This window comes from Delftia sp. PX-1 (assembly GCF_055797465.1).
Window position 1 is genome coordinate 4460110 of record NZ_CP184763.1, and the last position, 113180, is coordinate 4573289.

Consider the following 113180-nt stretch of genomic DNA (forward strand, 5'->3'; position numbering starts at 1 on the left):
GAGAGCTTGATGGCGTCCTGCAGGTAGAAGGCCGTGTTGCGCTGGCGCTCGAAGGTATCGGTATTGGCCGTGGGCACGGGCTGCGTGCCGCCGTAGACGGGGTTGTAGATATTGATGGCATAGGGATTGGCCGCCGTGGGGTTGGCGCGCAGCATCACCGTATCCATGTCGAAGCGAAAGCTCTCCAGACCCAGCAGCAGCTCGTGTTCGACGGTGCCCGTTTTCACCGTGCCCTGCAGCTCGGCCTGCACGGCGATGTCGTCGGACTGGTAGTCGCGGAAACGCCGCTGGCGCGTCAGGTCGCCATTGGCCAGCAGCGCATGGGGTTCGGTGGAAAAGCCGTTGATCGAGGTCTCGCGGTAGGACAGGCCCAGGCGGCTGCGCCACTGCGCGCTCCACTCATGCGAGAGGATGAACTGGTGCGTGCGGTTTTCCACCGTCACATCGCCATCGCGCGGGTCGCCCAGGAAGCGGCTGCGCGAGATGGCGCCCAGGCGGTCGCCCACGGCCACCACGCCACGGTCCAGCGGCGTCTTGTGGCGCAGCAGCTCGCCCGAGTACTCCAGCACCGTATCGCGCCCCAGCTTCCAGGTGAAGGCCGGCGCAATCACCTGGCGGCTGGCGCCTACGAAGTCGCGGAAGCTGTCGCGGTCCTCCACGGCGATGTTGAGCCGGTAGGCAAAGTTCTCGCCAATCGGCCCCGTGCTGTCGAGCGCGCCGCGCCGCAGCCCGTAGCTGCCCGCATAGGCTTCCACGGAATGCGAAGGCGTCCACAGCGGACGCTTGGAGACGACGTTCAGCGTGCCGCCCGGCTCGCTGCTGCCGTAGAGCGCAGCGGCCGTGCCCTTGAGGAACTCGATGCGCTCCACGCCAGCCAGATCACGCGGCGCGTTGAAGCCGCGCCCCGAGGAAAAGCCGTTGAACAAGGTGGCCATGCCCACGTTCTGATCGCCGGGCAGGCCGCGAATGACGATGTTGTCCCACAGGCCGCCAAAGTTGTTCTGGCGCGAGACGCCGCCCACATAGTCCAGCACATCGTCGAGCTTGGTGGCTCCCAGGTCGTCCATGGCCTGGCGCGTGATCACGCGCACCGACTGCGGCAGCTCGCGCAGCGGCAGGTCGGTCTTGGCGCCTGCCGCCTCATCGGTGTGATAGGCGCCCGAGGCCGTGCGGCCCACGACTTCCACGGCAGGCAGCAGGGTCTGCTCCTGGGGCGACGGCGCTGACGGCACGGATGCCGCAGTTTGTTCCTGGCCCTGGGCCAGCACGGGCGTGGAGAAGAAAGCGGCAGCGCTCAGGGCAAGCGGCAGCGGGCGAAGGCCGGGGAGCGGCTTCGCGAGGATGGAGAAGGCAGTCATGATGAAAACGGGCACGGGCGCATGCCGCCGGCATCAGAAGCCGGCGCGCGCAAACACGGACATGCCGCCAGCACCAACGGGTGCTGGCGGCAGAGAAGGAGAAAGTGCTTGCGGATTCAGCGCGGCGGGTCGCGCGATGCAAAGGCCCAGCGGTTCTGCGAGGGGATGGCGCCGCCCACGGTGCGCGGCGGCACCCTCTCAGGCGGCGCGGCCACGGCCAGCGGCAGGCCGAAGTGCGGCAGCCAGGCCGCCGCATGCGGTGCATGGCCCATGCACCAGACGCAGACGGCTTCCGCGGCTTCCGCCTTTTCACCGGCCGGCGCCTTGTCCTCGCAGCCGTTCAGGCCGGCAAACGCCTGGCCGGGCGCTGCCGCCGCCTGCCGGATATGCGTTGCGCCGTGCAGGGGCATGCCAATGGCCGTGTTGAAGAACACGGCCAGCAATAGCAGGCGCAAAACAAGCAGACGCATAAGACGGCGATCTTACTATTGACAATTCAATATCGTTAACTGTCCGCCGGCATTTTCAGCACGGGCCCCGGAGACAGCGCGGCAATATGGCACAGGCATGTGACAGCCGACTGGCGATTTCCCGCATTGTGCCTATTGATCTGCGGGCCCCACGCCCCGGAAGAACATGTCGCAGATCTGGTCCGCCACCTTCTCCAGCGAGCCCTTGCGGGGGTTGAACCAGGACTGTATGGAGTTGATGCTGCCCAGGATCATGATGCGCGCCAGGTGGATGTCGGCATCGGCCCGCAGGCGGCCTTCGGCGCGCAGGTCTTCGAGCAGGCCGCTCCAGAATTTCTGGTGGCGCTCGCGGCGCTTGATCTGGCGTTCGCGCACCTTGTCGGGCAACTGGCCCAGAAGGCGGCCGTGGGCCAGGGCGAAGTCCCCATGCTTGATCAGGCCCGCCATCTGGCCCAGCACGGCTGCGCGGAAACGCTGCTCGGCCGTGGCGTCGGCGCCCAGCGCGGCAAGGCGCTCCTGCTGCTGGCTGATGATGCGGTTGCCGCCCTGCTCCATGACCTCGTCCACCAGTTCCTCCTTGGAGGCGAAGTGGTAGTAGATGCTGGCGGCCTCGATCCCGGACTGCTCGGCAATGTTGCGCATGGTGGTGGCAGAGTAGCCCTGCTCACCGAAGGTGCGGGCGGCCAGCTTGAGAAGGGTCTCGCGGGTCTCGTTGCCGTCGTGGGCGCTGGTCTGCCTTCTTGCCATGTCTGCCAGGGTGTGGATCGTTGTAGTGCGGCGATGCTAACAGGCTGTTGGTGGCACGCCAATCAAGCGTTCTGTACGCGCCCGCTGCCTGGCGGGCATGGCCGGGCCGCGAAACTGCGCCTGAAGAATCAGCCACAAAGGCATTCCCGGGACTGCAATGGCCTGGCAATCAACGGCTCATGAATTTACGCGATATCGGCGGAAGATATTTCAAACCACGGCCAGGAATTCAATCCTCGCAATACAAAAAATCTATCCAGCCAATCGACAAGACAAATGAAACAACGCGTGTTAATCGCAAGATTAAATAGCACAATCGAATCACATGTAATTTATTTTATAAATCGATAAATAAAATCGATTGATGAAACAAAATCAACACCCGCAACCGGTTCTGAAATGGGAACTTGTACCATCACCTCGTCGCGGCTGCCCTGCAAAAGCATGCCAGCACGCCCTCTCCAGAGGAGGAAGCGCCAACCACAATGCTCTGCAAATGTAACAAAGACGCAACAGCTTTTGTAAAGTGGCGGTTATCAAGATGCTGCTGGATATAATGCGGATCGCCTCGGAATATGCCCAGGCATGAGAAGAAGCTGTCTACACCTCATAGAACGCTCACATCATCAGTATTTATACTTACGGTGATATCTTCATCCCCCACTGCACATGCACCAACCTTGACCATTGCGTAAAGAGTTCCGGGTCGTTGTTCTTGCTGCGCAGTTTTCGACAAATAGCCGCACTTAGAAATTCTTCTATCAAGATGACTACATACCAAGAGCTGATTGCCCAGAAAAAACTGCTCGACCAGCAAATCGACGAGGCCCGCAAGCTGGAGTCCAAAGCGGCTCTGGCATCGGTGCAGGAACTGGTCCGGGAGTTTGGCTTCACGGCACAGCAGGTCTTCCCCTGGAAGCCCGATGGCAAGAAGAGCGCCCCCGCCAAGTACCAGGACCCCGAGTCCGGCAAGACCTGGACCGGCCGCGGCAAGCCGCCGAACTGGATCCTGGGCAAGGACCGCACCCTGTTCGAAATCAAGTGAGTCCCTGCCGCGCGTGGGCCCGCCCGCACGGCGGCGCACATGCGCGGGCACATGCTCAGAGGTGCGTCATGCAGGCACCACCGCCGTGACCTCGATCTCCACCTTGGCCCGGTCTTCCACCAGATCCGCCACCTCCACCGCCGTCATGGCCGGGAAATGCCGCCCGATCAGTTCGCGGTAGTGCTTTCCAATGGCCGGATAGGCCGCCACGTATTCCTGCTTGTCGGTCACATACCAGGTCATGCGCACGATGTGCTCGGGCCTGGCGCCGCCTTCGGCGAGGATGGCGACGATATTGGCCAGCGCCTGCCGCACCTGTCCGGCAAAGTCGTCCGTCTCGAATTGCTGCTGGCCGTTCCAGCCAATCTGGCCGCCGACGAACACCAGCCGGGAGCCGACCGTCATCTCGGTCAGGATGCCATTGGCATAGCCTCGGGGCGCCAGCCAGTCCGGGGGTTGCAGAGTCTTCATTGCTTCATCCTGTTCTCGTTGAATCCGTAAAACCGTCCTGCGGCACCAGATAGGCCTGCAGGCGCTCGCGCAGATCGGCCGGCAGTGGCGTGGCCTTCATGCTGCGCAAATCCATGGTGACGATGGTCATGCGCGCAGACAGCCGTCGCTGGCCGTCCGGCCCCTCGAAACGCACATCGAACTGGAACGATGCCCCGCCGATGCGGCGCACCTCCAATACCTGGCGCAGCGTGTCGTGCCAGCGGCTGGGCGCCGTGAAATCGCATTGCACCGACACCGTGGGCGTGCCCACCTGGCGCTGTAAATGCAGGGTGTGGAATGGCAGGCCCATTCCCCTGTCGAACCATTCCTCCACCAGGTCGTTGACCATTTCGAAATAGCGCGGGTAAAAGACGATGCCGGCCGGATCGCAATGGCGAAACAGCACCTGCACCTGGCTGACGAAGGCGGAGGCCATGGCGCGCGCTCACGGCATCTTGCGCAGCACGAAGCGCTGCAGCTTGCCGGTCTCGGTGCGCGGCAGGGCCGGCACGAAGACAATGGCGCGCGGGTACTTGTAGGGCGCAATGCTGGCCTTGACGAAGGCCTGCAGCGTGGCCGCCATGTCGTCGCCGGCCGCAAAGCCGGGCTTGAGCACCACAAAGGCCTTGACCACCTGGCCGCGCTCGTCGTCGGGTGCGCCGATCACGCCGCATTCGGCCACGGCCTCGTGGCGCAGCAGTGCGTCCTCCACCTCGGGGCCGGCGATGTTGTAGCCGGCCGAGATGATCATGTCGTCATTGCGCGCCTGGTAGAACAGATAGCCGTCGGCGTCGCGCACAAAGGTGTCGCCGGGCAGGTTCCAGCCGTTTTGCACAAAGCGCTTCTGGCGCTCGTCGGCAAGATACCGGCAGCCGGTCGGCCCCTTGATGGCCAGGCGGCCGGGCGTGCCGTCGGGCACGGGCTGCATGTCGTCGTCCACCACCTGGGCCACATAGCCGGGCACGACCTTGCCGATGGCGCCCGCGCGCACCTCCTCGGGCGGGCTGGAGACAAAGACGTGGATGAGCTCGGTGCCGCCGATGCCGTCGATCATCTCGATGCCCGTGGCCTGCTTCCACAGCTGGCGCGTGGCGTCCGGCAGGGCCTCACCGGCCGAGACGCTTTTCCTGAGTGACGACAGGTCGAAGCGCGCTGCCTGCGCCGCCATCTGCCGGTAGAAGGTGGGTGCGGTGAAGACGATGGTGGCGCGGAAATCCTGCACCAGCTGCAGCAGCCCTTCGGGCGTGAGCTTTTCGGCCAGCACGGTGCTGGCGCCCACGCGCAGCGGAAAGCACAGCAGCCCGCCCAGGCCAAAGGTGAAGGCCAGCGGCGGCGTGCCGCAGAAGATGTCGTCCGGGCCGGGCCGTATCACATGGCGCGGGAACAGGTCGCACATGGCCAGCACGTCGCGGTGGAAATGCATGCAGCCCTTGGGCGCGCCCGTGGTGCCGCTGGTGAAGGCGATGAGGCAGACATCGTCGGCCGCCGTGTCGCAGCAGGCGAAGGTGTCGGGCTTGGCTGCGGCGAGGGCGTCCAGCGCGTCGGCTGCGCCATCGTTGAAATACAGCACGCGCGAAAGGTCCGGGCAATGGTGTTCATGGCCGGGCTGCAGGCACAGCTGCACTTCGTCCTTGAGGCGCACATCGCACAGCACGGCCTGCACCCGGGCCTTGGCGATGATCTGCTGCAGCTCCTTGGCGCGCAGCAGCGGCATGGTGGGCACCGTCACCAGCCCGGCCTTGATGGCGGCCAGCCAGGAAGCGGCCATCATGGCGTTGTTGGGGCCGCGCAGCAGCAGCCGGTTGCCGGGCACCAGCTGCAGGTCTTCCACCAGCACATGGGCGATGCGGTTGGTCAGCGCCTGCAGTTCGGCATAGGTCATGGCGGCCTGGTCCGCGCCCTGCCTCCAGCGCAGGGCCACGCGGTCGCCATGGCCGCGCGCCACCATGGCGTCGACCAGTTCGGCCGCGCAGTTCAGGCGTTCGGGATAGGCCACGTCCGGGCCGTCGAGCAGGAACTCGGGCCATTGGTCGGGCGGCGGCAGGTTGTCCCGGGCGAAAGTATCGATGTGGGCGGAGGCTTGCATGCGATGTTCCCTGGCTTTGCGTTGAATGGGCAGCCTGCCGCTCAGGCCTTGAGCAGCTCGCGCGCGATGATGAGTTTTTGCACCTCGGTCGCGCCCTCGTAGATGCGCAGCGCGCGGATTTCGCGGTACAGCGTCTCCACCGGCATGCCCGAGACCACGCCCGCCCCGCCGAACATCTGCAGCGCGCGGTCGATCACGGCCTGGGCCGATTCAGTGGCCGTCATCTTGGCCATGGCCGCCTCGCGCGTGGTGCGCGTCTTCTTCACATCGCGCATCCAGGCGGCCCGGTAGGTCAGCAGGGCCGATGCGTCGATGGCCGTGTCCATGTCGCCCAGCGCGGCCTGGGTCAGTTGCAGGTCGCCCAGGGTCTGCCCGAACATGCGGCGCGACTTCGCGCGTGCCAGGCCTTCGTCCAGCGCGCGGCGCGCAAAGCCCAGTGCGGCGGCGGCCACCGAGGCGCGGAAGATGTCCAGCGTCATCATGGCCAGCTTGAAGCCCTGCCCCGGCTCGCCCAGGCGCTGCGACACGGGTATGCGGCAGTTGTCGAAGCAGATGGTGGCCAGCGGGTGCGGCGCGATCAGCTCGATGCGCTCGCCAATCGAGAAGCCCGGCGTGTCCGCATCGACCACGAAGGCGCTGATGCCGCGCGCCCCCGGCGCCTCGCCCGTGCGGGCGAACACGCAGTAGAAGTCGGCAATGCCGCCGTTGGAGATCCAGGTCTTGGCACCGTTGAGCACATAGTGGTCGCCTTCGAGCCGCGCCTCGCAGGCCATGGCGGCCACGTCGGAGCCGGCATCGGGCTCGGACAGCGCAAAGGCTGCAATGGCTTCGCCACGCGCCACGCGCGGCAGGTAGCGCTGGCGCAGCGCTTCCGACCCCATGAGCGATATCGCACCGCTGCCCAGCCCCTGCATGGCAAAGGCGAAGTCGGCCAGGCCTTCATGGCGGGCCAGGGTCTCGCGCAGGATGCAGACCGCACGCGAGTCCACCTCGGGCAAGGCCCCGCCCCAGGCGCCGCCGGGGCCGGACGGCACGGCATAGCGCAGCCATCCGGCCTGGCCCAGGGCCTTCACCAGTTGGCGGCAGGCCGCATCGGCATCGTGGTGGTCCACATCGCCCAGGGATTGGGCGCACCAGGCGTCGGCCTCATGCGCCAGCGTGCGGTGGGCGTCGTCGAAGAAAGGCCAGTCCAGCCAGGAGGAATCACGCATTTTCAGTTTCCTTCGAAGACAGGCTTTTGCTTGGCCACGAAGGCCTCGTAGGCGCGGTGGAAGTCGCGCGTCTGCATGCAGATGGCCTGGGCCTCGGCTTCGGCCTCGATGGCCTCGTCCACGCCCATGTTCCATTCCTGGTGCAGCAGCTTCTTGGTCACGCCATGGGCAAAGGTGGGGCCTGCGGCCAGCTGGGCGGCCAGCGCGTGGGCGGCTTCGCCGATCTGTTCGGCGCCATGCAGGGCATTGAAGAAGCCCCAGGCAGCGCCCTCCTCGGCCGTCATGGCGCGGCCCGTGTACAGCAGCTCGGAGGCGCGGCCCTGGCCGATCATGCGCGGCAGCAGCGTGCAGGCGCCCATGTCGGCACCGGCCAGGCCTACGCGGGTGAAGAGAAACGCCGTGCGCGCCGCGGGCGTGCCCAGGCGCATGTCGGCCGCCAGCGCGACCATGGCGCCCGCGCCCGCGCAGATGCCGTCCACGGCCGCCACGATGGGCTGCGGGCAGGCGCGCATGGCCTTGATCAGGTCGCCCGTCATGCGCGTGAAGTCCAGCAGCTCGGGCATGCTCATCTTGGTGAGCGGGCCGATGATCTCGTGCACATCGCCGCCCGAGCAGAAATTGCCGCCCGCGCCCGTGACCACCACGGCCTTGATGTCGGTGGCATAGACCAGGGCGCGGAACAGGTCTCGCAGCTCGGCATAGGAGCCGAAGGTCAGCGGGTTCTTGCGCTCGGGCCGGTTCAGGGTGATGGTGCCGATCTTGCCGTCGGCCGATACCTGCCACACAAAGGTCCTGGCCTCGTAGCCGGCCAGGGGGCGCTTGTGGTGCTTCATGCTGTGTTCTTCGGGCTGGGTGCTCATGGTGTCTCCATCAAGAATTCAGAAAACGGGGGTGGACCGGGTTCAGCCGGTCATCACCTCGCCGCCATCGACGGCAATGGACTGGCCGTTGACCGAGGCGGACGCCGGCAGGGCCAGCCAGGCCACGGTCTCGGCCACTTCCTCGGGCTGGACCAGGCGGCCCTGCGGGTTGCGTTCGGCCAGCCTGGTGCGGGCCTCATCCGCAGTCATGCCGGTCTTGTCCATGATGTTGGCCACGGCGCCGCGCACGATGTCGGTCTCGGTGTAGCCGGGGCAGACGGCGTTCACCGTCACGCCCTTGCCTGCGGTCTCCAGCGCCAGCGAGCGCGTGAGGCCGATCACGCCATGCTTGGCCGCGCAATAGGCGCTGACATAGGCATAGCCGATCAGCCCTGCCGTGCTGGCCACATTGATGATGCGGCCCCAGCGCGCAGACAGCATGCCCGGCAGCGCGGCCTGCATGCAGTGGAAGGTGCCTGTGAGGTTGACGGCCAGCATCGCCTGCCACAGTGCGGCATCGGTGCGCTCGAACTTCTGGCTGCTGGCCTGGCCTGCGTTGTTGACCAGCACCTGCACGGGGCCGAAGGCCGCCTCGGCCTGCGCGAAGGCCTGGCGCACCGAGTCCTCGTCGGCAATATCCGCCTGCACGGACTGCACCATCTGTGCTGCCGGTGCCGTGCCGCCCAGCTCGCGCACGGCAGCCTCCAGCGCTGCACCATCGCGTCCCAGCAGAGTGACCCGCGCGCCGCGCGCCAGCAGCGCCCGCGCGCAGGCCAGGCCTATGCCGCGCGCCCCGCCCGTCACCAGGGCATGGCGCCCTTCAAGAAGATTCAAAGATATGGTCATTTCAATCACCCGTGGCGATGCGAGCCACCCGCAACCTATGAAACCGGCGCGCCACACAGCGAGGGACGCCGAGGAAGGGCCGCCCCGCACCGACGGTGTCGTCCCCCTCCCGCGAAGCGAGAGAGGGGGAAGGCGCGAAGCGACTCAGGGGGTGTAGTTTCATTTCGCGTCCAACTGCGCCATGGCGGCGGCGCGTTCGAAGTTGGTTTCCAACTGGCGCTTGCCGGGCTGGTACTGCGGCGGCCAGTCCACATCGTGGGCGCCCAGGCGTGCGGCCTCGCGCAGCGTCCAGGCGGCATCGGCCAGGTGCGGACGCGCCAGCGCGCACAGGTCGGCCCGGCCCGAGGCGATGATGGCGTTGGCATGGTCGGCCTCGAAGATGGCGCCCACGGCAATGGTCGGTATGCCGGCCTCGTTGCGCACGCGGTCGGCAAACGGCGTCTGGTACATGCGGCCGTACACCGGCTTCTGGTCGGGGCTGACCTGGCCCGAGGAGCAGTCGATCATGTCGGCGCCCGCCGCCTTGAAGCGGCGTGCGATCTCCACCGCATCGTCGGGCGTGATGCCGCCCTCCACCCAGTCATGGGCCGAGATGCGCACCGACATGGGCCGGTCCTGCGGCCAGGCTGCACGCACCGCCTCGAACACCTCCAGCGGAAAGCGCAGGCGGTTGTCCAGGCTGCCGCCGTATTCGTCGTCGCGCCGGTTGGTCAGCGGCGAGATGAAGCTGGACAGCAGATAGCCGTGCGCGCAGTGCAGCTCCAGCCAGTCAAATCCCGCTGCCGCGGCGCGCCGCGTGGCGGCCACGAAGTCCTCGCGCACGCGGTCCATGTCGGCGCGGGTCATGGCGCGGGGCACTTGCGAGAGCCCCTCCAAGTACGGTAGTGCCGACGCCGACAGCAGCGGCCAGTTGCCCTGCTCCAGCGGATGGTCGATCTGCTGCCAGCCCAGTTGGGTGGAACCCTTGCGGCCCGCATGCCCCAGCTGCATACCAATGTGCGCCCCGCCCTGCGCGTGCACAAAATCAACGATGCGCCCAAAGGCCTGCGCCTGCTCGTCGTTCCACAGCCCGGGGCAGCCGGGCGTGATGCGCGCGTCGGGCGAGGTGCAGGTCATCTCCACCATCACCAGGCCCGCGCCGCCCATGGCGCGCGCGCCCAGGTGCACCAGGTGGAAGTCGCCAGGCACGCCGTCGGTGCAGGAATACATGGCCATGGGCGAGACCACGATGCGGTTCTTCAGCCGCAGGCCGCGCGCCTGGTAGGGCGTGAGCATGGGCATGGGCGGGCGGCGGCCTTCGGGCACGGTCTCGCCCGCATGCTCGGCAATCCAGCGCTCGAAGCCCTGCAGCCAGGCGGCATCGCGCAGGCGCAGGTTCTCGTGCGAGATGCGCTGCGAGCGCGTCAGCAGCGAATAGGCGAACTGCTCCGGCTCCAGGCCCGCATAGCGCTCCACGTTCTCGAACCATTCCGTGGAATTGCGCGCCGCGTTCTGGATCTTGAGCACCTCCACGCTACGCACCTCCTCGTAGTGGCGCAGGCCGGCCTCGATGCCCCCCGCAGACCGCAGGCTGCGCGCCAGCTCGATCGCATCCTCCAGCGCCAGCTTGGTGCCCGAGCCAATCGAGAAATGCGCCGTGTGCGCCGCATCGCCCATCAGCACCACGGGCACGCTGCGCGGGCCGCGCAGCGTGTCCAGCGCATTCCAGTGCACCCAGGTATTGCAGATCACGCGCGGAAAGCGGATCCAGATGGCCGAGCCGCGCAGGTGCGTGGCATTGCTGACCAGGGCATGGCCGTCCAGCCAGGGGGCGAACAGCTTCTCGCAATAGGCAATGCCCTCTTGCTGGCTCATCTGCTCTATGCGGGCGGCCTGCCAGGTCTCCTCGGGCGTCTCCACGATGAAGGTGGACATGCCGTCTTCATAGCGGTAGGCATGGGCCTGGAACCAGCCGTGCTCGGTCTGCACGAAGGCGAAGGTGAAGGCATCGAACACCTTGGTCGTGCCCAGCCACACGAAGCGGCAGCGGCGCTGGTCGATATCGGGCCGAAAGGTATCGGCATAGCGCGTGCGCACCTGGCTGTTGATGCCGTCCGAGGCGATGACCAGGTCGGCGTCGTACTCGCGCGCCATCGCCTGGTCGTCCTGCACGAAGTTCTCGAACACCAGCTTCACGCCCACGTCCTCGCAGCGCGCCTGCAGGATGTTGAGCAGCTTCTTGCGGCCTATGCCGATGAAACCATGGCCGCTGCTGCGCAGGCTCCGTCCCTTGAAGTGGATGTCGATATCGTCCCAGTGGTTGAAGGCGTCACCAATCGTGCGGGCCGACACCGGATCGGCCTCGCGCAGGTTGTCCATGGTGGCGTCCGAGAACACCACGCCCCAGCCAAAGGTGTCGTAGGGCCGGTTGCGCTCCACCACCGTGACCTCGTTGGCGGGGTCCTGCAGCTTCATCAGCAGGCCGAAGTACAGGCCGGCGGGACCTCCACCGATACAGACGATCTTCATACCGCAAACCCTTTTCTCGACGGGCGGCAGGCGCCCCAGGTTCAGCAACAGTGCCCAATCACTTTAGGCCTGAATAGTTTAGGTTTGAAATATATGGACAAACCGCCACCACGGACATGGGGAGAACACGGATATGCCACCGGCTCCCGTTACGATGCCCGCTCACCAGGAGACACCCGCTTGGAGAAATACCGCTTCAATGTCTTTGGCCGCATCATCGCCATCGAACGGGCAGACGCCCACTGGCGCTGCTTCAACGTGGGCGCGGACGGCAAGCGTGCCCCTGCCCTGCTGGCCATCCCCGCCGACGTGACCCACGCCGAACTGGCCCAGTACCTGTACGACATCTATCACGAGAGCGCAGCCGCATCGGACCAGGACATCTTCGAGATCACCTGACACCCGGCCCGCAGCGCCCCCCGCATTCCCAACCCCCTCTATCCGCCAAGGAGCCCCTCTTGTCCCAGCCAACCGAAGTCCGCGAACTGAAGCCGGGCCTCACCCCCTTCCCCGCCGCCGCCGACATCTTTGTGGCCGACCAGCCCTGGCTGGCAGAGCACCTGCTGCCGCTGATCTCCATCGACCTGGGCCTGATGCGGCCCGAACTGGCCGGCACCGTGGTCCACATGCTGTGCCCCGTCGAGCCCTTCGAGGGCTGCATAGGCGATGAGACCGAAGCCCACCACAACGCCTTCACCGCCCCCAACTGGTTTGCGCTGGAACTGACGCCCGACAACCGCTACCGCTTCCTGGGCAACGAAGGCTTCTTCCAGCGCGCGCCGCAGCACGGCGGCCAGTTCACCAAGGACGCCTACGCCTGCGAGCACACCGACGAAATGCTGGCCAGCCACGCCAAGGCCAGTGCCTACTACGCCGAGCACGGCCGCTTGGCCAGCTACTCGCGCTACGGCAAGGGCGAGCCCGTGGAGCAGGACTACCTGGACAGCCTGGGCGGCGGCATCTGGTACGGCAACTGGACCAGCCACCCGCCCATTCCCCCGGCCTTCCAGCTGGACGAAGCGGAAAACGCCGGCATGGGCGATGAACTGGAAGACGACGGCATCCGCATCACCCGCGACGGCAAGCCCTTCTTCCACGTGGCCAACGTGGCCGGCTACAACTGGTGCGCCACGGGCGCGGACAGCATCCTGCTGTTCTACGAGCCGGAAAGCCGCACGGCGCTGTTCACCTTCGACTGGACCTGAGCCGGCCGAGCAGCGCCGCTCAGACGCGGCCCTGCTCGGGCGTGACGATCAGATGCGCCAGCAGCGGCCGGATGCGATCGTCCTGGTAGTAGCCGCCGTATTCCGTGTAGCGCAGAAAGGCGGCATTGCAATGGTGGCAGCGCCAGAGCGTGCAGCGGTTGTACGGGTGCCAGCCCAGGGCGATGGGGGCATCCGGTGACCACTGGTTCGTGCCCTGTGGGTGATATTCATCGAGCAGTTCCCGCGTCTCCGGCGTGCCCAGCGCACCAACCTGCTGCAGATGCGAAGTCTTGTCCGCCCCCGACAAGGACTCCCAGCCCGGCCTCCACAGCACAGCGCAGTCCGCGCATCGCTGCTGCTCGGCCGCCGCTGCGGCGAAGGCTCTCAATTCGGGTTCGGGAAGGGGGGTTGAAGTTGTCATGAAACGGGGCCTCGGTTTCCATGGATTGTCCGGCAGGTTTGGGGGACGGGCTACCAGTGGAAAACATCTTGCTGTTCCACGAACCTGGAAACGCTACGGTACTCTTCACCACCGACTGGACATCACGATCAGCCATGGCCTTGCCCCGGCTAGTCGGCTGGCAGGCATGCCCGTGTCAATCCAGCGGCTCGGGGCAGCCAGCGGCGTTGCTCCCCTCCAGACAATCGAACGCCCTTTCGGCACAGGCCTCCACTCTCGTCCATTCGCCAACTTGCATGTTGAAGCTTTCCGGCATGTCCGTGCCGTACGCCTCAAAGACGGCATTGATGGCATCCACCAACTGCCCCATCAGCGATGCCTCCTGCTCATCGAGAAGAATTTCACCGATCGCCATACGAGCATCACTGCCAAGATCCGTATCGTCAAAAATGAAATGTATGGCCAAATCAAGATGGTCGTATTGAACGTCTGCAGGAAATTCCTGATTCACCCAGGCTTTCATCTGATACTTCAAATCCTTGAGTTTCCTCAAATATCCGAGCAATTCCATTCTCATTTCAGGATATTTCAAGCGAGGCATCTCAATATCTTCCTATCCTGTTACCCGCCGATTGTGAGTAGCCCTGGAGCTTGTTATGCATTTTATAAAATCAATAAGATTTTATCCCCTTTATTAACTAGATTAACAATTAAATTAATGACAGCATTAAGATGAAAGTAACTTATAATACCCCGTCGGCAGCACCTTCACGATCTCTCCTGTAGATTCCAAATAAATCAAGGCTGATTTAATTGCATCATCAGCATATTGGTTTTTGAAATTAAATCCAATCGATTCAAAATAGAAGAATAATCTATTTGCGCTAAAAAAATCTCCATTCGACAGGAAATAATCATTTATATCAATAACCGCACCTTCATGAGAGAACTCATAACCACATCCATGCTTTTTAAATTCCCACTTATTCATCTCCTCATCAAAAACAAATCCGCTGCGAGGAAGAAATTCTATATTTGATAGCTTCACAAGATCACTATGGGTTCTCATGAAAGAAAGATGTAGAATCTCCTGTTTTTCTACATATTTTTTTATGCCAAAAGCAATATTTTTGATAAGGGAATAATCTACCACAATCAATACCTTGTTCTATTTGAACGAGCAACGGCGGCGTCTTAAGCGTGCCCAAAGCAGCCGCATCGCCTTGTGGATGCCCTGCGGGTTGTATTACTGCAGCGCATTGCTCCAGGGATACAGCTTGGCTGGCCCTCGCCGGTCCGTCAGGGCTATTGGTGTGCCCGAGTGGCCGCAATGGCAGTGGTAGTGGTGGATAGCGCTGTTACCGGCCTGCTGAAATGTTATAGATCGACGTGCACACCCACCTTTGCATAGATGCAATATCAAAAGTCTCGCTTAACTGCATGAGTGCATTAGCCAAGAAAAATCTATGCCACTTGGCACTAGTCTTTATCCCACGGAATATTAAATCATGGTAATATTTTATTTACCAAAACACCCATATTTACCCATCGAATTATTTATCACCATTTCTTCACCAGAAGAAATTATTTCTTTATTTTTTATAAAGAAATAAGTAAAAATTCCGTCATCCATTGATTCTTTATATTTCATATTATCTTTTATATTATTTGAATATTTCTTCAAATCCTCAATAATAAATAATTTGGGCGTATATGGCGGAAATATGCAAACAAAATCGTAATCTCTATTTATATAATAACTAAAATCATCTTTTTTAAAGAAATACCAACTCAATATTATTGAAATAATAATAATTGCTGTTAATTTAATTTTCATGGAATTTGCCAATCTTGGCTTGTGGTGAGCGCGCCAGAATCTTTATCTATAAACCATAGACTGCCATCATCAAGACTATCTTGGCATTTATTTTCACAGTCATTTTTTGTTTTTGAAGATAGCGAGCAATTTCTGCCTTTTTGATTGTTGTGCAAATCCATTATTTCCTCCTTTTTTGCTTGACCTGCTTTTGTTCCATACTCCTCGTGAGTATCGCCAACAGATTTCGCCTGGTCTACCCCCATCCTTAAGCTCATAATGCAAGACCAATAACAATGACGGAATGCATCGCCCTTTCCATTGTGCAACTCATTTCTTGGAAATTTTCTCTGAGCTGTAGACAGGGCATCTTTATTATCAGATCTTGTACTAAGAGCATCCCATGGCCCGATATTCCATATATGACTCAGCTCTTCCATCAAACCTAGTGGATCTATGCCTTTGTTTGGATTTTTGACATAAATATTCTTATTGACCCCACCTGCCAACCCAATCGGATCCTGATTCACATAACTCCCCACCACCGGATCGTAATACCGATGCCGGTTGTAATACAGCCCCTCATGGTGCTGCCCCGGCAGCCGGATTGCCTGGTGGATGCCTTGCGGGTTGTACTCCTGCAGCACATTGCCCCAGGGGTCCAGCTTTGCGGCCCAGGCCACTTGGCCGGTCTGGTCCGTCAGGGCCATGGGCGTGCCCAGATGGTCGCAGTTGTAATGATGGATGGCTACGGAGCCCTGTCGCGCTCGCTCCTGCTTTTGCAGTTACTTGCGCATCTCCTGCAGCATTTTTATGGTGTGCTCGTCGTGGATACCCAACATGACCAAGCGATCTGCACGCGTTTTGGCCCCATCTTGTTATAACCCATGGGGCTGAACAATCCACGCATATCGAGACTCACTGTGACTGGTGATCTTTATTTTCAACAATCTCTTTACTTATTAGAAAATCACCGTATGGCCATACGGTTATGGTGGTCGTTCTAATAAAATTGTTATTTCCGTCAGATCTTGAGTGTTTTGATAACTTGAAATAATGAGTTTCTTCCCCCAATGTATTTGAAATACTTATTGATGCAGGGAAAGCAGTTGGTTTAATGTTCGATTCTTTTATCCTAAGTTCGACATTTTGACGAATTAGATAACGATGGCTTTGCCATCCCAGTATATCTTTGACACTCAAATCATAGTCTGGATTTCCCAGTTTATTAAAAATATAAGATAAATTAAATCCCTCTATATCCGATAAATCAATTTTCATTGGTGCCATCAAGAAAGTTAGCAAAGATATTATTTGAAAACCAAGCGTTGCGGCTATTATGTAAATTACTGTCTTCATCATCTTTCTCAATCTTTGCATCTTCTATATATTGGATTGCCTTTAGGCGATGCCCCATTCCATGGCCAACCTGTTGAATGTGATCCGTCTTCTGAGCCTGCGCCAATGGTTGTACTACTCCCTGTCACGACTGCCACATGCCCAGTAGCGTCCCCATATGGATATGCCACCGCAACAATATCACCAGGCTTTGGAGACGTAACAATTTCGAATCCGGGAATCGCTTTTTGTGGATTTGCCCAATCTCCAGCAGTTGCTGGTCCTCTTGGGATAATTCCAAATCTGTAGCGCGAGGGAGATTCGACATCTGCATTTTCTAGCACTTCATGAACAAAGAGATTACATTTATTTCTCTTTGACCCAAAGCCATAATTCGAGGCGTATGAGTATCTTTCTTGATTATTTAATTTCTCCGCTGCTTTCAAAATTCTCTCTGCACACGTTTTTACGGGGGCCAAGCCCAAAGGATCCATGGAAATCATGGGATTTATCGCATATATACTTTTGTTAACCCCTCCGGCCAACCCAATCGGATCCTGATTCACATAACTCCCCACCACCGGATCGTAATACCGATGCCGGTTGTAATACAGCCCCGTTTCCCTGTCATGGTGCTGCCCTGGCAGCCGGATCGCTTGGTGGATGCCTTGCGGGTTGTACTCCTGCAGCACATTGCCCCAAGGGTCCAGCTTGGCCGCCCAGGTGACTAGCCCCCGTTGGTCGGTCAGGGCCATGGGCGTGCCCAGATGGTCGCAGTGGTAGTGGTGGATGGCGATGCGGGCGTGCTGTTCTTTTTCCTGGTCCTGCAGTTTGGCCTGCATGCCGCTGAGCAGGCGGGTGGTGCTTTCGGCCTGTTCGCCCAGCATGGCCTGGGCGCTGGGCGGCAGGCCGTGCTCCAGTGTGTGGCGCAGGTGGTGGGCCGCGTCTTGCTGCATGTCGCGCGGCATGGCGTCGAGCATGGTTTGCATCAGGGCCAGGGCCGGCGCGTGGTTGGGGTCGTCCGGGTCAGGCAGGCCTGCGGCGATGGCTTGCACCAGCAGGTGGGGCTCGTCTTGGGGGTCGCCGCTGGCCGTGGTGCTCAGGCGCACCAGGGGCGTGAAGCTGCCGGGTTCGTAGATGGTGTGTTCTATGTGGCGCGTGTCATCGCCGCCCTGCAGGCGCTCGGTGTGGATGAGGCGGTCGCCGTCCCAGCCGTAGTAGTGGGTGCGGGTGGATTCTGTGGAGTCCGCGCTTTCGACCTGCTGCTTCAGGCGCCTGCCCAGGGCGTCGTAGGTGTAGCGGCTGTGGTGGCGCAACTGCTCGGCGTTGCCCTGGATCTGGCTGCTGCGCACGGCGATGAGCTGGTGTGCTCCGTCGTAGTGCAGTTGCTGCTGGCTGTGGTCTGCATGCATTTGCGCGATGCGGTTGCCGCAGGGGTCGTAGCGCCAGACGCGGTCTTCGCTGAAGCCGATGCGGTTGTCTTCCCAGCGCTGCACGGGGCCTTGCCGCTGGCCTGCAAGGTGGCCCAGGCCCATGAGGTTGAAGTCGGTGTGCCGCCAGTGGGCGTGGACCTGGGCGGCCCAGCTGTCCTGAGGGCTGGCTTGACCCGGTGCGCCCGGTGCGGGCAGGCGGTTGCCGGCAGGGTCGATCTGCCAGCGGGCGGTGGTCTGGGGGTCCTGGCTGTCGGTGGCCGCTCTGAGGCGCCCGGCGCTGTCGTAGCCGTAGCGCAGCAGTTGTGCGGCCTGGCCCGGGGCGCCGGCCTGTTCGATGGCAACGAGCTGGCCCAGGCTGTCGTAGTGGTAGCGGCGGCCAAGGATCTGGCCGATGAGGGGCTGGACGAGGTGTTCCCTGCCTTCCATGCTTTGCAGGCCTGTGGTGCCCAGGGCCGTGAGGCGGCCCATGCTGTCCCATTGGCGTTGCACCTGCAGGGGGTGGTGTGCGTCTGCGTCTGCATCTGCTTCTGCTGCGGGGGTGGGTGGGTGCAGGCTGCGGCGGACTTCGCGGTGCAGGGCGTCGCGTTCGAAGTCGATGAGGCCGGCGCCGTTGAGCTGCAGTCCGTGCACATGGCCTGAGCCGTAGGTGAGCCAGGCGATCTTTCCCAGGCCTTGCAGCTGGCTGTGCTGGCGTGCGCCCAGCGCGTCCAGGCTGTGGGCGATGCGGTGTTCGTATTCGATCTGGTCTGCGCCGCCGCCCCCGTTGCTGTGCTTGCCGGGCCGGTACAGCTGCTGCACTTCTGCCGTGATGCGGCCCAGGGCATCGCGTTCCAGTGCTATGCGGCTTTGCAGTTGGATGGTGTTCTCTGCGGTGTTCTCGACGGTGTGCTGCCAGACGCTGGCGGCCATGAGGCGTCCGGCCGCATCCCATTCGTAGCGGTGGGTCTGGGCCGGCGCATGGGCCGTGGCGGGCAGCTGACGTTCGACCAATCTGCCGCCTTCGTCCCAGCGGTAGTGGCTGCTGCTTTGCCGTGCAGCGTTGCCGTCCGTGGCTTCCATGAGCTGGCCTGCCGCATCCCAGCGGTAGCGCTGCAGCCGCTGGTCAAACCCTTCTTCCTGCACGAGCCGGTCCAGCGCGTCCCAGGCAAAGCGGCTTTGCGCACCGTTTTCGTTGACGAGACGCGTGAGGCGGCCGGCGCTGTCGTATTCGAAGGCCAGGGTGAGGCCGCCATGTGTTCGCTGGACCAGCCTGCCCCAGAGGTCGTAGCGCAGGTGGATGCTGGGGTCGGCGGCCGGTGCAGCAGGGCTTTGTGCCCCCATGAGAGGGGTGAGCGGGGGCTGGGCCGGTTCGATGCGCGTGAGATGGCCTGCGCTGTCGTAGTGGTAGCGCTCGATCTGGCCGTTGGGCAGTTCGCTGGCCACGATGCGGCCCTGGCCGTCGCGCTGGTGGCGTTGGCGCTGGCCCAGGGCGTTGCCCACTTCGATGAGCGCACCCCAGCGGTCGTAGTGGTAGTGCGTGCTGTGGCCCGAGCAGTCGGTGTAGCTGAGCAGTTGGCCCGCGTCGCTCCAGGCCAGCTGTTTGCTGCCGCCCTGGGCGTCTTCGATGCGCCGGGGGCTGTCGCAGGTGAGCGGCGCTTCCTGGGGGTCGGGGTAGTGGTAGCGCTCGGTGCTGCCGTCGGCCTGGGTGATCTGGGTGAGGCGTCCCCAGGCGTCGTATTGGTAGCCGGTGGTGGCGCCTGCCGGGTCGGTGGAGGCGAGCAGGCGGCCCGTGGCTTCGTCGTGTTCCTGCTGGGTGCTGCGCCCATCGGGCAGTTGCACGCCGATGAGCCGGCCCTGGCCGTCGCGCCTGAGGTGGACGCTGCGGCCCAGCGGGTCGGTGCGCGAGGCCAGGCGGCCGAAGCTGTCGTAGGCCTGCAGCCAGCGGCTGCCGTCGGCCTTGTGGTGGGCGATGAGGCGCGACAGGCCCGCTGCGCCTTCGAAGTAGTAGGTCTCGATGCGATCCAGGCTGTCGCTGACGCGGGTGGCCGCGCGCGGCTGGCCGTCCGGGCCCGGCGGTTGGCTGAGGTAGTCGAAGCGGTAGGACAGCCCTTCCTGGTTGCTGTGTTCGATGACGCGGGCGCCGGGCTGGGCGCTCTCGTAGCGGTAGCGGTGCCAGGGTCCGCTGGCATGGCGGTGGGCGCTGATGCGGTGGTGGTCCCATTCGAATTCGCGCACGAGCTGGCCTGCGCGGTCGTGGACGGTGATGAGGTCGCCTGCGCTGCTGTAGCCGTAGCGCACGAGGGCGATGGGGGTGGACAGGGGATGCATCGGGTCCTGCACCAGATCCACGCCTGTGACTCGCCAGCCGTCGTCGGTTCCCCACAGTCCGTTCAGTCCCTGCGCGTCGCTGCCGCCATGGATGCGCTGGTGCAGCAGCCGGTAGCGCCGGCCTGTACCGTCGCTCAGCGAGACCAGGCGGCCTGCGGGCAGCGGTTCCGGACTGCCGTTGACGTCTGGGGCCGTGGTCTTGCCGTCGCTGTAGTGGTAGAGCTGGCGGCGTCCGAAGCGGTCGATCTGGGCCATGAGGCGCCAGGGGCCATCGACCGACTCACCGGGCGGGGGGCCAAAGCCCCAGAGGGTGTCGCCATCGCCGCTGAAGGCCAGGATGGCCTCGGGATTGCACGCCAGCGCCGCCTCCACATGCGACCAGCGCGGGTTCGCAGCCCAGGGCGCTGTGCCGCCGTCCGGCTCCGGGCTGCCGCCGCGCAGCAGCCAGATGTCTTCGCTGGCACTGTGCAGCTGGCCGCCCGGGGCCAGAGGCTGGTCGAAGGTGATGACGCGGCCGCTGGCGTCCAGCAGCAAGGTGGCCTCTTCCTGCAGGCGGATGTTGAGCTCCTGCAGCAGGTGCCAGCCATGGCCCAGCAGGCCGCAGGCCGCGCCGTGCTCGGGGTTGACGTAGCTGCTGTACTGGCGCTGCCAGGCCACGGGCAGCGCAGCCGATGGCAAGGCGAAGTCCAGGTCTTGTGCGCCCAGCAGGACCTTGGCGCCCAGCTGGGGGTTGACGGGGGAGCTGACGGTGATGCCGCCCGGGCAGACGGAGCAGGCCAGGCCCCCCTGGCTGCCGATGAGCACGGTGCGCGAGCCGGTGACGATCTTGCCCTTGACGACGCTGTCGGTGATGCGGGCTGCGGGTTGGCCACTCATGCGAGGCTGCTCCTGGAGAGGTGAGAGAGAACGGGACGGCGGATGCGGAAGATGCGGGGAATGCAGGGGCTGCAGGACATGCGGGCCTCAGCAGTTGAGCCGGTCCATGGGCGAGAGGATCTGGATGTCGCCGGGCGTGATGCGGATGGTGCTTTTGCCGCAGGTCAGCAGGATTTCCTGCTGGGCTTCGAGCCGGATCTTGGCGGCATTGAGCTGGATGCTTTGTCCATCCATGGTGAGCTGCGAGGCCTTGCCACCTCCGCCTGCGCCCCCACCGCCGCCGCCATCGCCCCCACCGGGCGCCGTGATGTTCATGGCCATGCCGCCACCGGCGCCACCTCCCGCGCCGCCGCCACCTCCGCCTCCCACGGTCAGCGAATACTTCGAGCCCACTTCGGTGCTTTGCTTGCTGCCGACCTTGACCTGGCGCTCCTGCCCCACGGTGAGGCTCTGGTTCATGCCCACATGGGTCTGCATGGCCACGCCGATGTTTTCCATGTAGTTGACGCCGATGTTCATCATCTTCATCCCACCCACGTTCTGCATGTAGGCCATGCCTATGGTCTGGGTCTTGAGCAGGCCGACCGTGACGTGCCAGTTCTGGCCTATCTTGTCGGTCTCGGTCTTGCCGATGGTCTTGCTGCGGTTCTTGCCGATGGAGATGTTCTCGTCGATGCCAACGTCTTCATTGCGGTTGTCGCCGATGCTGATCTTCTCGTTATGGTCCACCCGCTCCGTGCGGTTGTTGTGCACGGTGATGGTCTCGTCACGGTCCACGGTCTCGGTGCGGTCGCGGTGGATGACGCTGGTCTCGTCCCGGTCGATGGTCTTGCGCCGGTCGTTGCCCACCCATTTGTCCTCGTCGTTCTCGACCTCGGTGAGCTGGTCCTTTTGCGCATGCAGCCACAGCTGTTCTTGCCCGGCCTTGTCCTCGAAGCGGATGGCGTTGGCGTCGCCCGGGCCGTTCTTCATGCCCGCGCCTGCGGCACCGCCCTTGCTCGATCGGGTCTTGATGCCCGATTGCGTGGCGTTGGCCGGCAGCGCCCAGGGCGGCATGTTGGCCGCGTTGTAGACGCAGCCCGTGACGATGGGATAGTCCGGGTCGCCGTTGAGGAAGTCCACCACCACCTCGTGCCCTATGCGCGGGATGGAGATGGCGCCAAAGCCTGGTCCTGCCCAGTTGGTGGCCACGCGGATCCAGCAGCTGGAGTTCTGGTCCTTGCTGCCCAGCCGGTCCCAGTGGAACTGCACCTTGATGCGGCCGTATTCGTCGGTCCAGATTTCCTCTCCGGCCGGACCCACGACGACGGCAGTCTGCGGGCCCGTGGTGCGCGGCTTGGGCGTGGTGCGCGGCGGCGTGAAGGCCAGGCTGGTGGGCTGGGCCTGCAGTTCGTAGCGCTGGAAGGAGCCGTCTTCGGCGGCGCTGCCCTTGGCGCCCGGGGCCACGGCACTGACGCGGGGATTCTCCTTGAGGTGGTAGCTCAGGCCCGTGATCAGGTACTGCCGGTTCTGGTCGCCGCGCGGGTAGTTGTAGAGGCTGAAGGTGTAGCCCGTGGCCAGCGCCCGGTGGCAGGACTGGCCCCGCACCCGGCTGTGGCCCGTGAGGCCTTGCTTCAGTCGCACGCGGTTGTAGGCATCTCCATCACCGTACTCCGTGTAGCCGCCCGGCCATTCGTAGGTTTCATGGCCGTCGTGCGCATGGCCCGGTGGATCGCGGCGCATGTGGGACAGTTCGGCCCGGGGCTTTTTGAAGTCGTAGTCGTCGATGTAATGGCGGCCCGGCTTGATTTCCTGCTCCAGCTGCCAGGCGTGGATGTTTTCCTGATCGCCTGCGGCGGCTTTTTCCGGGGGATAGAAGGGAATGGATTCACCACCGGGCAATGCGCCATGCGAGGCAATGATGTCGTCGCACAGCACCAGGGTGTGCTGGCCCGATGCGTGCTCGAAGAAATAGTAGATGCCTTCGTGTTCCATCAATCGCGAGACGAAGTCGCAATCGCTTTCGTTGTATTGCACGCAGTAATCCCAACTGCGATAGGCGCGCGTGAGTTTCCTTTGCATTGGATGGCCATAGACGCCCAATACCTGCTCGATGATGTCGGGCACGTTGAGGTTCTGGAAGATGCGAAAGTCGCTCTTGCGCGTGGCCAGCCACAGCCAGGGGCTCAGGCGCGCCTTGTAGGCGTAGTGGCGATGGTCCTGGCCCTGCATGCCGAAGCGGGTGACGATGCCGTCGATGAAGCGCCTGCCGCCGCCCTGGGTTTCTATTTCTATGGTGGCGTTTTTGCCCAATAGGGCCTTGGGATCGATGCTTTCGTTTTCGCTGAGCATTTCCACATCGAGGCTGAAAAGCTGGCTGATGTTTTCCTGGCCGCGCAATTCACGGAAATGCAGTTCATCGCCCAATGGCGTATGGATGGTGACTCGGCGTGTCATTGTATGAACCGCCCTGGGGGCGGCCTCCCGTCTCTTGATGAGCGGGGATCATAGACAAGCCGATGGCTATAGGGCAATCAAATGCAGGGTCAGATACATCCTGTAAATGTAAGCAATTTCCCATCTTGGATACAGGCATGTATTTGAATGGCATGCCACCCATTGATCTTCAATGCCATTCAACCCTCCATCGCGTCTTGAATTTCGCCTTGAACTGCGAATGCATTGCGCGTGCTCACACTCCCAAATACCGTTCCCACAGCGCTCTGTCCCCATCCAGCGCGGCCGAGTCTCCGCTCCACACGACCTTGCCGCGCTCCAGAATGAGGTGGCGGTCGGCCAGGCCCAGCAGGCGCTCCACGTATTTGTCGATGACCAGGATGGTCTGGCCAGCGGCGCGCAGCTGGGCCAGGCAGGACCAGATCTCTTCGCGGATGCGGGGGGCCAGGCCCTCGGTGGCTTCGTCCAGGATGAGCAGGCGCGGGTTGGTGACCAGGGCGCGGCCTATGGCCAGCATTTGCTGTTCACCGCCCGACAGTTGGTTGCCCATGTTGGAGGCACGCTCGCCCAGGCGGGGGAACAGGGCGAACACGCGCTCGGGCGACCAGGGCTCTGCCGCGCCGGGGCTGCCCGAATTGCGATGGGCCACAAAGGCCGTCAGGTGCTCGCGCACCGTGAGGTTGGGAAAGCACTGGCGGCCTTCGGGCACGATGGCCACGCCGGCGCGGGCGATGCGGTCGGTGGCCCAGCCGGCGATGTCCTGCCCGGCAAACACCATGCGGCCAGCGCGCAGCGGCAGTTGGCCCAGCAGCGTGCGAAGCAGCGTGGTCTTGCCCATGCCGTTGCGGCCCAGCAGGGTGACGACCTGGCCTGCCTCGATGCGCAGGTCCACGCCGAACAGCACCTGGCTGGGTCCGTAGCCGCTTTGCACGGCCTGCATTTCGAGCATCACGCGCCCTCCTTCACTTCTTCGTCTCCCAGGTAGGCCTGGCGCACATCGGCGTTGCCACGTATCTCGTCGGGCGTGCCGGTGGCGATGATGCGGCCGTAGACCAGCACGGAGATGCGGTCGGCCAGGCGGAACACGGCCTGCATGTCGTGCTCCACCAGCAGCATGGCGGCGCGGCCGCGCAGGGATTCGATCAGCTCGGTCAGGCGCAGTGTTTCATCAGGCCCCATGCCGGCCATGGGTTCGTCCAGCAGCAGCACGCCGGGCCGCGCGGCCAGGGCCAGCGCGAACTCCAGCTTGCGCTGCTCGCCATGCGGCAGCGTGCCTGCGGGGCGCTGCAGCAGGCTGGCGCCAATGGCGCATTCGCGCGCCAGCTCTCGGGCCTGCTCGTAGAGCGCAGCCTCGGCCGCGCGCGGGCGCCAGAAGCGGAAACTGCTGCCGGCATGCGCCTGCACGGCCAGCACCAGGTTGTCCAGCACGCTGGACTGCTTGAAGATGTTGGTGATCTGGAACGACCGCGACAGCCCCGCCGCCACGCGCTGGTGGGCGTTGAGCGCGCTCACGTCGCGCCCGGCCAGTGCCAGGGTGCCGGCGTCGGCCGCCAGCGTGCCCGACAGCAGATGGATGAGCGTGGACTTGCCCGCGCCATTGGGGCCGATCAGCGCATGGATCTCGCCAGGCGCCAGCGACAGCGAGACATGGTCGGTGGCCAGCAGCGCGCCAAAGCGGCGCACCAGGCCCTTGGCCTCCAGGGCCGGGGTGGGGATGGAGATAGGTGTGGCCGCGCCGCTCATGCCTGCCTCCCGCGTGCGGACCACAGGCCCGTCAGGCCGCGTGGCGCGCCGAACACCACGCACAGCAGCAGCAGGCCCAGCGGCAGGTGCCAGTACTCGGTCCACATGCGAAGCACTTCCTCCAGCGTCAGCATGACGACGGCGCCGGCCACGCCGCCCCAGCGCAGGCCCACGCCCCCCACCAGCACCATGATCAGCAGGTTGGCCGACTGGGTCCAGTGCATGAGGCTGGGCGAGATGAACAGGTTGTGGTTGGCCAGCAGCGCGCCCGCCAGCCCCGCCACCGCGCCGCTGAGAACGAAGGCCACGAGCTTCAGGCGGTAGACCGGGTAGCCCAGCGACTCCATGCGCGACTCGTTCTCGCGCACGCCCTGCAGCGCCTTGCCGAAGCGCGAATCCACCAGCCGGCCGAACAAGGCCATCAGCACCGCGAACAGCGCCAGCACCACGTAGTAGAAAGAAACGTCGTGGCCCAGGTCCAGCCCGGGCAGCACGGAATGGCCGGGCAGGTTCAGCCCGTCCTCGCCGCCGTACTGGCGCAGCGAGATGAAGATATAGAACAGCATCTGCGCAAAGGCCAGCGTGATCATGATGAAGTACACGCCGCGCGTGCGCAGCGACACGGCGCCCGTGGCGGCGGCCAGCAGCCCCGCCAGCAGCGCGGCGGCCGGCCAGGCGACCAGGGCCGAGGTGACGCCATTCATCGCCAGGATGCCCACCGCATAGGCCCCCGCACCGAAGAAGGCCGCATGCCCCAGCGCCACCATGCCGCCATAGCCCAGGATGAGGTTCAGGCTGGTGGCGGCCAGCGCGTAGATCAGCACCCGGCGCACGAAGGAGATGTAGAAATCCAGCCCCAGTGCAGGCGCCACCAGCGGAAAAACCGCCAGCGCCAGCAGGGCCAGCGCGGTCCAGACGAATGTGCCGCGGAATCTGCTGTGTTCCATGCTCAGCCTCGCGCAGGGAAAAGGCCGGAAGGACGGTACACCAGCACCACCGCCATCAGCACGTAGATGGAAATCGCCGCCAGCGTGGGCCCCACGCTGGATGCCACGGCCGGGGAGAACACCTGGCGCAGCAGCATGGGCAGGAAGGCCCGCCCCGCCGTGTCCACCATGCCCACCAGCAAGGCGCCCACCAGGGCGCCGCGTATGGAGCCTATGCCGCCGATGACGATGCACACCAGCACCAGGATGAGGATCTCCTCACCCATGCCGACCTGCACCGAAGTGATGGGCCCCAGCAGCGCGCCCGCCACCGCCGCCAGCATGGCGCCCAGCGTGAACACGCCCAGGAACAGCAGCGGCACGCGCACGCCCATCAGCGTGGCCATCTGGCGGTTGGAGGCGCCTGCCCGCACCAGCACGCCGGCGCGCGTGCGCGTCACGAACCAGTACAGGCCCAGCGCGGCGGCCAGGCCGAAGACGATGATCATCAGCCGGTAGGCCGGGTACATGAGATCGGGCAGCAACTGCACGGGCCCCGACAGCGCGGCCGGCATGTTCAGCATCACCGGCGCCGGGCCCCAGACCATCTTGACCAGGTCATTGGCAATGAGGATGACCGCATAGCTGCCCAGCACCTGGGCCAGATGGTCACGCACGGCAAGGCGCCGTATCAGCACCAGCTCCAGCACCACACCCGCCACGCCCGTAGCCACGGCCGCCACCAGCACGGCCACGGTGAACGAGCCCGTGCGCTGCATGGTCTCGGCCGCCACATAGGCGCCCGCCATGTACAGCGAGCCATGGGCCAGGTTCATGATGTCCATGATGCCGAACACCAGGGTCAGCCCGGCCGCGATCAGAAACAGCATCAGCCCGAACTGCAGGCCATTGAGCAATTGCTCCAAGAGCAGCGTCCACGTCATCCACACGCCCCCTGCCGCAGGCGCATCGGCCCGCGCGCGGTCAACAAATCATCCGGCTTTGAAAATCAAGATCAAGGCACGCCGCGCCCGACGGGGGCGCGGCGGCGGGGTCACATCTTGCAGTCGTTGACGTAGACGTCCTGATATTTATCGAACACCTTGCCCACCAGCTTGTTGGTGATGCGGCCGCTGCCATCCTTCTCGATCACGCGCTGGTAGTAGGCCTGGATGGGGTAGTGGTTCTTGCCGTACGTGAAGGGGCCGCGCACCGAGGCGTAGTCGGCCTTCTCCAGCGCCTTGACGATGGCCTGGCGGTCCGAGGCCTTGCCGCCGGCCTGCTTGACGGCCGCATCCATGGCCATGATCACGTCATACGCCTGGGCCGCGTAGACCGAGGGGTTGCGGCCCTTGTACTCCTTGCGGAAGGCCTCGACGAAGGCCTTGTTCTGCGGCACGTCCAGGTCATGCGCCCACTGCGCGGTGTTGACCATGCCCAGCATGGGCTCGCCCACGGCCTGGATCACGTCCTCGTCGGCCGAGAAGCCCGGGCCGATCAGCTTGACGCTTTGCGACAGCCCCGTGGACACGAACTGCTTGACGAAGTTGATGCCCATGCCGCCCGGCAGGAAGATGTAGACCGCATCGGGCTTGGCCGCGCGGATCTGGGCCAGCTCGGCCGCGTAGTCGATCTGGCCCAGCTTGGTGTAGACCTCTTCGCCGGGCGCGGTCTTGTAGCCGCGCTTGAAGCCGACCAGCGCATCCTTGCCAGCCGGATAGTCGGGCGCCATGATGAACATCTTCTTGAAGCCACGGTCGGCCGCCAGCTTGCCGGCTGCCTCGTGGAAGGCATCGTTCTGGTAGGACGTGCCGAACCAGAACGCATTGCACTGCGCGCCCGCGAACTGGCTGGGGCCGGGATTGTTGGACAGGTAGGGCACCTTGGCGCCGAACAGCGCCGGGCCCACGGCCAGGGCCACGTTGGAGCCGATGGGGCCGGTGAAGAAATCCACCTTGTCGCGCTGTATGTAGCGCGTGACCAGCTGGCGCGCCTGGTCGGGGTTGCCGCCCATGTCGGTCTGCAGGAACTCGGCCGGCTGGCCGCCCAGCTTGCTGCCCAACTGCTTGATGGCGAGGTTGAAGCCATCGCGCGCCTCGGCGCCCAGCGCGGCAAACGGCCCGGAAATATCGTTGGCGATACCGACCTTGATGGTGTCCGCCTGCGCGAGCGCGGGAACAAAGGCAGGGGCCAGGGCCGCTGCGGCCAGGAAGGGGGTGAGGAAACGCATGCTGCTGTGCTCCTTGCGCGGGCCGCGCGGATGGCAATCGGTGGTGAGGCAGTCTTCCGTCACGCTGGACGGGAAACTCTGTAAGGGCTGGAACGGTTGGCGCGGGTCTTAGTTTAGGTTTAAAGTATTTTGCAGAACAAGTCTGGGACTTGTACCAATACCTGCCATACAAACCATTTCGCGCCATCTCCGTTCCAATGCCCGCACTCTACCGTCACTACGACCGCGCCGGACTCGATGTCCAGTACAACGCCCGCGCGACGGTACCCGACATCACCCCCATCATCAAGGCCTATGCCGACGACAGCCGGGCCGCGCGCCAGAGCCTGCCCTGCGCGCTGAACGTGGCCTATGGCGAGCATGCCGACGAGCTGCTGGACATTTTCCCGGCAGCAACCGGGGCGGCAGGCGCCCCTGTTCTCTTCTTCATCCATGGCGGGTACTGGCGGCTGCTGTCCAAGGACGACTCCAGCAGCATGGCGCCCACCTTCACGCGCGCCGGCGCCGTGGTGGTGGCCCTGAACTATTCGCTGGCGCCCGCCGTCACGCTGGACCGCATCGTGGACCAGACACGCCGCGCACTGGCCTGGGTGCATGCCCACATCGCCCGCTACGGCGGCGACCCGGGCCGCATCCATGTCTGCGGCAGCTCGGCCGGCGGCCACCTGGCGGGCATGCTGCTGGCCGGCGGCTGGCATGCGGACTACGGCGTGCCCGAGGACGTGGTGCGCGGCGCCGCACCGCTGTCGGGCCTGTTCGACCTGCGCCCGCTGGTGCACACCCACATCAACGAATGGATGCGCCTGAGCGAGCAGGACGCCATTCGCAACAGCCCCGCCCTCCTGCCGCACGGCGCGGCCTGCCCGCTCATCGTCAGCTACGGCGAGAGCGAGACCGATGAATTCAAGCGCCAGAGCGACGACTACCTGGCCGCCTGGAACCAGCGCTGTGGCCCCGGTCCATCGTCAGGCCAGTACGTGGCCATGCCCGGCACCAACCATTTCGACATCGTGCTCACCCTGAACGACCCGGCCAGCCCGCTGACGCGCGCCATCCTCGCGCAGATGGGCTTGAGCGCCCCCACACCGCAGAACCAGCCATGACCCACGCTCCCGACCTGGAGTCGCGCGCCGCGCCCGACGACCACCATGCGCTGCGCCTGTGGCTGCGCATGCTCACCTGCTGCAACCTCATCGAAGGCGAGATCCGCAACCGCCTGCGCAGCGAATTCGACACCACCCTGCCCCGCTTCGACCTCATGGCCCAGCTGCAGCGCGCGCCCGAGGGTATGAAGATGGGCGAGCTGTCGCGCCACATGATGGTGACCAACGGCAACATCACCGGCATCACCGACCAGTTGGAGAAGGAGGGCCTGGTGGTGCGCACCAAGGTGGAGTCCGACCGGCGCAGCTCCGTGCTGCACCTCACCCCACTGGGCCGCAAGACCTTTGCGCGCATGGCCAAGGCGCATGAGTCCTGGGTCATGGGCATGTTCGGCGACATGCCGCAGGCCAGCCGCAACGACCTGTACCAGGCGCTGGGCGACCTCAAGCAGCAGGTGGTGGCCCACCGCTCGCCCACGGACTGAGCGCGCGCAGACCCACCCCCATTCAGCCCTGCACGCAGTTGCGCCCTGCGGCCTTGGCGCGGTACAGCGCACGGTCGGCCGCTTCCACCAGCGCCACGGCGGCACCTTTGGAGCCGTGGGTAGTGCCTTGTGTAGCGCTTTGTGTAGCGCTTTGTGTAGCGCCTTGAGTCGCGCCAGCCTCACCGCACTGCGCCGTCGCCACGCCGATGCTGGCCGTCACATGGCCGAAGCGGCTGCTGCGGTGCTCCAGGCCCAGGCCCTCGATGCGCGCACGCAGCCGCTCGGCCACCTGCAGCCCGCCGGCCTGGTCCGTATTGGGAAGCACCACGGCCAGCTCCTCCCCGCCGTAGCGCGCCGCCATGTCGCCGGGCCGCTGCACGGCCTGGGCCAGGGCGCGACACACTGTCTGCAGGCAGGCATCGCCCGCCACATGGCCGTAGGCGTCGTTGTAGCCCTTGAAATGGTCCAGATCGATCAGCAGCAGCGACAGCGGCGTGCCCTCGCGCACGGCGCGCCGTGCCTCGCGCTCCAGCACCTCGTCGAAGCGGCGCCGGTTGGCCAGGCCCGTGAGCTGGTCCTGGGTGGCCAGCACCTCCAGCCGGCGGTTGGCCTGCAGCAATTCCTCGCGCGCGCTGACCAGGGAGCATTCGGCACGCGAGCGCAGCCGCATCGCCGCCGTCAGCCGCCAGCCGATCAGCGCAATCGCCAGAAACAGCCCCAGCACCACGGCCAGCGTCAGTTGCGCCTGGCGCTGCCAGGAACTGAGCGCCTCGTCGCGGCCCAGGGCCACCGTGGTCACCAGCGGATAGCGCTCGCTGCGCAGGAAGGCATAGATTCTTTCCGTGCCATCCAGGCCCGAGCGGAACGACGCCGTGCCCGACATCGCCCCCGCATAGTGGCGCAGGAAATTGGGCGACTGCGAGAAGTCCCGGCCCAGGTCCTGCTCACGGAAGGGGTGGCGCACCAGCAGTTGCCCGCCCGGCGTGCTCAGTGAAATGGCGCCCTGCTCGCCGATGTCGATCTTGCCGAACAGCCGCAGGAAATTTTCCACACCCAGCGTCACCACGACCACGCCGGCAAACTGACCCTCGCTGTCGGTATAGCGCCGGCTGATGGTGATCACCCATTCGCTTGTGGAGCGGCTGCGGATCGGCGGCCCGATGTAGATGCCTGACGACGGGTCGTCGCGGTGGTGCGTGAAGAAGTCGCGGTCCGCGCTTTGCGTTCCTGGGGGAAACGTCCCCTTGGACGACATCAGCCAGCGCCCCTGCGCGTCCACGACCAGCAGCTCGTTGAGCTGGTTCAGCAGCTGCTCCTGGCGGTTGACCAGATGCAGCACGCGCTCCAGGTGCGCGGCACCGGCGCCATCCAGCTCCAGCCTTTCGGCAATGCCCAGCAGCAGCATGGAGCTTTGGGTGATCACGCCTTCGGAATAGGTATTCAGCGTCTGCGCCAGATTGCGGTTGACGGTATCCACCTCGGCCAGCGTGCGCTGGCGTGCAGCCACCAACTGCCACACCGTGGCCGCCGATACCGACACGAACACCACGGCCAGCAGCCAGCCCACCAGGCGGGTATCGCGTTTGACGGGCCGACCGCTGCGGCTGCGGCAGGCCCTTGTCCACCAATCCCTCTTCGTCACATGCACCTGCGCCATCTCGGCGGTCTCGCCGCCGTCCGATCTTGGGGTTTTCTGCGTCCGGGTTCAACGCCAGTGCAGCTTCCTTCCGCAAGCGATTCCCGTCCTCGACCCAGGTCGAGCCGGAAAAACCCGCGAACCCGGTATTGTCCCCGGCTTCGGAAAAATCGGCCGGCAGGGTTGGGATTGGGGGGTGCTGCCGGCAGTTTCAGGCTGAATGCGGATGGCAGACCTGTGATCACAGGCCTTATCGTCAAGGCATGGGTGATCAGCCGGGGCCGTCGCTCGCGGCAGCAAGAAGCGGCACCAAGACATCACCGATCGGGGTCGGAACCCCGCGCGCCCGGCCGCGGCGCGCGATAACGCCGTTGCGGATATCCCATTCGAGCGGACGGCCTGCTTCGCGATCCGCCAGTATGGACGTGCCCAGGTCGGCAGGGGATGCCTGGAACTTGTCGAGGATCGCCTGCGGGACCTCATCGCCCAGTTCAGCACCTTCGGCGCGTGCCACGGCCAGGCACTCCTGCAGATAGCCCAGTGTGAGCTTGGAGATGTCGTGCCGGCCGTACATGCCTGAGCGGCGATGCGTGAGCGCCATGAGCCCGGCCGCCGCGTTCTGCAGCAGCTTTTGCCAGGCCAGAGATCTGAAATTCGAAACCAGGTCTACCAGACACCGGGAGCCTTGCAGTGCCTGCGCAACCAGGAGGGAGGCCGCTTCGTCAGGCAGGCTGATCCGAGCATCGCTGCGCAGGAGCACCGATCCATCGGATTGCGCCTGCGCAGGGAACCACACGACTGCAGGAACGACTCGCCCCTGAGGGCACAGCGCAGTGACACTCTCCAACTGCTCGACCCCGTTTTGCAGGACACACACGACGGTTTGCGGGCCGCTCAACGCCGCAAGCCATTGCGCAGTGGCAGCGGTCTGAGTCGCTTTGACCGCGAGAAAAACGAGGTCCACCGGGCGTGCAATCTGTGCTGGATCCGTTCTCACCGGCCCGGGAACAACGATGCGAACACCGCTACCTTGCAGCACCAGGCTGTCACGCGGCGTACGGCCGCAAAGCATGGGCGTGCGGCCGACTTCGTGCAACGCAGCAGCGACGGTGGTCCCGATCGCACCGGGCCCCAGGACAGCGATTCTTGTATGGACTTGTTGATTCACTGAAGCGGATTCCTCGAAACGGATGCTCGGCGCCGGCCTCGACACCTGAAAAGGACAATTATGGAGTGCCACGGGCGCAGTGGAGGGCTGCTCTTGGCTGTGCCTGCATAGGTGCAATGCATCTTGATAGTTTCTCAGTATTCATCCCGGCAAAATACACGTCAGTGGACTTTTTCACTGGGCATGCAATATGATTTGACGAACATTGCAGTATTCCGTAACGATTGACGAATATCCGGCTTTGATATTCCGTGCCTTTTGGCGAATTGCTCGACCGCCGCTGTGTCAAAACGCGTAGTCTGGATGAAGTCCAGGGCTTCGGCATCCGTATTCAAAAACCGCGCGACCGGAGGAATGCTCAAAAGCCACTTCAGCAATCGGAGCGAAATATGATGCTTTGGGGACTTTATTCCAAGAGGTTGTGCCACCTCTGCCAGGAGTTCTCGCAAGTTGGGACTTTGGTCGTCAAGCGCCAGGAGCTCCTGACCGGCCATGGAAGGATCAAAAGCGCAAGCCGAAACCAGCTCGACCAGATAATCCACAGTGACCAATGGCAACCAGTGCTCTGCGCTACCGGGCACTGCAGCCAGTTTTCCCTCCGCCAGATTGCGTATCAGATCCACCAGTGGCTGGCTGCAAGGTATATGTCCCGTGCGGCTATGACCACAGACCGTTGCGGGGTGCACGACGGTCATTTTCCCTCCCTTGGCAGCCATGAACTCCAGGGTCGCGAAATGCGCCTCCAGTTTGCTCCCCTCGTAAGCGCCGACACGCCGATAGACGGCAGGCCAATGAGTCCTTTCCGGATGGCCGGGATCAATTCCGATGCGCTGCAGATGTTCATTGTTCTTCAGCATATAGCCGCCGATCATCACCAGCCGGCTATCTTGCTGCGCTGCCAACAACGCCACGCGCTTTGCACCTTCCACATTCACTGCACGCGAATGCTCCATTGAAAGGCCCCACGCGAAGTGGGCGCCCAGGTGGAACACAACTTCGGCCTGCCGCAAAGCCTCTCGATCGGAAAGACTCAAGCCGAGGCTCTCCTGCTCCAGATCGCCAGCCACGGCAAAGACACGGTTTGCGACACCTCCCAGATTGTCGACCTGCTCCCGCAGTTGCGCCAGGCGCTCCGGGCGACGCATCAGCACCCGAATCGTGTGACCTTTTGCGCTCAGGCATGACACCAGATGCTGGCCGATGAAGCCGGTCCCTCCCGTAACAAAGCACTCCACGCTCATTTTTCTGCTCCTTGGCACGATGAAAAATCGAGTGTAGACTGTCGACCCAACTCTATAGTCAAGCGTTTTTTCATGAATATCGGCGAACTCGAGGTCCGCAGCGGCGCCAGCCGCCATACCCTGCGCTACTACGAGAAGATCGGCCTTATCGCACCATTGCGGCGAAACAACAATTACCGTGTTTACACACCACAAACCCTGCAGGATCTTGGATTTATCCAGCGCGCACAAAGCATGGGATTTTCTCTTGCGGAAATAGGCGAAATTCTGGACGCTCAGAGAAACAAGTCAATCGATTGTGCCGAGGGTGCCAAGTTGATTGAAAAGAAAATGCTGGAAATCAGAAAGAAAATCACTGAGCTCAAAAGCATTTATCGGTATTTGGACGAGGAGCGTGCAAATCTCGAGGCCAGTGCTGCCAAGCAACTTGAGCTTCAGCGACTCAACAACGCCTTGAAGTGAGCTGTCGGCATCCAGACAACAGCGGCAATCGCTGCATGGCTGCTCCCGGCATCACCCGAGTACATCCGCGCAGCCTAGACAGAAAACGCATCTGCCGCGCCAAGGCATGGCGCAGCCATTCATCCACGGCTATGCTCAATACCTTTGCCGTTGCGCAGCCGGCGCCCGCCCTGCAACGGACCTTGACTGTTCAGGACCTCCCATGCACATCGAACCCGGCGTCGTCAGCCCCGAAAAAATCGCCCTCAGTTATGTCACCGCCGCAGCGGCCTTCGGCCTGACCGCCGCCCTGGCACGGCAAAGCCTGCGCGACAACGGCGGCTGGCTCGCGCTGCTGGCCCGCAGTGTCATCACCACCGCGCTGGTGTTCAGCTTCTTCGAGGTGTTTCCGCACGAGCCGGTCGGCGTGTCCGAGGTCCATCTGATCCTGGGCTCGACCTTGCTGCTGATGTTCGGCGCGGGAGCTGCGGCCATCGGCCTGGCGTTCGGCCTGCTGGTGCAGGGCCTGTTCTTTGCCCCCTTCGACCTGCCGCAGTACGGCATGAACGTCACCACCTTGCTGGTGCCGCTGTATGCGGTGAACCAACTGGCGCGCCGGCTGATTCCCGCCGGCACGGCCTATGTGGACATCAGCTACAGGCAGGCCCTGGCCCTGTCCACCACCTACCAGGGCGGCATTGTCCTGTGGGTCGCGTTCTGGGCCATCTACGGCCACGGTGCCAGCCTGGCAACCTTGACCGAGGTGGCAAGCTTCGGTGCTGCCTACATGTGCGTCGTGCTGGTGGAACCCCTGGTGGACCTGGCGGTGCTGTGGCTGGCCAAGCGCCTGGCGACCTTCACCCAAGGGCCGCTTTTCAATACCCGCCTGCACGCCGTTGCCGTCTGACAGGGCCGGCTCCCCCGGTCACGGTTGACGCCCCATAGCGCATCTTGCCCCGGTGCTCCCGCCTTGCCGCCCCCGGGCCACCATGGCAAAGCGGGGAGCGGCAGGTGCATGGACGGCCCCGCGCGCAGCCGTGGCCGCTTCCTCTTGGTCCAGCATGACCAGGTCCCTCTTCATCAGCCTGCCGGCAAGCGAGCTCGGCAAATCCACCGCCTTCCACAAGGCCCCGGGCTTCCAACAGAGCCCGCAGCCCAGCAGTGAGGACGGCTTCGCCATGGTCTGGAGCGGCGGGATGCCTGCGCAGTGCAAGGACCCGGCGTTCGCCTCCGCGACGTGGCCTTGGCAACGCGGCCGACGCCGGAATCGCTGCAGCCGGGTGATCGGGCAAGCCTGAAAACCCGCTTCCTGCGACAATCCGCCCCGCTCGCTTTGCTCCACTGCATCGCGACGGCACGGACCGTCGCCGCATTGCTCCTTGTCTGGCGGCTCTCACAAGGAGCGCGCCTGCGCCGATACCTCCATCGCCCATGGCTCTCGACCCCTTCACCCTGCTCGTTCTCACCACGGCCATGGCGGCCGCTTCGGCGCTGTATCTGGCTGCGGAATGGAGCAGCGTGCGCGAACGCTCGCTGCTGCTGTGGAGCGCGGGGTTCGCCATCATCGTCGTGGGCTGCGTGCTAGCCCTGCTGCGTTCCAGCGGCCATGTGCTGCTGGGCATCTGGTTTCCCAACGGCCTGCTGATCGCCGCCCACTGGCTGTTCCTGGCCGGGGTCGCCGGATTCATGCGCGTGCGGCTGTCGCACTTCTGGTGGCTGCTGGCCGTCGTCTGGCTGGCCATGCTGTTTCTGCCAGACGGGCCCTGGTGGTCCAAGGCGATGCTGGGCATCCAGTCGCTGCTGATCGCCATCACCACCTTGCGCGCCGGCCTGCTGCTGCGCCCGCATGGCGGCGCGCTGGGCATGGGCGCGGCGCAGTTGAGTTTCGTGCTGCTGGCCCACGGCCTGTTCTACCTCGCCAAGGCAGGATCGACCGTGGCGCTGGACGCCTTCGTCAACCTGGGCAGTTTCCGCGGCACGGTGATCCTGATCTCGCTGGTGGAGGGCGTGATGGCGATCATGCTGCTGGCCATGTCCATGACCGGGACGGAGCGCCATCGCCGCGAGGAGCGCATCGCGCAGATTGCCGCCCGCGATCCGCTGACCTCCCTGGACAACCGCCGCGCGCTCTATCTGCGCGCACCGGCGCTGCTGGCACAAGCCTCGCCGGCCCGCCCCGGCGCCCTGCTGCTGATCGACATCGACCACTTCAAGCAGGTCAATGACCTGCACGGCCACGATGCCGGCGACCGCCTGCTGATGACGCTGAGCGACCTCATCCGCAGCGTGCTGCCTCGCGGCGCACTGGCCGCGCGGCTGGGCGGGGATGAGTTCGTGATCCTGCTGCACAACGTCTGCGGCACGGCCGCGCAGGCGCTGGGCCAGGACTTGCGCGAGGCGTTCGTGCAGCAGGCGCGCGCGATGTTCGCGACGCCGCAGCCCGTGTCCCTGAGCATCGGTGCGGCCTTGTTCGACCAGCCCGGAACAGAGCTGTCCCACTGGCTCAAGCAGGCCGACGAGGCCCTCTATGCATCGAAGCGCAAGGGACGGGACCGGATGGAACTCGCCCCGCTTGCGCCAGGGCGGCCCCACGGATGATCTGCTTGCCGCAGGTGGGCCGCTTGCGTGCGCTTGCAGGTCACATCTGCCGCTGATAGGGGTCCGGGCCGGTTCAGTCCGGGTCGTTTTGGCGCCTCAAGGCGTCAATGCAAAGTCCACCGCAGCCTCGGCATGCAAGGCCGTGGTGTCCAGCACGGGCACGGGGCAATGCGCCTGCTGCACCAGCAGGCTGATTTCCGTGCAGCCCAGCACCATGGCCTGGGCGCCCTGCCCGGCCAGCTGCGCCATGATGCGCTGATAGGTGCGCCGCGACTCTTCCCGTATCCGGCCTGCGCACAGTTCCTCGTAGATGATGCGGTGCACTTCGGCGCGGTCCGCCTCCTGCGGCACCATCACCTCCAGCCCCTGCTGCTGCAGGCGCTCGCGCATGAAGGGCTGCTCCATGGTGAAGCGGGTGCCCAGCAGCCCCAGCCTGCGGTAGCCTGCCGCCCGGGCCGCATCGGCCACCGGGTCGGCAATGTGCAGAAAAGGGATGCGCACCGCTGCCGCAATGCGGTCTGCCAGCTTGTGCATGGTGTTGGTGCACAGCAGCACCCCATCCGCCCCGCCATCCTGCAGCCGCCGCGCGGCATCTTCCAGCAAGGCGGCTGCGTCATCCCAGCGGCCTTCATGCTGGGCCAGCTCGATAGGGCCAAAATCCACGCTGTACATGAGCAGTTTTGCAGAGCGCAGCGGACCCAGCCGGTCGCGCACGCCCTGGTTGATGAGCCGGTAGTACTCGGCACTGGACTCCCAGCTCATGCCCCCGATGAGACCGATGATGCGGTGAATTTCCGTGTGGTTTGCGTTCATGCCTTCAGTGTGGGCAGCGCCCGGTTTCCCGTCTATCAAGAAATTTCAGTTCAAGACACAAGGCACCAGGGTGATGAAAGTTCAGGAACTACCGGGATTCGAGGTGCAGCTGCTGGGCCGCGCGGCCTACAGCAGCCATGACCCGACCCGCCTTCATTCGCTGGGCATTGCGCTGGAGCGCCAGCAAGGCGTGCATGCCATTGGCAGCGACCGCCGCGTGGACTTCGACACATGGCCCGGCACGGTGGCACGCACGCCACCGGGGGTGGATGTGTTTTCCGAATCGGCCACGGGCGGCGAGTACCTGGTGGTTCGCTGTACCCCTGCGCAATGGGAGCAATGGCTGGACGACGCAGTGCCTGACACCGAAGCCCGGCGCGTTGTACACCCTGGCCAGCGCGCCGCCTTGCAGATTGCGCACCAGCTGCGGCAACTGCTGCTTTGCCCCGAGACGGACACCCTGGCAATAGAGCAGGCAGCCCTGCACTTCATGGCCCGGCAATGCGTCGATGCGAGGGATGTGCCCCATGCGCCCATCCCGCGCATCGATGCATTGCGCCCGGTCTATCGGCCGGTTCTGGAGCGCATGGCGGCCGAGTTTGCACAGCCGTTGAGCATTGCCCAGCTGGCCCGGATGACCCGTCGCACCCCGCTGCGTTTTCTGCGTGAGTTTTCCCAGCTGCTTGGCATGACTCCGCATGCCTATCTTGTGGAGACCCGCATACAGGCGGCCCGCTCCATGATGCGGGCGGATGCCGATTCGCTGGCCTGTATCGCCCACGATTGCGGCTTCAGCCATCAATCGCACATGGGAGCCGCGTTTCGCAAACATCTGGGGCTGACGCCCAGCCAGTACCTGGCCCGCATTCGCCATACGGCCAGGCAGTGACCGATGGAGCACCTGGACCCGTCACGCCCGGGGCATGCGGCATGACCGGTGTTCCAGGCGGTGCAATGAACTTGCAAGTTCCCGCGTTGGCTTTTCATTCCCATTGTCAATCCGAACAGACGGACTCGACCTGCGCACTTCAACCGCGCATACTTAGGGCCATTGCTCTCCCCCTGTTCTGATTTGCGATGGCGCGGCACCCCAAACCTTGCCGTGTTCCTGCCAATGGAGCGGACTACCGATAATTCATTCCCGTTATCAACGGCATATCGTGCCGCTCGGCCATGCCGGGCAGAACTGAGGACCGCCAATCCGCCAGCAGCGTGCCCATTCAATGTGCGTACACATCTGATAGAGCAGATCAATGAAATGACCCCTCGAAAATCCACATTCGCACCTTTGAGCAGAATTTTTGCTTTCGCCATTGAACTGGATGGAGTGGACCGTGTGCTGTCCGTGGTCCGGCGGCATCTGGGCATGGATGTGGCCTTTGTGGCCCGATTCCGCGAAGCGGATCGGGTGCTGGAGCATGTGGACGAGAGCACTGGCGGTGTGATTTTCCGGCAGCAGAAGATTCCATTGAACGAGGGCTATTGCCAGAAGGTGGTCAATGGCGAATTGCCGCAGTTGATTCCAGACACGTCCCGTTTACCCGCTGCACAGGGAATACCGGAGACGCACACCATTCCCATCGGCTCGCACCTGAGCGTACCGATCCGCCTGGATGACAACCGTCTGTACGGCACCTTGTGCTGCTTCAGCCACCAGCCCAATCCCGCGCTGGGTGAGCACGATATGTCGCTATTGCGGGCATTCTCCGATTTATTGGGACTGCATTTCAGTGCAACTTCTGCGGTCCAGCATGCAAGGGACAAAGCGGCCAACGAAATCCGCCTTGCCATGCAGGGAAATGCGCTGCGCCCTGTATTTCAGCCCGTATACACCATCGCGACAGGCAAGCTGCACGGTTTTGAGTGCTTGTCGCGCTTTGACCTGGAGCCATTTCGCCCGCCAGACCAATGGTTCAAGGCAGCGCACGAAGTCGGCCTGGGGCTGGAGCTGGAGCGCCATGCAATCGACACGGCGCTTGGCGCGCTCGGTCGCCTGCCAACCGATTGGCTGCTCGCAGTCAACTGCTCGCCGCAGCTGATCCAGTCGGGGCAGCTGCCCCGGCTTCTGGGTTCGGACCAGGATCTGTCGCGCGTGACGCTGGAAATCACGGAGCATGCCGCCGTGGATGACTACAGGGCTTTGGCCGATGCACTGGCTCCGCTGCGGCGCCGGGGCGCGACCTTGGCAGTCGACGATGCCGGTGCCGGCTACTCCAGCATGCGGCACATCCTGCATCTTCAACCGGACATGATCAAGCTGGACATGAGCATCACGCACGACGTCGATACCGACCGCAGCCGCCGTGCGCTCGCCAAGGGGCTCACGAGTTTCGCGCACGAAATAGGAAGCGTGGTGGTCGCCGAAGGTGTGGAGACTGCAGAGGAATTCAATGCGCTGGCAAGCCTTGGCGTGGATCTGGCCCAGGGCTACTTCTTTGCCAAGCCGATGGGGTCAGCACAGGCGCTGGCCATGGGGCTTGCCAGGGCCTAGGGCCCAGGCGTTCAAGCTTTCGAGCCTGCGTGAATGCGTGCCTGCCTGCATGCGTGCGTGAATGTGCTGTGGCGACGCAGCGTTCTCCCGCCACCTTGACCGGGATCAAGCACACACCAGCCATGGTGCCCGAGCAAGGCGTCCGTTGCGCGAAGCCGTAGTGCACCCGGCGCATAATCGCCTGCATTCTTTCCCTAGCCCATCCGCCATTGCAGGTCTGCATGCGGCAGGCGCGTCCAGCGGCCATCGCGGCGCCCCAGCATTTCCCCAGACTTCCAGCAACAGCCTCCCGGCAGGCGGTCATGGGCATGCCTACGGTGAACCCAGATGGAAGTTTTGAAGCAACTCGAACCCCTCATGCGCGACATCATCGCGCCCCAGGCCGCGCAGATCGACGAGCAGGCGCGCTACCCGCGCGCCGCGCTGGATGCACTGGCGGCAGCCGGCCTGCTGGGCCTGATCAGCGCCAGCGAGGTGGGCGGCCTGGGCAAGGGCCTGGCCGAAGCGGTGCAGGTCGTCGAGCGCATTGCCCAGGACTGCCCCTGCACGGCCATGGTGCTGACCATGCACTACTGCGGCGTGGCGCTGATCGAACCCTTTGCCGACGACCCTGTGCGCCGCGAGATCGCGGCCGGCCGCCACCTCACCACGCTGGCCGTGTCCGAAGCCGGCTCGCGCAGCCATATCTGGGCGCCGACGGGCACGGCGACCGCCGCTGAAGATGTCATCCACCTGAACGCGCTCAAGAGCATGATCACGTCGGCCGGCGAGGCCGATTCCTATGTCTGGATCTCGCGCGCCACGCAGGGCGAGGGCAATACGCTGTGGCTGGTGGACAGCCGGCTGCCGGGCCTGTCCATTCCCGGACGCTTCAACGGCATGGGGCTGCGCGGCAATGCGTCCTCGCCCATCGAGGCACGCAACGTGGGCGTTCCACGCGCCCGCATGCTGGGCGCCGACGGCGAGGGCGAGGCCGTGAAGGGCCGCTATCTGATGCCCTTCTTTCCCACGCTGATCGCCACCACGTCCATCGGCCTGATGCAGGGCGCGCTGCGCCGCGCCGTGGCCCATGTGGCGGGCACGCGCTTTGCGGAAAGCGGCAGCTCGCTGGCCGACCTGCCCACCATCCGCGCCTACCTGGCCCGTGCCCAGCTGCGCCTGGAGCAGGCCCGCCTGCTGCGCGACGATACCGTGGCCGCCGTGCAGGCGGCCCGGGCCGATGCGCGCACCCGCCTGCTGCAGAGCAAGGCCGCAGCCGCCGAGGCCGCACTGGAAGTGACCGACATTGCCATGCGCGTGTGCGGCGGCGCCGCCTTCCGCAAGGAGCTGGGCATAGAGCGCCTGTTCCGCGATGCGCGCGCCGCCTCGGTCATGGCGCCCACCACCGATGTGATCTACGACATGCTGGGCAAAGGCATGTGCGACGCCGCCGCCTGAGCCTGAACGGCAGAACCCGTCGATCGCTTCACCCCTCCTCCCCCATCCAGCAAAGGACTTCCGCATGACGACAACCGCCCCCGTGATCAAGCTCGGCGCCGTGGCCTACGCCCCCAAGGTGATCACCATCTGGGAAGGCTTCAAGGCGTATTTCATCGAGCGCGGCTACTACTTCGACTACGTTCTCTATTCCAACTACGAGTCGCTGACCGAGGCGTTGATGGCAGGCGATGTGCACCTGGCCTGGAACTCGCCGCTGGCCTTTGTGCGCGCCGACCGCATGGCCCGCGCGCGCGGCCTGCGCGTGGAGTCCATCGCCATGCGCGATACCGACCTGGACCTGCATTCGCTGCTGGTCGTGCCCGCAGACAGCCCCATCCAGAGCGTGCAGGACCTGCGCGGCAAGACCGTGGGCTTCGGTGCCGTGGATTCGCCCCAGGCCACGCTGATCCCGCTGGACCATCTGCGCCAGCAAGGGCTGGTGGCCGGGCGCGACTACACGGCACGCCGCTTTGACGTGCTGGGCGGCAAGCACGGCGACCACATCGGCGGCGAGCGCCTGGCCGCCGCCGCCATGGTGGCCGGCGAGATACAGGCTTCATGGATGGTGGGCAAGAACTACCTGGCCTTTGCGCGCGAAGGCACGCTGCCGGCCGGCGGCACGCGCGTGCTGGCCACCTCGGGCGCCTTCGACCACTGCAACATGACGGCCGGCCCGCACATCGATGCCGGGCGTGCCGCCGCCTTCCGCGACATCCTGCTGGCCATGTCCTGGGACGACGCGGCCGTGCGCCCGCTGCTGGAGCTGGAAGGCCTGAAGGTCTGGCACCCGGGCCGCGGCACGGGCTACGGCCTGCTGGAGCGCGCGGTGACGGACGAGGCCTTCTACGACGCCGAAGGCCGCATCACCGTGCAGGACTACCGTTACTGATACGCGCCATGGCCATGCCTGATTCCGACAGCGGCGCCCTGCCCGCCTCCACCCAGCCCGCCTCCACCCTGCCTGTCATCGACCTGCAGGGCCTGGGCTTCGATGCCGGCGCCCATCTGCTGGTCAAGCACGCGCTGGCCGCCCTGTCCGTGGGCGGGCAACTGCGCGTGACCGGCAGCGCGCCGGGCTGGCAGGCCCAGCTGTCGGGCTGGTGCAGCGACCAGGGCCATGGCCTGCGCTGGGAGGATGGCGTGGACGCAGCACAGGCCATGGCCATCGTGGCGCGCGGCGGCGCCCAGGCCGGGCGCTGGCGCGGCGCGGCGCAGACGGGCCGCAGCGATGCGCGCTCGGGCGACGGTGCCGTGGCCGCGCAGGCCCAGCCTTTCTGGGGCCTGGCCGCGCGTGGCGCGCAGGTGGAAGCCGGGGCGCCGGCCTTCCATTTCCGGCTCAGCGACAAGCTGCAGGTCTGGACCGACAGCGCCTCCGACCTCTACGCCCAGGCCGTGGCCGCGCAGTGGAATGCCGACACCGATATCGACTGGAACGACGCACCCGAGCTGCCCGCGCCCGTGGAGGACGCCATCGTCCAGCTCATGACCTACATGGTGGAGAACGAGAATGCGGCCCTGCTGGTGCCTGCGCGCTTTCTGGGCCAGCTGCACCCGCACTACCGCGAGCTGCAGGCGGCGCTGGCCATCCAGGTGGCCGACGAGGCGCGACATATCGATGTCTTCACGCGCCGCATCCGCCGCCACGGCCGCGAGCCCGCGCTGTCCACGGCGGGTGGACAGGCCTCGCTCAAGAGCCTGCTGGACGAGACGGATTTTTCCGTGGCGGGTTTCCTGCTGTCGGTACTGGGCGAAGGCACCTTCGTGCACCTGCTGCAGTTCCTGCAGACCGAGGCGCCCGACCCCCTCACACGCCAGATCTGCCGCCTGGCCGCGCGCGACGAGGCGCGCCATGTGGCCCTGGGCATGTCCCACCTGCTGTACCGCCTGCAGCACGAGCCCGGCTTCCAGCACCAGCTGGCCCAGGCCGTGGAGCAGCGCTTCGACAACCTGGCCGGCACCTCGGGGCTGAACGAGGAAGTCTTCGACGCCCTGATCCTCATCGCGGCCGGCACCCTCACCCCCGAGGCCCTGGCCCGTGGCGCCGCCCGCGTGCAGCAGCTCATGCGCGACATGGCAGACGGCCGGTTTTCCAAGCTGCTGCGGCTGGGGTTCGAGCGTGGGCATGCGGAGCGGCTGGCTTCGCTGCATACGCGCAATTTCATGTAGGCACGAGAAACGGACCCGGTGCGCGGTGCCCGGTGGCCATAGGACCGGCGCCGGTCAATCCACGATCAATTTGCTGTTGTTCAGCAGCTGCGTGATGATCTGCTGATCCGTGGCGGCACCGGAATACAGCGTCTGCAGATTCACGCCTTCCAGGATGATCTGCTGGGTCTCGGCCGATGCCGAATAGCTTGCACCCGCCGCATGGGAGTCCGCACCGAAGCCGCCCGTGTGGCTGATATGGACCCAGGTATCACCTCCCGTGATCTCAAAGTGCAGGTAGTTGGCCAGGTTGCCTGCGGCATTGCCGGGGCCTGCGGATTCGCCCTGCAGCAGGTCGCGCAGGTCCAGTACATCACCGCCTGCGCCGTTGGCTCCCGCGGCCGCCGTGGCGAAGTTCTGGATTCGGTCCATGGCCGTCGTTCCTGCCGCCCCCTGGTCTCCCAGCGACCAGGCAAAGACATCCACAAAGTTCTCGCCCGCATCGCCGCCTATCAACAGGTCGTCGCCGGAGCCTCCGATCAGCCGGTCCGTGCCCGATCCCGCGTTGAGGGTGTCGTTGCCGCTGCCGCCGATCAGCACATCGGAGCCCGAGTCCGCCGACAGGTTGTCGTCGCCAGCGCCTCCGAAAACGATGTTGTTTCCGTTGGTGGCGCTGATGGTGTTGGCGCCGTTGCCACCAACGATGTATTCGCTGGCCGAGCTGCCCGTATAGCTGCCGCTATGGGTCGTGGTGACATCCACGGTCGTATATGAGGCCTTGAGCGTGACCACGGTGGATGTCGATGCCGTGAAGCCGCCGCTCACCTCCGTCGCCGTGGCCTGGACCGTGAGATTGGTGGCGTTCGTGGTGTAGCTGCCAGGCAGATTCAGGATGAGATTGGGCAGGTCGGCTTCGGTGAACTGCCAGACACCACCACCCAGGTTCGTGCCCGCATTGAAGGACAGATTGGTGGGCAGTCCACTGATCCTGATCGACAGGGTTTCCGAGCCATCCGTATCCACCAGCTTCGTGGTTATCGGAAACCTGACGCTGGTCCCGCCTGTGCCTTGTGCGATGGCCAGCAGGGACTTCAGGACAACGACCGAAGAAGCGCTGGCCGCTCCAACCGACAGATTGACCGTGCCGATACTGGTACCGCCGCGCCCATCGGTGACGTCGTAGAGAAAGCTGGCCGGTCCTTAGTAGCCTGCCGCGGGCGTGAACAGCACCCCGCCCGCCTGCGATGCAAGGCTGCCATTGATCGGCGAATGAGCCAAGGTGATGGTCAGGCTGTCGCCGTCGGCATCCGTGTCATTGGCCAGCAACGTGGCAAAGCTGATGCTCCGCGGGATGTCCGTGCCAACCATCCATTGATCTGCCACGGCAACCGGTGCATCGTTCACGGGAGTGACCGTGATGGAAACGGTAACGATGTTTCCCAAGGCCAGCCCATCGCTGGCACGGTAGGCAAAGCTGTCGGAAACCGTCTCGCTGCCGTTGTGGATATAGGTGAAGGTGCCATTGCCGCTCAGCGTCAGGGACCCGTTCGCCGGACCCGTCACCAGCACCGCGACGAGCGGATTGCCGTCAGGGTCCGTGTCGTTGGCCAGCACGCTGGTTGCACCGCTGGCAAGGACCGTGGCCACAGCGCCCTCGGCCACCACTATCGCATCGGAGATAGACACTGGCGGTTGATTGCCGGAGGGTGCAGCAGCAACCGTCACCGACACACTGGCCGTGGCAGAACCGCCCCTGCCGTCGCCAATGGTGTAGGTGAAGCTGTCGCTGCCGGTGAAGTTGGCGTTCGGCGTGTAGACCGGATTGCCCGTGACGGCATCCACGACCACGGAACCGTGGGTGCCCTGGGTGATGCCGGAAACGGTCAGGCTGTCCCCATCCGCATCGCTGTCGTTCCCGCGCACGGCGATGGCGACGGATGTATCGGCATCGGTGGTGGCCGTATCGTTGCCGGCTACGGGCACCCGGTTCACGAAAACACTCAGCGTGCTGGACGCGCCGGTCTGCACGGTGTAGCCGATGCCCAGCGGATGGCCGCCGCTGTAGTTCGCATCCGCCTGGAAAGTGAAGCTGCCGTCTGCCTGCAGCGCGAAGGTCCCGCGCCCCGCCACGTTCCGGGAGCTGCCGGCCGCCACGGTCTGGCCTTCATAGGTGAAGCTGGCGACCACGAGCGCCCCATCGGCATCGGAATCGTTGGACAGCACATTGCCCGTGCGCTGCCCGGCCGTGTCCACCTGCACGCTGTCGGGCGCAAGCACGCTGGCGTGGCTGCCGTGCGCGGCGGCCGCCGCGTTGGCGCACAGCTGCGCCACGTCCACCCAGCAGGAGCCGCCCGCCTCCAGCGCGGCGCCGACCGCGCAGGCGCTGCCGGGACGTGGGGCCGTCGTAGGAATCGTGCCCGGCACGCCCAGCGGAAAGCAGGTGTTCCACACAGGGTCCGTGATGCCGGTGATTTTCAGCCGTAGCGATGTCTGGTTGCGGTAGACCACGGGCAGGAAGCCCTGCGGCGCTCCAGCGGCGCCCAGGGCGCTCGCCTGCACGGGAATGACAAGCGTCTCGCCCGCAGCCTGGTTGAAGGCTTCCTGCAATTCCTGTATCTGGGCCTGCACCCGGTCGCCCCAGGCCGCCGTGGCCGCTGTCGCCACGACAGCACCGCCCAGGGCCCAGGCGCGCAGGCTGGCCGGGGAAATCCGCCCTGTGCGCACCCCCCATGCAAGGCAGGCCCCCATGGCCAGTGCCAGCAGCGCAAGAGCGCCAGGGTGGTCCACAGGAATCGCCGCCGGCGCCACGGCCGCCAGCGGTGCCGCAGTGATGCTCTGGGCCTGGGCTGCCGGCACGGCACAGGCCACGGCCAAGGCGCCCAACGCCTGTGCGAGCCACGTGCCGCGGGCAAGGAATTGGAAAAGTTGCAGCATGGGTCTGGCCTGGAAGAAAAGATCCGAAGATCCGAACAGGCGGGGAGCGGTCCCCGCCACTGCCTTCAGGCAGGCCACAAATGACTGCGCTGCTGACAATTTCTTACTTTAGACGACGGCCTGCGCAGCGCATATCCCTGAAAGCAGGTAATTGGCCAGCGGGCACCGGCTCTGGCAAGGGCCGCTCGAAGGCCGCACGACCCCTCCAATGCGCCCAGCTCGTCCGACCGCCCGCCCTTGCCTGGCAGGTACCGGCCCAGATCCACCCCGCCCACATGCGGGCCGCATATCACTCGACTTGTGACAACCCTAGAAAACTCAGGGATTTTCTCGCGGGCCTTTGTGATTTTTCCCATCAGAAAAACCGAGCCGCATCAGCGAATTAAGTCAATGGAGCCGGAGAAAGTTTCGCAAAAAGACAAACGCCTGCGCAATCTGACAAGAGAAAGCTTTTCCAAATGTAAACAATTGTTTATTCAGCCTGTAAGATTCCTCCAGTCAATCAGTGTTTCCCATGGGACAGGCCTGCGCCACCCCACAGATGCATTCATCATGAAAATGCATCAATCGAGCAGGATCATTGATTTTTTCATGCAAGAATTCTTACTCAATCCATCTTTTGACGCACAACATCCACGGCCACCCAGATGAGAGCGCATCCAGATTGTGGAGAATAATATCCGACCATCACCAGCGTACTGATCAGGGAAACAATAAAATCAGCCGGGCCGAGCAATTGCTGCAGGCCTGCAAATGGCCGGAGCCGCCGATATATCCATCATTGGTACTCAGGCATATTCAGGAAGCGCAGGCGATTTTCGAATTGCACCGCATGCCTGACCGCGCGGTGTCGTCGCGCATTGCAGCGGCCTTCATCCATTGCCAGCTGGGTGAGGAGCGCAATGCCATTTCACTGGCCACGGCGGCCATGGCCAATCCCGCGCTGCTGCCGCCCGAGGCCCTGGTGCGCGCCACCTATGTGCTGGCGCTGGCGCATGGCCGGCTGGGCGAGCTCGATACCGCCCTGCAATTGATCGAAGGCAAGGACCATGATTTTGCGCAAATGGCGCCCGGAGACAGCCCCTGGCTCCCCGCCCTGATCACCTGGGCCAGGGCGCAAATCCTCTGGAAGGTCTTTCTTTATAAAAACCACCAGGACCTGTGGTGCGGGCCACCGCCCGATTCAGGCCTGGTCCAGCTGGGTGCCGCTGCGCCCGACAGCGCTGCCTTGCAGGACCTGCTGGGGAATGTGGGCCGCCAGCTGCCAGCGGGCCTGGCCTGGCCGTACAGCGAGCTGCTGCGGCTGTCGCTCAAGGGGCTGGAGTCGGGCCGGCGCGAGGCTGCCGCCGTGGTCCGCGCCATTGAGCGCATCGGCATCCACTACCAGGCCAAAAACCCGCCCATTGCAGGCTGGGCCTGGCTCAGCAGTGCGCTGGTGCATTGCAGCAAGCGCCAGTACGGACAGGCGCTGCAGGCCGCCGTACTGGCCAAGTCCACGGCGCAGACCTACCAGTTGGAGGGCCTGCACCGCAATGCGCTGGTCTATGAGTACCACATACAGGAAACGCAGGGCGATTTCGCGGGCGCACTGTCCACGCTGAAGGCGCTGAACATCATGCGACTCAAGAGCATGGCCATCAGTCCTTATCTGGAGAAATCACGATTCACGGCCATGGACGAGGCGCGGTTGCATGACCTGGAACCTGCCTATGTGAAACGCGCCCTTCAATACATAGAAGACAACCTGGACAAGAAACTGCTGGTGCAGTCCATTGCCGACCATTGCCGCGTCAGCCGCCGCACGCTGGAAGTTTCATTTCGCCATAGCCGATCATGCAGCATTGGTGAATATATAAGACAAAGCCGTATCCACCTGGCTGCGGAATCCTTGCTGACCACGGATCAAAGCATAGGACAGATTTCCTCCCGGCTTGGATATTCCTCCCTCTCCACATTTTCCAGGGATTTTTCCGGCCATTATGGGATACCGCCATCGGCCTGGGTTCGGCACCACCGGCTGACGTGATTTGAAAAATCCTGGAATGCATATGACGGGCGTGTATTCAGGCCCTACCGATCACCCGAAGCAACACGCAAAGTAGGACGCAAAGGAAGACGCATGAAATATCTGAAGAATATGAAAACGGGCTCCATGCTGGGTCTGGGTTTCTCGGTTCTCATCCTCATCGCGCTGTCGATTGCGCTGCTGGGCCGAGCGCGGCTGATCCAGGCCTCGGACGATGTCTCCTACCTGGCCGACACGCGCATCACCAGCCTGCTCAGGCTGGTGGAGGTCAAGAGCTCGGTGGAGTTCATCTTCCGCGGCGTGCGCAGTCTGGCGCTGATCGAAGACCCTGCGGAAAAGGCCCTGGCCAAGGCCACGCTGGACACGCAGCGCCAGAAGATAGGCCAGCTCATGGAGCAGTTCCGCGAGGGACTGAGCACGCCGCAGGGCATCGCCCTGTACGACCGCATGAGGAATGCGCGCACCGCCTACCTGCCGCTGCTGGACCAGTTCATGGCCGCGGCCATGCGGCATGACCTGCCCACTGTCTCGGCCATGCTGGGCAGCAGCGGAGAGTTCCGCAGGCAGCAGGACGCGTTCTTTGCCGCCATCAACGACATGCTGGCCCACCAGCAGGTGCGTGCCACGGAAACGGCCCAGGCCACCGAAGGCAAATCGCTGGCCGCCGGCCGGCAGATGCTGTCGCTGGCCCTGGCCTCGCTGTTGCTGGGTGCGCTGGTGGCCTGGGCCATCACCCGCCGCATCAAGGGCCTGCTCGGTGGCGAGCCGGCCTACGCGGCCCAGGTCACGCAGGAAGTGGCCAAGGGCAACCTGGCGGTGAACGTGCAGCTGCGCCGGGGCGATACCACCAGCCTGCTGGCCAGCCTGGAGGCCATGCGCGCCAGCCTGGCCGGCATCGTCAGCCAGGTGCGCCACAGCAGCGAATCGATTGCCACGGGCGCCAGCCAGATCGCCTCGGGCAATGCCGACCTGAGCGCGCGCACAGAAGAGCAGGCCGCCAACCTGGAGGAAACGGCCGCCTCCATGGAGCAGATGACCGCCACCATTCAGCAGAACGTGGACACGGTGCGCAGCGCCTCGGGCCTGGCCCAGTCGGCCAGCGCCACGGCCGTGCACGGCGGCGAGGTGGTGCATGGCGTGGTCAGCACCATGGAGGACATCACGCACAGCTCGCGCAAGATCGGGGAAATCATCGGCGTGATCGACGCCATCGCCTTCCAGACCAACATCCTCGCGCTCAATGCCGCCGTGGAGGCCGCGCGTGCCGGGGAACAGGGCAAGGGCTTTGCGGTGGTCGCCTCGGAGGTGCGCTCCCTGGCCCAGCGCTGCGCCAATGCGGCCAAGGAGATCAAGGGCCTGATCAGCGAGAGCGTGGGCAAGGTCGCCGCCGGCTCCCGCCAGGTGGCCGAGGCCGGCAGCACCATGAACGACATCGTCACCCAGACGCACCGTGTGGCCGAACTGATCTCCGACATCGGTGCCGCCACGCAGGAGCAGTCCCAGGGCGTGACCCAGGTCAGCGACGCCGTGCAGCAGCTCGACCAGGTGACGCAGCACAACGCATCCCTGGTGGAAGAGTCCGCCGCCGCTGCCGACAGCCTGAACAAGCAGGCGGCGCAGCTGGTGCAGCTGGTCAGCGTGTTCCGGCTGGATGAGAACGCGACCCGCCCCCAGGCCGCCCTGTCCAAGTCCACGACAGTGGCAGCGGCCGTGCCGGCGCGTGCACAGACCGCCAGGCCGTCTCCCGCGCTGGCCCCTGCCGTGCCCCGCCCCGCCAAGCCCTTGCGCGCGGCAGCGGCTGCGGCCTCCAGCGCGCCTGTGGCGCTGCCCGCCAAGGCGGCAACACCCCGCCGCGCCACGGCGGCCGGAATGGCCGAGATGGCCGAGACCGATGAGTGGGAGCAGTTCTAGAACAGGCTCAGCGCATCACCAGGCCGCCATCGACGAACAGTACCTGTCCCGTCATGAAGCCGCTCAGTTCCGAGGCCAGGAACAGCACCGGCCCCGCCACGTCTTCGGGGCTTGCCAGGCGGCGCAGCGGCGTGGCGGCCATCAGCGATTCGCGGAAGGACTCGCGCGTGTCCTGGGTGCCCTGCGTGGGATAGACCAGGCCGGGCGCGACGCAGTTGACGCGGATGCCCACGGGCCCCAGTTCGCTGGCCAGGTTGCGGCTGAAGGCCACCAGCGAGGCCTTGGCCGTGGTGTAGTCGTGGTAGGGCACGACGGGGTGCTCCACCAGGTTGCTGGCGATGTTGACGATGCTGCCCCGCGCACGCTGGCGCATCTGCGGCAGCACGGCGCGGCAGACGTTGAAGGCCGCGCCCACGGCACCGTCGTACTGGGCCTGGTAGTCGCTCCAGTCCAGGTCGTCGAAACGGCGGCGGCGCTCGGGATCGAAGGCATAGGGCCTGAAGGCGTTGTTGACCACGATGTCGATGGCGCCGGCCTCGCGCGCGATGGCCTCGGCCATGGCCTGGACGGCAGGCTGCGAGCCCACATCGGCCTTGATGGCCCAGGCATCGCCTCCGGCCTGCTTGCCCGCAGCCTGGCAGGCCGCCACGGTGCGGGCGGCGGCAGCGTCGTTGGACAGGTGGTTGACCGCCACGAGGGCGCCCTCGCGCGCGAAGGCGGTGGCAATGGCCGCGCCTATGCCGCGGCCGGCGCCGGTGACCAGCACCACCTTGCCTTGCAGTCCCAGGGAAGACGGCTGTGCCATCTCAGGCTCCGGGCAGCAGGCTGGTGTCCACCACGTCGGACACCTTGATCTGCCTTTGCACCATGCCCTGCGCGCGGTAGGCGTCGGCGCCCTTTTGCAGGGCGGCCAGGTCGAAGCTGCCCAGCGGCTTGCCAGCCTGCAGCGGCTGCGAAGACGCATTGCGCAGGCGGATCACGTCCAGGTTGATGTCGCGCTGCGTGCCGTCGATGGCGTGCTTGCCGGCCAGCGTGGCGGCTTCCTCGGGGTTGGCCATCATCCAGGCGGCGCTGTCGCGGTAGCCCTTGAGGAAGGCGCGCAGCAGGTCCTTCTTGTCGCGCAGCGTGTCCTCGCGCACCACGAACATGTCGCTGGAGATGTTGAGGTGGTCGCGCACCTGCATCACATCGACCTCGCCAATGCCTTTGCGCAGGCCCACGGCCAGGCCGGTGTCGGTGGCGGCCGTGGCATCGACCTGGCCCTGCATCAGCGGCGCGAAGTTGAGCAGGCCGGTGACGACGATGGTCACGTCCGACTCCTTGAGGCCGGCCTGGTGCAGCATCACCAGCAGGTTCTGGCGCGTGCCGCTGGACAGGCTGTAGACGCCGATCTTCTTGCCCTTGAGGTCCGCCGGCTTGCGGATGCCCGCCGACTTGAGCGAGACCACGTTGAACACGTTCTGCGGGTAGATGTCGTAGATGGCGACCAGCTTCTCGCCCTTGTCCAGCGCCATGAAGAAGGAGCCGGGATCGGTGAAGGCCACATCGGCCTGGCCGCTGAGCATGTTGCGTATGGCGTCGCCTCCACCCGCGCCGGGCAGGTAGGCCAGCTCCACGCCCTGGGCCTTGAAGAAGCCCTTGTCGGGCTCGGCCAGGATGTTGGTGATCTCGCTGATGGGCTTGCTCCATCCGGCCAGGCGGATCTTGCCCTGGGCGGGCGCGGCGGCTGCCGAGGTGCCGGCCAAAGCCAAGCCTGCCAGGCCAGCGGTGGCGCCCAGCAGGCTGCGGCGGGTGAGGAAGGGAGATTGCGGTGTGTGCATGGCGCTTGGGGAAAAGGTTTCGGAAGTGTTCAGGATGGTCAGGCGGCGCGCGAGCGCAGCAGCCGGCGCTCCAGCACCAGGCAGGCCTGGTACAGCAGCAGGCCCATGGCGGCGATCAGCACCAGGGCCGCAAACATGAGGGTGGTGTCCATCATTCCCTGGGCGGCAATGACCACGGCGCCCAGGCCGCGGCTGGCGCCCATGAATTCGGCCACCACGGCGCCGACCAGGGCCAGCACCACGGCCACGCGCAGGCCCGCAAGAATGGCGGGCAGACCCGTGGGCAGCTTCAGGCGCAGCAGCGTCTGCAGCCGCGTGGCGCCCAGCATGCGAAACAGCTGCAGGCGCTGGGCATCGACCTGGCGCAGGCCGGTCAGGGTGTTTTCCATCAGCGGGAAAAAGCAGATCAGCGCCGTGATCAGCACCGTGGGCAGCATGCCGAAGCCGAACCACAGCACGAACAGCGGCGCCAGCGCCAGCTTGGGCACGACCTGGCTGACCACCACGTAGGGCTTGAGCACACGCTCCAGCAGCTCGGATTCAGCCAGGGCCATGCCCGCCAGCAGGCCGATCGCGCTGCCGGCCGCCAGCCCCAGCAGCAGGGCCTGGAGCGTCGCCCAGATGTGCGGCCAGAAATAGCCCGTGGCCAGCCCCGTCCACAGCGATGCCGCAATGGCCGAGGGCGCCGGCAGCACCAGGGCGGACAGGCCCCATTGCCGCACCAGCAGCTCCCACAGGCCCAGCAGGACCAGCGCCAGCGCGGCGGCCAGCAGGCGGGCATGGAACAAGGACACCGTCATGCCGCCGTCCTGTCCAGGGCTGCGCGCACGCGGGCGCAGTGTTCGTTGAACGCCGGCCCGTGGCGCATGGCCTGGGTGCGCGGCGCGGGCAGATCGACCGCCATATCGGCCACGATGCGCCCGCCGTGCATGAGGGCGATGCGGTCGCCCAGGTAGACGGCCTCGTTGATGTCATGGGTGACGAAGAGCACCGTGGTGCCGCGCTCGCGGCAGGTGCGCAGCAGGTCGTCCTGCAGCTCGGCGCGCGTGATGGCGTCCAGCGCGGCAAAGGGCTCGTCCAGCAGCAGCAGCGGCGGATCGAGGACCAGCGCCCGTGCCAGCGCCACGCGGCTTTGCTGCCCGCCCGAGAGATGGCGCGGATGGCGCTGCGCATGGCTGGCCAGGCCCAGCTGCTCCAGCAGCGCCAGCGCGCGTTGCTCGTCCTGCGGCGCGGGGCGCCTTTGCAGCGACACGGGCAGCAGCACATTGCCCAGCGCCGTATGCCACTCCAGCAGCGTGGGCGCCTGGAACATGAAGCCCAGTTGCGGGCCGGGCTCGGCCAGCTCGGCGCCACGCAGCAGAATGCGGCCCGACTGCGGCCTGAGCAGCCCCGCCGCCAGCTTCAGCAAGGTGGTCTTGCCGCAGCCGCTGCGGCCCAGCAGGCAGTGGACCTCACCGGCCTGCACGCGCCAGTCCACGCCGTCCACCACGGGCGGGCGGCCCGGGTAGGTGAAGACCACTTGCTCGACATCGAGAAACGCCATGGTTGCAGCCCCGTCCGTCCCCTCTTGCAGGTTCGCCATGTCAGTCCGCATACGGCGCAAACGGCTGCGCCGCCGCCTCGGCAGATTGCTCTATCTCGGTCATGCGCACCAGGTCCAGCAGGTTGAAGCGGCCGTCATGGTGCCAGCCGGCCTCGGGCATGCTCATGGAGCCGATGGCGCTGATGCGCGTGACGCCGGCCGCCCCCAGCAGGCCGGCCAGGCGGTACAGCTGCTCGGGCGAGGCGGCAATGCCGGCCGTCTGCAGGTAGTCGCGCTGCGCGGCCACCACGGGCACGGCGTCATCCAGGCGGTCCACACCCACCACGGCAATCGTGCGGTACAGGGCCGTGGGCGCCAGCGGCTGCAGGCTGTCGCTGTACGCCACGCCCCAGGGTGCGTCCACCGGACCCAGCAGTTGCTGTTCGTCACCCGACCATTCCACGGCCTGCTGCCAGCGGGCCACGGCGGCGCCCTCCTCCAGCTCCAACGGCCGGCGCGCAAAGCGCCGCTGCAGGTTGGCCAGCTCGGCCGCCAGATAGTCGGCAAAGGCACGCGGCGGCACGGGGGCACCGCGCTCCACGTAGAAGACATGGGGCGAGTAGCAACCCTGCTGGTCGTAGCGCATCACGTCCCAGGCCGCCAGCCGCGCCACGGCGGGCGCCTTGAGCGAGTCCAGCGCCTGGGCGCCCACCATGCCGAAGCCCAGCTTGTGGCCATGCGGCAGAAAGCGCGTGGTCACGGGCAGGCGCTGGCGCAGCGCCTGCAGCGTCTGGTTGCCGCCGTAGGCGAGCACGGTGTCGGCCTCGGCATGGAGCGCGGCGGCTCCACCGCCATCCACGCCATCGGCGCCATCCGCCCCATCCACACCACCCGCGCCGCTCCACCACACCACGGCCAGGCAATCGGCCAGCGGCGGGTGCACCTCGGCCAGCAGCCGTGCGAACCAGCCCGCGAACAGCGGCTCGGCGCTGGCCAGCTTGCCAATGGCGGGCGCCTTGACCAGCAGGCCGCAGACCAGGCTCCACAGGGACAGCGCAGGCACATTGCCGGCCCAGCTGTGCATCAGCAGGTCGGGCCCGAAGGCGCGCACCGCGCCGCCCTTGGGCGCGGGCTGGAAGCCGTCGAGCACGGCCGGGTTGGCAAAGTCCTCGGCCACGAAGCGCCGCAGCTGCGCGGCGCGGAAGGTCTTGAAGAAGCCCGTCAGCCCCAGGCGCACCATGTCGGCGTCATAGCCGCTGACCACGGGCAGCCAGGCCTCGGCCTGGCGCCGATAGGGATCGCTGCGGTCCAGCAGGCGGGCAATGGCACGGTCGATGGCGTCGATGATCTCGGCCACGGGCATGGCCCTGAGGTGGCGGTCGGCGGCACGCCGCACGTGGGCCGCCAGCGCATGCATCTGCGGGCCGGTCAGCAGGGGCACGGAGACTTCCAGCCGCACGCCGCCGCGTTCGAAGGGCAGCACATGCCACTGCACCTCGTCCTCGCGCAAACCAGGCAGTTCGGGCAGGTAGCCGGCCGTGATCCGCTCGATGGTCATGCAGCAGCGGCCTTCACGAATTCATCGACCGCCAGCGAGCAGCCCTTGGCCGCTGCGCCCTCGGCACGCCCCAGCAACAGGAAACCGCTGTTCTCGCCATGGCCGGCCCACAGGCCCACGTCCTCGGTGAGGATGGTGGTGACCGCGTTGTAGTTGGCCAGGTCGCAGTGCACGAGAATGCCGCGCTCGCCGGGCGCCACGCTGCGGCCGGTGACGGGCTCGACCAGGCGCGAGCGTATCCAGTGCGGCCCCGACTTGACCGACGGCAGCGTGGCATTGCCGTCGTCATAGAACTGCGTGCTCAACTCGGTCATGCCGTACATGTTGATGCAGTGGCTGCGCGGCACGCCCAGCAGCCGGGACAGGTCGGCGTAGAAATCCTCCAGCGGCAGCTCGCGCGACTGGCCCTTGTAGCCGCCCGTGTCCAGGATGCGGCTGCCCGGCGGCAGACGGAAGCTGCGGCCCTGCTCGCGCAGCGCGTCCATCACATGCACCAGGCTGAAGCTGGCGCCCAGCAGCGCATAGGGGCGGCCGCTGCGCTCGGATTCCTCCAGCACGGCGCACAGGCCGGGCATGTCCAGGCCGTCGGGGGTGAGGAAGTAGCGGCTGTCGGGAGTGCCGAATTCCGTCTTGGCCAGCGCCAGGTAGTGGGCCAGCGAAGAGTTGGGCATGGCCTGCTCGTCGGGAAAGAGGATGCCCATGGGCAGGCGTTCGTGCCCGGCCATGAAGCGCTGCGCGAAGTTGCGCGTCATCGACGCATCGTAGACATCGAGCGCTGGATGGAAGTGGCGCCCGCGCGCGGACTGTCCCTTGGCCTGGCCCGTGGTGCCGCTGGTCATGAACACGCGCTCCGCGGGCGAGGCCGGCTCGCTGCGCAGTTCCATGGCCTTGAACGCATCGATGGGCACGGCGGGAATGTCGCTCCAGGTCTTCACATTGCGCAGCGTGGCGCCGCGCCGCTGGCAGAAGCTGCGAAACGGCGCATTCGATTCGTATTGGTAGGCGAACAGCCGCAGGGCCAGTGCATCGAACTGCTCGTCGGTGCAGCCGTCCATGGCGATGAATGCAAGCAGGTCTGCGACCAGAGAAGCCGCCTGGGGCCGGGCCTTGTCCATGGAATTCCTTCGAGAGCTGGGACGTGATGCTCCGAAGGCGCCCCGCCCGTGGCGCATGGGCGGCCACGCAGGGGTGCAAGCTCTTCTTCCGCCGGAATGACCCGGTTCAAGTTCTCGGGTGTGGATCTCAGCACTGGCGTGCACCCCGGAGCGGAGGGCTATCTTACAGCAGGGTCGCCAACACCGCAGGCCCGGGGCCATCGCCCTGCAAGACTGCGTCAACCCAGTGCCGTCAGCCGCCGCATCACCCATTCCACGGGCCCCTGCGCCACCTTCTTGCTCCAGGCCCAGGCAGCCAGGCTGGCGATGATCACGTACAGCGCGGCGGCCACGGCCACTTCGCGCAGGCTGCGCGATCCGTCCAGCGCGCCCATGGCCTCCAGCAGCCCCATGCCGATGAGGATGTGGGCCAGGTACAGGGTCAGCGTCATGCGCCCGGCCGGCAGCAGGCCGCGCCACGGTCCACCGGGCCAGCGGTCGGCCAGCCGCAGGCAGGCGCCGATGGCAATGCTGGCGCAGCCCAGGCCCATCAGCAGATAGGCAGGGCCGGGCGGCATGGGGCCGGTGCCCAGCCAGGGCGCCCAAGCGCTGCGGGCCGCAAGCGCCGAGACGGCGCAGGCCAATCCCACCATCACGCCACCCGCAGCCACCAAGGTCCATTGCACGCGCGGCTCGGCCAGCGGCAGGCGTGCCAGCAGCATGCCGCACAGGAAGAACGCAAACCACGGCAGCACCGGATGGAAGCCGTTGAACAGCAGGTTGCGCGCAAAGCCGGCCGGCTCCCACAGGCCCTGGTAGTACAGGCTCGCCCAGTCCCAGCCCTGGCTGTAGTCCAGCTGCAGCAAGGCCCAGGCGGAGAGCACGGCCACGGCCGCCATGCCGGCCAGCAGCGCCCTTGCGCCGGCCTGCAGCCAGGCGATGGCCAGCACGAAGTAGACCGCGTAGTAGTGAATGATGTCGGCCGGAAAGATCACCAGGTTCATGCCACCGGCCACCAGCAGGAACAGCGCGCGGCGCAGCGTCCAGAGGCGCGCCGTGGCCGGCTCCAGCGAGCGCGTGGCCAGCACCAGGCCCAGGCCTGCCAGCACCACGAAGGTAGCCGAGGCCTTGCCCTCCAGGAAATGGAAGAACGACAGCAGCCAGCCCGGCTCCTGCAGCGCGGGATGCATGGCCTGCTTGAAGTTGACGAACACCATGCCTGCCAGCGCCAGATAGCGCGCCAGGTCCAGCCCCGCAAGGCGGGCGCCCCTGCCGGTGGCATGCCTCATGTCGCGTCTCCCTGTGCCTCGCCTCCAAGAAGGCAGGCCAGCAAGGCGGGATGCAGCACATCGACCCCTTCATCCGCCCCCGCGTCTTCTTGCGGCGTCACCGCCAGCGCAAAGCGCAGCGCATCGCTTTCCACCGCATCCAGCAGCAGTTGCGCGACCAGGCGCACGGGCACGGCGGGCCGCAAGAGGCCCTGCTGCGCCCCGCGCTCCATGAAGCCTGCCAGGCCGTCGAGCATGCGCCTGCGGTTGGCCTCGAAGGCCGGCGCCAGGCCCGGCGAACGCGCGATCTCGGACAGGCACTCGGCGCTGAGCACGGCCCATTCCCGCTGACGGCACAGCGCCTGGTAGGCGACCAGGAATTGCGCCACCACCGGCAGCGAAGGGGCTGCGGCCCGCTCCAGCGCCTGAAGCAAGGGCAGCAGCTCGGTCTGCTCCTGCGTGGCGACCTCGGCAATCAAGGCCTCCTTGCTGTCGAAGTGGTTGTACAGGTTGCCCAGGCTCACCGAGGCGGCCTGCGCAATGTCGCGCATGCTGGTGCAGTGAAAGCCGCGCTCCACGAAGCACTGCAGGGCAGCCTGCACGATGAGGGCCCTGCGCTCGCTGATGTCTTCCTTCTTTTTCATGCCCCGAATGATGAACGAACGTTCATTCATAGTCAACACCGGGGCACGAAGTCACAGCGGCGGCATGGGGCCCACGCCCGGCGGAACAGCCTCCTCGTTGGGCCTGCAGGGCTGGCGCAGCATGCGCCGGCAGTCCGGCAGTTGCCGCTCATGGGCATAGGCGATATGGCCCAGCACGATCTTCGACGGCCGGCTGCGGTCCAGCCAGACGGTGTTGGTTGAAGGCGTGGACAGATGGTCGAAGGCCCAGTACCCGGTCTGCGAAGGCGTGTCCAGGGTCACGCGCAGGCTGGAGCCCGCGCGGAACACATGGGCGAATTTCTGGATTTCCACGCGCATCAGCATGGGCTCGCCGGAGCGCAGCGGGCGCACGGCGGCCTCGGTGAAATCGCCCCAGGGCCTCAAGGCGGTGGAGCGCTGGCCGTCCAGCGCACGCATGGAGGCACGCAGCCAGCCGCGCTGCACGAACATCTCCTGGCCGTCGGGACGCACTTCCGAGACGGTGACCTGCACATCGGTGTCGCCGGCAGTGGCGCTGAGCCACAGGTCCAGCGAGGCCTCGCCATAAAAGCTCAGCGCGCGCGGCAGCGGGGCCGTGGTAAAGCGCAGCAGGCCCTGCCCGGCGGGGCTGGCCGTCCATTGGCCTGCGCCGGACTCGGTGTCCGCGTCGGGATGGTTGGCATCGGCGCCCGGCAGCGGGTAGCGGTAGCTGGCCGATTGGCGCTCGGCCTGCGGCGGCGCATCGCCCAGCCCGCCGCCCGGCTGCAGCCACAGCGTCATGGGCGTGACGCGCACGGGCAGCCGGTCAAAGCTGGCCACGGCCGAGGGGCGCAGCTGCCCATAGTCGCCCCCACCGTTCATCCACTGCATTTCCTGCGCCAGCAGCACGCGCGGCGTGTGCTCGAAGCCATTGCTCTCGCCCTTGAGAAAGCGCGCGTAAAAGCGCTTCATGGTCTCGCGAATAAAGGGGGCGCTGTCGGTGTGATGGTCGCCGTTGGAGCTGATCAGCCACATCTTGTCCGGGGCGATGCTGTCCTCGTAGTAGCCCATGCGGGTGCCCACCTGCTCGTCCTGCCAGGACTGGGTGCCCAGCGTGGGAATGTCGATGCGGTGCGTGGTGTACATGGCGCTCTTGCGCGCGTAGCGGGCGCCGAAGAAGCGGTCCTCGTCCAGCCAGCGCGCCATGTCCAGGTCGGGGCGCTGGATCTTGCGGATGTTGTCCTCCACCACCTGGGCGCATCCGGTATCGCCGTCCAGAGCCTTGGCGTCCTCGGCGGCCTTGCGCCATATCGCGGGGAACTGCCCCCACCAATTGGCGGGAAAGCCGATGTTCTGGATGCCGCCCGGATAGGCCACGTCGCGGTAGGGATCGGCCACGTTCTTGCCAGGAGCAATCGCCTTGAGGCTGGGCGGACGCTGGGCCGCCACCCACAGCTGGTCGTAGCCCGAGTATGAATAGCCCACCATGCCCACCTTGCCCGTGGACCACGCCTGGCGCGCAGCCCACTCCACCGCGTGCGCCCCGGCCGCGCCCACGGAGGCGTCGGCCCACTGGTTCTCGCCCGTGGAGCAGCCCGTGCCGGGCACGTTCAGGCCCATCACGGCATAGCCTTCCTTGGTCCATTCCTGGGTGGTCTGGTCGGTGACCGAGCCCGATCCGTAGCCGTCGTACTCCATCAGCACGGGAAAAGGCCCCGGCCCCTTGGGAAAGACCACCGAATAGCGCATCTTGTTGCCGTCAGGCAGCTGGATGTAGCCCCAGATGCGCGACCCGGGGTTGGTGCTGCCCGACGAGCCCCCGCCGCAGGCCGCAAGGCCCAGGGCAAGGGTGGCGATGCCGGCCGCGCCGAGCCACGCGCGGGAATGGCGAAAAGTCATCATGGATGGTCCTCCTGGTTGCTGATGCAGTCATGCCCGCAAGGGGGCAGGCCGCAATGTAGGACCGTCCGGGCGCATGGCGCACGCGCAGGCTGAAGGGGGGCTGAAGCACGCCTGAAGACAGGCTGAAGGCGAACGCGGCCAATCGCCACGGCCTTAGGCCCCGGACCACGGCAGCCGCGCGCCACACTATGATTCGATTTTCAGTTCCTTGACCCCATGCCCCGCGCCCGCACATCCAAGCCCGCTCCGTCCGAAGAGAACACGGCCCCGTCCGGCGCCACAGCGCCGGGGCCGTCCATCGACGCCTCTTTCCTGCACACCCTGGTCGGCTACAACGCCCGGCGTGCCTCGATGTCCATCATCGAGGTGTTCGTGGAGCGCATGGCCACCCACGATCTCAAGATGGTGGAGTTCTCCGTGCTGTCCCTGGTGTCCCACAACCCCGGCATCACCTCGCGCCAGCTGTGCGCGGCGCTGGACGTGATGCCGCCCAACCTGGTGGGCCTGATCGCCGCGCTGGAGCGGCGCAAGCTCATCGAGCGCCGCCCCCATCCCACAGACCGCCGCGCCGTGGGCGTGCACCTGACGCCGGCCGGCGCCGAACTCACGGCCCAGGCAGAAAGAACGGCGGCCCAGCTGGAGATGGATGCCACCTACCGCCTGACCGATGCCGAGCGCAAAACGCTGATCCAGCTGCTGCAGAAGATCTACAACTGAGCGCGCTCAGTCCGCCTTCTGCGCGGCGGGCCGATCCAAGCCCAGCAGCCGCACCGCATTGCCCTTGAGGATGCCGGGCATCACCTCGGGCTTGAAGCCGGCTTCCTGGAAATCCTTCATCCAGCGCTCGGGCGTGATCAGGGGATAGTCGCTGCCGAAGAGCACGCGGTCCCTGAGCAGGGTGTTGGCGTACTGCACCAGCTGCCGGGGAAAGTACTTGGGGCTCCAGCCCGACAGATCGATCCAGACATTGGGCTTGTGCAGGGCCACGGACAGGGCCTCGTCCTGCCAGGGAAAGCTGGGGTGGGCCATCACGATCTGCATGTCGGGAAAGTCGATGGCCACGTCGTCCAGGTGCATGGGATTGCTGTAGGCCAGGCGCAGGCCGCCGCCGCAGCGCATGCCGCTGCCAATGCCGCTGTGGCCCGTGTGGAAGATGGCCGGCAGTTGGTACTCGGCCACCACCTCGTAGATCGGCCAGGCCATGCGGTCGTAGGGATGGAAGCCCTGCACCGTGGGGTGGAACTTGAAGCCCCTGACGCCCTCTTCCTCGATCAGCCGCCGCGCCTCGCGCGCACCCATGCGGCCCTTGTGCGGATCGATGCTGGCGAAGGCCACCATCATGTCGCTGTTGGCCCGCGCAGCCTCGGCGATCTCCTCGTTGGGAATGCGGCGCCGGCCCAGCTGCGATTCGCTGTCCACCGTGAACATCACCAGGCCCAGGTTGCGCTCGCGGTAATAGGCCACGGTCTCGGCGATGGTCGGGCGCCGGCCGTTGCCGAAGTACTTGTCGGCGGCGCGGTCGTACTCCTCGCCGTAGTTGTCGAACGGGTTCCAGCAGCTCACCTCGGCGTGCGTGTGGATGTCGATGGCAATGAGTTTTTCGTGGTCCATGTCTGTCTCCTGTGCGGCCTGCTGCCTGCCCCGCAATCAAGGGGAAGTCCCAATAAGAAATTCGCAAAGGCCGCTTGAATTGGTTATTAAATATAACCAAAATCGCGGCCATCAGAAAGCGATGCAGATGCAGGCAACGGCTGCCACGCAACGGATTCGCGCTGAGGCTTCACACCACCTTCCGAGGAGACAGACATGGACAGAAAGATCCACAAGACCCGTTCCCGCGCCTTGCCGGCCGCGCTGGCCGCCGCCCTGCCCGCCCTGCTGCTGTCGGCCTGCGGCGGCTCGAGCGACGGCATCGCGCAGCTGGCCGAGGCCCGCCCCGCCACGCTGCTGTCGTGCACGGACCTGGCCGCGAAAATATCCTTCCCCAACACCCGCATCACCGCCGCCGAGACCGTGGCCGCCGGCACGCTGGCGGTGGCAGGCAAGCCCATTGCCGAGCACTGCCGCGTGACCGGCCGCATGCACGAGCGCGTCAGCACCGTGGATGGCCAGAACTACGCCGTGGGCTTCGAGATGCGCCTGCCGCGCGACTGGAACGGGCGCTTCTTCTACCAGGCCAACGGCGGGCTGGACGGCGTCGTGAGCACGGCCGTGGGCGCGCTGGGCGGCGGGCCGCTGGGCAACGCGCTGCAGATGGGCTTTGCCGTGCTCAGCTCCGATGCCGGGCATGCAGGCAGCCTGGGTCCCTTCTTCGGCCTGGACCCGCAGGCGCGACTGGACTATGGCTACCAGGCCGTGGGCAAGCTCACGCCCATGGCGCGCAGCGCGCTGCAGACGGCCTATGGCAAGGGACCTGACCGCTCCTACCTGGGCGGCTGCTCCAACGGCGGGCGCCACGCCATGGTGGCGGCCTCGCGCTATGCCGACCAGTACGACGGCATCATCGCCGGCAACCCCGGCACGCGCCTGCCGCTGGCGGCCATTGCCAACATTGCCGGCGCCCAGGGCTATGCGAAGCTGGCGACCACGCCCTCGGACCTGGGCACGGGCTTCACCCAGGCCGAGCGCCGCCTGGTCAGCCAGGCCGTGCTGGCCCGGTGCGATGCGCTGGACGGGGCCACCGACGGCATGGTGCAGGCCGGCGCAGCCTGCCAGGCGAGCTTCGACCTGTCGCGCGACGTGCCCACCTGCGGCGGTGCGCGCGACGGCAGCTGCCTCAGCGCCGAGCAAAAGAGCACCATCGCCGGCCTGTTCAAGGGCGCCACCACCAGCGGCGGCAGCCGCATCTACAGCAGCTTCCCGTATGACGCGGGCCTGGATACGGCCGGCTGGGCCGGCTGGAAATTCTCCAACCCCATCAGCCGCGACTCCGGTGCCGTGGCCTTCATCTGGCAGACGCCGCCGGAAAGCGCCGCCAGCTTCAACGACGCGCAGTTCGCCCTCAACGGCAGCGTGGACAGCATGCTGGCCAAGGTGCAGGCGACCAACGGCACCTTCACGGAAAGCGGCCTGTCGCTGATGATGCCGCCCGACTACGGCAAGCTGCCCGTGCTGCGCAACCGGGGCGCCAAGCTCATGGTCTACCACGGCACGGCCGACCCCATCTTCTCCAGCGATGACACCGTGCAGTGGTACGACACGCTGCGCCGCAACCATGGCGACGCCGCCGACTTCGCCCGCCTGTACCTGGTGCCCGGCATGAACCACTGCAGCGGCGGCCCGGCCACCGATCAGTTCGACATGCTCAGCTCCCTCGTGGCCTGGGTGGAGAAAGGCCAGGCGCCGGACCGCGTGATCGCCAGTGCGCGCGGCGCGGGCAACGCGGGCGGCACCAACGCCGACCTGCCCGCCAACTGGTCGCCCACGCGCACCCGGCCGCTGTGCCCCCATCCGCTGGCCGCCCGCTACAACGGCAGCGGCGACATGGAAAGCGCTGCCAGCTTCAGTTGCCGCTGACCATGCACTGAAGGCGGGCGGCGCCTGAACGGTCACCTGAAAGGTCACCTGAACGGCCCGCCCCCTCCGCCCCCATCCACCCCTTGTCCGCAGTCCCGCCCCCGGCGGGGCCGGGCCCCGCTGCGCCTGAGAAAAGGCGCGCGGACACCCACGCCAAGACGGCAACGATTTTTCAAACCAGAGGAGACATCACCATGAAAACCACCCCATCCCCGCGGACCCTGGCGGCCACCGCCGTGCTGGCCCTGGCCGGCTCCGGCGCCAGCTTCGGCGCCTTCGCGCAAGGCACCTCCAGCGTCACGCTCTACGGCATCGTCGATGTGGGCGTGGAGCACCTGAACAATGTGGCGGCGGGCGGCGGTCTCAGCCGCATGCCATCGACCACCAGCATGGTGCCCTCGCGCTGGGGCCTGCGCGGCAGCGAGGACCTGGGCGGCGGCCTCAAGGCCATCTACACGCTGGAGTCGGGCTTTGCGCCCGACCAGGGCACCTTCAACCAGGGCGGGCGCGGCTTTGGCCGCCAAAGCTGGGTGGGCCTGGGCGGCAACTGGGGCAGCCTGACCATGGGCCGCCAGAACTCCATGCTGTTCTGGTCGCTGCTGGACTCGGACATCATCGGCCCGGCCGTCTTCGCCATGGGCTCGCTGGACGCCTACATTCCCAACTCGCGCGCCGACAACATGCTGGCCTGGCGCGGCAACTTCGGCGGGCTGGCACTGGGCGCGGGCTACAGCTTCGGGCGTGACACCGTCAATGCCGGCCCCAGCCCGGCAGGCACCAACTGCCCGGGCGAGAGCGGATCGGACACGCAGGCCTGCCGCCAATGGTCGCTGTACGCCAAGTACGACACACCGGCCTGGGGCGTGGCGCTGGGCTACGAGCAGCAAAACGGCCGCACGCCGGCCTCGTCCACCGACCCGGTGTTCGGCGGCATGAACTCCAGCGCCAAGCATGACGAGCGCCTGCACCTGGGCGGCTACTTCAAGCTGGCCGGCGTGAAGATCGGCGGCGGCCTGCTGCGCCGCGACAACGACGGCGACGCCGTCAAGCCACGCAGCAACCTGTGGTACGTGGGCGCCTCCTACCCGGTCACCGAGGCCCTGGTGCTCGAAACCCAGTGGCTCACGCTGCGCTACCGCGGCGTGTCGGGCTACGACTCCGACCTGCTGGTGGCACGCGCCATCTACAACCTGTCCAAGCGCACGGCCGTCTACACGCAGCTCGGCCACATCCGCAACGACCGCCTGGCGACCGTCTCGGTCAGCGGCGGCGCGCCGGGCAGCAACACCGCGCCGGGACGCTCGCAGACCGGCATCAACGTGGGCATCCGCCACATGTTCTGAGCCGCTTCCATCCGCCTGCCTTTCCCATATTCACCAGGAGACATCCCATGCAGATGCATCGCCGTCATTTCGTCCAGGCCCTGGGCAGCGCCGCCGCCCTGGGCTCGCTGTCACCGCTGCAAGCCCTGGCCCAGGCACTGGACCAGGTCAAGATCATGTACGGCTTTCCGGCCGGCAGCTCGGGCGACAGCGTGGCCCGCCGCGTAGCCGAGCGGCTGGGCGGCACGCCCTACAGCAAGGGCCCGGGCTTTGTGGAGAACAAGCCCGGCGCCGGAGGCCGCATCGCGGTGGAGGCCTTGAAGAACTCCCCGCCCAACGGTTCCGTGCTGGCACTGGCCCCCGTATCGGCCTTCTCGGTCTATCCCCACATCTACCCCAAGCTGACCTACAGGCCCGAAGACGCAACGCCCGTATCGATTGGCGCCGTGATCTACCACGGCCTGGCCGTGGGCCCCGCCGTGCCGGCCGAGGTCAAGACGCTCAAGGACTTCCTGGCCTGGGCCAAGGCCAACCCCGACCGCGCCAGCTTCGGCTCGCCGGGCGCGGGCTCCATGCCGCACCTGCTGGGCGCGCTGCTGGGCCTGCGCTCGGGCGTGGAGCTCAAGCACGCGCCCTATCGCGGCACCGTGCCCAGCATCACCGACCTGGTGGGCGGCCAGATCGCGGCCACCATGAACCCCAGCGGCGACTACCTGCAGTACCTGAAGGCCGGCCGCCTGCGCGTGCTGGCCACCTCGGGCAGGCAGCGCTCGCCCTTCCTGCCCGAGGTGCCCACCTTCACCGAGCTGGGCTTTCCCGATGTCACGGTGGAGGAATGGTTCGGGTTCTACGCGCCCGCCAAGACCCCGGCCGCCACCATTGCCAACGCCAACGCGGCCATCACCGCCGCGCTCAAGGACAAGGCCGTGATCGACGGGCTGGCGGCCCTGGGCCTGCTGGCGCGCGGCAGCACGCAGCAGGAGATGGCCGCCGACCAGCAGGCCGAGTTCGAGCGCTGGAGTTCGCTGGTCAAGCAGATCGGGTTCACGGGCGAGTCCTGATGGCGCACCCGGACGGCAGGTCCATATCCCTTCGCGAAACAAGGCCACACTCATGCAACAAATAATGTTGCATGAAACAGAACAGCCAATTCTCGGACGTCCTGCATGTGCTGCTGCACATGGCCGAGGGCGATGGACCTGCCACCTCCGACATGCTCGCCGCCGCGCTGCAGACCAACCCGGTCGTGCTGCGCCGGCTGATGTCGGGCCTGCGCGATGCAGGCCTTGTCACCTCCGCCAAAGGCCATGGCGGGGGCTGGGTGCTGTCTTGCGAGCTGGACCGCACCACGCTGCGCGACGTGCATGAAGCCTTGGGCGCCCCTGATCTGGTGTCGCTGGGCTTCAGGGAAGACCGGCCCGAATGCCTGGTCGCCCAGGCCGTGAACGAAGCGCTGAGCAACGCGGTGCAGCAGGCCGAGGCCGCCCTGCTCGCGCGCCTGGGCTCGGTGACGCTGGCTGCCCTGTCCCAGGACTTCCATGCCCGCCTGGCGCGCCACCGCGCAGCGGGCGGCCAGGGCTGGTACCAACTGCAGGAGCACCAGCATGAAACACATTGATTTCGCCATCATCGGCGGCAGCTATGCCGGCCTGTCCGCCGCCCTGCAACTGGCGCGTGCGCGCCGCCAGGTGCTGGTGGTCGATGCCGGGCTGCGGCGCAACCGCTTCGTGGACCAGGCCGGCGAGACATCGCACGGCTTTCTCACCCAGGATGGCGTCGCCCCCGCCCAGATCGCCGCCCAGGCCCGGCAGCAGCTGATGGCCTACCCCACCGTGCAGTGGCTGGACGGCACGGCCGAGGACGCCCGCGTGGCGCCCGATGGCCGGCTGGAGTTCCATGCAGCGGGCACCGCCATCAGCGCCGCCCGCCTCGTCCTGGCGCTGGGCGTGCATGACAGCCTGCCGCCCGTGCCGGGACTGGCCGAGCGCTGGGGCCGCAGCGTCTTCCATTGCCCGTACTGCCACGGCTACGAGATGAATGCGGGCCGCATCGGCATCATCGCCAGCTCGGCCCTGGCCCATCACCATGCCGTCATGCTGCCCGACTGGGGCCAGACCACCCTGCTGCTCAACGGCGCCTACGCGCCAAGTGCCGATGAGCTGGCCGCCTTCGCACGCCGCGGCACACAGGTGGAGGCCACCCCCATCGCCCGCCTGGAAGGCCGGGCCGACGTGCTGCTGCAGGACGGCCGCCGCCTGGTCATGGATGGCCTGTTCACCCAGCCGCGCACCCGCATCGCCAGCCCCGTGGCCGAACAGCTGGGCTGCGCCCTGGAAGAAGGCCCCATGGGTCCCTTCATCAAGGTCGCGGAAGGCCAGGCCACCAGCGTCCCCAACGTGTTCGCCTGTGGCGACGCGGCCCGCGCGGCCGGCAACGTGGCCATGGCCGTGAGCGATGGCGCCATGGCCGGCATTGGCGCGCACCGGTCGATGATGGGATGGTGAACTGCGGCGCCCGCCCTAGAGCGTGCTATGCACTTTGATGTGCCCGCGAAAGCCGGGAAAGGGGTCCGGGACGAGGCGTGGCACGCTTTATCCGAAGACCGCGCCGCCCGCATCCAGCGCGGGCGGCCGCAGAAGATCGGCATTGACGCCCATGGCCTCGCTGGCCCGCTCCACGGCCTGCCACAGGGGGGCCGGCATCTGCAGTATTTCCTCGGGGGAGTTCGCGCGGGCGATCCAGTCGCTGATCTCAACGTGCTGCTCGGGGGTGAGCAGGTCCAGGTTCAGCATTTCGTCAATGGTCTTCATCGGGTGTCGGTCTGTCGCTCGTGTGCGGAAGGTATACGGAAAAGGAACGGCCCGTGCATTGTCAGCGGTCCACGGCAGGCAGTCGCTGCAGCAGGGCATCGCGGGCGCGCAGGCCGGCATTGGGCTTTTGCGCCTGCTCGTCCTGGATCAGCGTGGCGAATACCAGCCTGCGCTGGTCCTTGGTGGCCCAGCCCACGTACCAGCCATAGGCCCGGCTGGCGTCGTAGCGGTTGTCGCTGCCCGGCGAGCCCGTGCCCGTCTTGCCATGCACGGTCCAGCCGTCCACAGGCACGGGGTGCCGGGTGATGCGCGCAGTCATGTCGAAGGCCTGACTGCTCACAGACAGTTCCCGGCGCACGATCCTGCGCATGAAGGCCACCTGCTCGGCCGCCGAGATGCGCAGCGAAGACACCACCCACACGCCGTTGTGGCCCGGGTCGGCCACTGGCACGGCAGAGACATCCTCGTTGCCATAGCGGAAGGCCTTCACGTAGGCGTCAAAGCGCTGCTGGCCCAGACGCATCACCACCTGCTGCGAGTACCAGAACACCGAGTCTTTCATCCAAGCCTGGGGCGTGATATCGCGCCGCCAGGCATCGCCGCCCCAGTCCGGATACTCCGGTCGGTACGGCCACGCGGGCCGGGATTCGTCCTGCAGGATGCCGGCGTCATAGCCCATCAGGCTGATGGCGATCTTGAAGGTGGACGCCGGCGTGACCCGCTCGGCGCAGGCCGGGCCGCTGTGCACCAGGGACTGGCCCGTGTCGGCGTCGGCGACGAGGGTGCACAGTTCGTGCGCGACAACGGGGACGGGAACGGAAACCCAAAAAAAAGCTGCCACGGCCGTGGCAGCGGTCCCAGGAAATCTATGCATGTGCTGTGCGCTGCGGTGTTCGTATCTGGCGCGCGATCATAGATGCGCGCGCAGCCTTTGCAGAGCCCCTGCAGCAAACAGCCCCACGGCGCCCTGGGCAAGCGCGTGTGGGACTTGCCCATGGATGGGAACTGCCCGCGGGGCTACGCCTGCGCCTCCTGCAACTGCCGCCACATCACCTTGCCGCTGCCGCTCTTGGGCAGGGCCTTGACGAACTCCACCACCTTTGGCGCCTTGTAGACGGCCATGTTCTCGCGGCACCACTGGATGATGTCCTCGGCCGTGGTGTCTTCCTTGCCGGCACGCAGCACGACGACGGCCTTGACCGACTCGCCCCGGTAGGCGTCGCGCGTGGAGATCACGCAGGCTTCCTGGATGGCGGGGTGGCGGAACATCAGCGACTCGACCTCAGCCGGCCAGACCTTGAAGCCGCTGGCGTTGATCATGCGCTTGAGGCGGTCGGTGATGAAGTAGTAGCCGTCCTCATCCACGTGGCCCAGGTCGCCGGTGCGAAAGAACCGCTTGCCGTCGATCTCCATGAAGACCTGGGCCGTGGCGTCGGGGCGCTTCCAGTAGCCGTCGAAGACCTCGGGCCCGTGGACCACGATCTCGCCCTGCTCACCCTGGGGCACTTCGGCACCGGTGTCAGGATCGATGACGCGCGCCTCCGTGCTCATGAAGGGAATGCCCAGGCACTGCTGCTTGGGGTGCTCGGACGGGTTGCTGTGCGTGGGCGCAGCGGTCTCGGTCAGGCCGTAGCCCTCGCAAAAGCGCAGGCCGTATTGCTCCAGCAGGCGCTGGGCCACGGCCTGGGGCATGGCCGCGCCGCCGCCGCCGATGTACTTGAGGCTGGTGAGGTCGAACTGCGCGAAGTTGGGGCTGCCCAGCAGGTCGATGACCATGGTGGGGATGTTGGTCCAGCTGGTGACCTGGTAGCGCGAGATCAGCCGCCCGGCCAGCTCGCGGTCCCAGCGCGGCATGACCACCACGGTGGCACCCATGAAGATGGCCGTGTGCAGTACCGACACCATGCCCGTGATGTGGAACATGGGCACCACCGCCAGCACGACCGCCTCGCTGGTGCCGCTGCCCCAGTAGCTGCCGGCCACGGCGTTGTGGTTGATGGAGCGGTGCGGGTGCATGCAGCCCTTGGGGTGGCCCGTGGTGCCGCTGGTGTAGGGCAGCACGGCCATGTCGTCGCGGCCCACCACATGGGGCGGCGCAGCGTCGGTGCAGGCCAGGGCCTGCTGCCAGGTGTGGACGCTGCCGCCCTCCAGCACAGCCGGCTCGCGCCGGGTGAGCAGCCAGTCGTGCCACTGCGCAGGCGGCGCATCGTCGCCCTGCACACCGGCATCGAAGGCATCGGTGAACTGGGTGACGATCAGGTGATCGAGCCGCTGGCCCGGCGCCAGCGCGTTGCTGGCCTTGGCCAGCTCGGGGGCCAGGTCGGCCGTGGTGATGGCGACCTTGGCGTCGGCGTCGGTGATGTAGTGCTTGAGCTCCTCGGCCATGTTCATGGGATTGACCGGCACCACCACGGCATTGGCGCGGAAGATGGCGTAGTGCGCCAGGATGAGCTGAGGCGTGTTCTGCATCAGCAGGATCACGCGGTCGCCGCGCTGCACGCCCAGGCTGTGCAGGTAGGCCGCCATGCGCTCCGTGCCCTCGCACAGCTCGCGGTAGCTGATGGAGCTGCCGAAGTAGCGGATGGCCGGCTTGTCGGGATAGCGGCGCGCGTTGACGGCCAGGTTCTCCCATACGCTGGTGGCGGGCACGGTGATGGAATGGGGCAGACGGCTGGGCCAGAAGGCGTGGTGCGCGGGCAGGGTCGACATGGACGGATGGGCGTTGAATGGTCGGTGAGTGGATCGGACGGCGGCAATCCGCCTTGCCAGCGAGGCTAGGCGCACACCCGGTTCCCGGCATTGGGGAAGGCCCCAGGGAATCGTCGCCAAAGTGACGCTTGAGCGCCCATGGCATACCGGTGCCACCGCAACTCGCCTTGTGCTTTCGCAAGCCGGCCACGCGAACGCCACAAGTACGCCACGGGTACGATGGCGCCATGCCCTCCACGCCCGACATGCCCCACCTGTCCCGCCTGCAGCTGTCGCTGCGCGATCTGCTGGCCCGCCGCCGCAGCGCGGCCCTGGCCACCCAGCCCGCCGACTCCCCTGCCCCCGGGGCTGGCGATGCACTGCCCGCTCCCCGTCTGTCCATGGTGCCCTGGGCCTGGAATGCGCAGTTTGGCTGCTTTGTGCTGCACGTCAGCGCACTGGCAGCGCACACGCGGGCCATGGAACTGCACCCGGCCGTCAGCCTGCTGGTGTGCGCGGCCGAAGTGGACGGCGAGGGCGTGCATGCACTGGAGCGCGTGGCCATTGAAGGCGTGGCCAGCACACCTCCGCCCGGCAGCGTGCTGGCCGATGGCGCGCGCGACAGCTATGTGCTGCGCTTCCCCGAAGCCGCGTTCATGACCGATCTGGGCGACTTCCGCTTTGTCTGCATCACGCCATCCATCGCCCGGCACGTGGCGGGCTTTGGCGCGGCGCGCGATGTGTCGGCCCATGACCTGATCGAAGCACTGAGCATCCAGCCCAGCTGACTCACGTGCCCCGCACGTGGGCCGCGATCAGGGCGCCCGCCGCATCGCCCTGCCCCGCCACGCAGGCGCGCACATGGTCCTCCCACATCTGGCCCTGCTGCTCCACCTGGGCATGGACAAAGCGCTGCAGCATGCGCCGGGGATCGTCGCAGCGCTCGTAGGCATAGGGATCACCGCGCGTGCACAGCGCCTTGAACTGCAGCCAGGCGGCCTGCCGCGTCACGGGCATGCCCTGCAGGCGCTGCCACTGGTGCAGCAGCTCATGGGCAAAGATGCCTGCGATCTGCGGATGCGACAGGCGCAGCGGCTGGCGCGGATCGGACTGCATGAAAAAGGCGCGCGGCATGAAGATGCGCCCGCCATTCATGGACAGCGCCCTGCGCGTGTCGCCCAGGCGGCGCAGATAAAGGCGCATGCGCGGCAGCAGCGCATCCAGCGAGGCGCCGAAGTGCGTGCGCACAAAGGCCTGTTCCTGCGCATCGAGCGGCCGGCTCCAGAACACCATGCTCAGTCCCCCGGCCCCTGCCGATAGCGCCGTGCCATGAAATCCACGAAGGCACGCACGGCCGGGCGCAGATGCCGCGTGCGCGGATACAGCGCGTGGTAGCTGTACTGCCCCAGATGAAAACAGGGCAGCACCCGCACCAGCTGGCCGCGCTCGATGGCCGAGCGCACGGTATGCCAGGTCAGCGCCGCAATGCCCCGCCCCGCGCGTGCAGCCTCGAAGATGGTGGCCACCGAATCGGTGCGCAATGCCGCTAGCGGCTGGACCTCGGTGACAGCGCCCTGCCCGGACACCACGCTCCAGCGCAGCTGGGCCGGACCCGCAGCAAAGGCCAGGGCGCGGTGCGCGGCCAGTTGCTCTGGCGCCTGCACCACCCCGTGGCGCATCAGATAGGCGGGCGAAGCCACCAGCACCAGAGGCGAATGCGTGAGCAGCCGCGCCTGCAGTCCACTGTCCGGCAATTGCCGGCTGATGCGCACGGCTGCATCCACGCCCTCGGCCACCAAGTCCACCAGCCGGTCGGTGCACAGCAGTTGCAGCTCCAGATCCGGGAATTGCTGCTCGAACTCGGGCAGCCAGTCGCCCAGCTCGATGGCGCCCACGGCCAGCGGCAGCGTGATGCGCAGCACGCCCGCCACGCGTGCGCGGCGCACGGCCAGCGCGGCCTCGGCCGCATCGAGCTGCTCCAGCAACTGCACGCAGCTGAGGTAGTAGCTGCGCCCCGCCTCGGTCAGGCTCAGCCCGCGCGAATTGCGCTGCAGCAGCTGCGTGCCCAGTTCCGACTCCAGCCATTTGACATGGCGCGAGGCGGTCGAATGCGTCATGCCCAGCCTGTCCTGCGCCGCCGTGAAGCCCTGCGCATCCACCACGCCGCAAAACACCCGCATGGCCTGCCATCTGTCCATTGCCCGTGCACTCCTTTGGCGGGGATTGTGGGGCATGCGGGCGGCCGCATTCCGTTGCGCCACAGCCCCACGCCAGCCCCTTTTCCGACCCATTCCTCCCCTTGGGCCGCAGAAACAGACTATTCCTAGAGACAAGCACGCCGCAGCTGCCTAGATTGACCGGCAACCCGGACACAGGCTTGCCTCCACCAGCTCCCCGCCAGACGCATGGCCGCCTCCTGCCCGAGATTCCTAAAAATCCCGAGGGAGAAACTCACATGCACCCACGGCACACGCTGCTGCGCAGCGCCTTGCTATGCATTGCCGCACTGCTGGCCCAGGCCACGCCCACCCTGGCGGCTGCCGCCCCCAACCTGGGCGGCGGCTCCAGCAAATGCGACCCCACCGTGCAAAGCTGCGCCCCCGGCGCGGGCGGCGGCATCGACCTCGGCGGTGGCGGTGGCAGCTCGGGCGGCGGCACCTGCACCCCCACGCCCGGCGGCAGCCCCTGCGGCGGCGCCGGCCCCGCCACCCAGGGCAACTCCAGCAGTACCAACCAGGGCGCAGGCAACCCCATCCACCTCATCAACGGCAACAAATACCAGCGCGAAGTGGACATGCCCGCCTTGCCAGGCGTGCTCGGCCTGGAAGTCGTGCGCCACTACAACAGCAGCTACAGCCGGGCCTACGTGCCGCCAGGCCTGCTCGGCCGCGGCTGGCTGCTCAGCTACGAGGCCCGCCTGTACGACCACCCCACCAACCTGCAGATCGTGCAGGCCGACGGCACCCGCATCATCTTCAGCAAGCTGCGCGAGCATCCCAGCCTGTGCGCCAGCGAGCAGCCGGGCAACGGCATCGTGCGCATCGAAGGCCCGGATACAAAGGGCACCAAGGAAACCAAGCCCGGCCAGGAACGGCACTACACCTGGCAATGGATGGACGGGCGCGAGCTGCGCTTCAACCACCGGGGGCGCCTGACCCGCATCAGCCTGCCCTCGGGCGAACAGGTCCGCCTGGACTACAACGCCAAGGGCAACCGCCTGCTCAAGGTCACCGACCCGCAGGGCCGCAGCCTGCGCCTGCACTACGCCCAAGCTTCGGGCGAGGGCAGCTTCACCGGCGTGCAGGCCATCGACACCCCGCTGGGCCGCATCGACTACCGCCACGGCAGCGCACCGTTGCCCGGCAGCACCCAGCCCCAGGCCAAGCTGAACGCCAGCCTCGTGCAGGTCAGCCTCCCATCGGCCGATGGCCAAGCCCCGGTCCAGCGCCACTACCACTATGAGGACCCGCGCCACCCCACCTTGCTCACGGGCATCAGCGTCCAGGGCCAGGGCAGCGACGGCAAGCCCATGGACGAGCGCATCGCCAGCTACGCCTACGGCGACACCGGCCGCGCCATCTTGAGCGTGCGCGGCCCGCCGGACAGCCAGCAGGAAAAAGTCACCCTGGACCTCAGCCAGCCCTGGAAGAACACCCTCACCAACAGCCTTGGGCAAACAACCACCTACCACTACGACACCATTGGCGGGCAATGGCGATTGCTTGAAGTGCGCGGCCCGGGCTGCGCCAGCTGCGGCCCCGGCGACATGCGCTACCGGTACGACGCGCAAGGGCGCCTGACCGACGCCACGCGGCTCGATCCCGCAGGCCGCCCGCTGGAAGGCACGCGCACCGAGCTGGACCCCTTCGGCCGCCCGCTGGCCGTGTACCGCATCGCCTACACACAAGGCCAAGCCCGGGCCCCGCAGCTGCAGGTGCGCTACGGCTACGGCAAGGACCCCTGGAAGCAATACGCGCCCGAACTCATCGCCCGGCCCAGCGTCGTGCCCGGGCGCGAACACCAGATCCGCATCCGCTACAACAGCAGCCGCCAGCCGCTGCAGATCACCGAGACGGGCTTCAGCCCATTGGATGCCCAGGGCCAGCCCGCAGGCAATGCGGACGGCGCCACGCCCATCGAACGCAGCACGCGCTACCGCTACACCGAGATCAACGGCCGCAGCGTGCTGGTGGACATCGACGGGCCGCTGCCCACCTCGCTGGCAGGCTATGACGACGGCAGCCCGGCGCAGAACGATCTCACGCGGCTGCGCTGGGACCGCAGCGGCAGCCACGTCACGCGCGTGCTGCAGCCCGATGGCACCGCCGTGGCGCTGGAGCATGACCAGGCCGGGCGCATCACGACCCGCACCGAAGACGACGGCGTGCGGCGCCTTCAGCGCCAAATGCGCTACAGCCCCCCGTCCGCCAACGCCCTGCAGGCCGAAGAAATCACCACCAGCGGCTGGCTGCTCGATGCCGATGGCCAGCCCCGCGCCAGCAGCCGGCTGAGCCTGAATCCATACCGCATCCGCCACGACGCCCTGGGCCGCCCCAGCCAGGCCATCGACACGGCAGGCCGCAGCACCACCTGGACCTACCAGGGCAGCACCCAGGCTAGGCTCGATGGCCTGGGCAACCGGGGCCAGATCGAACGCGACAGCGAAGGCCGCATCACGCGGCTGGGCCTGTACCGCGAAGGCCAGGACCTCCCCGAACGTGCGGCCTACTACGGCTGGAATGCGCAGGGGCGCCTGAGCCACCGCCTGCTGCCCGATGGGCGCCTGGACAGCTACACCTACGGCGACGCGGGCGAGTTGCTCCAGCACACCGATGGCGACGACACCCGCACGCGCTGGCTGAACAACGGCAGTCTCCATGCCAGCCTGTCGCAAACGCCCGATGGGGCGGTACGGCTGGCATGGCAAGGCCCGGCCAACGCGGCGATGGAGCAGATCACCAGCAAATCCCGGAGCACCCAACCCGCCGAACGCCGCCAGGCCCTGCGCGACGACTTCGGCCGCACCGTCTGGCTCCAGCTTGCCGATCATGGCCGCCAAAGCGCACGCTACAACGAAGCCGATCAATTGCTGGTGCACACCCGCGCCGACGGCAGCAGCACCCACTACCAGTACGCCCCCAGCGGGCGTCTGCTGGCCAAGCGCTACGAAGCGGCGCCCGGCGCAGATCGTCGCTCTTCCTCGCAAACCCGGCTGCACTACCAGGGCCGGCTGCTGCAGACCATCGACAGCAACTGGCAGCGCGAGTCCATCGAATACGACGCCCTGGGCCGCCCCGTGGCACGCACCATTGCGCTGGCCACGCCCGACGGCCAGGCCGAACATACCTACCGCACCGCCACGCGCTATGGCCCGGACGGCCGGGTCCACAGCCGCACCCTGGCCGATGGCCGCGTGCTCGTCACCCGGCGCGGCCCCGCCAGCGACGGCGCCAGCGTGCAAGGGCTGCAACTGCAAAGCGCCTGGGTGGCCGGCCTGCTGCAGGCCAGCGACCACTGGCTGGGCGCCGGCGCCACAGGCTTGCTCGAACGCCTGCTGCCCGCGCAGACGGTGGTCGGCGACATCCAAACGGACGCCTTCAACGGCCTGCAGCACTACACGGCAGGCAATGGCCTGGCCACCATGCGCCAATACGACATTGCCGGGCGCCTCACGCAGCAGACCACCGGGCAAGGCACATCACAAGGCACATCGCAAGGCAGCGCACCCATCCTCAGCCAGCGCTACCGCTACGGCGTGGGCCCGCGCATCCGCGCCATCGAGCAGGAGTGGCCACCAGCGGGCCTGCACAAGACCGACTACCGCTACCAGGGCTTCGGCAGGCTGGTGCAGGACAACGCACCGTCAGCACCAGCGCCCGTGCAGCGCGACAGCCAGGGCCGCACCGTCCAGGACGCATTGCACCGCTACACCTACACCGAAGCAGGACAGCTCCAGGGCATCAGCGACCACCAGGACCGGCCCATCGCCAGCTACCGCTACAACAGCCTGGGCCAGCGCGTGGGCAAGACCGTGCACCAGGGCGATGGGCAAACGCACAGCCACTACCTGTGGCAGGACAACCGGCTCGTCGCGGAAATGGATGGCGAAGGCCGCATCACCAGCCAGTACCTGTACCTGAACGAGGGGACTCGCACCCTGCCCATCGCCAAGCTGGAATCCGCGCACAACCGGGACAACGCCAGCGGCAAGGCGCGCATGCTGCACATCCACAACGACCACCGGGGCAGTCCGCAGGCCATGACGGACGCAGGCCAGCGCGTGGTCTGGCGTGCCCGCCAAACCCCCTGGGGAGCGCCGGCCATGCATCAGGCCGGCCACACAAGCCTGCCCCGGCAGCAGGCCGTGCTCAACCTGCGCCTGCCGGGCCAGTACTTCGACGAGGAAAGCGGACTGCACGACAACTGGCACCGCAGCTACGACCCGGCCAGCGGCCGCTACCTGCAGCCGGACCCGCTGGGCTACCCGGACGGACCCGATGCCTACCTGTATGCCGGCGGCGACCCGCTCAACCGCATCGATCCCACCGGGCTGTACCAGGAGGACATGCACTACTACATGGTCTTCTTCCTGGCCCTGGCCGCCGGCCTGGACTACGAACCTGCGCGCATCACGGCGCTGGCTTCGCAGTACGTGGATGACAACCCCATCACCAAGCCGCTGGATGATGCCAACACCCTCACCACGGTGGGCTCGATCTTCAAGAACCACCGGCAACTGCTGTGGTACCACTTCACGCTGTCCGACGACAAGGGCACCACGCTGCCCCAGTACGCCAACGACAACGTCAACAGCGTGGTGGGCAACCTGAGCCCGCAACTGAACAACCTGCTCAACGCCAGCCGGCTGGGCAACCCGGCCCAGCCCTGTGCCGAATACCAGTTCCTGGGCGAATTCCTGCACTCCTACCTGGACACCTTCAGCCACCGGGACAAGGACAACCGGCCGTTCGATGCCATCAGCGCGAAGCTGGGCATAGGGCATGGGTTTGCGGGGTCCGAGCCGGATTACACCTATGACGAGGACATGCCAATACTGGGGAATATGCCTGATCCAGATATGCCTTATTGGGACAAGCGGGAGTATCGATCGCTGCAAGGAGAGAAGGCGGTTTATGAGTTTCTGACGCGGTATGGGAGCAAGCCGTCGGTCAGTTTTAAAGAGATAGAAAAAGTGCTGGAGAGATTCAATGCAATTCGCGAAAGTGGTGGCAACTCACCAGCTAAAATTGGCATGCTTCAAGAGACGATTAATAAATATATCCAAGATGGAAAAATAAAACCTGAAAAAGACAAAAGCGTTTCTACTGATGCCAAGATAAATTTCTCTGAAAAGTACCTAGATCAATATAACGAAGAAACCGCCAAGAAGAACAGGGAGAAATATCTTGGCGGACTCGCTGGTCAAGAGAAAAATTATCCTGGAGTATGTTTGCCAAGAAGTCCTATATGCAAGTCCGTTTAACCATGATCTCTTTTTTATTGGTACTGCAACCTCATGCATATGCAGTAGACACTTTGGACACTCACGAATCAGGTAATGGAACGAAAATCCAAAATGCAAAAAATATCAGAGAAACACCCTTGCCTTCAGGCTGCAAAGCAGTGAGATACACAGGTGGATATATATCAATCAAGGAGGCATTTGAAGGCTCGGGTCGCCATTGCGTAGTGCATAATTTTACTCAAAGAAAAGTTAGAGATTTAATAGATTGGAGTATTCGAGGATCTCCCACCGATGAAATTGGCAGAGGAAGTGTTTTAACTTTTTACAAAAACACAAATGCCGACTTGGATTTGCAAGGCCATGAAATTTCAGGAGCACCTTTTGAGAATACTCGTGGAGTTGGTCTCCTTGGGAAAAATCTAGCATTCCTACGTGTGCATCATGGAAAAATAGAAACCCCTGGACCAAGGGGTTTGGGTGTGGATATGGCACCCAATATTTCTGCGTGGAAAAGAATAAAAGAATTGACTGAGGATTTTCCAGTCACGCAAACAACCGACTGGAATATCAAAATCAAGGAGTTCAACGAAATCCCCTGGAACTACACCCCACCCACCTTCTACACAGCAGAAAACCTCCAAATCAAAGCCGGCGGCCGCGCCATCATCATGGCGGGCTCCGACAACGTGGTGCGCAACAACACCATCGAGGTCGATGGCCGCACCGCCGTCTACCTGTACGGCCCGCGCTCGCTGGTGGAGGGCAACACCTTCATCGTGCACATGGACCCGCGCGACAAGGCCCCGTTGCCCGCCATCCTCAAGCTGCGCGATGCCGATGGTTCCATCATCCGCAACAACCGCTTCATCGTGAAGCGCAGCGGGCTGTTCAGGAAGAAGGAAGAGGAACCCCAGGCCGGCATCAACCTGCTGGAGTCCAAAGGCGTTGTGATCGAAGGCAATGTGTTTGAAGAGATCACATTGCCGGTGCGCAAGGATGCAGCCAGTACCACAACGGAGAGTGGAAACATTTCAAAAGACAGCCCCTGATGGAATGGAGGTATTCGACGGCCATATGCGGCAACCCACTCAACCGGATCGATACCACGGGCTGTACCAGGAGGACATGCACTACTACATTGAGAGACAAGCCAACTCTAATCGGGAAAAATTTCTTGGAGGGCTCGTTGGGCAAGAAGAAAAATATCCAGGCGTCTGCTTACCCAATAGTATCATATGCAAACCAGTATAAAAATTAAATCACTGATATTCATCTTGGCAATTTTATCTTCCGAACTTTCCCAAGGCATGACTTGGGAAGAATGGGCGGAAAGTCGCCATCCTCCCAGCGACAAAGGTCCATTGCCAGATGGCTGCAGCCCCGTCAAATATCGAGGGACCTTTCATCCCATTATTGAGTATGTCAGAGGACGAGGAGACCACTGTGTAGTTCACGATTTTGTACAGAGGAAATTAAGAGACTTCATTAATGGCAGGGAACGTGGAACACCAACAGATGAAGCCGGAAGGGGTAGTGTGATTAGTTTCTCTCAAGACAGCCATTCCAACATTGATCTAAGAAAACATCTTATATCTGGCAAGCCGTTTGAAAATACCCGCGGCATAGGCATGAATAGCAAATCACTGACTCACTTGGCAGTTCACAACGGAAAAATCGAAACGCCCGGTCCACTAGGTATTGGAATAGATATGGCACCTTATATAGAAGGTCGTCAGAGGCTACAGGAGTTGACAGAAGATCGTCCAGCAATCAAAGAAGTCGACTACAGCCGTACATTCGCGGGTATTTGGGATTACACCCCACCCACCTTCTACACAGCAGAAAACCTCCAAATCAAATCCGGCGGCCGCGCCATCATCATGGCCGGCTCCGACAACGTGGTGCGCAACAACACCATCGAGGTCGATGGCCGCACCGCCGTCTATCTGTACGGCCCGCGCTCGCTGGTGGAGGGCAACACCTTCATCGTGCACATGAACCCGCGCGACAAGGCCCCGCTGCCCGCCATCCTCAAGCTGCGCGATGCCGATGGTTCCATCATCCGCAACAACCGCTTCATCGTGAAGCGCAGCGGGCTGTTCAGGAAGAAGGAAGAGGAACCCCAGGCCGGCATCAATCTGCTGGAGTCCAAGGACGTAGTGATCGAAGGCAATGTGTTTGAAGAGATCACATTGCCGGTGCGCAAGGATGCGGCCAGTACCACAACGGAGAGTGGAAACATTTCAAAAGGCAGCCCCTGATGGAATGGAGGTATTCGACGGCCATATGCGGCAACCCACTCAACCGGATCGATCCCACGGGCTGTACCAGGAGGACATGCACTACTACAGGTCTTCTTCCTGGCCCTGGCCGCCGGCCGGCCTGGACTACGAGCCGGGGCGCGCATCACGGCGCTGGCTTCGCAGTATGTGGAGACAACCTGTCCGACGACAGAGGAACCACGCTGCCCCAGTACGCCAACGACAACGTCAACAGCGTGGTGGGCAACCTGAGCCCGCAACTGAACAACCTGCTCAACGCCAGCCGGCTGGGCAACCCGGCCCAGCCCTGTGCCGAATACCAGTTCCTGGGCGAATTCCTGCACTCCTACCTGGACACCTTCAGCCACCGGGACAAGGACAACCGGCCGTTCGATGCCATCAGCGCGAAGCTGGGCATAGGGCATGGGTTTGCGGGGTCCGAGCCGGATTACACCTATGACGAGGACATGCCAATACTGGGAAATATGCCTGATCCAGAAGTGCCTTATTGGGACAAGCGGGAGTATCGATCGCTGCAAGGGGAGAAGGCGGTTTATGAGTTTCTGACGGCGTATGGAACTAGCCCTGCGCTGGGGTTTGAGGAGATCAGGAATGTGCTCGAGAGATTCAATGCAATCAGGGAAGAGGGTGCGGATTTTCCTGGAAAGGCTAGATTTTTGAAAGAGACCATTAATAAACTGATTAAGGATGGAAAACTTAAACTAACCAAAAACACAGAAAATAGCGAAAAAACCAGAATTGTGGAAATAAATATAGAAAAGGGAGGTAGCGATGAATATAAAATAAAAGAGGCAGAGAAAAATAGAGGTAAATACTTAGAAAACCTTGCAGGTCAAGAACATAAATATCCAGGCGTTTGCTTGCCAGGCAGTAAAATATGCAAAGAAGTATAGTTTTTCTCTATTTTTCTGCTTTTGCTTGCATTGTCTTTGCAAGCTGCCAAGCTTTCCCCAAGAAACCACTCACGACGGAAGAATGGGCAGCGCGCCGCCATCCACCTAGCGACAAGGGCCCGCTGCCTGAGGGGTGCAAGCCCGTCAAGTATAGAGGTGGCTACTACCCTATCACGGAAGCTTTTGAAGGTTCTGGCCGTCACTGCGTCATTCATGACTTTGTGCAGCGTAAAGCGCGTGACTGGATCGAAGGGGGAATAGAACGTGGTAACCCACGAGGTGCAATTTTAGATTTCTACCACAGTAATAATGCTGACCTTGATTTGCGAGGACATCTTGTTACAGGAAGACCATTTAATAATAATAGCGGCATTGGAATATTATCTGGTGGAGAGGTAGTTTTCAATCTAAGAGTTCATAATGGAATAATAGAAACTCCAGGTCTATCGGGTATTGGCGTAGAACTTTCTCCTAAATTGGGTGCACGCAATAGAATTGAGAAACTGGAGGAAGACTTTCCTGTAATAGAAAATTCCAGATGGAACATCGAAACCCAAAAATTCAATAAAATCCCTTGGGATTATTTCCCTCCCACCTTCTACACAGCAGAAAACCTCCAAATCAAATCCGGCGGCCGCGCCATCATCATGGCCGGCTCCGACAACGTGGTGCGCAACAACACCATCGAGGTCGATGGCCGCACCGCCGTCTATCTGTACGGCCCGCGCTCGCTGGTGGAGGGCAACACCTTCATCGTGCATATGGACCCGCGAGACAAGGCCCCGCTGCCCGCCATCCTCAAGCTGCGCGATGCCGATGGTTCCATCATCCGCAACAACCGCTTCATCGTGAAGCGCAGCGGACTGTTCAGGAAGAAGGAAGAGGAACCCCAGGCCGGCGTCAACCTGCTGGAGTCCAAGGACGTAGTGATCGAAGGCAATGTGTTTGAAGAGATCACATGGCCGGTGCGCAAGGATGCGGCCAGCACCACGACGGAGTACGGCAACGCCGTGGATTCTCGCTAGGAGACGATGCGCGGGCCCTGCCTGCAGGCTCAGCGCAGGGGCAGCTGCACCACATGCGCGGTGGGCATGACATCGCCGAACACATCCTCGATCTCGGCCAGCGCGGCACGGTGCAGGCTGTCGGCGTCCACGGATTCGCCGTTGCTGCGCGTGATGGCACGTGTGGCCACGGCGTCGCTGGCCACGACGACCTCGAAGCCCAGCGGCGCGGCATCGCGTGCGGCGCCGGCCACGCAGGCGTGCGTCATGAGGCCGCAGATGACCACGGTGGTGATGCCACGCGCGCGCAGCTGGTCGGCCAGGTCGGTGCCGACGAAGGCGCTGACGCTGCGCTTTTGCACCACGGTGTCGCCCGCACGCGGCTGCAGGCCGGGGTGGAACTGGACGGTGCTGCCATTGACGGCGAACACGGGCGCACCTTCCGGGGCAATGTGCTGGATGTGGAACACGGCAACCTGCCCGGCATCGGCCCATTGCAGCAGGCGCCGGGCCTGCTCCAGGACCTGCGGGCCGCGCGGGATGGGCAGGCGGCCGCTGAAGTACTCGTTCTGGAAGTCGATGACCAGCAGCGCCGTGGCACCCCGTGGCAACTGGCTGCGCCCCGGCGCGCCTGACAGGGCGCGGAGGGTGGGATGGCTGGTGGATTGGGTGGCCTGGCTGGCCTGTTCTTCGAGGGACATGCAGTGCTCCTGGAAACGGGAAGTGGTTGATGCCTGCAGTCTAGAAACGCACAGGGCCCGCCGCAACGCCATGGAGCGGCCAGCATCTGTGCAGTTTCTGCACAGATCGCCCGTGCTTTGAAAAATACCCCATCTCTGTGATGGCGCATACGGCCTTGGGCCTTGCATCGCTCCAACCGGCTGCGTGCCGGTGAAGGTGGCGATGCCGCGTTGAACCATGGCCTGCGGCCCTCCCGATCACGGAAGGGCCGCAGGCCGGCACGGCGCTAGTTCTGCAGCTGCTGCCAGACCTTGTCCAGCCGCTTGATGCTGACCGGGTAAGGCGTGCGCAGCTCCTGGGCGAAGAAGCTCACGCGCAGCTCCTCCAGCATCCAGCGGTACTCCTGCATGCGCGCATCGATGTGGCCCTTGCGCTCGGCCACCAGGCGCCAGTAGCGCTGCTCCAGCGGGCGCAGCTCGGCCAGGCGGCTGGCGTCGCGCGCAGGGTCGGCGCGGTACTTGTCCAGCCGGCTGGTGATGGCCTTGAGGTAGCGCGCGTAGTGCTGCAGCTGGGTCCAGGGCGCGGCCGCGATGAAGTTCTTGGGCACCAGGCGCTGCAGTTGCTGGGCGGCGTCGGCCGTGGCGTCGGGCGCGTTCTTGGTGTCCTTGATCTTGCGCTGGGCCGCCGCGTACTCGACCAGTATGGTGGAGGCCATGCGCGCCACCTCGTTGGCGATCAGCGTCAGCCGGCCGCGCCCGTCCTGCACGCGCTGCTTGAACTGCGCGTCGTTGGTGGGCAGCGGCTCCTGCAGGAAGGCGCGGTCTATGGCCACGTCGATGATCTGCTCGCGCAGTTCCTCCTGCGTGCCCAGCGGCATGTAGGCAACGGCCATTTTCTGCAGGTCTGGAATGTTCTTTTCCAGGTACTTGAGCGCATCGCGGATCTGCAGCGCGAACAGGCGGCGCAGGCCCACGCGGTGGCGTGCGGCCGCGACCTCGGGCTCGTCGAAGACTTCGATGCCCACGGCATCGCCATGGTCGATCAGCGCCGGAAAGCCGATCAGCGTCTGCCCGCCCCGGCCGATCTCCATCAGCTCGGGCAGCTCGCCAAAGCTCCATTCCTTGTAGCGGCTGTCGGCGGGCTGGCTGGGCCTGGCGTTGCTGGCGGGCTTGGCCTGGTCCGCCTTTTCAGGCTTTGCTGTCTTGTCCGGCCTGGCGCCAGATTCCGCCTTCTTGCCGGCTTCGGACGCGGCGGCAGGTGGGGCCGCAGCCTCGGTGACCGAAGCCACCTTCAGCGCGGCCAGCGCCTGGAAGGCGCCGCGCGCCTTGGCGCCCAGTTCGGCCTTGAGCGCGCCCAGGTTGCGGCCCTGGCCCAGTTGGCGTCCATGCTCGTCCGTGATGCGGAAGTTCATGAACAGGTGCGGGCTGAGCATGTCCAGCTTGAAGTCGGCACGCTTGACGTCCAGCGAGGTCTCGTCGCGCACCTGCTTGAGCAGGGCATCGATGAGCGATCCCTGGCCCCAGCGCTCGGGCGTGGTGAAGAGTTCGGCCAGGCGCTGGGCGCTTTCGGGCAGGGGCACGAAGCGGCTGCGCGGGCGCTGCGGCAGGCTCTTGAGCAGGGCCTGGAGCTTGTCCTTGAGCATGCCGGGCACCAGCCATTCCACGCGCTCGTCGCTGACCTGGTTGAGCACGAACAGCGGCACGGTGACGGTGATGCCGTCACGCGCGTCGCCCGGGCTGTGCAGGTAGCTGGCCGTGCAGTCCACGCCGCCGAGCTTGACCACCTTGGGAAAGGCCTGGGTGGTGATGCCGGCAGCCTCGTGGCGCATCAGCTCGTCGCGCGACAGGCGCAGCAGGTCGGCGTTTTCCTTGGCCGCCTCGCGGAACCAATGGTCGAAGGTGGCGCCGCTGAACACGTCCTTGGGGATCTGCTGGTCGTAGAAGGCGTAGATCAGCTCGTCATCGACCAGCACGTCCTGGCGGCGGCTCTTGTGCTCCAGCTCCTCGACCTTGCGCACCAGCTTGAGGTTGGCGGGCAGGAAGTGCCAGCGCGTGTCCCACTGCCCCTCCACCAGGGCCTGGCGGATGAAGATCTCGCGCGCGGACTGCGGATCGATGCGGCCATAGCTCATGCGCCGGCCGTTGTAGACCACCAGGCCGTAGAGCGTGGCGCGCTCCAGCGCCACCACATCGGCCTGGTTCTTGGACCAGTGCGGATCGAGCAGTTGCTTCTTGAGCAGGTGGGCGCCGACTTCTTCCAGCCACTGCGGATCGATGGCGGCGATGCCCCGGCCGTACAGGCGCGAGGTTTCCACCAGCTCGGCCGCCACGATCCAGCGCCCCGGCTTCTTGGACAGGTGGGCGCCCGGGTGCGGATGGAAGCGGATGCCGCGCGCGCCCAGGTAGGCGTCGCTTTCATCGCCCTTGTAGCCCAGGTTGCCCAGCAGGCCGGACAGCATGGACAGGTGCACGGCGTCGTAGCCCGCGGGCTCGGTGTTGACCTTCCACTTGTGCTCGTTGACCACGGTCAGCAGCTGCGAGTGGATGTCGCGCCATTCGCGCACGCGGCGGATGTTGATGAAGTTCTGGCGCAGCAGCTGCTCCCACTGGCGGTTGCTGAGCTTGTGCGAGGGCTCGTCATCCGTGCCGGGACCGGTGTCCTGCGGATGGAAGGCCGCCAGCGCCTCGGCCGCCGGGGCGGCCACGCTCTGCCCGCCGCTGCGCTGGGCCACGGGCAGGAAGGCGGCATTGCGCGCCGACGGCTTGGCGGCAGGCGCCTGGGCCGTGGCCATTTCCTTGCGGCTCTTGGCCACCACCTTGCCGCCGCGCGCATCCTGCAGCCATTTCCACAGGCGCAGGTAGCCGCTGAATTCGCTTTTATCGTCGTCGAACTTGGCGTGCTGCTGGTCGGCCTGCTGCTGGGCCTCCAGCGGCCGGTCGCGCACGTCCTGCACGGACAGGGCGGAGGCGATGACCAGCACCTCGGCCACGGCGCCGCGCGTGCGCGCCTCCAGGATCATGCGGCCCACGCGCGGGTCCAGCGGCAGGCGCGACAGCTCGCGGCCCATGGGCAGCAGCTCGCCGCGCTCGTCCACGGCGCCCAGCTCGCCCAGCAATTGGTAGCCGTCGGCAATGGCGCGGCCCGAGGGCGATTCAAGGAAGGGGAAATTCACCACGTCGCCCAGGCCCAGCGACTTCATGCGCAGGATGACGCCGGCCAGCGAGGAGCGCAGGATTTCTGGGTCGGTGAAGCGCGCGCGCGTGCCGAAGTCGGCCTCGTCGTACAGGCGGATGCAGATGCCGTTGGCCACGCGGCCGCAACGGCCCGCGCGCTGGTTGGCCGCTGCCTGGCTGATGGGCTCGACCAGCAGCTGCTCGACCTTGCTGCGGAAGGAATAGCGCTTGACGCGCGCCGTGCCCGCATCGATCACATAGCGGATGCCGGGCACGGTCAGCGAGGTCTCGGCCACGTTGGTGGCCAGCACGATGCGCCGGCCCGTGTGGCTGTCGAAGATGCGGTCCTGCTCGGCCTGCGACAGGCGCGAGAACAGCGGCAGCACCTCGGCATGGCGCAGCACGGGCTGCTGTGCCAGGTGCTTGCGCAGGTGGTCGGCCGCCTCGCGGATCTCGCGCTCGCCGGGCAGGAACACCAGGATGTCGCCGCTGACGCCGCCGGACCACAGCTCGTCCACGCCTTCGGCAATGGCATCGTTGAGGTCGTGGTCGCGCTTTTCCTCGAAGGGGCGCCAGCGCATCTCCACGGGGTAGGTGCGGCCCGAGACCATGATCACCGGCGCAGGCCCCTTGGGGCCTTCGAAATGCCTGGAGAACCGCTCTGCATCGATGGTGGCCGATGTCACCACCACCTTGAGGTCGGGGCGCCGGGGCAGGATCTGCTTGATGTAGCCCAGCAGGAAGTCGATGTTGAGGCTGCGCTCGTGGGCCTCGTCGATGATGAGGGTGTCGTAGGCCTTGAGCAGCGGATCGGTCTGCGTCTCGGCCAGCAGGATGCCGTCCGTCATCAGCTTGACCGAGGCGTCCTTGGACAGCCGGTCCTGGAAACGCACCTTGTAGCCCACCACATCGCCCAGCGGCGTGTTCAGCTCCTCGGCAATGCGCTTGGCCACCGAGCTGGCGGCAATGCGGCGCGGCTGCGTGTGGCCGATCAGGTGGCCGCGCACCTGGCCCTTGTCGTCGGGCGTGGCGTTGACCTTGCCCCGGCCCAGCGCCAGCGCGATCTTGGGCAGCTGCGTGGTCTTGCCCGAGCCCGTCTCGCCGCACACGATGATGACCTGGTGCCGGTCCATGGCCTCCATGATTTCCTCACGGCGGGCGGATACGGGCAGGGATTCAGGGAAGCTGATCTTCAAAGGCATAAGGGGCTGGATTATCCCCGCGCCATGCCGGCGGCGCCACGCGGCTGCAGATTTCCATACGCCGGCCCTGTGCCGCCCGCATGAAAACCCCCGCATGCCAGGGCCTTCGCCAAGTCAGGCCAGCGGCATGCAAGGCATTGCGCACAATCGGCGCTCGCCTTGCCGCCCGCTCCCGGCGCTGGCCGCCTCACCCGCCTTCCTCGATCTGCTCCCCATGGTTACTCTTGCCGCCCTCGTCATTCCGCTATTGGCCCTGTGGCTGTGGTGGCCCGTCCGCCTGATGCCGCGCCGCGCACGCCTGATGGCGGCCGTCGCCACGGCGGCCCTGGGCTGCACGCCCGCCCTGCTGCTGGTACTGCTGCGCGAGGGCACGGCCGAGTACCGCACGCTGGCCTATCTGCAGGTGCCGGGCGGCTGGGTGCTGGCCCTGCTGCTGATGCTGGCCGTCTTCATCGTGCTGCGCGACGGCCTCTGGGCGCTGGCCGCCGTGGCCCGGCGCGAGGACTGGAAGCAGCGCCTGCACGCCCCGCTGCTCACGGCCAGCGCCCTGGCCCTGGCGGGCCTGCTGTCGGCCTGGGGCGCGGCCAATGCGCTGCGCCCGCCCGAGGTGCACGAACGCACGCTGCGCCTGCCCGGCCTGCCCGCCGGCCTGGAAGGCCTGCGCGTGGCCGTGCTGGCCGACATCCACGCCAGCCCCATCAACGACGCACGCTATGTGCAGACCATCGTGGACCGCACGCTGGGGGCGCGCCCCGACCTCATCGTGCTGCCCGGCGACATGGTGGACGGCGACGTGGACAGCGGCCGCGCCAACATCGCGCCGCTGGCGCAGCTCAAGGCACGCCACGGCGTCTGGGCGGCGCCCGGCAACCATGAGTACTACAGCGGCTACGACGCCTGGATGGCCGAATTCCGCCGCCTGGGCCTGAACCTGCTGGAAAACCGCATGCAGCTGATCGATGTGCAGGGCGCGCGCCTGGCGCTGTCGGGCATCGGCGATCCGGCCTATGGCCGCCTGTCGCGCCAGAACACCGACCCGTCCGTGCCCGAAGGCGTGCCGCCCGACATCGACACCGTGGCCCGCCAGGCCAAAGAGGCCGGTGCGCAATACCACCTGCTGCTGGCCCACCAGCCCAAGACCGCCCGCGACAATGCGGCCCACGGCGTGGGCCTGCAGCTGTCGGGCCATACGCACGGCGGCCTGATCCTGGGCATGGACCAATGGCTGGTGGCGCCCGCCAATGACGGCTTTGTGCGCGGCGAGTACGAGGTCGGCGCCATGAAGCTCTTCGTCAGCGCCGGCGCAGGCCTGTGGGCCGGCTTTGCCGTGCGCCTGGGCGTGCCGGCCAGCATCGACCTGCTGGTGCTGCGCGGCGCCTGACCTTCAGGCCGCAGGCGCAACCGCTGCGCCCTGGATGCCGTGGCGCTGCAGTGCCTCGGCCACAAAGCCCGAGGCCTTGGCCTCTTCCACAAAGGCCGCCAGCACGCGCAGGGCCTCATCGCCCCGCCCCTTGGGCAGGCCCATGGCCTGCTGGATCACCATGAAGCGGCCCGGCAGCAGGCGCAGGCCGGGCAGGCGGGCGGCATCGGCCTCCAATTGCTGCTTGACGCCGGCGGCCACGTCGGCCGTCGATTCCACAAAGGTCTGCACCACGGCGGGCGAAGACACGGCGCGCTCTATCTGTGCATGCTTGAGCTCGCGGCTCAGGTACAGGTCATAGGCGCTGCCCTTGCCGACCACGACCGTGTGCCCGGCCCGGTCCACCTGGGCGTTGTCGGTCAGCGGCGAATCCTGGCGCACCAGGTAGCTGCCCTCGATCAGCACATAGGGTGCCGTGAAGCCGATGCCCGCGCCACGCACGGGGTCCACGGCAAAGAAGCCGAAGTCGGCCTCCTCGCGCGTGACGGCATCCACCGACTTGGCGGCCGTGTCGAAGACCACCAGTTCCAGCTCCAACCCCAGCTGCTGCGCAAAGCGCCGGGCCAGGTCGATGGACACGCCCGCAGGCCGGCCGTCGGCATCCAGCCGCGCAAGAATGGGATTGCCGGTGTTGATGGAGGCGCGGATGCGGCCAAGCGGCGCGAGGGTGGACAGCAGCTGGGAGGAATGGTTCATGGATGGCTTTCGAAGTGGCAGACAGAAGGGGCGGCGGTCTTCAAACCTTCATTGTCTGCGCACACGGCCGGTGCAAGGTCCGGGTGTCATCTCACCAGCGAGCATGGCTTGCCGGTATTGGGTCTTGGATTGCCATTGCGTCCAGCACTGGAATTGGGGTTGGACTTCATCGCAATCCCTGCTGGTCAAGCGGCATGAAATCCGCACACAACCCATTGTTATAAAAGGAAAAAACAACACCTTAAAATCAGACCATGTAGAGATCGTCTGAGGCAGAGAATGAACCTGGACAGCAAACTTCAGATATCGCTGAGCAAGCGCTCCGGCAACATCGTGCTCCGGCGTGATCTGAGCAGATTGGCAAGCGCTTCCCACCTCAGCGAGGCCTTGCATGACTTGGTCTCGGACGGCCGCCTGATCCGCCTGGGCGCCGGCATCTATGCCAAGGCAAGGCCCGACGCCAGCGGCGATCCGCAGTTGCTCGCCCCCAGCGATGAGCTGGTCAGGGAGGTGCTGGACAGACTGGGAATCAGGTTTCGCAGCGTGGATCTGGTCAACGAGGCGGGCCAGGCCACGCTGCTGATCGATGCAGGCAGCCAGCGCATCTCACGCAGGCTGAATCTGGGCGATGTCGCCGTGCGCTATGTCCGCAATCCCTCGGCACCTGATGAACCCGGCGAAACCTTGCCCGCAGACGTGAACGCCCTGCCCTCCAAAGGTGTACGCCAGTTTGTCGAGCGGCTGGCCCGCACGCACCACATCCAACACCAGCGTACCGGACTGGACGACTATGCACAGGCAGTCACACGCGCTGCAGGAGATGAAGTGGAGCTCGACAGCACGGGCAAGCTGCTCGTGGCCTTGAAGAAAAAACATGTCATCAATGGCCGGCAGCTTGCCAGGCTGATGACCAATCACATGAGGGAGGTGCAGGATGTTCGATCCGTTCGGGGACTTCGAAAGCGCGGGCTACCTGCGCAACATTGAAGGACTGAAAGACGCCCGTGAGGTCAAGATCCAGGAACACCTCTTTTTCGAGGCCAACCTGGAAGAAGCACTTGCCTTTCTGGCAAGCATCCGGGGCCGGATTGGCTACCGCGATTTTTTGCGCGTTCACGCCATCCTGTTTTCCGACTTCTACCCCTGGGCCGGCCAGGACAGGCGTGCGCTGGGCGTGGGCCGGCTCGTCGGCAGGGGAGCAGGCCTGCAATTCGAAGTGTCAGAGCTGTGCCAGCGCGCCGTCGAATGGGGCCTGGACATGGGCAACGATGCAGGCACCCTGCGCGACAAACCTGGTGCTGTCATGGGCGCGTTTGCCTGGGGTCATCCCTTTCTCGACGGAAATGGACGCAGCATGCTGCTGATCCATGCCGAGCTGTGCCACCGCGCGGGCTTTGCCATCGACTGGCTGGCCTCCAACAAGGAGGCTTATCTGAAGGCACTGACCCAGGAGATCCAGAACCCGCAAGGCAGACACCTCGATGCCTATCTGCGCCCCTTGATCACCTCTGCCAACACGCAGACCACCTTGCTTGATCATCTTCGGGCATTGCCAGGGCTGAAGGGTCCGGGCGATGACGTGCATCGCCCGGACATGAACGTGGCATACCGGGCCGAAGACCAGGAAGCAGCCCAGTCCTATCTGGAGATGAAGCGCGCACGCGGCGAGCATGCCGCTTGACAGCGGTACAGCAACCCTCCCCCTCCCCTACCCCTCATTGACCACCAACGACAGCGCATGCGCCTCGGTAGGCAAAGGCACATCCCAGCGCTGCAGCAGGCCGAGCAGGGCCGCGTTGGTCAGCGTGGTGTCGCGCGCGCGGTTGCGGGCCAGCAGGGTTGGGCGGCTGGCTTCCAGGTGCACGAGTTCCACGCGGGCGCCGTAGGCCAGGCACAGGTCCACGGTCTTGCCGCGCATCTGGCGCGACAGGTGGGTGGCGTTCCAGACGAAGGGCTGGCCCGCGCGCAGCAGGGCCTTGGCCTTGTCCACGGCGTGGTGGGCGGCCGCGCCCTCGTTCTGGCCGTGGCGCAGGCCCAGCTCCGTACGCGCATCGTCGAAGGAGACCACGGGCAGGTCGCCATGGTGGGCGGCCACCCAGGTGTTCTTGCCGCTGGCCGGCAGGCCGCACATGACGATGGCGCGCGAGCCTTCCTGTGCGTGCAGCGCATAGTCGGGATGCAGCTGCGCGCCGCGGAAGTAGCGCACCGCCGTCTCGTCCGAGGCAAAGCGGCGCGGCGTGCGCAGGCAGCCCTCCTCCAGCGCGAACTCGCGCACCAGCTCGATGTTGACCAGCACGGACGCAATGTCCGGGCAGATGCGACCGCGCATGTCGGCCCGCGCCAGCAGGGTGAGCAGGTGCAGGTCCACCTGCCAGGACAGCTCGCGCACGATGAACTCGGGCGAGAGGCCGCGCCGCGAATCGGCAAAGGCGAAGAACGGCACCTGGTGCACGGCGATCAGCCGGCAGATGGCTTCGCGCTGGTCCACGGGCGCGCCGGCTTCCCAGAGCATGAGGCGCGCATCCAGCGCACCGCGGCGCGAATGGCCGGGCTGGCCGATGCGGCCGTCCTCGCCCACCACGGTGGTCGAGCACTTGGCCACGTCGTGCAGCAGCGCGGCCAGGAAGACCGTTTCGCGCTCGGTGGCGGTGAGCGCCGCATGGCCGGGATCGGCCAGCAGTTCGCGCACCACCATCTGCGTGTGCGTCCAGACATCGCCTTCGGCGTGGTAGACCGGGTCCTGCGGCGTGGTTTTGGCCTGCTCCAGCTGGGGGAAGGCGGCCAGGCAGGCCGCGAAGTCGGGGTCGGCGCCGGGCTGCGGCACCAGGGACTGGATCTGTTTCCAGTTCGTCATGGCAATCTCCTTGCGATGGGTCTGCGCTGCAGGCCTCACCAGCTTTTTGAAATATCGGCCGCAAAGATGTCTGCGCCCTCGCGCAGCCCGTTGGGGACGATGGGCCGCTCGCTGTGGTGCGAGCCCGAGTCGAGGATGACCTGCACGAAGTCCGGCCGCACGAACTTGTAGCGCGCCACGGTCTGGCCGTCCTCCTCCACCTTGAGGTAGAGGCCTTCGGCCAGCTCGGAGCCGTCGGTCTGCCGCCAGCACAGCGGCAGGTCCAGCTTCTGGCGGGCCACCACCTGCTCGAAGGCCTGGCGCCAGCGCGCGCTGCGGCCCAGCGAAGGGGCCAGCAGCGCCAGCAGGTCCTGCATGCGCCGGGGCGCCGCCCCGCGGTAGAGCACGGGCACCGAGACCACGGGCACGCCGGCCAGCAGGGCATGGCGGCGCGGCGTGTCCAGGAAGCACTGCGCCGAGCGGTCCCAGATGTCGAACTCGCAGAACCAGTGCGGCAGCGCGTCGTAGAACAGCGAGTGCTTGGCGTACATCCACTCGCCGAACACCTGGTAGCGGTCGTCCAGCAGGGACAGCAGCGCGCCCTCGTGGGCCTGGGCCCATTGCTTGAAGAGGTTGAACTGGCGCTCGCGCCCGCCGGGCCGCTCGCTGTCCAGGTAGTGGCCGCGCGACTGCAGCAGCAACTGGCCGTCGCCGGCAAAGCTCAGCGCGGCGTTGGCGCCGTCGAGCTTTTCCTCGACGACGATGTGCCGGCCGGCCAGCCGCTCATAGGGCACGGCGTCGTCCTGGTCACCGGACTGCAGGCGCGAGCCGCGCAGGTGCGGCGTGCGGGGGTATTTGAGGATCTCGACGCTCGAAAGAAAGTGAGCGCCTTGGGCAATGGATGGGGTCATGTCGTGCTTTCCGAAAACGATGCAGCACCCCACGGCGACATGCCGTGGAGCGGGAAAAGCCGACGACGACGCCAGGCGCCGCAATGCAGGGGATGCAGCGACAGCGCGGCCTGGCCCGTGGTGGCCGGGCCGGCAGGCTGTCGAAGGGGAAGATGGCAGGACTGTCGGGGCCGTCCGCAAACCGGACGGTCAGCCGCAAGCCCTCAAAAGGCCACGCACCGCAGCGCACACGCAAAAGACATCCGTGGCAAGGCCAGGATCAGCGTGTGACGAAGTCGTTCAGCAGGAAGCTGTGCGGCGGGGCATGGTGCACCTCGAAAGGGTGAGGGTGGATGGGAGGGGTGCGAGTCTATCGCCCGTTGCCACGCAGGCACAAGCGGCTGCGCACCATGCCGGGCCGATTGTTGGCTGCTAGCCACGCACGGCGGACTTGAAGGCGGCGCCCAGCGCATCCAGCGCCGCGCGCGGCCGGCCTTCGCGCACGCGGGTGTGCAGCAGCACCGGCAGGCGCGGCAGCGTGGGCAGGCCCAGGCGCGGGCCCACGTCCACGGCGCCCAGGGCCAGCATGCGCGGCGCCAGCGCGGCCACGCCCAGCCCCGCCATGACGGCGGCCGAGACAGCGGCTACGCCGCCGCCCACGAACACCTCGGTCCACGGCATGCGCGCCGTATCCAGCAGTTGCCCGGCCATGGCGCGCACGCCGCAGGGCTCGGCCAGCGTGGCCAGCGGCAGGGGCTCGCCCGCGCGGTGCTGCCAGCCGGGCGCGGCAAACCAGCCGAAGGGCTCCTCGGCCAGCAGCTCGCCGTCGTCACGCCCGGCATGCGTGCGAACGATCACCGTGTCGTACTCGCGCCGGTCGAATCCCTGCAGCAGCGGGCCGGACGATGCGATGCGGATGTCGATCAGCAGCTGCGGGTCCTGCGCATTCATGCGGGCGATCAGGGCCGGCAGCTCGGGCCCGGCCACGTGGTCGCTGATGCCGATGGTCAGCCGCTGGCGCGTGCTGACGGCCAGCGCCAGTGCGCGCTCATGGGCCTGCAGCAGTTCGCGCGCATGGGGCAGGAAGTCGGCACCCAGCGCGGACAGCTGCACGTGGCGCGGCGTGCGCTCGACCAGCCTGCAGCCCAGCCGCTGCTCCAGCCGCTTGAGCTTGAGGCTGACGGCAGCCTGCGTGGTCTGCATGGCTTCGGCCGCGCGCGTGAAGCTGCCCAGGTCCGCGATGTGCACGAAGCCTTGCACGGCATCCAGGTCCAGAGGTCGTTGAATCATTTCAATCCATTATTACTGATATCAGCAATCATGGCTTTTCAAAATATCTGGCGCAGCCTACCTTCGAGGCTCCCACAACGCAAAGCAACGCAACTCAACTCAACGCAAAGGAGCCACACCATGCCCATGACCCGGATCAACATGCGCGCCGGCAAGTCCCCCGCCTACCGCCAGGCCATCTGCGACAGCCTCTACCGCGCCATGCGCGAGACCTTCAACGTGCCGGAGGACGACCAGTTCATGACCATCACCGAGCATGACGGCGACAACTTCCGCTACAGCGCCTCCTACCTGGGCGTGGCGCGCAGCGACGATCTGGTGCTGGTGCAGCTCACGGTCAGCAACACCCGCAGCCTGGAGCAGAAGATGGCGCTGTTCAGCCGCATCGCCGAGCTGCTGGTCGAAAGCCCCGGCCTGCGGCCCGAGGACGTGTTCGTCAACCTGGTCGAGGTGGACAAGGAGAACTGGTCCATGGGCCACGGGCTCGCGCAATACGCAACTTAAGACACGCGGATCGGCGCAACACCCACAGCGGCGCGCTCAGTCCGGCACACTCAGTCCGGCACAGCCAGCGCCGCCACGAATTGCTGGCCCACGGCGGTGATGATCTCGGCGCGCGCCGCCGTGCGCAGCTGCACCAGGGCGATCTGCCGGCTCTCGGCAGTCTGGGCAAGGGGCAGCACGCGCAGGCGCGGGTCGCCCTCCCAGCCATGCCGCGCCAGGTTGGGCAGCATGGCCACGCCCATGCCGTCGCGCACCAGCTCCACGATGGTCTCGATGGAGTTGAGCTCCAGGAACTCCTGGGGCTTGGCGCGCAGACGGCGCAGCGTGCGCTCCACCAGCTCGCCCGTGTGCTCGGTGCGGTCGAAGCGGATGAAGGGATAGCGCTCCACCATGTCGGCAGGCGCCGCGGGCCGGGCGGCGCGCGGCGCCAGCAGCACCATGGGCTCGGCGTACAGCGGCGTCCAGACCAGCGAGGGGCGCTTGATGGCCGGGTTGTAGACCACCACGGCCGCGTCCAGCTCATGGTTCTCCACCTGGGCGATCAGCCGGTTGGACTTGCCCGAGACCACATGCAGGTCCACCGCCGGATGGTGGCGCTTGAGCTCCAGCGTGGCGCGCACCAGCTGGCTCAGCGCCGAGACGATGGAGCCGAACTGCACGGTGCCGGCCAGCGGTGCGTCGGCCCGCGTGCCGTGCTTGGCCTGCTCGTACAGCGCCACCAGCTGGGTGGCAATGGGCACCAGCGCCCGGCCCTGCTCGTTGAGCGTGACCAGCTTGCCCTGGCGCGCGAACAGCTTGCGCTTGAGGTCGTTTTCCAGCGTGCGCATCTGCAGCCCCACGGCCACCTGGGTCAGCGCCACGCGCTGTCCGGCGGCGGTGAAGGAGCCCTCGGCCGCCACGGCGAGGAAAGTGCGAAGAATGCGCAGGCTTGGCATAAAAGTTTTGCTTTCAAGATTCGTAAGAAATTCCAGCTTTCACCAAACAGTTTCTATCATCAAAATCGCTGGCAACCGATAGCCGATCGTCCTGATCGCACCCTCCCACTTCCCGGATTTCTGGAGATCTCCATGCCTGCACCCGTGTCCCGCCGCCTGCTCGTCTGCTGCGCCGCCCTGTTGACCTGCGCCACGCCCGGCTGGGCCGCGCCCGCCGCCGATGCCTGGCCCTCGCAGCCGCTGAAGATCATGGTGGGCTTTGCCGCCGGCGGCGCCAACGACATCGTGGCCCGCATCCTGGCCAAGGAGCTGCAGCAGCGCCTGGGCCAGAGCGTGGTGGTGGAGAACCGCGGCGGCGCGGGCGGCCTGATCGCCAGCGAAGTGGTGGCCAAGGCGCCCAAGAACGGCTACACGCTGCTGCTGGGCTCCATCGGCAGCAACACCGTGGCGCCCGTGCTGGCCAAGAAGCTGTCGTTCGACCCGCGCAAGGACCTGGAGCCCATCACCCTGGTGGCCGAGTCCGGCAACGCGCTGCTGGTGAACGCCGCCCTGCCCTACAAGACGGTGCAGGAAATGATCGAGGCCGCGCGCAAGGCGCCGGGCAGCATCAACTACGCATCGTCGGGCAACGGCTCCACCCTGCACCTGGCCGGCGCGCTGTTCGCGCAGCAGGCCGGCGTGAACCTGGTGCACGTGCCCTACCGCGGCAACGGCCCGGCCATCACCGATGTGTCGGGCGGCCAGGTGCAGGCCATTTTCTCGGGCATTCCGCCCGCCATCACCTCGGCCAAGACCGGCCAGACCCGCATCCTGGCCGTGACCACGAAGCAGCGCGTCAAGAACCTGCCCAGCGTGCCCACCGTCGCCGAGGCCGGCCTGCCAGGCTATGCCTTCACGTCCTGGTACGGCCTGTTCACCACGGGCGGCACGGACCCGGCCATCGTCGAGCGGCTGGCCCAGGAAGTGCGCAAGATCATGGAGCGCCCCGAAGTGCAGGCCCAGTTCGAGGCCCAGGGTCTGGACCCCGAGACCAGCGACCCCAAGTCCTTCAAGCAGCAGATCGACCGCGAGCTGACGCGCTGGAGCCGCGACGTGAAGACCATGGGCATCACCGCCGACTGAGGCAGGTTCTTTCATGCACGCCTCTTCCTCTCCCTTCACTCCCGGCAATCCCTACGACTCCAGGCGGGTGCCCGTGTTCGCGCGCAATGCCGTGTCCACCTCCCACCCGCTGGCGGCGCAGGCCGGCCTGCGCATGCTGTGGGCAGGCGGCAACGCGGTGGACGCGGCCATTGCGGCGGCGGCGGCCATGACCATCGTCGAGCCGGTGAGCAACGGCCTGGGCTCGGACGCCTTCTGCATCCTCTGGGATGGCAAGGAGCTGCACGGGCTCAACGCCAGCGGCCGCGCACCGCAGGGCTGGGCGCCCGAGTACTTCCACCAGCGCTATGGTCGCCAGGACAAGCCGCCGCGCCGGGGCGTGGACTCCATCACCGTGCCGGGCGCCGTCAGCGCCTGGGTGGCCCTGCACGAGCGCTTCGGCAAGCTGCCCTTTGACGCGCTGATGGAGCCGGCCGCCGAGATCGCCGAGCGCGGCTACCTGGTGCCGCCCGTGGTCCAGCAGAAATGGGCCGCAGGCGCGCCCGAGCTGCAATCGCAGCCGGGGTTCAGGGAAAGCTTCCTGCCCCGGGGCCGCGCGCCGGAAGTGGGCGAGCTGTTTTGCTTTCCCGCCGCAGCGCGCGCCCTGCGCGCCATTGGCGCCACGCGCGGCAAGGCCTTCTATGAAGGCGAGATTGCCCGGGCCGTGACCTCGTTCGTGCAGCAGCATGGCGGCTGCCTGGGCATGGCCGACATGGCCGCGCACGAGGTGCAATGGGTGCAGCCGCTGGCCAAGGACTACCGCGGCCACACGCTGCACGAGATCCCGCCGGGCGGGCAAGGCATTGCCGCGCAGATCGCGCTGGGCATTCTGTCCAACTTCGACCTGGCCAGCCTGCCCGTGGATGGCGTGGCCTCCCAGCATCTGCAGATCGAGGCCATGAAGCTGGCCTTTGCCGACATCTACCGCTACGTGGCCGATGCGGACATGGAGGTGACGCCCGCACAGATGCTCGACGACGCCTACCTGGCCTCGCGCGCCAGGCTGATCGATCCGCGCCGTGCGCAGGACTTCAAGGCCGGCAACCCCGTGCGCGGCGGCACCATCTACCTGACGGCAGCCGACGAGAACGGCATGATGGTCAGCTTCATCCAGAGCAACTTCTCGGGCTTTGGCTCGGGCGTGGTGGAGCCGACCTTCGGCATCAGCCTGCAAAACCGCGGCCACGGCTTCGGCACCGACCCCCAGCACCCCAACCGCGCCAACCTGGTGGGCCCGGGCAAGCGCCCCTTCCACACCATCATTCCGGCCTTCCTGACCCGCGACGGCCAGCCCGTGATGAGCTTCGGCGTCATGGGCGGCAACATGCAGCCCCAGGGCCACATGCAGACTGTGGTGCGCATGCTGGACTACCGCCAGTCGCCCCAGGCGGCCTGCGATGCGCCGCGCTGGCGCGTCAACGAAGGCCTGGCCATCAACGTGGAAGGCGGCATGGACCCGTCCACCATCGCCGGCCTGCAGGCGCTGGGCCACCAGGTGGAGGTCATCCACGACCCCTACCAGGACTTCGGCGCCGGCCAGTTCATCTGGCGCATGGGCGATCCCGCCGTGGAGGGCTACCAGATCGCCAGCGACCCGCGCCGCGACGGGCTGGCGGCCGGGTTCTGAAGCGTGCTCCAACCCGCCTGTGGCTACTCCGCGCGCAGGCGCCCCTGGCGGGTCAGCCGCGCCGCCAGCGCGGCCTCTTCGCTGACCAGGCGCTGCAGCACGGCCGCGCTGGCCGGGAAGGGCTCGCTGCCCAGTTCGCGGATCAGGCGGCTGAACTCCGAGTCGGCCACGGACTGGGAGATCCAGCCATACAGGCTGTCCACGCTGGCCGTGGGCGCACCCTTGGGCGCGAACACGCCCACGAAGGTGGTGGCATCGAACACCGGCAGGCCCAGCTGGGCCAGGTCGGGCACATCGGCCAGCCCGCCCCCGGCGCGCGGCCCCAGCACGAGCAGCGCGCGCAGGGCGCCGCTCTTGATATGCGGCGTGGAGCTGGTGATCTGGTCCACCACGGCATCGATCTGCCCGCCGATCAGATCGACCAGGGCCGGCCCCGATCCCTTGTAGTGCACGGGATTGACGCGCACCTTCACCGCATCTTCCAGCTGCAGCACGGCCAGGTGATTGGGCGAGCCCGGGCCGGCATGGCCCACGGTCACGCTGCCATCCCTGGCCTTCATCGCCTTGATGAAATCGGCCGCGGTCTTGAAGCGCGCGTCGTTGGCGCGCACCACCACGACCACGGGCGTGCGGCTGACCACGGCAATGGGCGCAAAGCTGTCGGCGCGGTAGGGCAGCTTGATCATCTCGGGCAAGGTGCCCAACTGGCCCGGCGTGGCCACCAGCAGCGTATGCCCGTCCGGCTCGGCGCGCGCCACCCAGCCCGAGCCCACGGCACCACCGCCGCCCGCACGGTTGTCCACGATCACGGACTGCCCCGCATGCCGGGCCAGCGGAATGCCCAGCGTGCGGGCCACGATGTCCACGTTGCCGCCCGGCGCAAAGGGCACGACCAGCGTGAGCGGCTTGGCCGGAAATGCGCGCGCCTGCACTGCCGATGCAGCCGATGCCGCAGCCAGCGCCGCGAAAGATACCGCCGTGCGGATAAAGCCTCTGCGGCCCGATGTGATTCGATTCATTTTCTCTGTCTCCTGCTATTTGAAAATCAATGACCCCAATACAGGCGCGCGGGGTTATCGACCAATACCGTGCGTCTGTATTCCTCTGGAACCCAATCCACCAATGCCTGCGCCAATTCGCCAGCGGAATTCGAACGGGCCTTTATTCCGGGATGCGGCCAGTCCGACCCCCATACGATCCGGTGCGGATTGGCCTGCACCAGGGCATGTGCAATCGGAACCACGGCCGGGTCCACGGCCGATGCCGTTGCCGATATCCGGTAGGCGCCCGAGAACTTCACCCAGGCCCGGCCTTCCTTCATCAGCGCCTGCAGGTTGCGGCTGCCCGGCCCGCCGGCGCCCAGCTGGCGCGACGGGTGGCCGAAGTGATCCACCACCACGGCCACGCCCATGTCGGCCACGCGCTGCGCCAGGCCAGGGTCGTCATCCACGTTCACCAGCAATTGCATGTGCCAGCCCAGGCCCCGGATGCGGTCGGCCACGGTCCGCAGGCTGGAGACGGAGACCCCGCCCGAAAACAGCGCATTGCACCGAGCGCCGCGCACGCCCAGGGCGTGCAGCGCTTCGATCTCCGCATCCGGCGTGTCCTCGTAGATCACGGCCACGCCACGCATGCGGCCCGCCTCGGCATGGCGCAGCGTCTGCTTGAGCAGGCCGTGGTCGCGGCCATACACGCTGGGCTGGACCAGAACGCAGCGGTCCACGCCCAATGGGCGAAAGGCTTTCCAATAACCGTCCATGGACGCGACAGCCGGTGTATAGGCGCGTTCCGCAATCAACGGAAAATCATCGGAACGACCAAATACATGGAAATGGGTATCGCAGGAATTTTCTGGAAACAGATACTGTTCCGCTGGATTTTCGACTGCGTCGCAATCAACGGCACAGCGGTTGAAACTGGGTGAATTCATGGGCATTCATTTCAAAGCTGGTGCATTGTCGTGACGCACGTAAAATTCAGTCAAGCTCATCTTTGTCATCATCAAAATGAACAGCATTCAACATGCAGACGGCACGCCCCGGGCCCCGGTCAACCTGCGCAGCATCGACCTCAACCTGCTGGTGATCTTCGAGGCCCTGGTGGAGGAACGCAGCGTGGGCAAGGCCGCCGCGCGGCTGGGCATCACCTCCTCGGCCGTCAGCCACGCGCTGCGCCGGCTGCGCACCCAGTTCAACGACCCGCTGCTTCTGCGCACGGCCGAAGGCATGTCGCCCACGCCCGAGGCCGTGCGCCTGGCGCGCAGCTTCCGCAAGGCCTTCAGCGAGATCGAAAGCGCCATCGAGGTCAGCAAGGGCTTCGATCCGGCCACGGCGCGGCGCAATTTCCACCTGCGCCTGTCCGACTACGTGGGCGTGCTGCTGCTGCCGCAGCTGTGCATCCATCTGCGCGCCGTGGCGCCGGGCATCAGCCTGTCGGTGCAGTCCTTCGACGGCCGCCAGCCCTCGGACCGCGTCGAGTACGAAGGCGTGGAAATCCGCCTTTCCGTCTCGCGCGGTCGCTCGGTGCTGTCGGCGTCACGCCGCCTGCTGGACGACCAGTGGATGGTGCTGATGCGCAAGGACCATCCGGCCGCCGCCTCCCCGCTCACGCTGGAAAAATACCTGGAGCAGGGCCACCTGAAGGTCACGGGCGTGGGCAGCAGCATCGTGGATGAACTCCTGGCCGAGCGCGGGCTGGCGCGGCGCGTGATGTTCCAGGTGCCCACCTGGCTGGGCATGGTGCCCGTCATCGAATCCACCGACCTGGTGGCCGCCATGCCCGCGCACTGGATGCACAGCGTGCTGTCCGGCTCCAACTGCGTGGCGCGCCCCATGCCCCTGCCCGAGCTGGCCCTGTCCATCGACGCCGTCTGGCATCCGCGCAACGACCATGACGCGGGGCACAAATGGTTCAGGGAGCTGATCCACCAGATCTTCCAGGAGGCGTACAGCAAGTCACAGCGCGGATATATACTTTGATACATACCAGCAGGAGGAATCACCGTGACGCAGACTGCCAAGCTTTTCACCACCGGTCGCAGCCAGGCCGTGCGCCTTCCCTATGAATTCCGGTTCGAGGAAAAAGAGGTCTACATACGTCGCGACCCCGTCACGGGCGACGTGATCCTGTCGCGCCGTCCCGACTCATGGCAAGAGTTCTTTGCGCTCGACGCCACCACCGACGTGCCGGCCGATTTCATGGACACCGCTGACCGAGCGCAGCCAGAGTCAGGCCGCGATCCGTTTGCCGACGAAGGCAGTGCGCGATGACACGCTACCTGCTGGACACCAACATCGCCAGCCACATCATCAAAGGCGATATCCCTGCCGTGCGCGAACAGCTGGTTCGCGTACCCATGCACCAGATCGCAGTGTCGGCGGTCACGCAGGCCGAACTGATGTACGGGGTCGCCAAGCGCGGCCACCCTGCCGGGCTGTCGCTGCGGGTGACAGGGTTCCTGGCCCGCGTCGAGGTGCTGCCCTGGACGGCCCAGGTGGCCGATGCCTACGGCCACCTGCGCGCCGCCTGCGAGGCGGCCGGCATCACGCTGGCCTCCATGGACATGATGATTGCCGCGCACGCCCTGCTCCTGCAGCAGCAGGCCGCGCAGGCCGGCGAGCGCTCGGTGCTGGTCACAAGAGACCGGGTGTTCAGCCGCATTCCCGAACCCGGACTGGCCATCGCGGACTGGACCACCGGCCCGGCTGGCTGAATCGGCGCTTAACCCAGCCCTCATGCTTTTCGGTGAAGATGCGGTCTTTCCGCCGCACAAGCCATGACACCAGAACAACACACTCCAGCGCTGCAGCGCCGCAACCTCGGCCTGCTCGTGGCCGCGCAATCGCTGGGGGGCGCGTCGCCGCCCATCATCATTTCGCTGGGCGGCCTGGTGGGGCAGCAGCTGTCCACCAATCCCACGGCCACCACGCTGCCGGTCAGCATCTACCAGCTGGGCCTGGCGCTGTCCACGCTGCCTGCGGCCTGGCTGATGCAGCGCATGGGGCGGCGCACGGCCTATGTGCTGGGTGCCATCCTGGGCGTGGTCTCGGGCGTGATCGCGGCCCAGGGCATTGCGCACTCCGATTTCGTGACCTTCTGCATCGGCACGGCGCTGGCGGGCTTTTACGCGGCCTGCGTGCAGAGCTACCGCTTCGCGGCCACCGACGCCATGACCGACCCCGCCGAGCAGGCGCGCGCCATCTCGCGCGTGATGATCGGCGGGCTGATCGCGGCCATCATCGGCCCGCAGGTGGTGATCTGGACGCGCGACGCCCTGCCCATGACGCCGTTCGCTGGCAGCTTCTACAGCCAGGCCGTTCTCGCCCTGCTGGCCCTGCCGCTGCTGCTGGGCCTGAAGCTGCCGCCGCCCCAGGCCCGCGCCGTGGCGGGCGAGGCCCGGCCGCTGGCCGAGATTGCGCGCACACCGCAGTTCATCGTGGCGGCTTCGGCCGGCGTGGTCAGCTACGGCCTCATGGCCTTTCTGATGACGGCCGCGCCCATGGCCATGGTGGGCTGCGGCCACACGGTGGGCGAGGCGGCGCTGGGCATCCAGTGGCATGTGCTGGCCATGTTCGCACCCAGCTTCTTCACGGGCCGGCTGATCGCGCGCTTTGGCAAGCGCCGCATCACGGCGCTGGGGCTGGTGATGATCGCGGCCTCGGCCCTGATGGCGTTGATGGGGCTGGAGCTGCTGCACTTCTGGGGCTCCCTGGTGCTGCTGGGCGTGGGCTGGAACTTCGGCTTCATCGGCGCCACCGCCATGGTCACCGAGTGCTACCGGCCCGCAGAGCGCGCCAAGGTGCAGGCGCTCAACGATTTCCTGGTCTTCGGCACCGTGGCCGTGGCCTCGTTCGGCTCGGGCCAGCTGCTGCACACGGCCGGCTGGGACGGCATCAACACCTGGCTGCTGCCCATCGTGGGCGTGGTGCTGCTGATGCTGGCCGTGCAGGGACGGGGTCGCGGCGCGGGCGCGCCGGCCTGAAGTGTGAAGCGCATGTCGGAACGGACGCCATGCCAGGCCATCGGAAATCGTGGTCCAGACCTCTTGTGGAGAGAATCCATGCGTGAAGCCATTGCGCTGTTGTGTGGCCTGGCATTGGCAGTTCCAGCCATGGCGCAGATCTATCAATGCAAGGATCCATCCGGAGAAATGAATTTCTCCGACCGTCCATGCAGCAGCGCGCAAGTCGGCGGCATGATCGAGCGCCGAAAGACGGATGCGGAGATTCTGCAGGAGCGCGCCGAGGCCGCGCAGGCCAACGAGCGCAAATACCGCCAGCAGGCCGTCGACGCACAGCGGCGCCAGATCGATAGCCAGCAGCGCATGATCGACCAGCAGGCGCAGCAGCCCACGCCTGCATCAGCCTCCCCGGGCTGCAGCCAGGCTCGCAAGGAGCTGGAATTCGTCTCCAGCATCCGCAGCCTCTCCGAAGGCGAAAAGCGCATGCGCATGAATGCGCAGATCTCCAACGTGAACGCATCCTGCGGCACGAATATGCCCTTGCTCCAGGAGCCACCCAAGATTGTCCTGACCCCTCCAGCCGGCACCCGCACCGTAAAGCTCGACCGGTGCAAGGCAGACAGCTGCTTCGACATCAAAGGTAACCTCTATCGCCGGTATCGCGACACCTTGACCGCCTACAACGGGCTGATCTGCGTGCTGGAAGGCGACACGATTCGCTGCGACTGAGCGGCGCCGTCCAGCCCATGATGGGACCCGCCAAGGCGGACCTGTGCTGGACGCAGCATCGGTCTACTTGCGGCCATCCCCGGGCAGGTCCGCACGGCGGCTGCCCAGCCAGAGCACGGCCACCCAGCCCAGCAGCGCCAGGGCCAGCAGCACGGACAGATGCCATAGCGCCGCCTCCAGCGGCGCGCCGGCCTGGTTCAGTCGCAGCGAGGCCTGGATGGCCGCCGTGCTGGGCGACAGCCAGCGCAGCGCCTGCAGCAGTTGCGGCAGGGCCTCGGCCGGCCAGCTGAAGCCGCCGACGAAGGCCAGCGGGATGGAGGTGAACAGCACCACCTGCATGGCGCGCTCGCGGTTGGCCAGCCACCAGCCCAGCAGCGCCGCCGCTCCCGCCACAGCCGGGACGAAGACGGCCAGCAGTGCCAGCGCGCCCCAGGGATTGCCGCCGCGCGGATAGTCGTGCCAGACGAAGATCCAGCCGAAGTAGTACAGGCCCGAGAGCCAGCCCAGCGTGCACAGCGCCAGCAGCCGCGCCAGCCAGGTGCGTGCCGGCGCCCGGTCCAATCCCTGCTCGCGCCAGGTTCCCACCAGCAGCGCGCCGCCCATGAGCAGTGTCTGCTGCAGGATGATGATGGCCACGGCGGCGACGACGAAGCTGCCGTAGCCTTCCGTCGGATTGAACAGGGCCTGCATCTGCAGGTTGACGGGCGAGCGGCTGGCCTGGGCCTGCAATGCGCTCTGTCCGCCGGCCGTCAGCCGCCGCAGCTCCACGCCTGCCGAGACCGTGCCAAAGGCCTCGGCAAAGCCGTACTGCACCTGCTTGGCGGCCAGCGGGTAGGCACCGTTGGCATAGACGGGGACCACGGCCTCTTCGCTGCGCACCACGCGGCGCTTGAGGTCGCGCGGCAGCAGCGCGTAGCCCATGACGCGGCCATCCAGCAGGGCCTGCTGCGCCTGGGCCTCGTCGCCCGTGACCAGGGTCACCTCGATGCGCGGGCTGGCCTGGGCAAAGCGCAGCATCTGGCGTGCCAGGCCGCTGCCGTCGTGCTGCACCACGGCCACGGGCACGCGCTGCACGACCTCCTGCCCATAGAACCAGGGATAGAAGAAGCCGTAGAGCACGGGCGCGCCCACCAGCAGCATGAGCACGCCCACGTCGCCGAACACGGCACGCAGGGCGTTGATGAAGTCATGCGCAAAGCCCCTGGCCATCTCAGCGCCCTCCCCATTTGTCGGGGCGGGAAAGGCCGCGCGCCAGGCCTGCCGTGGCCAGCAGCAGCGACACCAGCGCGGCCAGCAATAGCCCGGCCACCACGGGCAGGCTCTGCACGATGGGCGCGCCCATCTGCAACTGCTCTATCTGCAGCCGCGCATAGTGGGTATAGGGCATGGACAGGGCCCAGGCACGCGCCGAATCCGGCATGGCCAGCAGCGGAAAGCCCACGCCGCTGAACGCAAAGGCCGGCGCCGACAGCAGGCCCGCCCCCGAAAGCGCCGTGCGCAGCGACAGCGTGAGCGCCGCCAGCAGCGCCCCCGCCGCCAGGCTCACGGCGATCAGCAGCAGCAGGGCCAGCGCCACCCAGGCCAGGCTGGCAGCGCCCTGCCCCGGATGCCAGCCCCGTCCGGCCGTGAGCCACAGCATGGCCAGCGTACCGCCCAGGCCCAGGCTGGCCCAGGACAGCGCCAGCTTGCCTGCCAAGGCGCCCGCAATGGCGCTCCAGCCGGGCTTTGCCGGGCCCGCAGCCTCGGCCATCCACTGGCCCAGCGTGCGGTCGCGCAGCTCGCGCCCCACGGACCAGGCGCCGGCCGTCATGCCCAGGATGTGCAGCAGCGCGGGAATCAGCGCCGCCGCCAGGAACTGTTCGTAATTGGTGGAGATGTTGAACAGCGACACCAGGTTGGTGCGTATGGGCTCCATGCGCACGCGCAGCGCCTGGGCCGGGTCGCCGCGCTTGGCACGGGCCTGCATTTCCACGCCGGCCGACAGCGTTCCCACCACCTGGCGCAGGTCGCGCTGGATCAGGCTGGAATGCGTGGCCAGCTGGGCGTTGTGCATGAGCACCACGTCGGCCCCCTGGCCCCGCTTGATGTCGCGCGCAAAGCCGGGCGGGATCTGCACCACGGCGTAGGCATTCATGGACTGCAGCGCCCATTGCGCCTCCGAGGCATTGAGCGCCTGCGACTGCACGGCCAGGCCCGGCGTGGCGTCCAGCATGCGCACCAGCTGGCGCGACAGGGCGCTGTGGTCCTGGTCCCAGACGGCGACGGGCAGGCGCTGGACCAGTCCTGCCGAGAAGATCCAGACCATGAGCAGCAGCGCCAGCAGCGGCACCCAGCTGACCATGGCCAGGTCCCAGGGCCGCCCGCGCAGCAGACGCCATTCGCGCCGCAGGCTGGCGGCAAAGGCCGTGGGCGGGTTCGCGCTCACTGCCGCCGGCCGCTCAACGGCCGCCTTCCACGACCACGCTCATGCCGGGCCGCGCGCCTGCAATGGGCTGCTGCGGCCGCGCGCGGACCTCGAAGGTGCGCGCATCGAAGCCCTGGCCGGCGCGCGTGGCGCGCCAGGTGGCGAAGTCGGGCAGCACACCCAGGTAGTAGACCTCGAAGCCGGCCTCGCGGTTGTCCAGGCCCGGCAGGCGGCCGGTGAAACGGCTGCCCTGGGCAAAGCGTGCAAGCTGGTCCTCGCGCACATTGAGCACCACCCACTGGTCGGCCAGGTCCACCACGGTGACCACGGCCACGCCCTGCGGGGACAGCTCGCCCTGGCGGGCCAGCACCTGGACCACCTCGCCGCCCACGGGGCTGCGCAGCTCGGTCTCGGCACGCGCGGCCTCCACCTCGGCGACCACGCCCTGCACCTGGCGTGCCTGGGCCTGTGCGGCACTGCGATCCTCCTGGCGCGCGCCCGAAGCCGCCATTTCATACTGCGCACGCGCGGCCAGCGCCTGGTCGCGCGAGGCGCGCCAGTTGGCATCGGCTTCATCGCGTTTCTGGGCCGCAACCAGTCCCTGGTCGAAGAGGCTTTGCACGCGGCGCAGCGAGGTCTGGGCCAGGTCGGCGGCCGTCTGGGCGCGCTGCCAGTTCAGGCGCGCCATCTGCACTTCCTGCGGGCGGGCGCCGGCCTGCGCCTTGTCGGCCTGGGCCTGGGCGGCATCGCGCGCGGCCTCGGCCTGGGCCAGCTTGGCGCGCACCTCGGGGCTGTCCATCTCCACCAGCAGATCGCCGGGCTGGATCTTCTGGCCTTCGGTGACGCGCACCTTGGCGATGCGCGCCGTGACCTTGGGCGCGATGTCGGTCTCGCGTGCCTCCATCTGGCCCTGGAAATACAGGGGGGCGGGCTGCGCCGCACGCCAAAAGCCCCAGGCCACGAGCAGCAGCACGGCCAGCACGATGGCCAGGGCCAGCCAGGGGCGCCTGCGCCCCGGCGGCACGGGCGCGGGGCCGGGTGCTTCGGTGGCGCTGCGGGGATGGTCGGGAGTGGCTGTGCTCATGGTGCGTCGGGTGGGATCTGTATGTCGGCCTGGGCCATGAATCGGTCGAATTCCTCGCTCTGGCCCGTGCTCTCCAGCAGTGCGGCCAGGGCCTGCACATACTGGTTGGCCAGTTCGGCACGCTGGGTCTGGACCTTGGCGAGATTGAGGCTGGCATCGATCAGGTCCAGCGTGGTGCTGGTGCCTTCCCGCAGGCCGGCCTCGCGCAGCCGCAGCAGCTCGCGCGCAAGATCCTCCTGGGCCTGCTGGGCCTGGTACTGGCGGCGCGCCTGCTCCACGCCCAGCCAGTTCTTCTCGACCAGCAGCGCGATGTCGCTGAGCGCCTGGGCTTGGGTCAGCTCGGCCTGCTCGATCTTGCGCTGCGAGGAGGCGGCCAGCGCATCGCGGTCGATGCTGTCCCACAGCGTCCAGCGCACGGCCACGCCTGCCACCCAGTTGGGCTTGCCGCTGGTGTTGACCTCGCGCGAACCGAAGGCCAGCAGCTGCGGCCGGCGCAGCGCCTCCTGGGCATCGTGCAGGGACTCGGCCTGGCGCTTCTTGGCCTGGACCTTGTCCAGACCCGGATGGTGCGACTGGGCCGCGGTGACGAAGCCGTCCAGCGGCGGCAAGGGCCGGCTGCTGACGAACAGCGGCGTGCTGGGCAGCACCTGCCGCTGCGCCTTGACCGTGCGCGCCAGCGCCGCTGCGGCCAGGTCTGCGTCGTCGCGCGATTTGCGCGCCTGCTGCTCGGCGTCGGCCAGCGCGGCACGGGCCTGCAGGCGCTCCAGCCGGGAGATCACGCCCGCCTTGAGCATGCTTTGCGCGGCCGCGTCATGCACGCGCACGCCCTCAAGCGCACGCTCGCGCAGCCGTGCGGCCCGCTCGGCCAGCTGGGCGCCGAAGTAGCGCTGCACCAGCAGCGAATGCAGGGCGTGGCTGCTGCTGGCGGCATCGGCCAGGGCTTCGTCGGTGGCAGCGTCCAGGCCACTGCGCACCGCATCGGACAGGCCGCCCAGGTACAGCGGCCAGACCAGGGACAGGCTGGCCGAGGCATTCGTGCTCTTGCGCTGCAAGGCATAGGAGGTGGGCAGTTGCGGCAGCGAGGGAATGGCCGGCCCCACCGAGGGCGGCAGCTGGCCGAGGACACCGTCCAGGGTGCGCCGCGCAGGATCGAGATCGATGTCGGCATTGGCCGAGTAGCGGTAGCCCAGGCCCGTGATGGCCACGGAAGGCCCGCCCAGCCCCTGCGTACCCTGGCGTCTGAGCCGCGCGCTTTCCACGGCCTTGGCCGAGGCGGCCAGTTGGTCGGAGCCCTGCAGCAGCGCCTGGCGGGCCTGCACGAAGCTCATCGCGGCGGCGGCCTGGGAGGCCGGAGCCTCCCCTGCAGCCTGGGCCGCCCCTGCGACCATGCTCAGCGCCGCCAGCCACGGCACAAGGCGCGCGGGCCGCGCAAGCAACGGAAAAAACATGGAAGCGCTCAATGGCATGAATGGGGGCGCCTTGCGTGGTTCACCGATGGTGGCGAAGCTTACACGGGCTTGCAGGCGGGCCCCCGTCGGACAAGGTCCTGTGCCTTGTGCCCCCGGCACTGTGCAGCAGGGTCGATTTGCGTGGCGTTCCATCCCATTTCTGTGCGCAGGTGCCGCGCCATGCCGCTACACTGGCGCCTGCCTGCGCGAGCATGTCCTGGCGGACCTGTCCGCAGGCCTTTTTTTTCTGCCCGGCATCGGCCCGATGCCCCGACTGACCACCATGTCCACCGTCTTCAACTTCACCTTCGTCCCCTGGTTCCGGTCCGTGGCTCCCTATATCCACAAGTTCCGACACCAGACCTTTGTGGTGGGACTGACGGGCGAGGCCATCGCATCGGGCAAGCTCAGCTCCATCGTCCAGGACCTGGCCATGATCCAGGCCATGGGCGTGAAGATCGTGCTGGTCCATGGCTTCCGTCCCCAGGTCAACGAGCAGCTTGCCGCCAAGGGCCATGAGGCCCAGTACTCGCGCGGCGTGCGCATCACCGACTCCGTGGCGCTGGACTGCGCCCAGGAAGCCGCTGGCCAGCTGCGCTATGAGATCGAGGCTGCCTTCAGCCAGGGCCTGCCCAATACGCCCATGGCCGGCGCGCGGGTGCGGGTGATCTCGGGCAACTTCCTCACGGCCCGGCCCGTGGGCATCGTGGACGGCGTGGATTTCAAGCATTCGGGCCTGGTGCGCAAGGTCGATGTCAGCGGCATCCGCAGCGCCCTGGACATGGATGCCATGGTGCTGATGTCGCCCTTCGGCTTCTCGCCCACCGGCGAGGCCTTCAACCTGAGCATGGAAGAGGTGGCCACGCGCGTGGCCATCGAGCTGAAGGCCGACAAGCTGATCTTCATGACCGAGGTGCCGGGCATCCGCATGGACCCCACGGGCCCGGCCGACGAGACCAACCCCATCGACACCGAGCTGCCGCTGGCCACGGCCCGCCGCATGCTGGCCGAGCTGCCCACGCCCGAGCAGCCCACGGACACGGGCTTTTACCTGCAGCACTGCGTGCATGCCTGCGAGCACGGCGTGGAGCGCAGCCACATCCTGCCCTTTGCGATCGACGGCGCGCTGCTGCTGGAGATCTATGTGCACGACGGCATCGGCACCATGGTCATCGACGAGAAGCTGGAAGAGCTGCGCGAGGCCACGCCCGACGACGTGGCCGGCATCATCCAGCTGATCGAGCCCTTCGAGAAGGACGGCACCCTGGTCAAGCGCAGCCGCACCGAGATCGAGCGCGACATCGCCCACTACACCATCATCGAACACGATGGCGTGATCTTCGGCTGCGCCGCGCTCTACCCCTATCCCAGCGCCAGGACGGCCGAGATGGCGGCCGTCACCGTCTCGCCCAAGAGCCAGGGCACGGGCGATGGCGAGAAGCTGCTCAAGCGCATAGAGCAGCGCGCCAAGGCCCAGGGCCTGGACAGCCTGTTCGTGCTGACCACGCGCACCATGCACTGGTTCATCAAGCGCGGCTTCCAGCCCGTGGACCCCGACTGGCTGCCCGAGGCGCGCAAGGCCAAGTACAACTGGGACCGCAAAAGTCAGGTCCTGGTCAAGAAGTTGTAACCCCCTGAGGCGCTGTGCGCCTTCCCCCTCACGAGGGGGGCATACGGGCGGCCGGCGACACCCTCGGTGCGGGGGCGGCGCGGCCGGCCCAGGCCCTTCCTCGGTGTCTCTCGTCTTCAGGCAGCGCCAATTTTTTGAAATCGCCCAAATCAAGCGACATGGTGGCGCAACTCAGCCTTGCACTGCTGCCTGCCAGCGTGCGGCCGCCTTGCCGGCCGCTGCCAGCGCCGCATCGCGCTGCGGCGCGTCGGCCGGGCATTCGGTGAGGTAGCCCGTTACCAGCAGCGGTGCGCTTTGCGGCGTGGGCCAGGCGATGACGGCATCGTTGGCCGTGCCGCGATCGCCGGTGCCCGTCTTTCCACCCACGCGCCAGCCGGCCGGCATGCCCGCGCGCAGGCGCTTGTCGCCCGTGCGGCTGGCCACCAGCCACTGCTGCAGCAGCGCGCGGCCATGGCCGTCCAGCACCGATCCCAGCAGCAGGCGTTGCATGCTTTGCACCATGGCCAGGGGCGTGGTGGTGTCGCGCTCGTCGCCGGGCAGGCCTTCGTTGAGCTCGGGCTCCATGCGGTCCAGGCGCGTGGTCTCGTCGCCGCTGGCGCGCAGCCACTGCGTCAGCGCCTGCGGTCCGCCGCTGGCGTCCAGCAGCAGGTTGGCGGCCGTGTTGTCGCTGAGCACCACGGCGGCCTCGCACAGCTCGGAGATGGTCATGCCGCCGCCATCGCCGGCACGCGGGCCGCTGGCCGGCGAGTAGGGAACCAGCCGGGAGCTGGCGTAGTGAACGCGGCGCGACAGGCGCTCATCGCCCTGCTGCACGCGGTCCAGCACCTGGGCGGCCAGCAGCAGCTTGAAGGTGCTGCACATGACAAAGCGCTCATCGCCGCGGTGGTCCACGCTGGCGCCCGACTCCACCTCCAGCACGGCCACGCCGAGCCGGCCGCCCACACTTTTCTCGATGCGCGCCAGCTCCGTCCTGAAGGCCTGGTCGGCAGCCCCCTGTTTTTTTGATGGCAGGGCGCAGCCTGCCAGCCCGGCCGCCATCCAGGCGGCCGCGCCGCCCGTCATCAGAAAATCGCGTCTTTGCATTGTTTTTCCTTTTCAGTTGCAGATCGACAAACGCAACGATAGCGCCGCGCCCAATCTGCGACCAGCGTGAATAATTGGCAGCATCCCTTAGAAAAACTATTGGCTCACCATGCAACTGCCCCTCAATGCCCTGCGCATGTTCGACGCGGCCGCGCGCCATCTCAACCTGACGCGGGCGGCCGACGAGCTGTGCGTGACCCAGGCCGCCGTCAGCCAGCACATCCGCAACCTGGAGGAGCGCCTGGGCAAGCCGCTGTTCCGGCGCCTGCCGCGCGGCCTGGCGCTGACCGACGAAGGCCATGCGCTGTGGCCTGCCGTGGCCGAGAGCTTTGCGCGCATAGAGCATTCGCTGCAGCAGGTGGCCGAGCCGCGCCCGCGCGAGGTCCTCACCGTGGGCGTGGTCGGCACCTTCGCCATCGGCTGGCTGATTCCCAGGCTGGGCCAGTTCCAGCAGCAGCACCCCTACATCGACCTGCGACTGCTCACGCACAACAACCGCGTGGACCTGGCCGGCGAAGGGCTGGATGCGGCCGTGCGCTTCGGCGACGGCGCCTGGCAGGGCACGCGCGCCGAGCTGCTGCTGCGCGCGCCGCTGACGCCCATGTGCACCCCGGCCCTGGCCCAGCGCCTGCGCCAGCCGGCCGACCTGGCCGGGCAGACGCTGCTGCGCTCGTACCGCCTGCAGGAGTGGGAGAGCTGGTTTGCCACGCTAGACCAGAGCGCGCCGCTGGCGCGCGGGGCCATGTTCGACTCCTCGCTGACGCTGGCCGAGGCGGCCGCCCAGGGCGCAGGCGTGGCCCTGCTGCCGGCGCGCATGTTCCAGCACCTGCTGCAGCAGGGCCGGCTGGTGCGCCCCTTCGAGCAGGAGGTGGACACGGGC

99 protein-coding genes and 1 pseudogene (2 of these 100 only partly in view) are annotated in these 113180 nt (G+C 66.1%); 41 read left to right on the top strand and 59 right to left on the bottom strand.

Annotated features, from left to right (window positions below; translation table 11 throughout):
- The 3 genes from ACN20X_RS20445 to ACN20X_RS20455 all read right to left on the bottom strand — a co-directional run.
- Positions 1-1358, bottom strand: the 5' portion of a protein-coding gene (locus tag ACN20X_RS20445) for a TonB-dependent siderophore receptor (protein WP_043792450.1). The gene continues 838 nt to the left of window position 1, outside the view; 1358 of the gene's 2196 nt are visible here — the first part of the coding sequence; it begins with the start codon at positions 1356-1358; its stop codon lies off the left edge, out of view.
- Between the two features lie 116 nt (positions 1359-1474).
- A complete protein-coding gene (locus tag ACN20X_RS20450; RefSeq protein ID WP_016450639.1) occupies positions 1475-1828 on the bottom strand; it encodes a hypothetical protein in 354 nt (117 codons plus the stop codon).
- Between the two features lie 132 nt (positions 1829-1960).
- Positions 1961-2575 (bottom strand): TetR/AcrR family transcriptional regulator, encoded by a 615-nt coding sequence (locus ACN20X_RS20455; protein WP_016450638.1) that lies wholly within the window; start codon positions 2573-2575, stop codon positions 1961-1963.
- Between the two features lie 766 nt (positions 2576-3341).
- Between ACN20X_RS20455 and ACN20X_RS20460 the strand changes: the two genes are divergently transcribed.
- Positions 3342-3620 carry an H-NS histone family protein gene (locus ACN20X_RS20460; RefSeq protein WP_016450637.1) on the top strand — a complete coding sequence of 93 codons (279 nt, stop codon included), beginning with the start codon at positions 3342-3344 and terminating at the stop codon, positions 3618-3620.
- A 66-nt stretch (positions 3621-3686) separates the two neighbouring features.
- Here the strand turns inward: ACN20X_RS20460 and ACN20X_RS20465 are convergent, their stop codons facing one another.
- The 7 genes from ACN20X_RS20465 to ACN20X_RS20495 all read right to left on the bottom strand — a co-directional run bounded on the left by ACN20X_RS20465 (position 3687) and on the right by ACN20X_RS20495 (position 11623).
- On the bottom strand, positions 3687-4091 hold the full coding sequence (locus ACN20X_RS20465; RefSeq protein ID WP_016450636.1) for a RidA family protein: 405 nt from the start codon (positions 4089-4091) through the stop codon (positions 3687-3689).
- A gap of 4 nt (positions 4092-4095) precedes the next feature.
- Positions 4096-4548: an acyl-CoA thioesterase gene (locus tag ACN20X_RS20470; RefSeq protein ID WP_047219543.1), complete on the bottom strand. Its 453-nt coding sequence runs from the start codon at positions 4546-4548 to the stop codon at positions 4096-4098.
- Between the two features lie 9 nt (positions 4549-4557).
- A complete protein-coding gene (locus tag ACN20X_RS20475) occupies positions 4558-6198 on the bottom strand; it encodes an AMP-binding protein (protein ID WP_016454672.1) in 1641 nt (546 codons plus the stop codon).
- Between the two features lie 41 nt (positions 6199-6239).
- A complete protein-coding gene (locus ACN20X_RS20480) occupies positions 6240-7409 on the bottom strand; it encodes an acyl-CoA dehydrogenase family protein (RefSeq protein WP_047219541.1) in 1170 nt (389 codons plus the stop codon).
- Between the two features lie 2 nt (positions 7410-7411).
- Entirely contained in the window at positions 7412-8269 is an 858-nt protein-coding gene (locus ACN20X_RS20485; protein WP_012206272.1) for an enoyl-CoA hydratase family protein, read from the bottom strand.
- Positions 8270-8311: 42 nt separating this feature from the next.
- Entirely contained in the window at positions 8312-9115 is an 804-nt protein-coding gene (locus ACN20X_RS20490) for an SDR family NAD(P)-dependent oxidoreductase (protein WP_016454670.1), read from the bottom strand.
- Between the two features lie 159 nt (positions 9116-9274).
- Positions 9275-11623 carry a bifunctional salicylyl-CoA 5-hydroxylase/oxidoreductase gene (locus tag ACN20X_RS20495; protein WP_016454669.1) on the bottom strand — a complete coding sequence of 783 codons (2349 nt, stop codon included), beginning with the start codon at positions 11621-11623 and terminating at the stop codon, positions 9275-9277.
- Between the two features lie 180 nt (positions 11624-11803).
- Between ACN20X_RS20495 and ACN20X_RS20500 the strand changes: the two genes are divergently transcribed.
- Together ACN20X_RS20500 and ACN20X_RS20505 are read left to right on the top strand one after the other, a co-directional pair.
- Entirely contained in the window at positions 11804-12022 is a 219-nt protein-coding gene (locus tag ACN20X_RS20500; RefSeq protein WP_016450629.1) for a DUF7661 family protein, read from the top strand.
- A gap of 59 nt (positions 12023-12081) precedes the next feature.
- Positions 12082-12828 carry a hypothetical protein gene (locus ACN20X_RS20505; protein ID WP_016454668.1) on the top strand — a complete coding sequence of 249 codons (747 nt, stop codon included), beginning with the start codon at positions 12082-12084 and terminating at the stop codon, positions 12826-12828.
- A gap of 19 nt (positions 12829-12847) precedes the next feature.
- Here ACN20X_RS20505 and ACN20X_RS20510 read toward each other — a convergent pair whose 3' ends face one another.
- The 14 genes and pseudogenes from ACN20X_RS20510 to ACN20X_RS20575 all read right to left on the bottom strand — a co-directional run bounded on the left by ACN20X_RS20510 (position 12848) and on the right by ACN20X_RS20575 (position 28333).
- The gene (locus tag ACN20X_RS20510; RefSeq protein WP_012206277.1) at positions 12848-13249 is read right to left on the bottom strand and encodes a hypothetical protein; all 402 of its coding nucleotides are present in this window, start codon (positions 13247-13249) and stop codon (positions 12848-12850) included.
- A 175-nt stretch (positions 13250-13424) separates the two neighbouring features.
- A complete protein-coding gene (locus tag ACN20X_RS20515; RefSeq protein ID WP_212645269.1) occupies positions 13425-13829 on the bottom strand; it encodes an SCO4402 family protein in 405 nt (134 codons plus the stop codon).
- Positions 13830-13955: 126 nt separating this feature from the next.
- Positions 13956-14381, bottom strand: a complete 426-nt coding sequence (locus ACN20X_RS20520) for a DUF6896 domain-containing protein (protein ID WP_156135986.1) — start codon at positions 14379-14381, stop codon at positions 13956-13958.
- A gap of 366 nt (positions 14382-14747) precedes the next feature.
- Positions 14748-15065: a hypothetical protein gene (locus ACN20X_RS20525; RefSeq protein ID WP_139223910.1), complete on the bottom strand. Its 318-nt coding sequence runs from the start codon at positions 15063-15065 to the stop codon at positions 14748-14750.
- Complete coding sequence (locus tag ACN20X_RS20530; RefSeq protein ID WP_437438709.1) at positions 15062-15484, bottom strand: DUF6973 domain-containing protein; 423 nt, start codon at positions 15482-15484, stop codon at positions 15062-15064. The genes ACN20X_RS20525 and ACN20X_RS20530 overlap by 4 nt, the downstream gene beginning before the upstream one ends.
- Positions 15485-15886 (bottom strand): annotated as a pseudogene (locus ACN20X_RS20535) (RHS domain-containing protein); the annotation flags it as partial.
- 76 nt (positions 15887-15962) lie between these two features.
- A complete protein-coding gene (locus ACN20X_RS20540) occupies positions 15963-16406 on the bottom strand; it encodes a hypothetical protein (RefSeq protein ID WP_139223911.1) in 444 nt (147 codons plus the stop codon).
- A gap of 5 nt (positions 16407-16411) precedes the next feature.
- Positions 16412-20998 (bottom strand): RHS repeat-associated core domain-containing protein, encoded by a 4587-nt coding sequence (locus tag ACN20X_RS20545; RefSeq protein ID WP_473209823.1) that lies wholly within the window; start codon positions 20996-20998, stop codon positions 16412-16414.
- Positions 20999-21085: 87 nt separating this feature from the next.
- A complete protein-coding gene (locus ACN20X_RS20550) occupies positions 21086-23434 on the bottom strand; it encodes a type VI secretion system Vgr family protein (protein WP_473209824.1) in 2349 nt (782 codons plus the stop codon).
- A gap of 235 nt (positions 23435-23669) precedes the next feature.
- Positions 23670-24383, bottom strand: coding sequence for an ABC transporter ATP-binding protein (locus ACN20X_RS20555; protein WP_151019496.1), 714 nt, complete (start codon positions 24381-24383; stop codon positions 23670-23672).
- The gene (locus tag ACN20X_RS20560) at positions 24383-25177 is read right to left on the bottom strand and encodes an ABC transporter ATP-binding protein (RefSeq protein WP_212646753.1); all 795 of its coding nucleotides are present in this window, start codon (positions 25175-25177) and stop codon (positions 24383-24385) included. Before ACN20X_RS20560 ends, ACN20X_RS20555 begins: the two co-directional genes overlap by 1 nt.
- Positions 25174-26124: a branched-chain amino acid ABC transporter permease gene (locus ACN20X_RS20565; RefSeq protein WP_126312090.1), complete on the bottom strand. Its 951-nt coding sequence runs from the start codon at positions 26122-26124 to the stop codon at positions 25174-25176. The genes ACN20X_RS20560 and ACN20X_RS20565 overlap by 4 nt, the downstream gene beginning before the upstream one ends.
- 2 nt (positions 26125-26126) lie before the next feature.
- The gene (locus tag ACN20X_RS20570) at positions 26127-27047 is read right to left on the bottom strand and encodes a branched-chain amino acid ABC transporter permease (RefSeq protein ID WP_473209825.1); all 921 of its coding nucleotides are present in this window, start codon (positions 27045-27047) and stop codon (positions 26127-26129) included.
- A 110-nt stretch (positions 27048-27157) separates the two neighbouring features.
- On the bottom strand, positions 27158-28333 hold the full coding sequence (locus tag ACN20X_RS20575) for an ABC transporter substrate-binding protein (RefSeq protein WP_013801786.1): 1176 nt from the start codon (positions 28331-28333) through the stop codon (positions 27158-27160).
- Positions 28334-28530: 197 nt separating this feature from the next.
- Between ACN20X_RS20575 and ACN20X_RS20580 the strand changes: the two genes are divergently transcribed.
- Together ACN20X_RS20580 and ACN20X_RS20585 are read left to right on the top strand one after the other, a co-directional pair.
- Entirely contained in the window at positions 28531-29436 is a 906-nt protein-coding gene (locus tag ACN20X_RS20580; RefSeq protein WP_016453223.1) for an alpha/beta hydrolase, read from the top strand.
- Positions 29433-29921, top strand: a complete 489-nt coding sequence (locus ACN20X_RS20585; protein ID WP_012206289.1) for a MarR family winged helix-turn-helix transcriptional regulator — start codon at positions 29433-29435, stop codon at positions 29919-29921. The genes ACN20X_RS20580 and ACN20X_RS20585 overlap by 4 nt, the downstream gene beginning before the upstream one ends.
- Positions 29922-29943: 22 nt before the next feature.
- On the opposite strand, the gene ACN20X_RS20590 is transcribed toward ACN20X_RS20585, so the two are convergent.
- From ACN20X_RS20590 to ACN20X_RS20600, 3 genes are all read right to left on the bottom strand, one after another.
- Positions 29944-31578, bottom strand: coding sequence for a sensor domain-containing diguanylate cyclase (locus tag ACN20X_RS20590; protein ID WP_473209826.1), 1635 nt, complete (start codon positions 31576-31578; stop codon positions 29944-29946).
- Positions 31579-31828: 250 nt separating this feature from the next.
- A complete protein-coding gene (locus ACN20X_RS20595) occupies positions 31829-32725 on the bottom strand; it encodes an oxidoreductase (protein ID WP_473209827.1) in 897 nt (298 codons plus the stop codon).
- A 161-nt stretch (positions 32726-32886) separates the two neighbouring features.
- Positions 32887-33966: an SDR family oxidoreductase gene (locus ACN20X_RS20600; RefSeq protein WP_473209828.1), complete on the bottom strand. Its 1080-nt coding sequence runs from the start codon at positions 33964-33966 to the stop codon at positions 32887-32889.
- Positions 33967-34038: 72 nt separating this feature from the next.
- On the opposite strand from ACN20X_RS20600, the gene ACN20X_RS20605 reads away from it, so the two are divergent.
- The 3 genes from ACN20X_RS20605 (at position 34039) to ACN20X_RS20615 (ending at position 37005) form a co-directional block, all read left to right on the top strand.
- Positions 34039-34428, top strand: a complete 390-nt coding sequence (locus ACN20X_RS20605) for a MerR family transcriptional regulator (RefSeq protein ID WP_016450653.1) — start codon at positions 34039-34041, stop codon at positions 34426-34428.
- A gap of 202 nt (positions 34429-34630) precedes the next feature.
- Positions 34631-35314: an energy-coupling factor ABC transporter permease gene (locus ACN20X_RS20610; RefSeq protein WP_016453227.1), complete on the top strand. Its 684-nt coding sequence runs from the start codon at positions 34631-34633 to the stop codon at positions 35312-35314.
- A gap of 524 nt (positions 35315-35838) precedes the next feature.
- The gene (locus ACN20X_RS20615; protein WP_047474028.1) at positions 35839-37005 is read left to right on the top strand and encodes a GGDEF domain-containing protein; all 1167 of its coding nucleotides are present in this window, start codon (positions 35839-35841) and stop codon (positions 37003-37005) included.
- A gap of 96 nt (positions 37006-37101) precedes the next feature.
- Here ACN20X_RS20615 and ACN20X_RS20620 read toward each other — a convergent pair whose 3' ends face one another.
- A complete protein-coding gene (locus ACN20X_RS20620) occupies positions 37102-37818 on the bottom strand; it encodes an aspartate/glutamate racemase family protein (RefSeq protein WP_034367640.1) in 717 nt (238 codons plus the stop codon).
- A gap of 73 nt (positions 37819-37891) precedes the next feature.
- Between ACN20X_RS20620 and ACN20X_RS20625 the strand changes: the two genes are divergently transcribed.
- From ACN20X_RS20625 to ACN20X_RS20645, 5 genes are all read left to right on the top strand, one after another.
- A complete protein-coding gene (locus ACN20X_RS20625) occupies positions 37892-38707 on the top strand; it encodes a helix-turn-helix domain-containing protein (RefSeq protein WP_034367637.1) in 816 nt (271 codons plus the stop codon).
- A 369-nt stretch (positions 38708-39076) separates the two neighbouring features.
- The gene (locus ACN20X_RS20630; RefSeq protein ID WP_034367634.1) at positions 39077-40309 is read left to right on the top strand and encodes a sensor domain-containing phosphodiesterase; all 1233 of its coding nucleotides are present in this window, start codon (positions 39077-39079) and stop codon (positions 40307-40309) included.
- A 327-nt stretch (positions 40310-40636) separates the two neighbouring features.
- A complete protein-coding gene (locus ACN20X_RS20635) occupies positions 40637-41746 on the top strand; it encodes an acyl-CoA dehydrogenase family protein (RefSeq protein ID WP_026062547.1) in 1110 nt (369 codons plus the stop codon).
- 64 nt (positions 41747-41810) lie between these two features.
- Positions 41811-42677 (top strand): phosphate/phosphite/phosphonate ABC transporter substrate-binding protein, encoded by an 867-nt coding sequence (locus tag ACN20X_RS20640; RefSeq protein WP_016450660.1) that lies wholly within the window; start codon positions 41811-41813, stop codon positions 42675-42677.
- Between the two features lie 8 nt (positions 42678-42685).
- Positions 42686-43954, top strand: a complete 1269-nt coding sequence (locus ACN20X_RS20645) for a ferritin-like domain-containing protein (RefSeq protein ID WP_338500429.1) — start codon at positions 42686-42688, stop codon at positions 43952-43954.
- A gap of 54 nt (positions 43955-44008) precedes the next feature.
- On the opposite strand, the gene ACN20X_RS20650 is transcribed toward ACN20X_RS20645, so the two are convergent.
- Together ACN20X_RS20650 and ACN20X_RS20655 are read right to left on the bottom strand one after the other, a co-directional pair.
- Entirely contained in the window at positions 44009-44956 is a 948-nt protein-coding gene (locus ACN20X_RS20650; RefSeq protein ID WP_473209829.1) for a type I secretion C-terminal target domain-containing protein, read from the bottom strand.
- Positions 44957-45133: 177 nt separating this feature from the next.
- A complete protein-coding gene (locus ACN20X_RS20655) occupies positions 45134-46867 on the bottom strand; it encodes a midcut-by-XrtH protein (RefSeq protein ID WP_473209830.1) in 1734 nt (577 codons plus the stop codon).
- A gap of 300 nt (positions 46868-47167) precedes the next feature.
- On the opposite strand from ACN20X_RS20655, the gene ACN20X_RS20660 reads away from it, so the two are divergent.
- The 3 genes from ACN20X_RS20660 to ACN20X_RS20670 all read left to right on the top strand — a co-directional run bounded on the left by ACN20X_RS20660 (position 47168) and on the right by ACN20X_RS20670 (position 50804).
- Positions 47168-47518: a hypothetical protein gene (locus tag ACN20X_RS20660; protein ID WP_128422723.1), complete on the top strand. Its 351-nt coding sequence runs from the start codon at positions 47168-47170 to the stop codon at positions 47516-47518.
- The gene (locus tag ACN20X_RS20665; RefSeq protein ID WP_239009715.1) at positions 47487-48893 is read left to right on the top strand and encodes a helix-turn-helix domain-containing protein; all 1407 of its coding nucleotides are present in this window, start codon (positions 47487-47489) and stop codon (positions 48891-48893) included. The genes ACN20X_RS20660 and ACN20X_RS20665 overlap by 32 nt, the downstream gene beginning before the upstream one ends.
- Positions 48894-48986: 93 nt before the next feature.
- On the top strand, positions 48987-50804 hold the full coding sequence (locus tag ACN20X_RS20670) for a methyl-accepting chemotaxis protein (RefSeq protein WP_473209831.1): 1818 nt from the start codon (positions 48987-48989) through the stop codon (positions 50802-50804).
- A 7-nt stretch (positions 50805-50811) separates the two neighbouring features.
- On the opposite strand, the gene ACN20X_RS20675 is transcribed toward ACN20X_RS20670, so the two are convergent.
- The 9 genes from ACN20X_RS20675 to ACN20X_RS20715 form a co-directional block, all read right to left on the bottom strand.
- Positions 50812-51609 (bottom strand): SDR family oxidoreductase, encoded by a 798-nt coding sequence (locus ACN20X_RS20675; RefSeq protein WP_277848626.1) that lies wholly within the window; start codon positions 51607-51609, stop codon positions 50812-50814.
- 1 nt (position 51610) lies between these two features.
- Positions 51611-52624 (bottom strand): ABC transporter substrate-binding protein, encoded by a 1014-nt coding sequence (locus ACN20X_RS20680; protein WP_473209832.1) that lies wholly within the window; start codon positions 52622-52624, stop codon positions 51611-51613.
- A 38-nt stretch (positions 52625-52662) separates the two neighbouring features.
- Positions 52663-53424 carry an ABC transporter permease gene (locus ACN20X_RS20685; RefSeq protein ID WP_016450562.1) on the bottom strand — a complete coding sequence of 254 codons (762 nt, stop codon included), beginning with the start codon at positions 53422-53424 and terminating at the stop codon, positions 52663-52665.
- Complete coding sequence (locus ACN20X_RS20690; protein WP_016453238.1) at positions 53421-54206, bottom strand: ABC transporter ATP-binding protein; 786 nt, start codon at positions 54204-54206, stop codon at positions 53421-53423. Before ACN20X_RS20690 ends, ACN20X_RS20685 begins: the two co-directional genes overlap by 4 nt.
- 1 nt (position 54207) lies before the next feature.
- Positions 54208-55704 (bottom strand): acyl-CoA reductase, encoded by a 1497-nt coding sequence (locus ACN20X_RS20695; RefSeq protein ID WP_473209833.1) that lies wholly within the window; start codon positions 55702-55704, stop codon positions 54208-54210.
- Positions 55701-56819: a LuxE/PaaK family acyltransferase gene (locus ACN20X_RS20700; protein WP_473209834.1), complete on the bottom strand. Its 1119-nt coding sequence runs from the start codon at positions 56817-56819 to the stop codon at positions 55701-55703. The genes ACN20X_RS20695 and ACN20X_RS20700 overlap by 4 nt, the downstream gene beginning before the upstream one ends.
- Positions 56820-57037: 218 nt before the next feature.
- Positions 57038-58087, bottom strand: coding sequence for a DUF418 domain-containing protein (locus tag ACN20X_RS20705; RefSeq protein WP_473209835.1), 1050 nt, complete (start codon positions 58085-58087; stop codon positions 57038-57040).
- On the bottom strand, positions 58084-58710 hold the full coding sequence (locus tag ACN20X_RS20710; RefSeq protein ID WP_473209836.1) for a TetR/AcrR family transcriptional regulator: 627 nt from the start codon (positions 58708-58710) through the stop codon (positions 58084-58086). The genes ACN20X_RS20705 and ACN20X_RS20710 overlap by 4 nt, the downstream gene beginning before the upstream one ends.
- 51 nt (positions 58711-58761) lie before the next feature.
- Complete coding sequence (locus ACN20X_RS20715; protein ID WP_473209837.1) at positions 58762-60591, bottom strand: CocE/NonD family hydrolase; 1830 nt, start codon at positions 60589-60591, stop codon at positions 58762-58764.
- A gap of 216 nt (positions 60592-60807) precedes the next feature.
- On the opposite strand from ACN20X_RS20715, the gene ACN20X_RS20720 reads away from it, so the two are divergent.
- On the top strand, positions 60808-61308 hold the full coding sequence (locus ACN20X_RS20720; protein WP_017406023.1) for a MarR family winged helix-turn-helix transcriptional regulator: 501 nt from the start codon (positions 60808-60810) through the stop codon (positions 61306-61308).
- Between the two features lie 6 nt (positions 61309-61314).
- Here the strand turns inward: ACN20X_RS20720 and ACN20X_RS20725 are convergent, their stop codons facing one another.
- Complete coding sequence (locus ACN20X_RS20725) at positions 61315-62202, bottom strand: amidohydrolase family protein (protein ID WP_046241907.1); 888 nt, start codon at positions 62200-62202, stop codon at positions 61315-61317.
- Between the two features lie 195 nt (positions 62203-62397).
- On the opposite strand from ACN20X_RS20725, the gene ACN20X_RS20730 reads away from it, so the two are divergent.
- The 5 genes from ACN20X_RS20730 (at position 62398) to ACN20X_RS20750 (ending at position 67933) form a co-directional block, all read left to right on the top strand.
- Positions 62398-64107 (top strand): tannase/feruloyl esterase family alpha/beta hydrolase, encoded by a 1710-nt coding sequence (locus ACN20X_RS20730; RefSeq protein WP_070080310.1) that lies wholly within the window; start codon positions 62398-62400, stop codon positions 64105-64107.
- Positions 64108-64301: 194 nt separating this feature from the next.
- Positions 64302-65450 (top strand): porin, encoded by a 1149-nt coding sequence (locus tag ACN20X_RS20735; RefSeq protein WP_016450572.1) that lies wholly within the window; start codon positions 64302-64304, stop codon positions 65448-65450.
- A gap of 47 nt (positions 65451-65497) precedes the next feature.
- Positions 65498-66490 (top strand): tripartite tricarboxylate transporter substrate-binding protein, encoded by a 993-nt coding sequence (locus ACN20X_RS20740; RefSeq protein WP_016450573.1) that lies wholly within the window; start codon positions 65498-65500, stop codon positions 66488-66490.
- A gap of 71 nt (positions 66491-66561) precedes the next feature.
- Positions 66562-67047, top strand: coding sequence for an Rrf2 family transcriptional regulator (locus ACN20X_RS20745; RefSeq protein ID WP_016453247.1), 486 nt, complete (start codon positions 66562-66564; stop codon positions 67045-67047).
- A complete protein-coding gene (locus ACN20X_RS20750) occupies positions 67034-67933 on the top strand; it encodes an NAD(P)/FAD-dependent oxidoreductase (protein ID WP_016450575.1) in 900 nt (299 codons plus the stop codon). The genes ACN20X_RS20745 and ACN20X_RS20750 overlap by 14 nt, the downstream gene beginning before the upstream one ends.
- A gap of 87 nt (positions 67934-68020) precedes the next feature.
- Here the strand turns inward: ACN20X_RS20750 and ACN20X_RS20755 are convergent, their stop codons facing one another.
- From ACN20X_RS20755 to ACN20X_RS20765, 3 genes are all read right to left on the bottom strand, one after another.
- Positions 68021-68239: a hypothetical protein gene (locus ACN20X_RS20755; protein ID WP_016450576.1), complete on the bottom strand. Its 219-nt coding sequence runs from the start codon at positions 68237-68239 to the stop codon at positions 68021-68023.
- A gap of 61 nt (positions 68240-68300) precedes the next feature.
- Entirely contained in the window at positions 68301-69113 is an 813-nt protein-coding gene (blaOXA, locus tag ACN20X_RS20760) for a class D beta-lactamase (RefSeq protein WP_016453249.1), read from the bottom strand.
- A gap of 143 nt (positions 69114-69256) precedes the next feature.
- The gene (locus ACN20X_RS20765; protein ID WP_016450578.1) at positions 69257-70948 is read right to left on the bottom strand and encodes a long-chain fatty acid--CoA ligase; all 1692 of its coding nucleotides are present in this window, start codon (positions 70946-70948) and stop codon (positions 69257-69259) included.
- Between the two features lie 227 nt (positions 70949-71175).
- Here ACN20X_RS20765 and ACN20X_RS20770 point away from each other — a divergent pair, with 227 nt between their 5' ends.
- On the top strand, positions 71176-71715 hold the full coding sequence (locus tag ACN20X_RS20770; protein WP_046241376.1) for a pyridoxamine 5'-phosphate oxidase family protein: 540 nt from the start codon (positions 71176-71178) through the stop codon (positions 71713-71715).
- Position 71716: 1 nt separating this feature from the next.
- Here ACN20X_RS20770 and ACN20X_RS20775 read toward each other — a convergent pair whose 3' ends face one another.
- Together ACN20X_RS20775 and ACN20X_RS20780 are read right to left on the bottom strand one after the other, a co-directional pair.
- Positions 71717-72220, bottom strand: a complete 504-nt coding sequence (locus ACN20X_RS20775) for a hypothetical protein (protein ID WP_016450580.1) — start codon at positions 72218-72220, stop codon at positions 71717-71719.
- 2 nt (positions 72221-72222) lie between these two features.
- Positions 72223-73125: a LysR family transcriptional regulator gene (locus ACN20X_RS20780; protein ID WP_016453252.1), complete on the bottom strand. Its 903-nt coding sequence runs from the start codon at positions 73123-73125 to the stop codon at positions 72223-72225.
- A gap of 257 nt (positions 73126-73382) precedes the next feature.
- Between ACN20X_RS20780 and ACN20X_RS20785 the strand changes: the two genes are divergently transcribed.
- From ACN20X_RS20785 to ACN20X_RS20805, 5 genes are all read left to right on the top strand, one after another.
- Positions 73383-78410, top strand: coding sequence for a DUF6765 family protein (locus tag ACN20X_RS20785; RefSeq protein WP_473209838.1), 5028 nt, complete (start codon positions 73383-73385; stop codon positions 78408-78410).
- Positions 78395-79441: a right-handed parallel beta-helix repeat-containing protein gene (locus tag ACN20X_RS20790; RefSeq protein WP_473209839.1), complete on the top strand. Its 1047-nt coding sequence runs from the start codon at positions 78395-78397 to the stop codon at positions 79439-79441. The genes ACN20X_RS20785 and ACN20X_RS20790 overlap by 16 nt, the downstream gene beginning before the upstream one ends.
- Positions 79442-79627: 186 nt before the next feature.
- Positions 79628-80653, top strand: a complete 1026-nt coding sequence (locus ACN20X_RS20795) for a right-handed parallel beta-helix repeat-containing protein (protein ID WP_473209840.1) — start codon at positions 79628-79630, stop codon at positions 80651-80653.
- A complete protein-coding gene (locus ACN20X_RS20800; RefSeq protein WP_473209841.1) occupies positions 80653-81567 on the top strand; it encodes a hypothetical protein in 915 nt (304 codons plus the stop codon). Before ACN20X_RS20795 ends, ACN20X_RS20800 begins: the two co-directional genes overlap by 1 nt.
- Positions 81552-82592 (top strand): right-handed parallel beta-helix repeat-containing protein, encoded by a 1041-nt coding sequence (locus ACN20X_RS20805; protein WP_277848633.1) that lies wholly within the window; start codon positions 81552-81554, stop codon positions 82590-82592. The genes ACN20X_RS20800 and ACN20X_RS20805 overlap by 16 nt, the downstream gene beginning before the upstream one ends.
- Before the next feature lie 29 nt (positions 82593-82621).
- Here ACN20X_RS20805 and ACN20X_RS20810 read toward each other — a convergent pair whose 3' ends face one another.
- Both ACN20X_RS20810 and hrpA read right to left on the bottom strand, forming a co-directional pair.
- The gene (locus ACN20X_RS20810) at positions 82622-83272 is read right to left on the bottom strand and encodes a cysteine hydrolase family protein (RefSeq protein WP_473209842.1); all 651 of its coding nucleotides are present in this window, start codon (positions 83270-83272) and stop codon (positions 82622-82624) included.
- A gap of 266 nt (positions 83273-83538) precedes the next feature.
- On the bottom strand, positions 83539-87627 hold the full coding sequence (gene hrpA, locus ACN20X_RS20815) for an ATP-dependent RNA helicase HrpA (RefSeq protein ID WP_277848634.1): 4089 nt from the start codon (positions 87625-87627) through the stop codon (positions 83539-83541).
- A gap of 214 nt (positions 87628-87841) precedes the next feature.
- On the opposite strand from hrpA, the gene ACN20X_RS20820 reads away from it, so the two are divergent.
- Positions 87842-89008, top strand: a complete 1167-nt coding sequence (locus ACN20X_RS20820) for a metallophosphoesterase (RefSeq protein WP_473209843.1) — start codon at positions 87842-87844, stop codon at positions 89006-89008.
- A gap of 3 nt (positions 89009-89011) precedes the next feature.
- Here ACN20X_RS20820 and ACN20X_RS20825 read toward each other — a convergent pair whose 3' ends face one another.
- A complete protein-coding gene (locus ACN20X_RS20825; RefSeq protein WP_016453259.1) occupies positions 89012-89743 on the bottom strand; it encodes an ABC transporter substrate-binding protein in 732 nt (243 codons plus the stop codon).
- Between the two features lie 279 nt (positions 89744-90022).
- Between ACN20X_RS20825 and ACN20X_RS20830 the strand changes: the two genes are divergently transcribed.
- Both ACN20X_RS20830 and ACN20X_RS20835 read left to right on the top strand, forming a co-directional pair.
- The gene (locus ACN20X_RS20830) at positions 90023-90730 is read left to right on the top strand and encodes a hypothetical protein (RefSeq protein WP_312840436.1); all 708 of its coding nucleotides are present in this window, start codon (positions 90023-90025) and stop codon (positions 90728-90730) included.
- Entirely contained in the window at positions 90678-91424 is a 747-nt protein-coding gene (locus ACN20X_RS20835; protein ID WP_212646552.1) for a Fic/DOC family protein, read from the top strand. The genes ACN20X_RS20830 and ACN20X_RS20835 overlap by 53 nt, the downstream gene beginning before the upstream one ends.
- A gap of 27 nt (positions 91425-91451) precedes the next feature.
- Here ACN20X_RS20835 and ACN20X_RS20840 read toward each other — a convergent pair whose 3' ends face one another.
- From ACN20X_RS20840 to ACN20X_RS20850, 3 genes are all read right to left on the bottom strand, one after another.
- Entirely contained in the window at positions 91452-92597 is a 1146-nt protein-coding gene (locus ACN20X_RS20840; RefSeq protein ID WP_046241031.1) for an AAA family ATPase, read from the bottom strand.
- Positions 92598-92632: 35 nt separating this feature from the next.
- Positions 92633-93487, bottom strand: coding sequence for an RNA ligase family protein (locus tag ACN20X_RS20845; RefSeq protein ID WP_209802793.1), 855 nt, complete (start codon positions 93485-93487; stop codon positions 92633-92635).
- A gap of 411 nt (positions 93488-93898) precedes the next feature.
- Positions 93899-94756, bottom strand: coding sequence for a LysR family transcriptional regulator (locus ACN20X_RS20850; RefSeq protein ID WP_016448234.1), 858 nt, complete (start codon positions 94754-94756; stop codon positions 93899-93901).
- 120 nt (positions 94757-94876) lie between these two features.
- Here ACN20X_RS20850 and ACN20X_RS20855 point away from each other — a divergent pair, with 120 nt between their 5' ends.
- On the top strand, positions 94877-95260 hold the full coding sequence (locus ACN20X_RS20855; protein WP_016448235.1) for a tautomerase family protein: 384 nt from the start codon (positions 94877-94879) through the stop codon (positions 95258-95260).
- A gap of 50 nt (positions 95261-95310) precedes the next feature.
- On the opposite strand, the gene ACN20X_RS20860 is transcribed toward ACN20X_RS20855, so the two are convergent.
- Positions 95311-96195: a LysR family transcriptional regulator gene (locus ACN20X_RS20860; protein ID WP_016448236.1), complete on the bottom strand. Its 885-nt coding sequence runs from the start codon at positions 96193-96195 to the stop codon at positions 95311-95313.
- Positions 96196-96327: 132 nt separating this feature from the next.
- On the opposite strand from ACN20X_RS20860, the gene ACN20X_RS20865 reads away from it, so the two are divergent.
- Together ACN20X_RS20865 and ACN20X_RS20870 are read left to right on the top strand one after the other, a co-directional pair.
- Positions 96328-97317, top strand: a complete 990-nt coding sequence (locus ACN20X_RS20865; RefSeq protein WP_280047950.1) for a Bug family tripartite tricarboxylate transporter substrate binding protein — start codon at positions 96328-96330, stop codon at positions 97315-97317.
- 13 nt (positions 97318-97330) lie between these two features.
- Positions 97331-98962, top strand: a complete 1632-nt coding sequence (locus ACN20X_RS20870; protein ID WP_016448237.1) for a gamma-glutamyltransferase family protein — start codon at positions 97331-97333, stop codon at positions 98960-98962.
- Positions 98963-98985: 23 nt separating this feature from the next.
- On the opposite strand, the gene ACN20X_RS20875 is transcribed toward ACN20X_RS20870, so the two are convergent.
- Positions 98986-99981 (bottom strand): tripartite tricarboxylate transporter substrate binding protein, encoded by a 996-nt coding sequence (locus ACN20X_RS20875; RefSeq protein ID WP_473209844.1) that lies wholly within the window; start codon positions 99979-99981, stop codon positions 98986-98988.
- Positions 99982-100007: 26 nt separating this feature from the next.
- A complete protein-coding gene (locus tag ACN20X_RS20880; RefSeq protein ID WP_473209845.1) occupies positions 100008-100898 on the bottom strand; it encodes an amidohydrolase family protein in 891 nt (296 codons plus the stop codon).
- Between the two features lie 70 nt (positions 100899-100968).
- Here ACN20X_RS20880 and ACN20X_RS20885 point away from each other — a divergent pair, with 70 nt between their 5' ends.
- From ACN20X_RS20885 to ACN20X_RS20905, 5 genes are all read left to right on the top strand, one after another.
- On the top strand, positions 100969-101940 hold the full coding sequence (locus ACN20X_RS20885) for a LysR family transcriptional regulator (protein WP_473209846.1): 972 nt from the start codon (positions 100969-100971) through the stop codon (positions 101938-101940).
- A 24-nt stretch (positions 101941-101964) separates the two neighbouring features.
- Positions 101965-102231, top strand: coding sequence for an antitoxin (locus ACN20X_RS20890; RefSeq protein ID WP_016453264.1), 267 nt, complete (start codon positions 101965-101967; stop codon positions 102229-102231).
- Positions 102228-102674: a type II toxin-antitoxin system VapC family toxin gene (locus ACN20X_RS20895; RefSeq protein ID WP_034367439.1), complete on the top strand. Its 447-nt coding sequence runs from the start codon at positions 102228-102230 to the stop codon at positions 102672-102674. Before ACN20X_RS20890 ends, ACN20X_RS20895 begins: the two co-directional genes overlap by 4 nt.
- Before the next feature lie 63 nt (positions 102675-102737).
- Positions 102738-103943, top strand: coding sequence for an MFS transporter (locus tag ACN20X_RS20900; protein WP_013801714.1), 1206 nt, complete (start codon positions 102738-102740; stop codon positions 103941-103943).
- Between the two features lie 78 nt (positions 103944-104021).
- The gene (locus ACN20X_RS20905) at positions 104022-104651 is read left to right on the top strand and encodes a DUF4124 domain-containing protein (protein ID WP_473209847.1); all 630 of its coding nucleotides are present in this window, start codon (positions 104022-104024) and stop codon (positions 104649-104651) included.
- A gap of 63 nt (positions 104652-104714) precedes the next feature.
- Here the strand turns inward: ACN20X_RS20905 and ACN20X_RS20910 are convergent, their stop codons facing one another.
- The 4 genes from ACN20X_RS20910 to ACN20X_RS20925 are packed head-to-tail and all read right to left on the bottom strand — an operon-like array spanning position 104715 to position 109587.
- Complete coding sequence (locus ACN20X_RS20910) at positions 104715-105860, bottom strand: ABC transporter permease (RefSeq protein WP_277848645.1); 1146 nt, start codon at positions 105858-105860, stop codon at positions 104715-104717.
- 1 nt (position 105861) lies between these two features.
- Complete coding sequence (locus ACN20X_RS20915; protein ID WP_310043544.1) at positions 105862-107076, bottom strand: ABC transporter permease; 1215 nt, start codon at positions 107074-107076, stop codon at positions 105862-105864.
- Between the two features lie 13 nt (positions 107077-107089).
- Positions 107090-108139, bottom strand: coding sequence for an HlyD family secretion protein (locus tag ACN20X_RS20920; protein ID WP_016448246.1), 1050 nt, complete (start codon positions 108137-108139; stop codon positions 107090-107092).
- A complete protein-coding gene (locus ACN20X_RS20925) occupies positions 108136-109587 on the bottom strand; it encodes a TolC family protein (RefSeq protein WP_473209848.1) in 1452 nt (483 codons plus the stop codon). Before ACN20X_RS20925 ends, ACN20X_RS20920 begins: the two co-directional genes overlap by 4 nt.
- Before the next feature lie 283 nt (positions 109588-109870).
- On the opposite strand from ACN20X_RS20925, the gene argA reads away from it, so the two are divergent.
- Positions 109871-111217, top strand: a complete 1347-nt coding sequence (argA, locus tag ACN20X_RS20930) for an amino-acid N-acetyltransferase (protein ID WP_043822846.1) — start codon at positions 109871-109873, stop codon at positions 111215-111217.
- Between the two features lie 171 nt (positions 111218-111388).
- On the opposite strand, the gene bla is transcribed toward argA, so the two are convergent.
- Complete coding sequence (bla, locus tag ACN20X_RS20935; protein ID WP_034367430.1) at positions 111389-112300, bottom strand: class A beta-lactamase; 912 nt, start codon at positions 112298-112300, stop codon at positions 111389-111391.
- 109 nt (positions 112301-112409) lie between these two features.
- On the opposite strand from bla, the gene ACN20X_RS20940 reads away from it, so the two are divergent.
- On the top strand, positions 112410-113180 hold the 5' portion of the coding sequence (locus tag ACN20X_RS20940; protein WP_012206374.1) for a LysR family transcriptional regulator. It continues 87 nt past the right edge of the window; the window shows 771 of its 858 coding nt (coding positions 1-771); it begins with the start codon at positions 112410-112412; the stop codon falls past the right edge of the window.

Excerpts from the sequence above, each read along its gene's own strand:
- ACN20X_RS20730 (WP_070080310.1), top strand. The coding sequence starts at position 62,398 with ATGGACAGAAAGATCCACAAGACCCGTTCCCGCGCCTTGCCGGCCGCG.
- ACN20X_RS20840 (WP_046241031.1), bottom strand. The coding sequence starts at position 92,597 with ATGACGAACTGGAAACAGATCCAGTCCCTGGTGCCGCAGCCCGGCGCC.
- ACN20X_RS20575 (WP_013801786.1), bottom strand. The coding sequence starts at position 28,333 with ATGCGTTTCCTCACCCCCTTCCTGGCCGCAGCGGCCCTGGCCCCTGCC.
- ACN20X_RS20690 (WP_016453238.1), bottom strand. The coding sequence starts at position 54,206 with ATGGCGAACCTGCAAGAGGGGACGGACGGGGCTGCAACCATGGCGTTT.
- ACN20X_RS20465 (WP_016450636.1), bottom strand. The coding sequence starts at position 4,091 with ATGAAGACTCTGCAACCCCCGGACTGGCTGGCGCCCCGAGGCTATGCC.
- ACN20X_RS20655 (WP_473209830.1), bottom strand. The coding sequence starts at position 46,867 with ATGCTGCAACTTTTCCAATTCCTTGCCCGCGGCACGTGGCTCGCACAG.
- ACN20X_RS20560 (WP_212646753.1), bottom strand. The coding sequence starts at position 25,177 with ATGAGCGGCGCGGCCACACCTATCTCCATCCCCACCCCGGCCCTGGAG.
- ACN20X_RS20670 (WP_473209831.1), top strand. The coding sequence starts at position 48,987 with ATGAAATATCTGAAGAATATGAAAACGGGCTCCATGCTGGGTCTGGGT.
- ACN20X_RS20480 (WP_047219541.1), bottom strand. The coding sequence starts at position 7,409 with ATGCGTGATTCCTCCTGGCTGGACTGGCCTTTCTTCGACGACGCCCAC.
- ACN20X_RS20910 (WP_277848645.1), bottom strand. The coding sequence starts at position 105,860 with ATGGCCAGGGGCTTTGCGCATGACTTCATCAACGCCCTGCGTGCCGTG.
- ACN20X_RS20450 (WP_016450639.1), bottom strand. The coding sequence starts at position 1,828 with ATGCGTCTGCTTGTTTTGCGCCTGCTATTGCTGGCCGTGTTCTTCAAC.
- ACN20X_RS20820 (WP_473209843.1), top strand. The coding sequence starts at position 87,842 with ATGGTTACTCTTGCCGCCCTCGTCATTCCGCTATTGGCCCTGTGGCTG.
- ACN20X_RS20785 (WP_473209838.1), top strand. The coding sequence starts at position 73,383 with ATGCACCCACGGCACACGCTGCTGCGCAGCGCCTTGCTATGCATTGCC.
- blaOXA (WP_016453249.1), bottom strand. The coding sequence starts at position 69,113 with ATGCATAGATTTCCTGGGACCGCTGCCACGGCCGTGGCAGCTTTTTTT.
- ACN20X_RS20485 (WP_012206272.1), bottom strand. The coding sequence starts at position 8,269 with ATGAGCACCCAGCCCGAAGAACACAGCATGAAGCACCACAAGCGCCCC.
- ACN20X_RS20770 (WP_046241376.1), top strand. The coding sequence starts at position 71,176 with ATGCCCTCCACGCCCGACATGCCCCACCTGTCCCGCCTGCAGCTGTCG.
- ACN20X_RS20635 (WP_026062547.1), top strand. The coding sequence starts at position 40,637 with ATGGAAGTTTTGAAGCAACTCGAACCCCTCATGCGCGACATCATCGCG.
- ACN20X_RS20790 (WP_473209839.1), top strand. The coding sequence starts at position 78,395 with ATGCAAGTCCGTTTAACCATGATCTCTTTTTTATTGGTACTGCAACCT.
- ACN20X_RS20530 (WP_437438709.1), bottom strand. The coding sequence starts at position 15,484 with ATGGAAGAGCTGAGTCATATATGGAATATCGGGCCATGGGATGCTCTT.
- ACN20X_RS20615 (WP_047474028.1), top strand. The coding sequence starts at position 35,839 with ATGGCTCTCGACCCCTTCACCCTGCTCGTTCTCACCACGGCCATGGCG.
- ACN20X_RS20750 (WP_016450575.1), top strand. The coding sequence starts at position 67,034 with ATGAAACACATTGATTTCGCCATCATCGGCGGCAGCTATGCCGGCCTG.
- ACN20X_RS20600 (WP_473209828.1), bottom strand. The coding sequence starts at position 33,966 with ATGAGCGTGGAGTGCTTTGTTACGGGAGGGACCGGCTTCATCGGCCAG.
- ACN20X_RS20720 (WP_017406023.1), top strand. The coding sequence starts at position 60,808 with ATGCCCCGCGCCCGCACATCCAAGCCCGCTCCGTCCGAAGAGAACACG.
- ACN20X_RS20900 (WP_013801714.1), top strand. The coding sequence starts at position 102,738 with ATGACACCAGAACAACACACTCCAGCGCTGCAGCGCCGCAACCTCGGC.
- ACN20X_RS20715 (WP_473209837.1), bottom strand. The coding sequence starts at position 60,591 with ATGATGACTTTTCGCCATTCCCGCGCGTGGCTCGGCGCGGCCGGCATC.
- ACN20X_RS20845 (WP_209802793.1), bottom strand. The coding sequence starts at position 93,487 with ATGACCCCATCCATTGCCCAAGGCGCTCACTTTCTTTCGAGCGTCGAG.
- ACN20X_RS20795 (WP_473209840.1), top strand. The coding sequence starts at position 79,628 with ATGCAAACCAGTATAAAAATTAAATCACTGATATTCATCTTGGCAATT.
- ACN20X_RS20510 (WP_012206277.1), bottom strand. The coding sequence starts at position 13,249 with ATGACAACTTCAACCCCCCTTCCCGAACCCGAATTGAGAGCCTTCGCC.
- ACN20X_RS20540 (WP_139223911.1), bottom strand. The coding sequence starts at position 16,406 with ATGATGAAGACAGTAATTTACATAATAGCCGCAACGCTTGGTTTTCAA.
- argA (WP_043822846.1), top strand. The coding sequence starts at position 109,871 with ATGTCCACCGTCTTCAACTTCACCTTCGTCCCCTGGTTCCGGTCCGTG.
- ACN20X_RS20755 (WP_016450576.1), bottom strand. The coding sequence starts at position 68,239 with ATGAAGACCATTGACGAAATGCTGAACCTGGACCTGCTCACCCCCGAG.
- ACN20X_RS20710 (WP_473209836.1), bottom strand. The coding sequence starts at position 58,710 with ATGAAAAAGAAGGAAGACATCAGCGAGCGCAGGGCCCTCATCGTGCAG.
- ACN20X_RS20610 (WP_016453227.1), top strand. The coding sequence starts at position 34,631 with ATGCACATCGAACCCGGCGTCGTCAGCCCCGAAAAAATCGCCCTCAGT.
- ACN20X_RS20590 (WP_473209826.1), bottom strand. The coding sequence starts at position 31,578 with ATGGCGCAGGTGCATGTGACGAAGAGGGATTGGTGGACAAGGGCCTGC.
- ACN20X_RS20495 (WP_016454669.1), bottom strand. The coding sequence starts at position 11,623 with ATGAAGATCGTCTGTATCGGTGGAGGTCCCGCCGGCCTGTACTTCGGC.
- ACN20X_RS20865 (WP_280047950.1), top strand. The coding sequence starts at position 96,328 with ATGCCTGCACCCGTGTCCCGCCGCCTGCTCGTCTGCTGCGCCGCCCTG.
- ACN20X_RS20895 (WP_034367439.1), top strand. The coding sequence starts at position 102,228 with ATGACACGCTACCTGCTGGACACCAACATCGCCAGCCACATCATCAAA.
- ACN20X_RS20870 (WP_016448237.1), top strand. The coding sequence starts at position 97,331 with ATGCACGCCTCTTCCTCTCCCTTCACTCCCGGCAATCCCTACGACTCC.
- hrpA (WP_277848634.1), bottom strand. The coding sequence starts at position 87,627 with ATGCCTTTGAAGATCAGCTTCCCTGAATCCCTGCCCGTATCCGCCCGC.
- ACN20X_RS20735 (WP_016450572.1), top strand. The coding sequence starts at position 64,302 with ATGAAAACCACCCCATCCCCGCGGACCCTGGCGGCCACCGCCGTGCTG.
- ACN20X_RS20780 (WP_016453252.1), bottom strand. The coding sequence starts at position 73,125 with ATGGACAGATGGCAGGCCATGCGGGTGTTTTGCGGCGTGGTGGATGCG.
- ACN20X_RS20605 (WP_016450653.1), top strand. The coding sequence starts at position 34,039 with ATGAATATCGGCGAACTCGAGGTCCGCAGCGGCGCCAGCCGCCATACC.
- ACN20X_RS20805 (WP_277848633.1), top strand. The coding sequence starts at position 81,552 with ATGCAAAGAAGTATAGTTTTTCTCTATTTTTCTGCTTTTGCTTGCATT.
- ACN20X_RS20905 (WP_473209847.1), top strand. The coding sequence starts at position 104,022 with ATGCGTGAAGCCATTGCGCTGTTGTGTGGCCTGGCATTGGCAGTTCCA.
- ACN20X_RS20850 (WP_016448234.1), bottom strand. The coding sequence starts at position 94,756 with ATGATTCAACGACCTCTGGACCTGGATGCCGTGCAAGGCTTCGTGCAC.
- ACN20X_RS20580 (WP_016453223.1), top strand. The coding sequence starts at position 28,531 with ATGCCCGCACTCTACCGTCACTACGACCGCGCCGGACTCGATGTCCAG.
- ACN20X_RS20920 (WP_016448246.1), bottom strand. The coding sequence starts at position 108,139 with ATGAGCACAGCCACTCCCGACCATCCCCGCAGCGCCACCGAAGCACCC.
- ACN20X_RS20860 (WP_016448236.1), bottom strand. The coding sequence starts at position 96,195 with ATGCCAAGCCTGCGCATTCTTCGCACTTTCCTCGCCGTGGCGGCCGAG.
- ACN20X_RS20630 (WP_034367634.1), top strand. The coding sequence starts at position 39,077 with ATGACCCCTCGAAAATCCACATTCGCACCTTTGAGCAGAATTTTTGCT.
- ACN20X_RS20620 (WP_034367640.1), bottom strand. The coding sequence starts at position 37,818 with ATGAACGCAAACCACACGGAAATTCACCGCATCATCGGTCTCATCGGG.
- ACN20X_RS20555 (WP_151019496.1), bottom strand. The coding sequence starts at position 24,383 with ATGCTCGAAATGCAGGCCGTGCAAAGCGGCTACGGACCCAGCCAGGTG.
- ACN20X_RS20705 (WP_473209835.1), bottom strand. The coding sequence starts at position 58,087 with ATGAGGCATGCCACCGGCAGGGGCGCCCGCCTTGCGGGGCTGGACCTG.
- ACN20X_RS20745 (WP_016453247.1), top strand. The coding sequence starts at position 66,562 with ATGAAACAGAACAGCCAATTCTCGGACGTCCTGCATGTGCTGCTGCAC.
- ACN20X_RS20680 (WP_473209832.1), bottom strand. The coding sequence starts at position 52,624 with ATGCACACACCGCAATCTCCCTTCCTCACCCGCCGCAGCCTGCTGGGC.
- ACN20X_RS20685 (WP_016450562.1), bottom strand. The coding sequence starts at position 53,424 with ATGACGGTGTCCTTGTTCCATGCCCGCCTGCTGGCCGCCGCGCTGGCG.
- ACN20X_RS20725 (WP_046241907.1), bottom strand. The coding sequence starts at position 62,202 with ATGGACCACGAAAAACTCATTGCCATCGACATCCACACGCACGCCGAG.
- ACN20X_RS20455 (WP_016450638.1), bottom strand. The coding sequence starts at position 2,575 with ATGGCAAGAAGGCAGACCAGCGCCCACGACGGCAACGAGACCCGCGAG.
- ACN20X_RS20565 (WP_126312090.1), bottom strand. The coding sequence starts at position 26,124 with ATGGAACACAGCAGATTCCGCGGCACATTCGTCTGGACCGCGCTGGCC.
- ACN20X_RS20570 (WP_473209825.1), bottom strand. The coding sequence starts at position 27,047 with ATGACGTGGACGCTGCTCTTGGAGCAATTGCTCAATGGCCTGCAGTTC.
- ACN20X_RS20825 (WP_016453259.1), bottom strand. The coding sequence starts at position 89,743 with ATGAACCATTCCTCCCAGCTGCTGTCCACCCTCGCGCCGCTTGGCCGC.
- ACN20X_RS20700 (WP_473209834.1), bottom strand. The coding sequence starts at position 56,819 with ATGGACAAGGCCCGGCCCCAGGCGGCTTCTCTGGTCGCAGACCTGCTT.
- ACN20X_RS20925 (WP_473209848.1), bottom strand. The coding sequence starts at position 109,587 with ATGTTTTTTCCGTTGCTTGCGCGGCCCGCGCGCCTTGTGCCGTGGCTG.
- ACN20X_RS20885 (WP_473209846.1), top strand. The coding sequence starts at position 100,969 with ATGAACAGCATTCAACATGCAGACGGCACGCCCCGGGCCCCGGTCAAC.
- bla (WP_034367430.1), bottom strand. The coding sequence starts at position 112,300 with ATGCAAAGACGCGATTTTCTGATGACGGGCGGCGCGGCCGCCTGGATG.
- ACN20X_RS20675 (WP_277848626.1), bottom strand. The coding sequence starts at position 51,609 with ATGGCACAGCCGTCTTCCCTGGGACTGCAAGGCAAGGTGGTGCTGGTC.
- ACN20X_RS20810 (WP_473209842.1), bottom strand. The coding sequence starts at position 83,272 with ATGTCCCTCGAAGAACAGGCCAGCCAGGCCACCCAATCCACCAGCCAT.
- ACN20X_RS20775 (WP_016450580.1), bottom strand. The coding sequence starts at position 72,220 with ATGGTGTTCTGGAGCCGGCCGCTCGATGCGCAGGAACAGGCCTTTGTG.
- ACN20X_RS20880 (WP_473209845.1), bottom strand. The coding sequence starts at position 100,898 with ATGCCCATGAATTCACCCAGTTTCAACCGCTGTGCCGTTGATTGCGAC.
- ACN20X_RS20475 (WP_016454672.1), bottom strand. The coding sequence starts at position 6,198 with ATGCAAGCCTCCGCCCACATCGATACTTTCGCCCGGGACAACCTGCCG.
- ACN20X_RS20640 (WP_016450660.1), top strand. The coding sequence starts at position 41,811 with ATGACGACAACCGCCCCCGTGATCAAGCTCGGCGCCGTGGCCTACGCC.
- ACN20X_RS20585 (WP_012206289.1), top strand. The coding sequence starts at position 29,433 with ATGACCCACGCTCCCGACCTGGAGTCGCGCGCCGCGCCCGACGACCAC.
- ACN20X_RS20645 (WP_338500429.1), top strand. The coding sequence starts at position 42,686 with ATGGCCATGCCTGATTCCGACAGCGGCGCCCTGCCCGCCTCCACCCAG.
- ACN20X_RS20875 (WP_473209844.1), bottom strand. The coding sequence starts at position 99,981 with ATGAATCGAATCACATCGGGCCGCAGAGGCTTTATCCGCACGGCGGTA.
- ACN20X_RS20740 (WP_016450573.1), top strand. The coding sequence starts at position 65,498 with ATGCAGATGCATCGCCGTCATTTCGTCCAGGCCCTGGGCAGCGCCGCC.
- ACN20X_RS20695 (WP_473209833.1), bottom strand. The coding sequence starts at position 55,704 with ATGACCATCGAGCGGATCACGGCCGGCTACCTGCCCGAACTGCCTGGT.
- ACN20X_RS20830 (WP_312840436.1), top strand. The coding sequence starts at position 90,023 with ATGAACCTGGACAGCAAACTTCAGATATCGCTGAGCAAGCGCTCCGGC.
- ACN20X_RS20855 (WP_016448235.1), top strand. The coding sequence starts at position 94,877 with ATGCCCATGACCCGGATCAACATGCGCGCCGGCAAGTCCCCCGCCTAC.
- ACN20X_RS20470 (WP_047219543.1), bottom strand. The coding sequence starts at position 4,548 with ATGGCCTCCGCCTTCGTCAGCCAGGTGCAGGTGCTGTTTCGCCATTGC.
- ACN20X_RS20525 (WP_139223910.1), bottom strand. The coding sequence starts at position 15,065 with ATGAAAATTAAATTAACAGCAATTATTATTATTTCAATAATATTGAGT.
- ACN20X_RS20625 (WP_034367637.1), top strand. The coding sequence starts at position 37,892 with ATGAAAGTTCAGGAACTACCGGGATTCGAGGTGCAGCTGCTGGGCCGC.
- ACN20X_RS20800 (WP_473209841.1), top strand. The coding sequence starts at position 80,653 with ATGGAATGGAGGTATTCGACGGCCATATGCGGCAACCCACTCAACCGG.
- ACN20X_RS20545 (WP_473209823.1), bottom strand. The coding sequence starts at position 20,998 with ATGAGTGGCCAACCCGCAGCCCGCATCACCGACAGCGTCGTCAAGGGC.
- ACN20X_RS20490 (WP_016454670.1), bottom strand. The coding sequence starts at position 9,115 with ATGACCATATCTTTGAATCTTCTTGAAGGGCGCCATGCCCTGGTGACG.
- ACN20X_RS20515 (WP_212645269.1), bottom strand. The coding sequence starts at position 13,829 with ATGCCTCGCTTGAAATATCCTGAAATGAGAATGGAATTGCTCGGATAT.
- ACN20X_RS20765 (WP_016450578.1), bottom strand. The coding sequence starts at position 70,948 with ATGTCGACCCTGCCCGCGCACCACGCCTTCTGGCCCAGCCGTCTGCCC.
- ACN20X_RS20460 (WP_016450637.1), top strand. The coding sequence starts at position 3,342 with ATGACTACATACCAAGAGCTGATTGCCCAGAAAAAACTGCTCGACCAG.
- ACN20X_RS20550 (WP_473209824.1), bottom strand. The coding sequence starts at position 23,434 with ATGACACGCCGAGTCACCATCCATACGCCATTGGGCGATGAACTGCAT.
- ACN20X_RS20835 (WP_212646552.1), top strand. The coding sequence starts at position 90,678 with ATGTTCGATCCGTTCGGGGACTTCGAAAGCGCGGGCTACCTGCGCAAC.